Genomic DNA, 81689 nt, shown 5'->3' on the forward strand with positions numbered 1-81689 from the left:
CACACTGCCAACTTCATCGCTGCGATGGGTGCTCGTAAGCAACCAATCTCCGATGTTTGGTCCCACAACCGGATGCTCGAGACGTGCCACTTGGCGAACATCTCGATCCGCCTGGGACGCGAACTGAATTGGGACCCAACCAAACGTGAGATCATCGGAGACGAACAAGCTAACGCATTTCTCTCACGCGTGAATCGCAAAGGCTACGAGACACGCATGTAGCTGAGATCGCTTATGCCTGTGCCATTCAGTTCCGTGCATGCATCAGTCTGACACGACGTCCACGAATCGGTGCGGTTTCGACACTGATTATGGGCTCCGCGTATTTGAGGATGTAAGGGAAAAAAATGGCGATCGTGGTAGGTCTGTTCACAGACTCCGACAACGTCCAGCTTGGGGCCAACACGCACGGAGTTCCAGGGCTGGTAAGCCGAATCCCAGCAATGGAAGTTGTCGTGGTGAACCCCCATGGCCATGAAGGAGCGAGCCCGGCATGGGAACATCATCATCCGCATTAGCCCGAATGAGTGAGGTTAAAACCAGCACTGCGGCGATGGCCAATCGCCTGCTCGGCTGACATGGAAATTTGATTGGTAATCGAGGATGTCTACTCATTCTCGTTCACTTTCGTTGGTGATTGAGACTTGATCTCCTCCCATTGGAAGCACGCACCGCCCTTGCGATCCGGTCGTGGTCCACTTGCAGAAACTTCCACCGAAGCTGGTTCTTTGGGAGATGTATTCAAATAGCGATGGTTGACGAGCGACATCAACATCGTGTCACCTCGCATCAGGTTGATCCACTGGAAGGTCTCTGCATCACGGGGCTTTGCATCCGCCAGATCCTTCAAAACCACACCGTCAGAGGATGCAGAAACGTATCGGTCTTTCGTTGCCTTTAACGCAACGCGTCCCAACCCCAGATCGACGACTTGGAACCGAAAACGGTCCTGGTTCGCATCCGCTGAATCCGCAGCGATGTTGACCAGCGAAGTGCCCTGAGAGTCCGCCGCCAAAAAACTGCCGTCGGCCCCGCTGGTTAAGGTGACGGTTTTTCCGAGCGGAATCGTGCGTTCGATACCCCGCGCACGCGGTTCTTGCACCGAGTAATTATCAAAGTCGGCGTAGCCACCAGGCTCGCCTGACGTGTTGAAATTGAACAGAGCCGGGCGTACTCCTTGGAAAGTCCGCAATTGAAATATCATGGTAAACGGCTCTCCTAAAAGAGTGAATTCCTTGCCGTCAGCACTCCAGCTAAACACGGCCTGATCGTTATCGAAATTGCAATGTACGCGGAGCCAAAGATGACTTGGCGGATCGACCGAAAACTCGGTCGCCTGCCCTTCTGGAGCAGCGGGATCGGCGCGGCGCCCACCGCGACGAGTATTCGATTCAAACTTTTGCAACCTCATTCCGTCGGCGGTTTTTACGACGCCAACCCAAGCATACGGAGAACTCAGCAGTGCCAATCCGGCCGTGTCCCCGTCGACGAGGCCCGATGTATCGAGTTCCACCGTCATGATTGACTCGGGTCCGGGCGGCCGTTGGCAAAGGCTGTTGCGGGCTGAATAGAAATCCGACGCGGGGAGCGAATGCAGGCGCAGCACGCCCGGCCTCTCGGTGATCGACCATTTGCTGTCATCGGGCACATGATTCCATTGCCAGTGCGGATTCAACTTATCGCCTTGGAAGTCATCATCGTGAATGAATGTGGGTTTCGGTTCTTGAAGGTAGCCCGTGTCGGGTTTGACCCAGGTGTTAGGGGCCTTTCGCAAATTGCCGGGCAGTCCAATCAACGGAAATCCGTCGCTCCAAGTGACTGGCACCAACGAGACCATGCGTCCAGCGCTACCATGGTCGGACATGATGATGCTCCACCACTGGCCCGAAGGTGTGTCGACAATGCCGCCCTGATGAAGCCACAAACCTCGATCACTGGGTTGAGCGTGATCAGGAGCCGCAGCGGTCACGCCGAGCGCTTCGCCTTGCACCATGCGTTCCACCTTCCAAGGCCCATCAATGGAATCCGCAACCGCAACCATTTGATCGACTGGACCGCCGGGAATCGCGGAGACATCGACATACTTGCCGTTGATCTTGTAGAGGTGGTGACCTTCGCCCATCTGGCCAACCAGTTCGTGGCGGACTTCGGGAACAAACGCTCTTAGGTCCGGTGTCAATTCTTCGATCGGGTAGGGGCTGTGCGCACCAGAGATGATGTAGACTTTGCCGTCATCATCAAACAGTACCGACATGTCGTGCCGACTTGGAAGTTGGTTGCGTTCCCACGGGCCTTCGATCGACTTGGAGCGAAAGACTTGCAGGCCTAAGCCATTGATGTTGGTGAAAACATAGAATGTGCCGTTGTGGTATCGCAGGCAGGGCGCCCAGATGCCACGACCATAAATGTCCCCATCTTCGAGCCGGAAGGCTGGGCCGAAGTCAAGCCGATCGAGACAGTAGCCGACGAGTTCCCAATTGACGAGATCCTTCGAGTGCATCAACTGGACGCCAGGGTTCATGTGCATCGTCGTGCCGGCTAGGTAATAGTCCTCGCCAACGCGTATGACATCAGGATCCTCAAATTCCTCGTAGAACAATGGGTTTGAGTAAGTGCCGTTTCCGTTGTCGGCAGTCCACGCTCGAAGTGCTGCCGATGTCTGATCAATCTTCGTCTCGCTCTGCCGCAACAGGCTGTATATGGCATCGAAGACCGGTTTAGGTTGCCGGTCACGATCAAATAGTAGGGGATAGTTCGTTCGATTCCAGGGAAAGTCGTTCAGCCAGCTTTGGCCATCATGAAGATTCCAAAACGAAACTCGTACGATCATATCTTGATACTCGTCGAATAGCTTGAACAGCTCAATGTACTGCTGAATCTGTTGCTGCTCGACCTCCGACGGCAAACCATCGCGGTACGGATCATACTTCGACAATTCCTCGCGATACTTACCCTCCTCGGCCCACCAACGCCCGCGAGTCACAACGTCAATATCGAGCTCAGACACGACGACTTTCATCCCCAGCTTCCTCAGTTCATCGAACGTCTCACGTAGCTGCGGCAATGATTCGTCGCCGAGTTCAAAGTGTCCCTGCATACCATAGGCGTCGACAGGAACGTTTTGCTCTTTGAGTTTCGTCAGCAACTCGATCATCTTTTCTCGCTTCCCGGCTTTGTGGCAGTTGTAATCGTTGTAGATCAGCATCGCCGTTGGGTCATTCGCGTGAGCAGTACGAAAAGCTGTGGCAATGAACTCAAGGTCCGTGGTGCGAGAGTAAATCGAATCTCGAAGTAAGCCGTCGCTCCCGTCGCTGAGCGCTTCGTTGACGACGTCCCACATCGTTGCGGTGTCCGCATAACGCTGGACCACCGTCGCGACGTGATTCTCGATTCGTTTCAATAGTGTCTCGCGTGACACCGGCTGCCCGTTCTCCTCCATCATCCAAGCATCGGTGCGATCGTCTTTGGCCCAGACGAGGCAATGCCCGACCACTTCCAACTGGTTCTGTTTCGCAAACTCGACAAATCGGTCTGGTGCATCAAACCGCCATTGGTTTTCAGCGGGATGAATGCTTTGCGCCTTCATGCAGTTTTCGGGCGTGATGATTTCAAACTGCTCACGAATCAGCGCCGCATCCGCCGGATTCTGTAGCACCCGGTGGCTAACTCCGACACCGATTTTGTAGCGGTTTCCAATCACCTGTTTGAGTGAACGTGCGTTCGGCGAAGATTCGGGGACACTGGTTTGAGCAAACGCTGCGACGGCACTTAAAATGATGCCAAGCAGGTTGGCGATGCTGAACAGATAGCGAGACATGTTGTACCTGAAAGATAATGTTGCACTCCAAGACCTTAATCGCTTGCAAGCGGTCGTCTGACAGCATACGCTAATTGGTGCGTGTACGCACTATATTTACCCAAAGATTTTCATGACGGACAAAAGCAAACTTCCCCTCGCTCTACGTTCGGCCTATTTTGCGCTTCACCGGCGGACAGAGGCGGCATTTGTTCAGTATGGCGTCACGGCGGATCAGTTCGTATTGCTTGCCACGCTTTCACGAGGTGACGCTTTGACCCAACGCGAACTGGCTCGTCGAATGCCGTCGGACCCAAGCACAGTGCGGGCCATGCTGGTGCTACTGGAAAAGAAAGGACTCGTTCGTCGCGAACGGCATCCGACGGATTCTCGCGCTCGGACGGCGGCACTGACCGCGAAGGGGAAGCGAAAATTTCAGCAGCTATGGAAAGCGGGCGAATCGATTCGCGCAGAGATGTTTGAATCGTTTGATGCAGATGAGGGCAAAACACTTCTCCGACTGTTGAACCAAGTTACTGAGTCACTCAATACGGAATCCGTTCCAACTCCATAAAGACAGATCATGCAAAAACTCCCCAAGGCAATGTCAAAGTATTCTTTTTGTCTGCCCCATCGAGCAGCGATCACTTTCCTCTCGTTGGCGGCCCTGATCGTGCTGACGGACGTCCAATGGGCTTCATCCCAAGAGCCGAATTCTCAGCAACGGGCTGCCGGTCGTCGCGGTGGATTCGGCAGCCCAATCGAACTTGGGCCGGATGACGTTGCTGCTTATGACGCCCCGCCGCAAGGATTCAAAAACGAGCGTGACGACGTGCCTCATGGCAAGTTGGAAATGATCGAGTACATATCGAAGACCGTCGGCACAACTCGCAACATGCAGGTCTACACGCCCCCAGCTTACACGGCGGACAAGAAGTATCCGGTGCTCTATTTGCTGCACGGCATCGGTGGTGACGAGACCGAGTGGCAACGATTTGCATCGCCCAATGTGATCCTCGACAACCTCATAGCCGAGGGCAAAGCCGTGCCAATGATCGTGGTGATGCCAAACGGCCGAGCACAGGAGAACGATCGGGCCGAGGGAAACGTGATGGCAAGTGCTGCTGCCTTCGCCGTTTTTGAGCGTGACTTGTTGGACGATGTGATTCCAGCGATCGAATCCAAGTATTCAGTCGATACCCGACGTGAAATGCGTGCAATCGCCGGGCTTTCGATGGGTGGCGGTCAGTCGTTTAATTTTGGACTCGGTAATCTCGACACCTTCGCTTGGGTCGGGCCTTTCTCTGCAGCGCCCAACACGAAGCCAGTCGAGGCATTGATTCCGAACGTTGACGATGCCAAGACCAAGCTGAAACTGCTGTGGATTTCCTGTGGAAACAAAGATGGACTGATCCGTATCAGTCAGAACATCCATCAGTTCTTGAAGAAGAACGAAATCGATCATGTCTGGCATGTCGACGGTCATGGCCACGATCCGCAGCACTGGAGCAGCAGTTTGTACTGGTTCGCACAAAGTGTTTTCCAGGACAATAAGCCCACCCAAGTTAAACAAGAAGCTGCAACAATTCCCTCTAAAGCAACCGACACTCTGAAAACGGTGTTCAAAGACGACTTTTTAGTTGGTACCGCAGTGAATCGGTCCATCACAACAGGGCGAGGGTTTCGACGCACGCCCGAGGAAGTTCAAAGCGATATCGAACTCGTCAAAAAACACTTCAACCAGATCGTATCGGAAAACGATATGAAATGGCAGATGATTCATCCGCGACCGGGGGCCAATGGTTACGACTTTGAAGTCGCCGATGCATTGGTGGATTTTGCAGCTCGCAACGACATGATGGTAGCTGGCCATACGCTTGTCTGGCATTCGCAAACGCCTAACTGGGTTTTCGAAGGAACAGAGGTGCCGGCCGATGTGCTCGATCGTGTTAACGACCCTAGCATTCGGGACAGCGGGCAGCGTGGATTTGGCCGCTTTCGCGGTTTCGACCTCAACGGCCCACGTGCGTCGAGGGAAGAGTTGCTGGACCGAATGCGTGAACACATTCACACAGTCGTTGGCCGCTACAAGGGAAAAATCAAGGTTTGGGATGTCGTCAACGAAGCGATCTCCGACAACGGTCCAGATATCTTGCGCCGATCGCCGTGGTCAGTGATTATTGGTCCGGACTTCATCGCGAAGGCGTTTGAGTACGCTCACGAAGCGGACGCGGATGCGATTCTCCGCTACAACGACTATGGCTTGGAGAATCCGGAAAAGCGGCGAAAACTGATCGAGTTGATCAAGTCACTTCAGGAAAAGAATGTTCCCGTTATGGCGATTGGCTCGCAGACGCATTGCAACGTTTCGATCTCCTTTGGAACCATGGATAACGCCTTGACCGAAATGAAATCACTCGGACTTCCCATCCACATTACCGAACTCGATGTCAATTCTGCCGTCGCAGGCCAACGCGGCTTCGGTGCTGACATTAACTCCAATGCACAATCCACCGAAGGCGGTTTGGTAAGCGATGCCGACAAACAATTGGCGGATGCCTATGCGGGGCTGTTCCGAGCCTGTGTGAAGCACCGAGACGTGATCGAGATCGTCACTTTCTGGGGACCGAATGACGCGCTCTCTTGGCGATCGCGAGGGCGACCACTTTTGTTCGATGGGGCCAATCAACCCAAACCTGCCTTTCACGCGGTGCTACAAGTTGCAACCGAAAAATAGTCCATCGCTCACGCGATCCTTTGCACGACACCCTTACTCCATGTCCGAGTTCGCCTTGTTGAACACCAAGACAGACTGGCTTCCATAGGGCTGAACGAAAGGGAACAACGTCCACATGAACCGTTATACGCAATTCATTTCGTTTTTCACGCTGACTGCATTGGCTGTTCATTTCTTTGCAGCCGAGGGTGGATTCAACCCGATCTTTCGCGATGCCTTCACGGCCGATCCAGCGACCATGGTTGTTGGCGATACCACCTATGTCTACGTTGGTCACGACGACGCAAAAGAGGGTCAGTTCTTCACCGTGCCTGACTGGATGTGCTACTCGTCGAAGGACATGAAAAACTGAACCTCGTATGGCCCTATCGGTCCTTTCAAGGACGCCGTCACCTACTCGGGCGACGATGCCGTTCGAACCTTCGATATCCTGTTGGGCGATCAAGTTCGTCGCCACCCAATGGTTGGCCGGTGGGATCTATGATGTGCGTTTTGTGCATCCGGAAGTGAAGTAGAAGAGCGAGGTCACTCTCTTCGCAATGGCGGAAGGACTGGCTCGTGCTGCCAACACCATCCAACTCAGATAGTTTCAGTCATAATCAATCAAAGGAAAGCAATAATGAAAAATCGTGTTTATTCATGGCCTGTCTTGCTAATGTTGTCCTGTGGCTTAGTCCTCGCATCCACGGCAACGCAAAGCGTACATGCACAGATAGCTGAAGCCGAAACAGTCGGCGCGGATGCGTCCAAACTGCCCATCGCCACACCTCTGAAGTGGCAATCTTCCGGCGCAATCGTCAGTCCGATCTCCGATGAATCGCACGCGATTGTATCGGTAAAAGATCCGACGGTCGTTCACTACGACGGACTGTGGCACATCTACGCAACCGCCTATTCGACGTCCGCCAGGACCTGGAGCATGGTGTATTTGAATTTCAAGGACTGGTCCGAAGCGGCCAACGCCAAGTTGACATACATTGACGTAAACCCGAGCTTGAAAGGGTACCATTGTGCCCCTCATCTCGTCTATTTCACTCCTCACAAGAAATGGTACTTGATCTTTCAGTCACAGCAGCCCCAGTACTGCACGACCAACGACATCTCCAAGCCGGAGACTTGGACCGCACCACAAAACTTCTTTGACAAAATGCCTGAGAGCACACCGAGGCTTCCGATCGATTACCACGTGATCTGCGACGACACGCACGCCTATCTGTTCTTCACCGGCGACGACGGTCGCTTCTATCGCAGCCGAACCAAAATTGACGACTTTCCCAAGGGCTTCAGCGATCCTGAGATTGCGATCAAGGAAAATCGAAACGACCTTTTCGAAGGTAGCATGACCTACAAGATCAAGGGAACCGATACCTATCTCACGATAATCGAGGCCATGAGTCCGGCACGGTACTACCGCGCCTGGGTCTCCGACGATCTCAACGGCCAGTGGACTCCGCTCGCAGACGCGGACTCATGGGAAACGCCTTTCGCAGGGATCAACAACGTCACGTTCGAGGACGGTGCCGAGCCATGGACAAGGGACATTAGCCACGGAGAACTGCTTCGCGACAACTATGACCAGACGCCGACGATCGACCTCGAAAACCTGCGGTTCCTATATCAGGGACGCGATCCGCAAAGTGGCGGGCGTTACGAGCTCTTACCCTATCGGCTGGGGCTCTTGACGTTGGACCGAACGGACGAATAGATACCCACACGCCTCGCAGCACTGGCGAAGTCGTCAATCCATTTGCAGTGACCTTTATCACGCTGGACTGAGGTAAGAGACCGCCGTTGGGTGAGTCTGTAGGCAACGCAACGCGGCGAATGTCCTGTCCTTTCACTCGCTCGATGTCATACAACTCGGCAAGTCGTTCGTTGACCATCACAAAGTCAGCATCAACAATCGTTTTCGCGGGCAAGTTCTCGCGAAGCATTTCGGTGAATGTCGCGTTGGTTTCAGCCACGGACGAATCGACGACAAGGTTGTCCGAAGAAGACTCGGGGAATAAGTCACGATCTGGTGACGTGTCGTGAATCTTGCGAAGGTCCATCCACTGGCCCGTGAAGCCGCTCACGAATCGCTTTGATCGGGGATCACCGAGCAACTCGGAAGCCGATGTAGTCGCAGTCACCCGGGCCGACGCCGGCGCTGCTGGATGGTAGATACCACTGCCGATAGGAGCATTGGATGCTGGAACCGGGACCGTCGTCCCAGCAGCCGCCGCGGACGAAGTGGAATCCCTTGTGTTCGAAGGGATTGGGGTTTCCGGGATACGACTTGGCATCGTCAGCCGTCCACTCATAGGCGTTGCCGACCATGTCCATGCATCCGTAGGGGCTGGCTCCCGCTGGATAACTACCCACCGGCCCGCGTCGTGTCCGACGCGGATTCGTAGTCAGAATGAAAGCTGAATGCAGTACAACGCTATTCCTTTGGACTCGGCGGTGCGGGTACCGGCAGCGCGTCGGGCACGCTGGGCGGCGTATCGGCTTCACGGACCGAGAGATCGGCGTAAACGACCCGGTATGCCTTTGCATCCTTGGGGCGGTACCAGAAGATAGGCGTGTCGGCCGCGCCCAGCGCAACGCCATTGCCCGCGTAGTGCGCGTCGGCTTCCGGCGGCAACTGGACGCGAAACATCAAACCTGGCTGAAGCTTTGCCTGGGTTTCCGCGAGTTCCTGCTTCCCACCCGGCTTCTGCATCCTATCGGAAGTAAACTCCCTATAGATGAGCTGTGTAAGCGTCCATTGGTCCACGGACGTTGGAAAAAACCCGCCGCTCAATCTGCTGTATTCGCGAAACGTCTCGATCAAGTCCTGTTCTTTCGTGGTGGAGCCATCAATCCCAGCAGTCGGTGCGTTCGATAACTATCTGCCGCCAATTGCACCAGACGATCGTCTTGCGCAAGAAGTCGACGCAGCTCGGCGGCGTCCGCTTCTTCGAGTTCACCTTCCAGGTGGTAGTTCCACAATTCGATAAAGCGTTCGTCTGAACTCATGACGATTCTCCTTCGATTGCCATTCGATTCTCGAGGGGGTGCAAACCGGCGACGCCGCGTAGAAACTGGTGCAAATCGCTCCGTCTCGTTCAATCGAGTCAATGTGTGGGGTGTCCACACGCACGCCTCGGCCCCAAACATGAGCTTGTTCGTAGCTCAATTGTTGCCGGTAACAACCAAGCGTCCGAAAGTTGTGCTCGTCCGTTTGTAGGATTGGCAGGTTGGGTGGTTTCACTTCCTCAGCCGCGAAGGTCCGGCCGGAAAGTGCGAGGCAAGTTAGACATGCCCACGTTAGAAAAATTTGTTTACTCATTTCAGCCTGTTTGTTGCTTCCAGTGTGATTTGTTGGCCCTGTAGGCCTTCCGATTCGGCGGTCAGCCTTATGTTACCGGGCTCTTCTTTTCTCGAACGAACAACCACAAGACAGCCTCGACAAAGATCTCTTTCAGCTGTTCGTAAACGGCGAGGTGATTGCCGAAGATAAAGCGAACGGACCTATCGCAAAAGAAGCGTCGCATATGATTGGCTGCAACAATCACCGCACAAAAAACTTCTTCAGCGGCCGTCCAGCGCTTGCTGAAACATCACTTCATAGAGCGTCAACTGAATATCAAGGATTTGGTCGAATGTCACATCACACATTTTTTCTCCCACAATCCCATGCGGGCATTCGTGGGTAAACGCCATGGCCCCGCTGATGTGGTACAGAGCGCTAGTCAAATTGAATGGCGGCGGAACCTTGCCGCTCTCGGACTCGGGCTCAAACACGCCCCCGTGCGGCAGATCACGCAGTGAGAGTAAGGCGTTGTGTCGTTGGGCAAGTGATCGCACTCGCTCCTGCACCTCCATGGGAACATAGGCTGGACGCAACACGGTTGGCGCAGCACCGTGGCTATGGAGCGAGACGGCGACGTCGGGGCCCTCTTTCATGGCGACTTTCAGGATGGCCGGCGCTTCAGGCCCCATGGGGGCGAAAAATTCGTCGTGCATGGGGTTGATGCCGTCGTTGTTGAAATAACAGCCCAGCCAACCGATCTCTGGACCGACTCGCGGATGCCGTCGTTTCGAAACGGGCCAGATTGCGATCGTGTCGTCGCTCGACGTACCCTGGCCCCAGAATTGGAACTCGTCCAACGTCATGCCCCGGCATGATCGCGGTTCAAAACGAGCGATCCCATCCGGGTTTCCGGCTGGCACGATCAGCACCCGGCAGCGTTGGCCTAGCTGTTGAAGCGAAGTCTGGTCCTTCCCACGCAAATCCCGCCCGGTCTCCATTACCTGAATCAGGTTGACCAATCCCGTCAGCCCCTCAACTTCGTGGCCGTGTACGGGTCCTACGAAGTACACGACCGGTTTCTCTCGTGCGTCCTTGTCCATGTAGGCTGCTGGCTCCTTGCCACCGATCGCCGAATTGAAGTTTGCCTGATGCGGAAGATCCTCTCGCTCGCCAAAAGCGATTAAGTGCAACGGATGTCCGCCGGGCGACGTGGCGATGGTCGTTGCCGTACCGTGTTGAAGCCGCTGCCAACGATCCGCCAAATCATCGACGGTGCTGATCCAGAAATCGGGTAGGTTCTGGTTGGGGATTTTTGCCTTCGCTTCCTCATAGGTGAGCGTCTGGGCCGAGACGGTTGAAGACAGAAGGAACAAGACAGAGGGTAGCAGGGCCGCCACCCATTGCATAACAGGTTTCTCATCGGTGCCGCTGTAGAGCGTGCGAGTGGTGCATTTCATGTGATGTGTATCCTATTGGTTGTGTCATCATCGACTGCGATGCTTGACGTAACGAGTAACACCCTCGGATTCTTAATACTTCGCGTCTTCGGTGTATTCATAGGGGCCCAATCCGACGTCTTTGGGGCCATCGTTTAGCGGCCAGCCCGATTCCGGTTCATCGCAAAGGTTGTCGCGAACGGCTTCGTACATGCCGAATCCGAATTCACGGCAGGGCTCGGCATAAGAACCCTCGCCCCATTCGTTCCGGTCCAACCCTGATTGTCACCGTCCGTATTGAAAGTCCAATGCTTGACCGTCTCGGGATGTTGGGCCAATGCGATTCTGGCTGATCCGAAGTTCATCAGAAGGTCTATTACCAACAGGCATACGACTGAAAACAATCTCATGACAACTCCTACATTATCAGCTACGTGAATCACAGTTCCTGAGCTGGACAAGTGTAGCCGATTGGATTCGATTTCGGGCAACGTCTTCGGTGACCCCGCCATGTATTACGAAGGATGGGGCAGTGGCACGCCTGGTTACGATCGAGAGCAGCCCTACATCCCCGGTGGACGTTCTCAAGCAGGACTGGCAAGCGTCTCCGTCGAACGATTCCTCCGCTGGTGTGGACACCCTTGAAACTTCGGCTCTCTCACGGAATGGGTGGGTAGCTGTTTCTCCCGTGACCACAAGACGTCATCATTGCGCTGCACCGTGGCATTCAGCGGCCGGTACGGTTTCTCGTCCGGCATGAGGTAAGGAAAGAACCTATCCGAAAAGGGGTCTGAAATTCCAAACATAAAGGGCTCATCCGGCGGAAGCGTGCGCAGGAGGTTTTCGAGGCATCTCTCCGGTGTCCCATCATTGCTGGCAGGAGCTATTTTTCACTTGCTATCGTGCAGTTTCCGGGAGAAACGGAGTGGAGCTCTGCAGAGGTGCAACTTGACAAGGGATATCCCGGTCGACGGTGCGCCAAGGGTGCTACCGGTTCCCGGCGGACGACCGTCCGTCGGGGACTCTTTTCTAGAGCCTTTCAAAAATTGACATGGGATGTAGGGCCGGTTCCTACCGGCCGAATCGAGGCAGTCCGGTGGGAACCGGACCTACGTGTTTTATGGAAATGCTCTAACAGATCATTGGACACCGGAGCCATACCTCCAAAAAACCTCGAGTCTGGGTTCCGCGCGCTTCCGTCGGATGAGCCACATAAATGACCCTCTACCGCCTTTGATTTGTCCATGCCGATCAAGATCAAACAAGACGACCTCTCGTTGTCGTATATTGGAAGGACTTTCGACGGTTACAATACACGGCGGAACTTTTGACGAGTTCCGCGACGCTTTTAAACATTGCTACTCGGATGCATTTGATGAAGACTCTTTCTCAGGCCACGCGTTTGCTGCTGATCTGCTTCTTTCCCCTGGCTTTCACTGGCGTTCACGCTGGCGCGGACGATCAACCGCACGACGATGGAAAACTGCGGATCATCGTGTTTGGGGCACATCCGGATGATGCGGAGTACCGGGCGGGAGGTTGCGGTGTAAAGTGGGCCAAGTTGGGACACCACGTCAAGTTAGTGTCCGTGACCAATGGTGACATCGGGCACTGGTCCATGTCCGGTGGGGCGCTCGCCCAACGACGGACCGCCGAAGTGAAAGCCGCCGCCAAGATCTTGGGGACCACGTCCGAAGTACTCGATATTCATGATGGCGAACTGATGCCGACACTGGAAAATCGCAAAACGATTACCCGGCTGATTCGCCAGTGGAAGGCGGATATCGTGATCGCCCATCGCCCTTGGGATTACCATCCCGACCATCGCTACGTTGGCGTGCTCGTTCAAGACGCCTCGTTCATGGTCGCTGTCCCCTACTTCTGCCCGGATGTTCCGGCACTTCCGAAGAATCCTGTCTTTCTTTACTCTAGCGACCGCTTCAAAAAACCGTACCCGTTCCAAGCCGATATTGCCGTCTCGATCGACGATGTGTTCGAGACCAAGGTCAAGGCGATCACGCAACTGGAGTCGCAAGTGTTCGACGGTGGCGCGTTGGCCAATGCGGAAAGTGCGGCCAAAGCTCCACCAGCCAGCCGTCCTGAGCTGCGATTAGAAAAGATCCGTCAGGTATGGGACCGTCGAGCTGGTGCAGAGGCAAACAACTACCGCCAAGCATTGATCAAATGGTACGGCAAAGAAAAGGGCGCGGAAGTCAAATACGCGGAAGCATTCGAGATCTGCGAATACGGTACTCAACCAAGCGATGAGGATATCCGTCGATTGTTTCCGTTCTTCGATACCCAGGACTCCGATGACCAATCCGCTGATCAGTAGGACGCATCCAGGAACCACTCCAATTGAAAAGGTGTCCGCTGTTGACAAGTTTAACTGATCGGTAACGGAAATCGTCAAGACTTTGGACCGACTTGACTTTGCCACGTAAGAACGACTTTCATCGTGAAGTTTTTGCGGCGGAAGCCAAGTTTGCCTGCGTCCCAAGGCCGCCCGCAGATTCCGTTCTTCATTTCAAAGAATCGGCAACCTTCCCAGAAAAACCATTCCTCGCATCGTCCTTCGCTTTGCCATCCAGGCCGAGCCGGACGATGACCATGTCCCACTCGGGGACCACAAAGCAATTATTGTTGTTGTGGCCGGAGCCGCCGTTGACGATCACGCCGTCCACGGTGGCGTAGTCGCCCCAATCCCAGTTCTTGATGCCGATCGGGGCACCCGGGCATCCCGTCTTCCAAGGGCTGACACAGAGCGATCTAAGATGGTGGAATTCGCTCGATGGCCGCGTCTCCGATGATGCTTACGCCCGACCCGCAGCCAGGTACAGCCTTGGATGCATGCCGCGGACTTGCTCCAATTCCTTGCGGAAGGGCGTCAAGCGATACTGTTCGAAGGCACGCGATCCGAGCATCGTCGGCTGCCAACAATGAAGCCTGCGCGAGCACGGCGAGCAATAAGGCCAACCGCCAAGACAACATGAAGTGTTTTCGGTTCATGATTGCTTCTCCAAACACAAAACCCAATCTTCATCCGTTGGTCGTCTTGCTGCCCGCAGGACAGTAGATCAGGTATTCGACGCCGGGATTGGCAAGGCAGTATTTAGACGAGGACAGTTCAGTGTGCGGAGTCATGGCGGCCAGATCCACGCGGCGGGACCAATCCAACGCGTGGCCCATCGCTTGCCGAATCGGATCACATTGCCGATTGTCATACCCGTGAGTCAATACGGCGCCGTCATACGGGTCCATGAAGATCGGGTTTAGGCCCCGCAAGAAGCCACAGGTGATCGGTGTCGCTAACGATCACCTTCCGGCCATCACCCACGGGCGGGTCGTCGCGATAGCCCCCCTGATGTGAAGATCCGGGGCACAGTCAACACAGCGGCCCAGTTGGTGAACATCGCCACATGGATACCCGCCTTGCCTGATCCCGGATAGAACCCGACAAGATACCATCCAATGACCAGCAGGCCGAACAGACCACCGCCAAGATAGAACCACAGATCATTCTTTATGTTCCGGCCAATCCCGTAAGCGATCAGCGAGATCACTGCATACGTCGCCAGCGCAAGAAAAAAGTTGACGATCTTGCCGCGGAAGCAACTTGACCTCGGAAGGCATCAGTTCTGTTCCCGCATCCGCATTCTCATGGGATGCCTTTCTCGCTGTGTTATCGAAGCCCAGGAAGAGCAGGTAGGTGTTGCTGAGTCCAACTCCTCAGAGTGTAGCCGAATCCCTATCGTTTCAACATCCATGACATCGTATCATGACCCAACCTGTGCCCGTGGTGAGACTTCATTAGAATGACCTCTTCCGCTCACTGACCTATCTGTATCCCCGAGCGGTACGCGATCCCACCCACCAGAAGTCCTCACACCATGAGGCATGCGACCATCCCAATCATTTGCTGCCACCGAGCAAGCAACGATTCTTGCCTGCCTCCCCCTGCCAAAGAGCCCCCAATGACGCCATCCCGCCAACTGGTTCGTGTTTCGATTGTTTGCCTAGTGATTGCTATACTTGAGGCGACTGCATTTTCTGCACCGCCTCTGTCGGATTCTCGGCGGCAAGTGATTGTCCAGGCTGCAGCAGAACGATGCGACGTTTTTTGGGATCGGATTGCCCAGTTCGAACCCGACGACCGAGAAAGTTGCCGGAGACTGTTTAGTACCGCGTTGGCATTTTGTGAAGCAAGGGTACATCCAGAGCGTCTTGATCGACTGTTCGATCTGGCAACACAAATGCAGGACCGGGATCCGGCAAGCCCGGGCTACGGGAATCTGCGTTGGTACTGGGGTGACGAAACGGTAACCGATCGAAATGCAGTCGAGTTCTGCATGGAGGATGCCTGTTTGATTTGGCGGCGACACCGCGATTGGATTCCTCAGCCAGCCCGGGAGAAACTACAGTTACTGATTGAGCTTGGGGCCCAGGGATGTCAACGGCATCGCGTGCCGACAAGCTATACGAATATTGCATTGTTGAACGCATCGAATCTGATCCAACTAGGGGAACTACTGGCGACTGCTGCCGTGGCAGACGATGGCTACCGTCGACTTGAGGCAATGGTGATGTGGACTTGGCAATTCGGTACACACGAGTACTGTAGCCCGACCTACTATGATCCCGACCTGAGCGGATTGATGTGGATTGAAACTTACGCGGAACGATCATCGGGCCGACTTCAAGCAGCTGCGCTGACCGATTTGCTTTGGACCGACATTGCCGCGAATTGGTATGCCGCCGCCGCACGTATCGCCGGCCCTCAAAGCCGAAGCTATGACTACTTGCATGGACTAGGCGGACTGCAACGGACTCTATGGGTCAACGGTTGGATTGACGAGAAAATGCCTAGCCCGGATTCGTTGTTGCATTCCGTCTTGGCGCAGAGATCGCCCGCAGCCCGTCTGCTGCAAATGAGTCTCGACCGATACCCGAGAACGGTTAGGCAAAGTTGGGGCGAATCGTTGTCTCAGTCACGCACGCATCAAATGTATCGTGACATTACTCTGGGGACTTCCGGTGCCTGTTACGGGAAACAAGATCTGCCGATGACGATCGATTTACCTGGCTCGCCAGAGCAAACGCACTGCTACTTTATTGCAGATGGACGCGAAGATCCCTATGGAAAGAAAAAGTATTCGGCTGGTTCGGCGGGACACATGAAGGCCCTGCACTTGACGCCTCTGTGGGCTGGGGCACAACGCGGCAACGACGCGATTGGAGTGGCGGTTTATCGCAAGCAAGATTTGCCGGCCTCGTTGGTCACCAATCTTCAAAGTCACTTTGTTTTGCGACGACAACCCGACGCGATCTACGTTGATGGCCAAACGGTGGACCTAACCCAAACGGAATCGGGTAAGTCCCCCAACGTATCCATTCGGCCAGCACAGGGTGGTACGCCGCTGGTGTTGCGATATGGCACCGCGTGCCTTGGTATCCGGGTCGTCTACTGCCGAACCCAATCGAATCGGCAATGCGAGATCAATCTTGTCGACGATGGCCGCCAATACGGCGCAATGCGATTGACGGTCGAACACCAAGACGATACGCAAAGCATCGAGCCAGCTGTCGCGTTTTGGGTGCGGATCGGTAGTGAACTCGACGAGCAGCAATTCCAGACATGGCGGAGGGCGTTTGAACAAGCTGAGCCGGTATCAGTCAATACATTGGGGAGTGACATCAACGTTGCCGTGCCAGGTTTGGATGGGCTTGTCTCGGTCAAGATTCGCTCGCCGCAAAACACTCCTGTGGTACGTTTGATTCCGCGGCCGTCCGTTGCCGTTCTCGAACTTGACGCTGAGGATGTGGGTGCTCCGCTGCTTGAAAAACTAGAGTGTGTCAAGCAGTTCCGCGCACGAATGGATGCACTCGAGCCGATCGAAGTGCCAGAACACGCGGGTGTCTTGTGGGAAGCGGAATCAGGAATGCGGATGTCTGGGGCCTGCGAGCAATCCGATCCACTCGCGTCGGGGCAACGATTCCTTATCCAGCCGGAGCTAGGGTCAGGTGCCAATATATCGGGCACATCAACATGGCTGTTGAACGTCGCTCGAGAAGACGACTACCGTCTTTGGGGGCGAGTGCTTTCTCCGACCAAAGAAAATGATTCCTTCTTCCTCAGCATCTATGATGAAGCAGGGCAGGACATCGTCGCTACGGCAGCCTGGCACACAGGGCAAGCAAGCGATTGGCAATGGCGTGTGGTGATGCTGGAGAAATCGAAAACGCCAGCGGTCCTTCATTTGAAACGTGGGATCTATCGCCTCGTGATTGCCTCACGCGAACCCGGAACGGGGCTGGATCAACTGTTTCTTTCCAGCAGCAAGGATGAAGATCCTTCACGATTGCCCAAGTGATAGCAGTCGACGTACTCCCCACCCACTGAATATTGCACCGATGACCGACCACGACAAACTCAATCAGACCACGAACCGCTTGATGGCAAAACAATATTTGATCGCAGCCGCCGCCGTGCTACTCTGCGCGACGACAGGCTGTGTCATCCTCGCCAAACGCGGCGAGTTCAAAGGTAAGAATGATTCGCTGTTCACAGCCAAGTTGAAACAAAATGTCACACTCAACGGGAACGGGGCGACGTTTCGCATGTGGAAAGGCGACTATCACACCGACGCGTACGCCAAGGCTGAGTGGCGGCACTGTCTGAGCATTCTCAGTTGCAACAATGTGAAAGTCACCGATCTCACACTCGCCGACACACCGGCTATGCCTCGTCGGTGTGGGCCGTCCCATTTCCTTCATTCGAACCAGCGGCGACTTCTATTTTTGGGTGCCGGGCAGTGTGGCGGAATTCGGTGACAAGATCTTTGGTGCCGGCGGCGAACGCGTCAGCGCTGCTGTCTTCGATCCTTCGCCTCACTCTCAGGATGACACAGGCATCGTTCCGTCCTGGGGGTTCCGGATTTATTCCCTCATGAACAACCCTAATCCCCGTTCCAATGGCTATCTCATGCTGTCGCTGCGGTGGAGCATGACGCAACAGCCTCTGCACGCTGATCCGGTGGATCTCCGCGCCGCTCCCGTCTATAACCTTCGACTGCTGACCGATGGCATCACGGTGCAGAAGGATGTGCCGCCGCAGGTGTCCCTGCCGCCGCTCAAGCAGCGGAACCAATCATCGCTCGCCACCGGAGACACCCCGTGAGTTCTGACGCCTCCAAATCGCATACGGTTCTGACGCCCGAACCGGCCGCAGCGCCGACACGACTCGCGTCGCTCGATGCCTACCGAGGCGCGATCATGCTGCTGATGGCCAGTGGCGGTTTGGGGCTAGCTGAGATCGCAAAGGAGTTTCCCGACAGCTCCGTTTGGCAGCTTCTCGGACATCAAACCGACCACGTGCAGTGGGCAGGCTGTGTTCTCTGGGACCTGATTCAGCCGGCCTTTATGTTTATGGTTGGGATTGCCCTGCCTTGGTCGCTGTCCAGTCGAAGTGCCCGTGGCCAGAGCTACAAAATCATGTTGGCACACGCCCTTTGGCGGTCGCTGCTCCTGGTCCTCTTGGCCGTGTTTCTCTCGTCCGCCTGGAGCAAACAGACCGATTGGGTCTTCACCAATGTCCTGGCTCAGATCGGACTGGGGTATCCGCTGCTGTTCCTACTGGCGTTCACCAAATCGCGTACCACCTGGATCGCTGCCTTTTCGATTTTGATAGTCTACTGGCTAGTGTTTGCTCTTTATCCGCTGCCGCCGGCCGGCTTTGATTGGCAGGCTGTGGGGGTTCCTGCGGAGTGGTCGTGGCTCACCGGCTTCGCCGCCCATTGGGAGAAGAATGCCAACTTCGCTTCCAACTTTGACACTTGGTTCCTCAACCTCTTTCCACGCGACGAAGCTTTTACCTTTAATCGTGGCGGCTACACGACGCTTAATTTTGTCCCCTCGTTGGCTACGATGACCTTCGGCCTGCTCGCAGGTCGCCTACTGCGTAGCGACCTGCCCCTGACCGGCAAACTAATGCGGCTCGTCCTCGCAGGCTTGCTCGGCATCGCCTTGGGGCTGGTGCTCGACCTGACCGGGATCTGTCCGATTGTCAAACGCATCTGGACCCCTGCGTGGACACTCTACAGCACGGGGTTCGTGGCGATGATGCTCGCGGTCTTTGTGGCCCTCGTCGATGGATTGGGATTCAAACGCCTCGCCTTCCCGCTGATCATCGTTGGCCTCAACCCCATCACCCTCTACTGTTTGTTTCAACTGAGCACTTCCTTCATCCGCACTCAACTTCAGATTCACTTGGGCCAGGACATTTTCACAATCTTCGGCGACTTGTGGATTCCCATGATGAAGCGAGCCAGCGTCCTATTAGTTCTCTGGCTGATCATCTTGTGGATGTATCGCCGCAAAGTCTTTCTGCGTCTTTGATGGAAGGACCTATCCTCGCAAGTTCCAAGCCGCCTTGAAATTTGGCTGAGCCAAGAACCGTCGCTCTACTGGGATACGCGTGTTAAAGCGACTTCCGCGACGTGGCGTCCGAGGTTTTGCGCTGTTTGTACACCGAACTCGTCTTCTGTGATGTCATCGCCTCCGTTGTTCCAAAGCGTTCCGCCAAAGTGGCCGGTGGGGCGTCCATCGCCGACAACCAACATTTCATGGGCCATCAATGACGCTTGGACGGATTGGATCACAAGCTCTTGACCGCCGTTGCGGTTGCCGCCAACGGCGATAACACCAGCAACCTTGCCCGACAATGCAAACGTTTTGCGGAACACACCGCAACGTTCGATGAAAACTTTGCACAACGATGACATGTTGGCATAATAAACCGGCGTACCGATGATGACTGCGGCAAGATTCGGGTCGGATAGTTTTTCCGCAATGGCGGGAAAATCGTCGCGTTCACCTTCCGAAAGCGGAATGCCCGCTGCGACTTCGGCTGGCAATTTTAATCCTGCCAACTCAATCAATTCGACTTCGATGCGATCAGGCGCAACGACCTTTGCCGCATCGAGGCAAAGTTGAAGAGATTGTGCGGTCGTCTTCCCCGCACGGAAACTACAAGCCACGCCGATGATCTTCAGCTTTGGTGCCGACTCGGTTGTGCCACCGGAGTCGCTGGAACTGTCAGCACTCGAGGTCGCTGCGACGGCTACCGCGTCGTCGGCTGAGGACGGCGAGACGTGTAGCAGCGATGCGGAAACGAAAACAAACGTCGCGAGAAGTAGATCGTTTGCGAAATGGCGTCGATTGAAATTGGTTTTCATGGCGGGAATCCGGGGGAATGGGGAGAGTTTAATCGGTCTGGTTGCACGTTCCCTTTTCTACACGAGAGTGCTAGCAGCGGATTTTAGTTGAATGAATGCTACAATTGTAGGTAGCAGGAGTTGCTTTCTTGAGAACTGCCACTTCGGTTCTTACTTCAGCCGGATTAGCCCGATCCATGCTTTGGCAGCTTTGACTGCGTTAACGGAGAAGGAAACGAAAGTCCGGCGCCGGCCAGAGATGATATCATCAACGCTCGAGGGAAACACCGTGTGCTGTCTCACCAAAGCTACGACCCACAGGCTAATAAATTGCATATGAACCAAACTACGATTGATCGCCGAAGAATGCTGGCGGGTACTGCAGCACTCTTGGGTGCCGCGCATACCAAGATCGCGGCTGGCCAAAGCACTGTCGACACAAGCCCCGGTCACGTTGCGGAACCTGAACGCCAAACACCCGTCACACGAAAGTGCGATGTCTTGGTTTGTGGTGGCGGCCCTGCGGGCGTCAGCGCCGCAATCGCCGCTGCCCGAACCGGCGCGTCGGTTCAAATCCTAGAATGCCATGGGTGCCTGGGAGGCGTATGGACAAGCGGCATGCTTTCCAATGTTATTGATGCCGATAAACCAGGATTCAATGCGGAGTTAATTCGACGACTCGACGAGGCAAATGCACAATACGGCCCGATCGGAATCCGTCCGGCGACTTGGCTTTCGTACATGTATGATGTGGAAACGATGAAATGGGTCTTGGAGTCTCTCGTCGCAGAGCTCAACATCGGAGTTCAGTTACATACTCGTGTGGTCTCGGTGAAACTTGACGAGTCAAAACGCATCCGCGGAGTTTTTACGGAATCAAAGTCCGGGCGAGAAGCCTGGCTTGCTGACGTTGTCATCGATGCCACCGGTGATGGTGACGTGGGTGCGTTGGCAGGATGTCGGTTTCAGATTGGCGATGGTGCTACGGACGACGACTGCCCATGTCAACCGATGTCGTTGATGGGAGTGATTTCAGCTGAGCCTGAATTGCTACACAAGTACACACGTGCAGGGAGCAGCGATGGGAAACACAAGGATCGCTTCCGAGCTGAAATCGAGCGAGGTGGTTACAAACCCAGCTACACCAAGCCAACGATCTTCCACATGGGTGGCTCGATAGCCAGCGTGATGATGAATCATGAGTATGGTGTGCGTCCCGATGATGCTGCCGCCATCACGCAAGCAACGCTGCGAGCCCGAAATGAACTCAATAGGATCGTCCGGGGTCTGCAAACTCTTCCGGAATGGAAGAACCTCCGTTTGGTCGCGACTGGCGAACAGATCGGCGTGCGTGATGGACGACGGATCACTGGACGCGATCAGGTGACAGTAGACGATGTTATCACCGGGCATCAGCGCGCCGAAAGTGTCTGCACTTCTGGATTTTGCGTCGATATTCATGCGATCAAAAAGAGCGACGGCGGCTATGGGAATCGTGGTATCAAAGCAAAACCGTTTGATATTCCGATGGGCGCGTTAATCGCAGCCGATGTCGACAATCTGATGATGGCAGGCAGATGTATCAGCGGTGATTTCATCGCCCACTCAAGCTACCGCGTGACCGGCAATGCGGTCGCAATGGGCGAATATGCCGGTGTCGCAGCCGCGATCGCGAGCCGAGACAAAGTCGCTCCCCACAACGTTGCGTATGAGAAGGTGGACAACGAGCTTCAAGCGATTCGCGAGAAGAACAGGCCTTCAAGCTGAGGATGAGAATTCGAATGCATCAAAGTTGAGTCCGTTTTTCAGGGCTTGCGTTGGCTGGACCTGTCTTATGGGGTCCAGCCTTGGACTGATGGCGCTCCCTAACACGGCCTGTCCAACGATTGGTTTGGGTACATTCCGCCGAAACGCATTTCGATTCCAGTTCCAACCGCCGTCGGTGCTATTAGCCAGATGCTGCCCATCGCCCCAGGCCGTAAACAGTGCGACGATTGGAGGAGGTTCGCCGTCCTGCAATCCCGACGTGTTATGCTTATCGATAACAGCGCCCCCCGAAAAGGCCTGAAATCCATCGCGTGGTCTTAGGGCATCCCCTTGTTCGCTCCAATGCAACAGATTCTCACTGGTCGCATGTCCCCATGCCTTGCGCCCCATATCCCAATGCTGGAAGAACATGGGGTAGACGCCGTTGTAAAAGAACAAGCCATTCGGATCGTTGATGTAGCCTTCTTGCGCCGAAAAGTGAAACCGAGGGCGGTACGCGCCAATCGGACTCGATTGGCGAATGGCCCAGCCGTGGTCTTCCCAATGCACTCCGTCCGTGGACGTTGCTACGCCAAAGCCTTCGCCGGGCCCATGCTCGGTGATCAGGTAATACAGATAAAACGTCCCCTCGTACTCGTAAGCCCACGTGTCCCATTGAGCCTGAACATGGTCGGACTTGAAGACCATGCCCTGAGCGGTAAATGAGTTCAAGCAGGCAAACGAACAGCACGCAACAAGAAGAGTGAGGATTCGGAAGTGCATGCGAGTTCGCTTTGATTGGGGTCGGTGTCTAGTTGAGAACCGTCAATGTACCAGCGGCGTCTCTTCGTACTCTGTGGCAATCGCCGCCGGAGACCTGGGAATGAAATCCACTTGCCCTGGATTATCGCCAATCCGCAACTCTGCGCGTGGGTGGACATCGTTAAGAGTATTCCCACAGCCTTCTATTTGGAGAGCGGAGGAACTCACATCGACTTGCACCGTTGGCATCTCGCTAGCACATGTTGACGCCACTGCGAGACCGACCAGAAGGGCCGCAACAAGGTGTCTTGGTATCTTTATTCCGACTCTTCCACCTTCTCGAACGCCGGCCAAGCCAGCGATTCATAGGTGGGGATGTTGATCTTCCGCTGCCAGCTTACCAGATCGTTCCTCAACTCCATCAGCTTGCCGGGATTGGATTCCGCAAGGTTCACGGATTCCGACGGATCCTGAACCAGTTGATACAGTTCAAACTTTCGCTGGAGTCCTGCGGGCGTGGGATAACGCTCAACCATCTTCCAATCTCCCTTGCGAATCGCCGCGCTTGGTCCGAAGATCGGGTCGGTCCGATAGGAGGGGTAATGAAACGTCTCGCCATATCGCAGCCAATGGAGTGATCGGGAAGCCAACTTGGCGGATGGATCGCGGAGCAATCCTGACAAATCCCGGCCGTCCATCTCGCGGTTCTGGCGAGGATCGCCTGCGGCGCCAGTCACGCTGAGCAAGGTCGGATACAGGTCATGCCCCACCACGGGTTCCGCACAGGCTGCACCGGCGCGGGTAACGCCAGGCCACCGAATGAACAGCGGCACGCGAATGCCGCCCTCATAGAGCGAAGTCTTGCCGGACCGCAGGGGGTGATTCGATGTGATGCCCTGACGCACCTCGCCACCATTGTCACTGTAGAAAATCACGAGCGTCTTGTCAGCCAGGCCGTTGTCCTCGAGAGCCTGAAGCACGCTACCGACGCTGTCGTCGAGGTGCTCCACCAGCCCTGCGTAATGTGGATTCGTGTGATGGGCGCCGTCGTCGATAAGCTCGCGGTATTTTTCCACCTTGTCCTTCTGCGCTTGGATTGGTGTATGCACGGCATAGTACCAGAGATTCAGAAAAAACGGTCGGTCGGCATCTTTCTGTCGCTTCAGAAACTTCACAGCCTCCTCACCCAGGCAGCTCGTGAGATGATCACCGGGCTGGCGATCCTCCAGGTCAGGAACAGCGCTTCGTTCAGCCAGTCTTCCGCTCTTGTTTGGATCTCGAAACGGAAAGAAGAAACTGCCGGGACAGCAGAATTCGTTGGAGGCAATGACTTCCTCGAATCCCTGTTCGGCCGGACCGCTGGTTCCCTTGTTACCGACATGCCATTTGCCGATGTGACAGGTCGCATAGCCTGCATCACGCAGTGCCTCGGCCAATGTGTACTCTTCACTTGCAAGAAACTCGCCTCCGCCGTCCATGCGACGAATACCGCCGTGGCCAACAATGCCAAGGGTTGCGGGGTTCTTGCCACTCAGCAATGCCGCACGGGTTGGGGAACAGGTCGGTGCGTTATACGCCTGAGTAAAGGCGACGCTCTCCGACGCCAACCGATCGATGTGCGGCGTCTGGTGCAGATCGCTTCCGGTGACACCCAGGTCGTGGTATCCCAGGTCGTCTGCCAGGATAAACAGGACGTTCGGTCGATCAACAGCATGAGAGTTGTGGTCGACAATCAAGAGGGCCGCGAACAGCCCAAGGCATACGTTTTTCAATTGAAATTCTCTATTCTTCATCATGTTCAATGTGGCTCCGATCGAGCCAGGTAGGCTTCCAGCTCATCAGTCTTCGGTCACGAGGTCTTCCGATCGTTCCCAATGGTTGTGAGCTGAACACGATCATACGCAACGGTCAACCATTGCATCTGTTTTCGACCGGAAACTTTCACGACCGAAAGATCATTCTCTTACAATTCTCTGGTCATGTCTCTGGTAAAAAAAATTTTCCGGTCGTCTCACATCCCTTCCAAGTCGACTTCCTTGCCGATGACGCCCCAGTGCTGCATGATCCAGAGGCCGTTGCTGCCCCTGTAGCCATACTTCTTTTCTGTGTCGCGAGAGAATTCGCTCAGTGCTCTGATCGGCTTCTCTCGATCCGTCTTGTTGGCTTCCAGTATCGCAGCCGTCTTTTCGACCTGAGTCAGCCCGTCACGCAGGAATTGAATTCGCAGCCGAGTCCGTTCGTCGTTGGCCTTCGACTCGGCATCGTCCAGGATCGCTCGCCCGCCGCCGAATCTGGATTGAGCAAAATCCGCACCGTCGCCTCAGGCAGACTAGCCGCATCTTCGGCACTGACCAGCGCAATGTCCGCGCCGCTCGTTTGGCGGATCGTTTGGCGAAAATCATCAATCGCAATTCGCTGCAGATCGTTTAGCGAGGGAGGGCCTACGATGACGCAATTCGACACGCCATCCTTTACCAGTATCAACTCGCTCGAAAAAGCGGTGGAGGACGAGAGCAGAAGTAGCCCAAGAACTTGTGTTCGTAACTCGCAGGCGTTCATCGCAATATCTCCGAAGTTCTCGGTCACCGACGGCGGCGTTGTGCCGCCAAGCGGAGACCCACACGACTACATGAGCGTCGGCCCGTATTGGTGGCCTGATCCCAACAAGGACGACGGTTTGCCCTACATCCGTCGCGACGCACGCGTGCTCCAAGAAGCCACTACAAAACGGATCGCTCGGCAGATCGAACCCGACGGCCGTCAGCCGCACGAGTTAGCCCGCACCAAATCGTTCAGCTACAGCGTGATGAATCTCCGTGGCATGTTCACCCTGGCCTCCCTGGCCGAGCGCATCGACGTGGACCTTTGGAACTACGAGAGCGAAGAGGGGCGTTCCATCCGAAAGGCAATCGACTATCGTGCCCGTTTCGTCGGCAATCAGGGTGCCTGGCAACATGAACAGATCGGCGGCGTTAAGCCTTCGAGCCTCTATCCTTTGCTCCGCTGGGCGTCACGTTCCTACAAGGAACCCCAGTACGAAGCGGCGATTCGCGAAATCGAGGGCTTTGACCCTGCAGACGCCCGAACCGAATTGCTCTTTCCGGCATCCTGAATCTTGGACGATGGGGAAGGCATCGATTCAGCAGACCTGAGACGGAGCATTGGTTGGATTGACGATGGTTAGACAATCACGCACGATTCCTGGTAAGCAGATCATTGGCATCTTCCTGGGCGAAGGTCTGTTTTTTCGGATCCCAGTCGAGCGTTTGATCGCCATGCTGTGCGTGACGACGGATGGCGATGTTGCCGATATGGCATAGCGACGCCGTGCTATGTCCGACTTCAACATAGGCGCGAGGTTCATCGCCTGTGCGAACACAGTCCAAGAAGTTTCGCATGTGACGCGTCAATACGTCATCGGTACCGCTGGGCTTTTCGGGTAAGCCATCGAGTAAATTTGGTGACGATGCGGTCGTTCCGCGGTAACCAGTCTGCAGCCAACCGTCTTCGCCCTCAAAACGAGTTTGAACCTGCTCCGGCCCCGACTGGCATATCAACTCAACACCGTCCTCGTAGACGCATCGAAATTTGGTTTCGGTCGCGGTGTTGAAGAGGCTGCCTTCGGGCAGGAACTTGGCCTCCAACGCTTGAATGGAAACGGGGCCATCCAAATCACGCCCGAGTCCCCACTGGGCCATGTCGTTGCTATGGGCGCCAAAGTTGGTGATTTGACCACCAGAGTAATCGTAGTTGAATCGAAAACGGTACAAACATCGGTCGTGGTGATAGGGGACCTTGGGAGCATTGCCGAGCCACGTTTGGTAGTCAAATCCGTCCGGCACCGGCTCGGCTTTCCAGCCCGGTCCGGGACCAACTTTGTTGTTATATCCGACCGTGGTAACGACACGACGGATCGGGCCGATCTTGCCGGCCTTCGCCGCCTCACAAATGAACTGGCTGACCGGGTTGGACCGTTCGTGGCTGCCGGTTTGAAGGACCACACCATGCTCACGAACCGCCGCCACCATGGCCTGACCGTCGGCGATGGTCAAAGATTGTGGTTTCTCGCAATAGATTGCTTTGCCGGCTGCCGCCGCAGTCACGGCCATCGGGCGGTGCCAGTGATCGGGAACGACCAGCCATACTGCGTCGATATCATCACGAGCGATGACCTCACGCCAATCCTCGGTGGCGGTACACGTGTTATAGTTTCCTTTGCCACGGTGTCGTGTGTAGTAGTCGTTGACAAAATCGCGGGCCGGTTCGCGTCCGTAGAAATGATCCTCTTCCTTGTAGCCGTAGCTGCCGCGATTGACGTCGCAAACCATCGCCACGTTGCCGAGATCGGCAGCGAGAAAACGTTTTAGCAAGCCCATTCCTTGGTTGCCGACTCCGATGAAAGCGACATTGAGACGATCGTTGACGGATCCGGCACGTGCTGCGGAAGAAGTTCCCAGAATCGTCAGTGCGGTTGCGGAGGCCATCATCTGGCGGCGAGAAATTTGATTCATGATCTAGCTTGAAATTAGAGTGATGGGGCGGTGAAGTGGGACATCGAACTCGTCAACCCACTTCTGATCTTCGGGAGGATTCACATTGCTGGCCCATTGCTCATGAAGCATCGTCAAACGCTTCACAAGATCGGGATGCTTCGCTGCAAGGTTGTGTTCTTCGGACGGGTCGGCATCTAAGTTAACCAGAAACGTTCGGGGTAAGCTGTTGTCCCACTTTTTTTTCCCGTGTCCGGTTAAACCGAGCGTACCGTTGTGGATCAACTTCCACGGGCCTTGTCGGACCGACCAACTCGATTGCCCAGTTTTTTTTGGCATTTCAGGGCAGAAAGAGTAGGTTCCGCGTCATTCTATCTCGAAGTCCAAAAAAGAAACCCCGGAAAAACACGCTCGTTCGACCGGGGCCCAGCGAGAAACTCTTCCCGCCCTGCCCCAGTTATCCCTCGGCAGGTTGCTCCGCAGCAGAGCTGACTGGGCAATCCTAAGTATAACGGAGAACTGACATCCAATGCGCCCTATCCTCCATCGGCTGTGACCGCGAGGCCGACGTTGCCTGGGCCAGCTTTTCGCCCGACGGACGGATGACCGGTCGTACCACGATTTTTCGCCAATACGGACGTCGCAACGCATCGTGCGACGAGCCCAAAGACATCATCATGGTTGGCGCTCAAAGCATCGCCTTCGATCAACCCGCAACCGTCCACTTCATGGCATGGGATCCCGACTGGAACTCCGATCGTATTCGGGTGATTTGTGATCAGATGGTCGACTCGCTTCAATCGAGACGTCCTAGCGATTTTTTCGTATCGAGTGAATGAATCGCGACGGCGCAAGGTTTTTTTCGCATCAGAAGACACGTTACATACTGCGAATGGTACGATTACCACATGAATCGACAACTTTGATTACCACCTTTTTTCTTGGAGTACGGCGATGCGTAGCTGCTTCCGTTCCATGTCTGCGGGAATCATTTCGGCCGCATTACTCAGTTTCGGATTGCCTTTCGCAACGGCTATTGAACAAGATTTCTCGCCACAACCCTCCGAGCAGCAATTGCCGTATTCCATGCGTTCTGCCATGGAAGAATTGCCGAAAAGTACCGTCGGCCAGCAGGATGCCGACTTGATCGGAACCGACAATCGCGTCTTGCAGGCTGCGAGATCACATCACCGCTCGTTATGCGTATTGGTTGAAGCTTGAACTGGAGAAAAATGGCCACACGACGGTTCGCGATCTCTCGGTGCACAACACCTTCGTGGTGTCGCCACTGTCGTTGCCCGGAAAATTGAAGCGGGGTGAGAACCCTATCACGTTCGTGGGCGGACAACCGACATGACACTTGCAATTGATGACGCAGAGCCTCGCAAGTTTCGGACCTACGGCTTGATCGGATTCAACGACTGGACCAGTCCTCGGTACGCCTACACCAAGATGTTCGCTCACTACGGTGAGCAATTCGGACACTGGTCCTGGTATCGCGTCGCCGACGTTCAACTCAAGGCGGGTTCAAGTCGACTGACGCTCGGTGCGAAACAGGGGGCAAGCATTGATGCAGCGATGCTGCTACCCGTCGATGCGGCTGTCGATCGGTCAGCGATGAACCTGCTGCAAAACTGGAATTATGGTCCTTGGTACGATTCGCTGGATCGCTAAACGTGAGGCTTATGAGTTTGATGTCGATTCCGTCTTTTTGTTCGATCCCTTTCTGCATTTGTATTGTCGCCGTCTCACTATTAATAGAGGCAACGCGATGCGAGCACGAGGCACAAGCCGGCGGCACACATCCGCTGCACCACATCAACACCGCTTTTGAAAATGCATCTCCGTTGTGGTGGGAGGTGGATGCCGAAGGTGTTGTTCATGTTCATCTGGTCTACGATCAGGAGCGTCAATCGCCGAACCGTGCAAACGGACACTGGAATTTCCGTATCGATGCGGAACCGGGAGCGGATCTGACGCTCATGCTGGGCCCGTTCGCCAATATCTATAACGGCAAGCTCGGCACAGCCGCTGGCGAACCGAAAACAACATTCGTTTCGGACGACGGACAACAGTGGCGAGCAGTCAAAATGGAATACGTCGAGCCGGATCATCGTCGGTTGAAAATCCGTATGAACGGCCCGTCGCTCTATGTCGCTCGCCTGCAACCTTACCGTATCTCTGACTTGGAAAAACTGAAAGCCGATCTTGACGGGAAGACGCTGGTCGAGATTTCCCCGATCGGTAACACGGTCCAGGGACGCGAGCTAGAAATGATCCGTGTGGGATCGAGCGAGGCTCCGCACCGCGTGTTGATTCGAGCTCGCGCTCACCCCTGGGAACCCGGTGGAAACTGGGTGATCGAGGGGCTCGTTCGTCGCTTGTTACGTGATGACGACACAGCGAGGCAATACCTGGCGACCTTCTGTCTGTACGTGATGCCGATGGCCAATAAGGATGGCGTTGCCCATGGACGCACACGCTTCAACATGAACGGCAAGGATCTCAATCGTGACTGGTTGCAACCGGCCGATCCAGAGCTTGTTCCGGAAAACGCGGCTCTCGAAAGATGGCTCGAGGCAATGATTGATCGGGGACAGCGGCCAGACCTGGCCATTGATTTCCACAATGATGCCTGGGGGAAGCTGCACTTTCCCCGGTCCGAGACAAACGATGCTCGAACAGCCAATTTCCTGGATCGCCTGAGGCGTTTCGAAGAGGTTTTGCGAACGCACTCGTTTTTCACCGAGGGAAGTTCGACAGGCATCTCGCCGACCTTTGCTGGTGGGTTACAGCAACGATACGCAGTTCCCGCGTGCATTCACGAGCTCAATGCGGACTGGATAGCGGGGCTGGATGATGATCCAACGGCCGCCAATTGGAAGAAATATGGAGAGCAACTCGGTGCGGTGTTCTATCAGTACTTTCAGCAGTAGCCGGCATGGGGCTGTATCTCGCTGGCGGTGGAGGCCTGGATTATCAGCCATCGGTCGAGACATGGCCGCTGTCAGTGGCCGATATTGTCTACTTTCGTCCAACTTGGAATAAACTAGAAGAAGATGGCCACGGCAAAGGGTTTGAGGCCTACTTCGAACCGATATTTGATTTTTGGGTCCGCCGGCGAGGCAAACGTGTGGCCTTTCGCGTGATGTCAGCCAGTACCCATGCCCGTTCCGCTTATGCAACACCGAAATGGGTGTTCGACAAGGGGGCGGCGTCCGTTGAGCATCTGAATCTCTACGGCCAAACACAAACCGATCCTGTTTTCTGGGACGAGAAATACCTCGATGAGTACTGCCAGTTCGTTCGGCGACTCGGCGGTTTCCTCGATGGACGAAAGGGATTGGAATACGTCGACATCGGCGGCATCGGCGAATGGGGAGAAATGCATCTAGGGCTGCACATGCCGGGGCGTTGGACGCAAGAGCAAATGGACAAAGCACAGTTCACTCGAGATCGGTACATTGCCGCCTACCGACGCGCAATTGACGCTCATGCGAGTGCGTTTCCACAAACACGAATGTGATGAGTCCGACCGGTTGGGAATCAGCGCCCGCCGACGTGAAGGCATTGTTCGAGGATGCGGCTCGGCGGGTGGGATACCGTTTCGTTTTGACTCAGATTCGAGTTCCTGAGCAGATCAATCTACGTTCGGGCACGTGTTCTCGGCTGTTGTTGGAGCACACGTGGAAGAACACTGGCGTTGCTCCGTGTCACGACAGCTTCACGCTCGATCTACAGGAGGCTCCTTGATTGTTTGGATTCGTCTACGCAACTACGGTTGGTGTCATCGTTGATGCGTGCCTATTCGGACCGGCCGCATTACGACCTCTTCAGCGCTGGCCTAGCGAAGGGGTGGGCCGGCCGGTTCGCCGGTTTCTTTCGCGATCGGATACTTGGGACGCCATGTCAAATGGTCCTGCATCAGCCACTGGTGCATGCTTTGGGCGAGGCGGGAGACAACTTCCGGTTGCTGGTCGGCAATGTTGCGAGATTCACGAATGTCTGTCGTTAGGTTGTACAGTTCCCAGCCGTCCGTCTCGTAAGAATAGATCAGCTTGAACTGAGATTTGCCGAGTTTTTCAATGGCCGTGACGCACGGTTGGGCGCGACGATCCAAGTAACCGGGGAACAAGTAGAAGATCGGTTTTCGTGGCGAGTCGTCGTTCGGATTGACGAGCACATCGGCGAATGAGAATCCATCCAGCGGATGTACTTCCGGCGAGGGATGCCACGTTCCGCCCGCCAATTGGAGGTAGGTTGGGTAGTAATCGACGCTGTGCACAAGGTGATCCGTAACGGTATTGGCGGGAATCCTGCCAGGCCACCGAGCGATAAGCGGAACTCGAATGCCGCCTTCGGTGAACATGCCCTTGACTCCGCGGAGCGGCAGATTGTCTTTATGAGTTCCGCCATTATCGGACGTGAACAGGACGAGCGTGTGATCCACAATACTATCACTTTTGTCTCCGTCGCCATTGGGATCTTCAATCGCGCTGAGGAGACGCCCCAGAATCAAATCCACGCTCTTCACGAAACCGACGAACGGGTCTCCATCGGAACCCTCTTGAAGGTCGGGGCGTGATCGAACCGGGCCATGGACTGCGTAGGGATGCACTTGCAGGTAGAACGGTTTGTCGGCCGCGGCGAAGCTGGCGACCGTTTCTTCCATAGCATCGGCCAGCGCGTCGCTAACATGCTTCGGGGTTCCGGCGAGGGATAACGGGAAACCGTAGCGTTCCAGGTATTCGGTGGCGTAGGGCTCGGCAAATCGGTCGAAATCGCCTCGCCCCAACCCTCGAAATCCCCACAGGTTTTCGTCGGTCTGCGTCGCAAAACAAACTGGCTGATGACCTTGGGTAAAACCGCCAACGTTCATGTCGAACCCCACGTTCTCCGGCAGTGTTTCTTCCCCACGATGACCGCCGACATGGTACTTGCCAATGTGCGCGGTGGCGTAGCCGTTTTCTCTCAGAGCTTCTGCAACCGTGACCGCTTCAGCAGCAACGTCTTCTGATTGTTCTGGACCAACAAAACGAGCCTTTTCCTTCGAAGGACCGCCTCCACCGAAGCGGTTCAGACTGCCGACGACATACACGTTGTTGTGGATTCGCGTCGGATACTGACCGGACAACATCGCGGCTCGTGTTGGCGCGCAATTCGGTTGTGCGTAAGCATTCGTGAAGCAAAGCCCCTCGTTTGCCAGTCGCGCGAGGTTCGGCGTGACGTACATGTCGGGATGCGTACCGAACGTGGCCTGCGGAACGCCAATCTGGTTCCAGCCTAGATCATCCACCATCACGGTGATGATGTTTGGCTTGCGCTCCAGATCATCGAGACTCCTCGGTTCGAACACCGGGTTTTCGTGCCTCACCCATTCCAACGGAGCCTCGTTGGGTGGCAATCCTGCTGGTCCTTCGCTGGTAATTCCCTGCGAACCGATCAGCCGAAAAAGTAGATCGCTACCAACGCCATTTCCAACAGCCCACTTGCCCTTCGTGCTGTCGTTTCGCCGAATCAGACAACCGCCCTCGTAGCCGCGACTCAGGTGAAATCGAAGATTCGACTTCACCGTGCTTAGCACCATCGCGTAGTTTCCGGCCGACAAGCTTAACGGAGGATCAAGATGTACAACGACTGAATCCCCTGCTTGCATTCCTTCCGAAAGATCTCCAGTCTGCGAATGCAACGCCTCGCCAAACGGTTCGCCCCCTTCGAGTGCGAACACCTGGACTGTCAGATCCGCAGCCGATGCCACGTCGGCTGCACCTAGGATCAGTCCGCCGACGGATCCTGGCTTGGTAAGTTCGAACGTCTGTCCCTTCGAATTCCCCTTTGCGACAAGCGTGTTGCCGTCACGCCCGTGCGAAACCGACAACGCTTCGGTATCGTCTGCAATCGCGAAATCTGCGGCGTGCGAGTTGCTCGCCACGAGTGCGAATCCAAGAGCAGAGAAAAAAATGGAACGCCAATCAGTCTTTCTCATCAAGAGCCTCTACATCAGTTATCGACGAAATTGATTCTATTTAAAGGAGATTCTAACGACCGCCAAACGACCAGTCGGGTGACGGTGTGTAGGCGTCCTTTAGGAAGGTTTCGAGTTGGGTCACGACCTCGGGATGCTGGGCGGCGATGTTGCTTGTCTCGCCGATATCCTTTGTCAAATCATAGAGCTCCAGGGTCGAGTTCGGATTCTTGCCGACGTTGTTGCGAACGCCCTTCCATTTGCCCCAGCGAACGGCCAGTTTGCCGCCGCGCTCATAGAACGCCCAGTACAGATACTCGTGCTTCTTCTGACGGTCCATCTGGCCGAGCAGCGCCGGCAGGTAGCTGATTCCGTCGATACCGGCCGGTGCTTCGGTTCCAGCGATTTCCAGGCAGGTTGGCAAGACGTCCCACATCGCCACTGGCAGATCCGTCTTTGTGCCGGGCTTGATCGTACCGGGCCAGCGGGCGACGAACGGTACGCGGATGCCGCCCTCATAAAGATCGCGTTTGTGCCCCTTCAACGGGCCATTGGAGTCGAAGAACTTCGGGTCGTGACCTCCTTCCATGTGCGGACCGTTATCACTAGTGAACGAGACGATGGTGTTGTTGTCGATGCCGAGTTCCTCGAGCAGCGCCAGCAACTGGCCCACATGCCGGTCCATGCGCGTCACCATGCCCGCAAACGCTGCGACGGGATTCGTCACATTCGGCCCACTGTATTTGCCAATCTTATCGTCGAACTGCGGCCACTTCTCACGCCAAGGCAAATGGTCGTCTTCTGGAACGTGCATGGCCGCATGTGGAATGGTAAAGGGGACATAGGCGAAGAACGGTTTTTCCTTGTTGTCACGCACGAATTGCAACAGCTGGTCAGAGATCAGGTCAGCCGAATAGGTCTTGCTGTCAAGCGGAACTTTCTTGTCATTGTGCCATAGATGAGTCGGGTAGAACGTGTGCGCCTGGCGCTGACAGTTGTAACCGTAGAACGTGTCGAAGTGCTCGACCGGATCGCTGGCGGAGCCGGGTGCGCCGAGGCCCCACTTACCGAACATCCCCGTGGTGTAGCCTGCCTTCTTGATCAGCCTCGGCAACGTCACAATGTCGATGGGCATCGGCGCCTGGCCTTCGGGCTGTACCTCGCGATTCCCGCGGACAAAGGCGTGACCGGTATGCAGTCCGGACATCAGCACGCAACGAGTCGGCGCGCAGACGGTGGAGCCAGCGTAGTAGTCTGTGAAGGTGATGCCCTCCGCCGCCAGCCGATCAATGTTCGGTGTCTTGAACTTCGTCTGGCCGAAGCACGACAGGTCACCATAGCCCAGGTCGTCAGCCATGATATAGATGATGTTCGGGCGATTGTCCGCGGCCCACGATGTGGTTCCCAGCATCGAGAACATCACTGCGAAAATGAACTTGTGCATCATAGTCTTTCCTTTGCTCGCCTCATGTTGATTTGTGCGAGGCCCTTTCCCCACACCTGGAAATCGATCGGCCATGCGACCACCGGAGAATCGCTAACGAGATTGTAGCGAATAGGCGTCTCGTTCGCCCGCGGCAAAACCTCCCAAAACCTGCAAGAGACACGAAGCCTTCGATTTCGGGCTTTACGCGGACTTGCCTTGCTCATGGTGCTGCTCGCAGTATTGGGAATAGCAGGACGGCCGTCGAATCGGTGTTTCGCAAATTGGACACAGGCAAAGGCTGCAATCTAAAAATAAGTTGGAATAGGAGCCGCTGCATTGGCAACGGCAGGCATCCGCAACCGGTGTCGTAGTAGCGATGGGCAAAGTGGCCGGCTACAATTTGGTGGTGGTTCTCATTCCCCTGTACTTCTCATTCCCCTGTACGAGGAGAGTTCGATGGAAACGCCCATGAAGAAGCGCCGAGAGTTCATTAAGACCGTTGGTGTTCTGGGCGCTGCGTCGACCTTGCCAAGCACGACGCCGGCAGGCGTAGCGGCAGAGGGCGAAACCGTGGCAAGTTCGGCGAAGCTTGCCATCGATGGAGGATCACCCGTTCGCAAGACGGGACTTCGCCATCACCCCTACGGTCCACAGTTCTTCGACGACGTGGAAAAGCAAGAGCTTCTCGACGTGCTCGAATCGAAGTCTCCCTTTCGTTGGCAGGCGGAGGACTCGAAGGTTCTACAGTTTGAGAAGGCCTACGCGGCCCATGTCGGTATGAAGCACGCGCTCGGGGTCACCTCGGGAACGACGGCACTATATACCGCCATGGCGGCATTGGAGATCGGGCCCGGCGACGAGGTCATCCTGCCCGCGTGGACGTGGTACGCCGATTACGATGCCATCGTCCTTGCGGGCGCGCTGCCGGTGTTTGCCGAGATCGACGAATCGTTTAACATCGATCCTGCGGATATTGAATCGAAAATCACGAAGCGGACCAAGGCGATTATCGTGGTCCACCTGCAAGGTACTCCGGCGGACATGAGTCCGATTCTAGAGATCGCGGAAAAGCACAACCTTCGCATCTTGGAGGATTGCGCCCAATGCTTGGGAGGTCGCTTCAAAGGAAAGTATGTTGGGACGATGGGCAACATCGCGATCAACAGCTTCCAACTCAGCAAGAGCATCACCGCTGGTGAGGGCGGAGCGGTGCTCACCAACGACTCAACGCTTTTTGAGCGCGCGATCCGATTCCACGACGCCGGGTCGCTACGCGACGTCTACGCGGATTCGATGGGAGGCGGCTTGCTGGTGGCTTTCGCTGCCTGCAACTTCCGCATGAGCGAGTTCACCGGCGCGGTCCTCAAGGGCCAATTGCAGAAGCTGGAAAAGATTTGCGGCGGCCTGCGCCGAAACGCCCGCAAGGTCCGCGAGGGCATCGCCGACCTGCCGGGCATCAAGCTGCGAAAGACGGCGGACCAGGCTGGAGATCTGGGGGTGACGGTCTTCCTGGATCATGGCACCGAAGCGCGGCGAGATTATTTCCTGAGAGCGTTGCGGGCCGAGGGAATCGCAGCTGCGGGACCAGGCGGCTCCGTCATCTTGCCGGTCGTCGAGCGGATTGCGAAGAAAACCACGGTCCATCCACTGTGGCCTTCGTTCAACAGCACCGAGGGCAAGGCGATTCGGTACGGAAGCGAGTGCTGTCCACGGACGATCGACATCTTGGGACGCCATGGCGGGGTGATCATGGATCCCAACTTCAGCGAGGATGACATCAACGATATCGTTCGGGCGATTCGCAAAGTCTACATGGCGATGGGTGCAGCATGACCAATCGAAAGATTTCGCGGCGGCGGTTGCTGGGGCACGGTCTGGGTGCTGCCACGGCAGGAATCACGCTGCCGGTGTTGACGTCATGCCGCGAGGAGCCAACGAACGTGACCGGCAGCGCGTTCCGTGTTGCCGCCAGAACGCAAAATAGCGTCGCTCCGATGGACCAGATCGGCGTTGGGATCATCGGCTGCGGACGTCGCAGCGGGCAACTGGTCATCGGCAAAGGGGGGCAGGGCTCGCTGCCCGCTCATGCGAGGATCGTGGCCGTGGCCGACTTCAACCGCAAACGCGCCGAGGAGTGGGCCAGGAATTATCGCTGCAAGGCGTTTCACGACTACCGTGAACTGCTGGACCAAAAAGAGGTGGAGGTCGTTATCTACGCCACGCCAGAACACTGGCACTACTTGCCATGCATTCACGCCTGTCAGGCTGGCAAGGACATGTACGGCGAACAGCCTTTGAGCCATACGATCCGCGAGGGTCGGATGATGGTCGAGGCGGTGCGCAAGTACCAACGAGTATTTCAAACCGGCGAACAGCAGCGGTCTCATCCCGCGACTCGCAAAGCGGTGGAACTCATTCGCAACGGCCGGATCGGTAAGATCCAATCGATCATCGGTTACAATTATCCCAGCGCCTACGAGTGCGACTTTCCCGCGCAGCCGATTCCCGAATGGCTCGACTGGGACCGATGGTGCGGGCCGAACGAAGTGGTGCCCTATCACACCGATCTTTATCTGTCGCGTGTCCCCTATGAACGTGAGCCTCCTTACTACACGTACCCTGCAGAAAAATACGCCGTCGGTCCAGGCTGGATGTCGTTCCGGCCCTATTCGGGCGGCGAGCTACCCAACTGGGGCTGTCACGGTTTGAGCATGGTCCATTGGGCATTGGACATGGACGATAGCGGTCCGGTCGAGATCTGGGTCGATCCCGCTGAGAAGTTGGAAACGATGGTCTACCACACGCCAGAGAAAGTCGATCGTGGCGATGCCGCCTGCTCCAGGACGAACCTCCATTACCGATATGCCAATGGTGTGGTGCTGTCGTTGACCAGCAGAGATCCGAGGCTTGGAGGAGGGGCAACGTTTATTGGCGATCAGGGAACGATCACGATCTTCCGTGAGGGCTACGAGTGTGACCCAGCGGGCCTTGACAAAGAACCGTTGCCGCCCGATGCAATCCGTGTCTACGAAAGCGACAACCACATGGAGAACTTTTTCGATTGCGTCGTCTCTCGCCAGGACCCGATCATGAAGATCGAGAGCGGTCACAGTGTCGCTACCTTGTGCCATCTGGGAAACATTGCCCGCCGACTGGGCCGTCGACTGAAGTGGGATCCGGAAAAGGAAATGTTCCCCGGCGACGACGAGGCGAACCAGTTGACCGACGTTCCGAAACGCATAGGCTATGAACTGCCCAGCGAAGTTTAGGATTCAACGATGGGAAGTTGTTTATGAAATGGCGAATGGTTGCTGCGGCCGCATGCATGGTCGTTCTGAATATCGATTCGGCTGAAGAGACGCTGGCTGCAAAGACAGCGACCAGCGATGTGACATTCGAAAGCAAGGAGTCGGTCGACACGCCGATCGAGTACGTTCCGTTGGATGCGCCGGCTGGCATGTCACAAGCCGTGATTGTTAAACAGATTCCGCTGGTCCACACGCGGCAGCTCTTTCCGCTCGACCGCGCCGGAGAGCTGGTCGGTAAAGGCAAAGTCGACGAGCAAATTCAACAGGTTCTCGACAACTTGGAGGCTGTATTAAAAGATTCCGCCTCCGGCATGGACCAACTGGTTCGCGTGAATGTATACGCTCTCTCTACGGCAATCCTCACCCGCTTTCAACAACAATTGGGTAAGCGGCTCGATCCGTCCGTCCGCCCGGCAATCACCTCGATCCTGACGCCGCTTGCACCCACCGGAGCGTTGGTGGCCATCGATGTGGTCGCCGGATCCGCCGAGAATGGCAAAACGGTCAACCGGAAGCGCTGCCAGGCGGTGGCCGGCGAGGAGGGTCGCGCCGATGCGGCCGTATTGCCGGCGGGAAGCATCGCCTACCTTTCCGGCCAGCCGGACGCGGGCGGTTTGACCGAGTCGGCCACCACGAGGTCGATGTCCAAACTGATCGCGACTCTCGAACACTTGAAGCTCTCGCCCCAGCATGTGGTTCAGGTAAAAGTGTTTTTGAAACCGATGACCTCGGCCGAGGCGGTGCAAGCCGAATTGAGCACGTTCTTCCCCGATCAGATGACCCCGCCGGTGGTCTTCGTGGAATGGCTCGCTTCGATGCCGGTGGAGATCGAGATGATCGCCCAGTTGCCCTCGCCAAGCAAGTCAGCCCAAAGCGAGAGACCTTCCGCGTCTTCGGTCGAGTACTTTACTCCGCCTGAGGTTCGCCCCTCGCATACCTTTAGCAAAGTGGCCCTGATGCGGGCCGACAAGCAAATCTATCTATCCGGTCTGTACGCGCACCAACCGAGCCGGGGTGAACCTCAGGCAGTCGATCTCTTCGATCGACTGCAGCTGGTTCTCGCTAAGACCGGTAGCGACATGCGCCATCTGGTCAAGGCTACATACTATGTCAGCGACGACGACGCGGCTCGCTGGATTGACAGGACGCGTCCTCGGCTGTTCGACCCCACTCGCCCGCCTGCTGCATCGAAGGTAATGATCCATGGAGTTGGCCTACCGCAGCGCACCATGGCGGTGGATATGATCGCAGTCGCCCAAGAGAAGTAACGTTATGTCCTCGATCGCCGACTTGTTCGCCGACTTGTTCTGAGCAACTCAATACCCTGGAAGGAAGAGCGATGCAACGAATCTCTCTATGCATGTTGGTGGTCGCGATTGGGGGGATGAACGCAAGGATCCAAGCCGATGATCTGTTGATTGGCGTGGCCGCCGTGGATGTCACCCCAACCGAGCCTGCGAGATTGAACGGGTATGGCAATCGTCGCCAGCCGGCACAGGGCGTCGCTCAGCGGCTGTGGGTCAAGGCACTGGCAATCCGTGGCAAGGAAGGTCCGCCCGCCATCTTGATCACAGTGGACAACTTGGGCGTGCCCGCGACAATGACGGAAGAGGTCGCACGAAGGCTGGAGCAGAAGATCAAGCTGCCCAAAAAACGGCTCGTGATCGCCGCTTCGCACACTCACACTGCACCCTGCTTAACCGGGGTGGCGTCTTGTCTGTTTGGCGAGGCCATTCCGGATGACCACCAAGCAGTCATTGATCGTTACACCAAACGTCTGACGGACCAGATCGAACAGGTGGCGATCGATGCCCACGCCAATCTGGAGCCAGGTACACTGGCCTGGGGGCAGGGATCCGTCGGTTTCGCGGCCAACCGTCGTGTCTTAAAGGACGGCACGTGGGCTGGATTTGGGGTCAACCCAATGGGTCCCGTCCAGCATGTCTCGCCCGTAATGAAGGCGGCGACAACCGGCGGCGAAGTGAAGGCGGTTGTGGTCAACTACGCGTGCCATTGCACGACCCTCGGTGGCGATTCGAACCAAGTGTGCGGCGACTGGGCCGGTTATGCACAAGAGGCAATCGAGCGGGAGTTTCCCGGAGCGGTCGGAATGGTCACGATTGGATGCGGTGCTGATGCGAATCCCGAACCGCGCGGGGAACTGGCGATGGCGCGCGCTCACGGCGAAACGCTGGCAGCTGAGGTTAAGAGGGTGCTGCAAGCTGAACTGGTTCCATTGGAAACCGTTCCTGTGTGCCAGGCCACCTTGATCGATCTGCCCTTCGCACCTCCACCGAGTCGACAAGAATTGTTGGAACGTGCCAGCCAGCTCGGAGCAACAGGCTATCACGCCCGCGTTCAACTCGAGCGGCTGGATGCCGGAGAGGACTTGCCCGCTTCAATTCCCTATCCAGTCCAGACCTGGCTATTCGGAGACGAATTGGCGATGGTCTTTCTGGCCGGGGAGGTGGTGGTGGACTACGACCTGCGTCTACGCTGGGAACTTGACGGCAAGAGGCTATGGATCACGGCTTATGCCAACGATGCACCGTGCTACATCGCTTCGCGCCGACTGCTTGATGAAGGTGGTTACGAGGTCGATCGTTCGATGCAATATTACAACCAGCCGGGCCGACTGGCACCCGAAGCTGAAGAGCGGATCCTTCGCGCCGTGCATGACCAGTTGCCTGAAGCGTACGACCCACCGGAGAGCTAAATCCTCTGTGGCATCCTCGACGTGCTCCAATCGCTCGGCAAATTGCACGCCTCGAAATTCACGGTTTGCAGATCATGGACCTTCGCCTGATGTTGTCGGTCACAGCAAGAACGATGTGGGCGGTCTGTTCCTCTCGCAGATCCCAGAGCGTCTGCGCCAAAGTATTGACACCTCCCCAGGCCAGCACCCAGACGGGCCGTTCATCCGCTTTCTTCAGCTCATCCGCAATCAGCCGAGAACCGTCTGTTGTGGCCCCTTGCCCCACGCCATCCATTCCAATGTGGCGATTCTGACCACTTCGGATGATGGACTTCAGGTAGGCCGGTTTCGGGTACCCTTCGGCATGCACCAGCAGATTGGGGCGGATTTGCGAATAGGCGTCAATCATCCGCTCGAATACGCGAGTGTCTCCGCGATGGATCCCAAACTGTGAATTTGCGCCGATCAACCCAACGAGATCCAACTCATTCGAATAGAGCAGCAAACGAACAAACGATTCCTGGTCATCCGGCTCGGTCCCGCCAATGTCAGACATGACGACGACGCGGGGTTTGTCCTCGCCCGTCACTCGCCCAAAAAGTGCAGCCGTTAGCAACATCAGAACGGAAATGATTCTCAAGGTATTCGGCATCGCATTCGTTCCTTTCCGTGCTGGATCCTTGCTGAATCGGCTAAAGCCTATGACTCCAACGTGCGCAGTCTGTTGACTCAATCGATGTAAGCCGATTGCATACAAAGAGTTACGGGAATAGGTTGGGACGGATGAATAATCCGGGCTAGCGTGGGAGCCACGTGTGTCACTCGTTTGCGCGTCGGGCTTGTACTACGTCAGTAGAATCAAAGCGATCAATCAATGGAACCGTCGAACTAGAAAACAAGCTCCCAAGCACCACTCTCCAAACCCAAGAACTTCGCCATCGCTTCCACTTCTGCCTCTGCTTGCAATCGAAACGCCTTCGCGCGAGGTCGCTTGCCCACGTATCCGAAATCTATTTCCAAACGCTTGTCTACCACATTCGCATTTGCCCAACCGATGACGTCCTCTCGCCAAAGAACCGGCATTGCATAATAGCCACGTTCGCGTTTCCCCGCTGGCACATACGCCTCGAAACGATAAGTCCAACCCCAAGTCTGCGCGAATCGCTCTCGATCACGCACCAAAGGATCAAAGGGAGCCAAAATACGAACTCGCTCTGGAACCTCCGCCGACAGCCAATTCTCTCTAATCCAAAGGTAAGTGACACCCTCCACTTCGACCTCCGCCAGTTTCCCTGCCTCGACCAAGGATTCGATAGCCGCCAGTCGATCCGCCCGGCATGGCAACAGGTGATTTTGGCACCGCAACTCCGAAAGGAGGAAACCCTTTGTCGTCGGGCCAAACACAAAGGCAGTTGTCAGAACAAGAAGACAATATCGCTCCATTGGAGCTTCTGATTTCCCACTTGAATCCCCAGGAACCTGATAGACACGAATTCCCTTTTCCCGACGACTCACCCGCAGGTATCCATGATGATGAAGGCTCTCTAGAACCCGCTTCGTTTGTTGAGACTTACCGCCCCAATAGTTCTTTACCGACTTCCGACCAAATCTCTCTATCAATCCACGTGGATGAACCTCGCCCAATTCAGCCACCGCGTCGAGCACCTCACGCTCGAGTTTTCTTAATTTGCGTTTTGGACGCCAACGAAGGTTTCGCCAAACCTTGGGCGTCATAAACCCATAAGCAAAAAGGTATCCTTCCTCCGCTTCTAGGTCTTGGAATGACTCCTCCAATTCGCCCGCGACGTACCCGGCAACACGTTGCCGCAGCATCAAATCCTGAGCCCTCGCTGGCGATCGGATTGGGTCAGCCTGCACGAACTGCATCCCTTGCAACGCATCGGATAAGCGTAAGAAATTGGGAAAGGAACCAGAAACGATGCGACGCTTGAATTCCCTTGGTTGCAGCTTCTCAACAGTCGCCATTTCCTACTCTTTCTGATCGGGCGTGTCTCGTCAACGAACTGTCGTGCGGCGGAGAACTGGGGTCAGGCTTTGGCGAGGAGTGACAAGAAGCTTGCCGAGATCGTCAGTAAGAATGAAGTGGTTACCGACCGGGAATTTGTTGCGATGTATTGCGAATGTGTCGTGGGGCTTGAGCGGTTTTGGGCGATCGTCCAGAATCATCCGCGGCTGGCGCCGTTGGCAAAAGGTGTATCGGCCTCTGGCCTATGTTCACGACAATCGCTTCCGTAGTCCGTGGTGGATGGCACAGCATGGCATCGCGTCGTTCCGACGGCAACGCGTCATGCTAACGGATGTAGTAAGCCTTGAGGATCAATTGCCGTCTCGGATCGCATCCATCCTTGCTTGTTCACTATCCTGTTCCATCTCCAGATAATCGTTTGCGGTCACGTTTTCTGGACGTTCATTTACCGTGGGTTCATCACCGGAGCCACAGCCTTGCAGCGTTACTAAACCAATAAATAACAATGAGGTGAACATGATCGTTTTCATGATATCAACAAACCTGTTTCAAGGATCGGAAGCGGGCGTTCGTCGCAACGAACGAATAGAGTAATTGAGTTAATAACACGCTGCTGAGCGAACTCAGCAGCGTCATGATTGGACGAAACCTACAGTTCTTCGATCGAACGAGTTTCCTTTGCGGAGACACTACCGAGCGCGCCCCACAGTCCGTATGGGCTTTCGGAACCCGCCAGTGGCCCCCCCGTAACGCCGACGGGGCGTGAATTCAGGTTTCCGGTATCGATACTGTTGGTAACGAACTTCACCGCTCCGTCTCCCATCAGCACGTGGCATCCACCTTGATGACGACTGGCCATCGTGCGGCTCGGCGAGTGACCGGGCATTCCGATGAAAAAAGCCCCCTGCGGCGACGGAACTCGATTTCGAAGACAGGGAAACGCTTTTGAACTCAGGTGTCACCCTAGCAAGCGTGCCAACGTGGTCGCCAAGCCTCTTAACGCCTCGTCGTTTTCAAGGCAAATGGTGAGTTGAGGTCGGCCTTGTTCGTCGCGATCGACACATTGGCCCAGCCGCTCCGTCAATTTGGTGACCGTTTCTTCGGCAGGCGGCTTGGCATCGTTGCCGCTCATCAATTCGCCCGCCAAAGACAACGCGGCGGTCATCAATTGTCCGCTAGCCTGCGACACCGATTGGCGTTTTTGTGACAATGCCAACGCCTCGGCTTCCGCTTCAACACGACGTTTTTGACTTTCGTCGACCGGTGCCGCGAGCGGTTTTGGCAGGATCACTTCCAACCGTCGCCTCAAATCTTCCATGCCGCTCTGCATCGCCACTTCGCTGACTTCACTATCAAAGTTGATCGAGGCGTCCGCTAAGTCCTGCTTCGACGCCAGCGTCGTCAGCAAACCTTCCTCGATCGTGTCGCCCGTCGTGACGAGCTTATAGACGTGCACGGGGTTCTTCTGCCCCATCCGGTAGGCTCGTGCGATTCTCTGTTCAAGGATTGCCGGATTCCAAGGCAAGTCGACGTTGATGACCGTGTTGGCCGCTTGCAGGTTCAATCCCGTCGAACCCGCATTGGTCATATTGATGATTCGGCAGGCTGGATCGTTTTGAAAACGCGACACCAACTCTGCTCGTTTCTTTTGCGGCACCTGACCATCGAGCCGAACGTAATCGCAGCCGATTGCATCAAGCTTTTGTTCAACGCGATTGAGCATTCGCCGCCATTCGCTAAACAGCACGATTTTACGTGAGGGGTCCTCCAATAGTCCTTCCAGGAGTTCGCCTAGTCGCTCCAATTTGCTGCTGTACTCGGCGGCATCTTGATCCAATAAATAGGTGCTATCGCAAGACATGCGAGCCATCAACAAACACTTCTGCATCCTCAGTCGATCCATCTCCGTCATGAATTTCTTCGCGGCAATCTGAGCGACGACGCGAACGTTTGCGTCGTGCACTTCCTTTTGCTCTGCCGTGATTTCGCAGCGAATGATCTCGTCGGTTCGCTCGGGCAATTGCTTGGCGACTTCCGTCCTCGTTCGCCGTAGCAGAATGGGCTGCATTTTTTCGCGCAAAACATCCAATTGCCGATACCCAAGCGTCTTGCCCCGATCGTCAACCACATGATGTGAGTTGAAAAACTGATACGCCGGGCCGAGCAATTCTTCATCCACAAATCGCGTTACGGTGAACAGCTCGCCAAGTCGATTTTCCAGCGGTGTGCCGGACAACACCAAACGAAAAGGGCTTTCGAGTTGGCGAATCACGTTGCTGGTCTTTGATTCCCAATTCTTGATCCGTTGTCCTTCGTCTAAGATGATCAAATCCCAAGGCACATTTTCGATCGCCGATAAGTCGCGTAGTACTTGTTCGTAGTTGCAGATCGTAAAGAAGTTGTCGCCTTGATATTGTTTGATCCGTTCTTCTCCGTTGCCCAATACGATTTTTGAGGACCGTCCGCTAAAGCGAGCAATTTCGCTTCGCCATTGACTTTTCAGCGATGCGGGGCAAACGACCAGCACGCGTGAAATGTCGGCAAGCTCAGAGAGCAACTGCGCCACTCCGATACCCTGGATCGTTTTCCCCAATCCCATGTCGTCCGCCAGGATCGCTCGACCCGCCCCTGTGGCAAACGCAATCCCATCAAGCTGATACGGTAACAACTCCGCGTTGAGCAATTCCGTTCGAAGTGGGTGATTGTCAACATCCTCACGAATTTTGTCACACTCTTGACGCACACGTGTTTGTGTCAACTGACGCTGGATGAACGCTTCGGCATCGGGAAAAACCGTTACATCGTACCCCGACCCTTCAAGAGCCTGCAGCCGATTCATCGCGTCGACGGCGTCGGTGATCGAATGCTGCGCCGCATCGCCAACCAACTCTTCCATGTTGGCATCCGTCTTGAAGGGCAAATTGAATCGCAAGCCGCGCGGCGTCGCCCCATCGAATGACCCGTAGTCTAAACGCAACGACAATCGTTTGCGTCGATAGGGGGATCGAAGTTTCGCAGCCGAAAACCGCGTTTTGACTTTTGTTTGAACGTTCAAAATATGCTTGCACGTACCCAGCCGATTGGTGCGAAAATCAGGACAACTGCAATACGATTCACCTTCGGCCAAGCTGCGCAGTGCCACGCGGTAACTGCGTCCCGATCGCTCGCTGGTCACGACGTAGTCCGTCCAGGGCCGATCGGTGTCCATCGAGCGCACCCGCATGGTTTCTTCGGCAGCACGTTTTTGCCGATCTGCCATCGCCCTTTGCCGCAGTTCCTCGATCGTTAAGTTTTCTAGCGGTACCGATTCATCCGGTGGCATCGCAAGTCCGAGCACGGACTTCGCTTCCAGCAAGTAGTCCAGGGCCGCCCCGAGGTGTTCGCAGGGCACCTCGCATTGGTTGCAGTTGAGGTGCAACTGCTTGTCTCGCCCCGAATTCAGCGTCATCGTCGCGACGGCTAGCCCCGATTCCAATTCCTCATCAAGAACGCGAACGCGGAACAGATCGCCGCCTAAATAAACGTCTCGATCCGACTGCACTTCAAAGGCCTGCGCACCGCCGCGAAGCAACGCTGGTCCTTGGTCGCCTAACAGTCTGACCGCTTGGTGATAAGTCAGCGTCCCCAGCCGCTGGTGAAAAACATTGACTTTCGCCCCCTTCTTGGCACGAGATTGCTTTACATCACTCGATTTCTTGGTGCCAGTCGCCATGCTTCCATTCTCCGCGCGAGGTTTGTTGATGACCGAATTAGAACAAAAGACGGGGGGCGGGAAAAGCAGAGAATAGGCATGAAGCGGCAGAAAGCACCTTCGAGACCCACTTTCCCGTACAATCAACCCAACCACACATTCTTGTTGAAGATCCAACGCAACAACACACTGCGGGACTGCTCACGATGGGACTACCTGGACCAGCCGAACTACTCGTCATCGCCGGAATCCTGCTTGTTTTGGTCGGGATTCCCATTGCGATTCTTGTTGTCATCCTTCGACTTTCAAAACGCAACGACGGTCGTTAAATCCGAAACCGCAAATGACAGCTGTCGCAGATCCCCAGCGTCCAGCCCGGGCTTCATAGCGGACAGCTAACAAGCGAGCGATCGCTAGCGTTTGCATCGATGCAAACGCTCATCGATCCTCGTTCGTAAGAGGATAGCATCAGGGGCTCAAGGAATGGCTGCCAGGTCAGCTACTCAACGCATCGGTCACCATCTGTTTCGCCTCGGTTTGTATCCGTACCAGATGCTCCACCCCCAGAAAACTCTCTGCATAGATTTTGTAGATGTCCTCGGTTCCAGACGGTCGCGCGGCAAACCAACCGTTCTGCGTGACAACTTTCAGCCCGCCGATGGCAGCCTTGTTACCAGGAGCTTCGGTAAGCCGCGCTTCGATTGTATCACCCGCCAATTCTTTGGAACGAACCGATTCAGGATTCAATGCCTTCAAGGCATTTTTCTGTGCGGGGGTCGCTGGGGCATCGATGCGGGCGTAAACAGGATTGCCGAACTTTTCGACGAGCGTCTGATAATGCTGCCCCGGATCCTTGCCGGTTTTGGCCAGAATCTCAGCAGCCAGTAGATCCAAGATGATTCCATCCTTGTCGGTGGTCCAAGTGGTTCCATCCATTCGCAAAAAGGACGCCCCCGCGCTTTCTTCGCCTCCGAAGCCCAATGAGCCGTCCATCAGTCCGTCGACGAACCACTTGAATCCAACCGGCACTTCGCAGAGTGTTCGACCAAGATTCGCAGCAACACGATCGATCATAGAACTCGAAACCAGCGTCTTGCCAACCGCCACATTGGCACTCCAGTGAGGACGGTTTTGAAACAGATACCCGATGGCGACGGCCAGGTAATGATTCGGATTCATCAACCCAACCGACGGCGTCACAATGCCGTGACGGTCGTAGTCCGGGTCATTTCCAAAGGCGATATCAAAACGGTCTTTCAGGTCAATCAACCCGGCCATCGCAGAGGGCGATGAACAATCCATCCGGATCTTTCCATCTTTGTCGACCCGCATGAAGGAGAACGTCGGATCAACACGCCGATTGACGATCTCAATGTTTAGCCCGTATCGCTCGGCGATCGGTTCCCAATAGGCGATACCGGCACCGCCCATGGGATCCACACCAATCCTGAGCTTTGCCGCTTGAATGGCATTCATATCGACGACGTATTGCAGGTCTTCGACGTAGGGCGTGATGTAATCATATTCCTGTACAACATCAGACGCCAACGCATCCGCAAATCCCCAGCGTTTGACATCCGCCATGTGATTGCTGAGAATTTCGTTCGCGCGATTCTGGATTCCGGTGGTCGTTGCTGCGCCGGCAGGTCCGCCATGGGTTGCATTGTATTTGAATCCGCCATCCGATGGCGGATTGTGTGACGGTGTAATCACAACACCGTCGGCCAAGCCATCGCTGCGACCTCGGTTATGCCTTAGGATCGCATGCGAAATAACGGGCGTGGGAGTAAAACCACGTCCCGCATCGATCATCGTGGTGACCCCGTTGGCGGAAAAGACTTCCAAAGCCGAAACGAATGCCGGTTCTGACAAAGCATGTGTATCCATACCGAGATAGAGCGGGCCGGTGATTCCCTGTGACACTCGATACTCACAAATTGCCTGAGCGATCGCGAGGATGTGATCTTCATTGAACCGCCCCGTTGTCGAAGTGCCACGGTGCCCCGAAGTGCCGAACTCGACGGCTTGAGCTGGATTCTTTGGATCGGGTTTCAGGGTGTAATAAGACGAAATCAGCCGTGGAATGTTCTCGAGTAGTTCGTCGGGAACCGGCTGTCCCGCGAGTTTGTGCAGTGTCATGATCGGGTCTCGTTCATTGAAGTGGTTCGGAAAGATGCTCGGAAGGCTCTTGAGGGAAGACAGAGCAATTGCGGCGTTTCCTAGAGATTATAGCAAGTGTCGCAGCAAGGGCACGACGGCTTGCAGCGTTCGCATCTGGAATCGACGCTGCAGTGATGCGTCACCGATGACTTCGGGGAATAGAGACCCATCTTGTACGGAACGAGCATGCTCAAGCCGCTGGTTCATCAGTGGCTTGAGCATGCTCGCGACACGCGAATCCGAGACGAACACACATAGTTCATGATTGAACCGTTCACCACGAGAATCAAAGTTTGAACTACCAAATAGAACATCGCGTTGATCAACGACAACCGTTTTCACATGCAGATGTCCCTGTCCGATGTACTCAAACAGATTGACTTTCATGTCCAACAGTTTCTTTTTGTCGCGTTGGTATCCTGCATACACCAACACTTGATCCGTAGACTGCAACGAGTTGGTGAGCAGCGTTACCTTCACGCCGCGATCGGTCGCACGTCGGATTGCGTCTAACGTCTCGGGTGTAAAGATTGGATAGGGAGATTCGATGTCGATCGATGAATCGGCCGAGTCGATCATGGCACACAGCAGCCGCTGAAGTTTCCGATTCGATGGTTGCCCTGTCGCGTCGCGAACCAAACAGGCCGAAACCTCCGTGAGCGAAGTGGTTGGGCAGCCGCACGAATCACAGGCGGCGGAGGAACCATCGCAACCGATTCGGTTCATGGATACTTGCATCGCCTGTAGGTACGTCGCGCTGCGTTCCGCTTCCGAGGTGATCCAAGGGACAACTCCCATCTTTAGGTCCCTTTTTTGATCACTCCCAATGGTGTTGGCCTCGGTGGCACACCGCACTTCCGGTGATCTCCATAATTGGTCAAAGTAGTCCGTAGCCGAATTGCAAATCTCGCCTGCCATCATAAAGTCGCAGTCGATAAAGTTCGTTTCCTCACGTCCGAAATGAGTGTCACGCAGATTCCGGCTTCCAATCACCATCGCTTTTCGGTCGACGAGAAACAGCTTGTCATGCAATCGACGATTCCACCAAAGAGGATGTGCATGAAAAGGCGGGTGAAAGACGCGGATTTCTACACCGTCCTCCACTAAACGTTTGACAAATCCGGATGGCAAACGCAAGTTCAGCCCATCAATCAGCACGCGCACACGCACGCCTCGGGTCGAAGCTTGACGCAGTAAAGCGAGTAATCCGACGGGCACATCACTGCCGTCTACGGCAAATGAAATGACGTTAATTTCATGCTCGGCATTCTCGGCCAAGGTGACTCGGGCCCGCAGAGCGGCTTGGTCTTCACTGAGTATCGAAAAGTGGTTTGCGTGAGTGTCGTTGTGACTATTGAATGCAAGAACAACGAACCAACCTATCGCTGCCCAACTCACGAAGGGCACAGGTCGTTCGACGAAAGCTCGCAAACGTAATACAGTGAAAACGCTCCGCACCTGGTACAACCCTTCTTGCCAACGAACACAATCATCCCACGGAATGCTCATCGACCAGAATGCCGTATCAAGCGAACCAGGGCCGTATCCATTCGGGTTACGCAGGATCGGCGGATAATTTGGCTTCGTCTTTCAAGCCAGAGACTTTTGGCTCCAAAGGACTTCCCAGGATCGCCCCCCGGGCCTCAGCGTTGGAGTCCAGGCTTTAGCCGCACAAGCGCGCACGGAGCCCCAACCGCAGTCGCCTGAAGGCTACGACTCCAACGCAAGTTGGAGTTCAGGCTTCAGCCGCACAAGCGCACCAAACGAGCCATCGAAGATACAAGACTACGGCCGTTAATCGGGTAAAGCCCGCACCCTTCACCCCCAAGGCCCTTGCTGCGGGCCATCCATGGGTAGAGCGGTGCTGCAAAAAAAATCGGTGAGTCACGTAAACAAAGCAATCGAAAGAAGCATGCGATGTAAAACGAGCTTGTCACATCACCTCCAGCACGACTCGGCGGTAATCGGACATGCCGATTTCTGGGTTCTTATCCAGTACTTCCAGAATGACATGAATCTCCTTACCACCCGCGTCGGTGGGTAGGGACAATTCCGTTTTCTCGTGGTTAGGATGCGTGATGAGGATGCTGCCATCGTAGGTACCAGCCTCTTTGTAAACCCACCATCGAAAAGTCAACGCATCACCATCAGGGTCGGATGAGTCCGATGCGTCGAGGGAAAGTGTCTGCCCTGGCGATACTTGAAGATGGAGAATGTCGTCTGCCTTGTCGCCATTCACAGTGGCGATGGGATTGTGGTTTGCTTCGTCAAACGCTTTGACGCACCAGTCCATACGGCCACGAAAATCGTTAAACATTGCTCTTCGGAAACGCCATACCGGCACCATGGAGTTGTCAAATGTCTCGCTGTGGACGGGGTCAGTCCATTCTTCTTGCTCCGAGTCGGCCTCAAACATATAGAAATCACCGTAGCTTTGTTCGTCTGCTTTTTCCGGTGCATGCCGTGACCAGACGTTCTTGTGCTTGGACCGAGAGAAACGTCCGCTCCAACCGCCCCAGCAGAGGTGCTCTGGATCGGATAACCCGTGGTTCGCTAGGCCGGTCCATGGAATCGTCCCTCCTCCTTCGATGAAATGCCAATCCTTGAAAATGCGATCGGGAAACAGCCTTCCCAGCTCTCCGTGGTTTGCTTGGATATGTTCGTGAGACCATTCTCCTTGACCCTCGGCTGTCCGTGGATACGGTTCCCATGTATAAGGACCTTCAACGTTCGTCCCAGTGCCGGGCCCGCCGTAGCAATAGGTCTGTCGATTGCTTCGATGCCAGGCAATCTCAGGATACTTGTTGGCGATCCAAGCACCCGAGTTGTCTTGAGCGCCGTTTTCGAACACGACCAGCTTCTTGCACAACACATCCATTTGCGTTGGCGAGCGGGTCTTATCCAGATCCACCAGAGCTTGAGCCAGCGTGTTGGTGCCGGCATTTCCCACCAGATAAAGCTTGCGAGGATCGTTCTTGAGAATGGCCGCCTCGACCAATTTTGAAGCATCGGTTGATTTTCCTTCGGCCACGGCTGCAATGCCATATTCAGCGGTGCCGGCTTTGACAATGCTTCGCAGGTAAATCGGGTCGGGCCATCCCGCGGCGTGTTTCTCGAGATTTCCGACCACCTTTGCGTAGCCGTCAATCAGCTTATGAAACAATTCAGGATGGACATGGCCCTTGAAACCGTCCCTGCCGTCATGCAGGTACTTGCCCGAACAGGCGACAAGTCCTTCCAGGTCAAACATGTTGCTGTACATCAACATGTGCATCATCTGCTGCTCTTCGTCAGGCTCGTTTCCCATGTCTGCCATGATGATGAGCCGCGTCTTTTCCACAGCAAAGGTCAGCTGTACAGGCATGAGGATGCAGAAAACACAAAGGATCAGTTTTCGATTCATTCGTTCCCTTTCACTTGGATAGGCCCTTCGCACTCGGAACCGTGTTTCGATTTGTTGAACGTTTCGGACTTGCTTCTTCAGCTTCAACCGACCGAGCTTCCTTCTTTACATCTTCCAAGATCTTCCACCAATCCAGGTAATGTGTGCGAGAGAACAACTGTGAGTTGTATTGGCCGGTAGCGGACCGCGCGTATGCCTCCCAGTCGCTGATTGCCTGGTTGAAATGCTTGACGGCGCGCTGATGATTGGCGCGTCGTTCTGGATCAGCACGATAGACGGCTAATTCAGCGGCTCCGCGGATTTTGCTTGCGTAATACCGTCCCAACAAAGCCATCGCTTCCAAATCACTGAGTGTCGATAAGAACTCCTTCTGACTCGGGACGCTCTGTTCGCGCAAGGCTGCCACACCCCGCAAAGTCCGAGTAGCAGATTGATCCAAACAGTCAGCTACCTCCAGTGGCGTAATTCCATCGAACGGTTTGCCGGCGAGCACAGCGTCGGCAAACTCATGAACGGACAGGATCCCGGAACCCTCCAAGGGGCCGAATCTGAAGAACGAATGATCGACGGTCAGGAAGCCTCCGCTTGAAATGCATCCCTCGGGGGAAAACATCGAATCGTTGATGCGGAAAAAGAAACGGTTGACTTGCGGGATAATTTGCGAGGACGATTTCCAGGTGTCGTAGAGCAATCTCGAGTCCGCTTCTGGGAAGCGATCGCTCAGCCGTTGCTCGAAGAACTCACGCGTCAGGGTCAGGTCGTAGCCCAGCCGACCGAACATCATGAATCGATACCAGTGCTTATCCACCTCCAATTGGCCAGAAAGATCCGCGTCTTTGTGGACGAACTCACGCCCCTGCACGAACCCGTCCGGCCCCAAAAAGTAGCCGGCTTCGGATCGCATCAGGTCGCGTGGCACATTGGCCATGAATTCACGCACGTAATCCGGGTCGCCCCACCGCAACACGAACAGATCGTCATTGCGAAGATTCAACCAACAGGGCACCTTGATTGACTCAAGACCATCACGGTATTCGAAGTCCATGTAAGGTGACGTTGTTGTGGAATGCACACGAGCCCTGGCATACTTGTGGTCCGTGTGAAATGGCCCTGCGTCATAGTCTTTGAAAGCCTCCAGAATGCTGTCGGCGTTGGACAGCAGGCTACGAAAGATAAATCGGATTGAACGATCCGGATGTTTCTTGTGATAATCCATGATTCCCAGCCCAAAGGTTCGCCACAACCATTTCTCACGTTCACCCCCTCGAATATCGAAATGCTCTCCGGCAGCCACACCAATGCCGTCAACCTGAGGATACGTTTCTAGAAATCGGGTCGTGCAATAGCGAATGTAGTCAATGGTCTTCTCGTTCTTTCCGCTGTCCGTAATGCCGTATTTATTTTCGGCGCCGAACGTATAGATGTTCCAATGGAAGACATCGATTTCGATGCCATGATCTTCGGCGTAGGTGAACACCTTTTGCCAAAACGCGATTTTCTCGTCCAACGAAATTTGTTTGACGACCTTCGTATTGGCGGGATCGAAGAGATCCAGTTTATCCCAGTGGCGGTCGCCTTTTTCGTCAACAGGTTTTCTCAGAACATGCACATCGTCATAGTTCGCCTCGGGATACTCCGGCAGCTTGACGAGCCCCGGATAGGGATGGGTGGTCCAGAGTGTCAGCACGTTGTACCGGTTGCGGACCATGCTATTGAGAAACTCGTGCCAAAACTCCCACTCCCACATCACGGGAATGTTTTCATGGGCGGAGGTTCCTGTGTCGTCGTAGCTTGGAGCTCGCGCGTCGAGCGGAATATTGAACTTCAATCCACGGCGCAGAATGTAGGGTTTGCGAGCCTTGTCCTGCACTGCGTCAAGTCCGCCGCCCAGGCTGATCTGCTCGGCCAGTTCCAACGCACCATACATCGCCCCGACCGAATCTCCCGCAACGATACGGATGCCTCGTGATCCCTCTCGTTGGATGCGAAAAGACTGGGGCCCCATTCCCGGTTCAAATTGTGAAATCACAATTCCTAGATCCGCATTCTCGCCAACGACTTGGTTCCCCGTCGCCTCCAAAGAACGCTCAAGATCTCGAACTCCAAAGGCGTGCATGGGATTGGCAGCGTCATACGTGATTGCCACCGTTTGACCTGCGTAAACGACGACATCGATGGACAAAAGCGGCACAAGAAACGCAAAGAGGATCCCTACCGTAATGTTTTTCATTTTCATAGCCCAGCCATCTCCAACCAAAACATTTGATCGGCAACGTGCCGATCAAAGTTAGCTCAAGTCATTTCGCTAGCGGGACATTCTATACGAAGCAGCCCCAGCGATTCACTCCCTGCCCAGTTTTTGTTTGACCGACGTGAATTGTTCGAGAGGTTTCGGTCACGGCGAACGAAACGGCACACCCAAGAAATGGAATAAAAACGCGTTTGTATCGACGGCTTCTTCGATCCGCTGCGATAATCCTGTGTCGCCGCCATGCCCCGAATTTGCACTGGTCCTCAACAGCACGGGAGGACTGGAAGGTGATGCCGATTGAAGTCGCGCCGTCATTTTTCGCGACTGCATCGGGTCGACTCGAGGATCGTTCGCGCCGGTAAAGAAGATCGTGGCAGGGTACTTCGTGCCGTCGGTCACATTGTGATACGGCGAGTAAGCTCGCATCGCCATGAATTGATCTCTCTTTTTAACGGTGCCAAACTCAGGAATATTGAACGATCCGTTCGGGGACAATTCGACCCGAAGCATATCGTAGATGCCGACATGCGAGACCACACACTTCATCAACTCGGGATGCTGGGTCATCGTGGCCCCCATTAACAAACCGCCGTTCGAGCCGCCCTTGATCGCCAACTGATCCGACGTCGTATACCCCTGATCAATCAGAAACCGCGCTGCAGCGTAGAAGTCATCAAATACGTTTTGCTTGTTGGTCAAGTTTCCCGCCAGATGCCAATCTTCTCCGTACTCACCACCACCACGAAGGTTGGCGACCGCATAGGTAACGCCTTGTTCCAAAAGTGATTTATTTGCGGCACTGAAGCGAGGGGTCAGGTTGATGGCATACCCGCCATAACCGTACAGCACCAGCGGGCCAGCTTCGTTAACAGAATCGGGGCGTAGAATGTTAATCGGAATTTGGGTTCCATCCTTGGAGGTTGCAAACTCGCGAGTCACATGAACGTCGCTAAAATCGACCGGTGAGCGACTCGAAAGCTTGGTTCTCTGGGTCTCGCCGCTCGCCGCTTGGTAGTGAAACCAGAGCGTCGGTTCGATGTAAGAATGGTTGTGGAACACGATGTCATCGTCGGTCAACGGTTCGATACCACCTACGCTGGAAATCGGCAGCTGCTGAGGCTTTTCCAACGGTGTCCCGTCAAGGTCGAAGACTCGGATTTCCGAGGGACCGCCAAGCTGATAGGTCACATAGATGCGATTGGCTGTTGCTACCAGACTAGGCGGTGAATGGTAGAAACTGGTGACGATGGTATCCTGAGCTTCTGGGATCAATTGCTGTGTGCTGCGTGTTGGCAGCGTCACGTCACGGAGGCGAACAATCTTCCCGCGTGGAGCTTCATCGCGAGTGATTGCCAGGATCGTTCCTGACGGCTCGAAGGTTGCCTGGACCAGCTTGTCGCCGAAATGACTGAATGCAAACCATCGCCCATCGGTCATTCGAACGTGATGGGAAAACTCGCCGCCGTCACCATTCTGAACGTTACAGAGCACCATGCCCGAGGGGGCGTGCACTTCGACTTCGATCTCGGCAATCCGTGGAAAGTCTTTGCCGAGTTCAAATCGATCTTGGGCGCTGTCGGTGCCCAGTTGATGAAAATACAGCTGCTGGTAAAAATCCAAATCCGGCTCGGGCCTCTCACCCTGTCGCGGGTGACGTGTGTAATAGAATCCTTTGTTGTCGGGCGCCCAGGCGAGGTCACCACCCGCAGTACCGGTGTTCACACGTGGCACGCGTTCAAACACTTTCTTGGCGGTGGTTGTGTCATACACGGACACGTCACCCACTTCGCTGCCTCCCGCCGAGATCGAGATCGCGACGAGCCTCCCGTCTGGGGAGGGTTCGAACCAATCCATCGAAGTTGTCCCCTCCGTATCGACCCCATTTGGATCAAATAGGACGCGGCAACTCTCAGGTGAGTCAAGCGAATCGAATGTGACCAGATAGGGTTGCTCTTTGGGAGGGTGGTTCTTCACGGCAAAGTACTTTCCGCCAACGTAGCGAACTTCACGGTAGGAAATCAGCTGGGCCGACATGATCTCGGTGACTCGTTTGCGAATCGCGTCGACATTCGGCAACCCATCAAGAACCTTCCGAGTATATGCATTCTGGCTCTCACTCCAGCGTTTGACTTCCGCATCATCCCAATCTTCGAGCCAACGATAAGGATCTTGAACTTCGATGCCATGGTACGAGTCCACCGTTGGTGAAGTCCGCGTTGCCGGAGGCTGTGCCAACGTGGAGGAACTGGCCGCCACGACGATGGATAGCAAAAAGAGGTAACGCGTGATCATGTTGGATTCCGTTTGATACGAAACAGGGCGTTTGACGCGGCCGAAGGTCGAAGTGGTCTTTGCACTGCTAAGCCTACCAATAAATCGCGTGATCGTGAATGAAAGGCAAAAGGATGTCGCACTGATACGGTTATCCCATTGCTGGTTGCTCCGCAGCAGAGCCAGCCTCCTTCTCGCTCGATGGTCTCTTCGTTTTTCGTGTTCCGGGGTTCTGTTAACGCGACCGTCGGCTAATCGCTGTTCCAACAACGACGATGGACGTCGACATCCCCGAAACCGCACCAAGGTGGCTTCGGCCAAAAAAACGTGGCCAAGTTACTGCAGATAAGATGCTGAACATGCCTTGCATGAACCCCATTCCCAATACGACAAAAACAACGGAGGTCTTCGTTCCCAAGAACGACAGACTCAGTGAGAACACCAAGACGCCAAGGCGAGTGACAACATCAAGGCGGAACCGGCGGAAACCCATCGCCCTCCGAAACGGTCGTACCAACGACCCGCACGCGTAATCAGCATCGCACTGGCAATGGCTCTGAGTCGGCCACTACGAAAGGTGGGAAAAGCGAATATCCGCAAGTTATAAATCGAACGTCCCAAAGGATCGCAGACGGTAGCCGAATGACCCGTAAAAAAAGACAGGTTCAATTGGATTGAACCTGTCTTGGTGCTAATACATCGCCCGGTCCGGTCAACTCAAGCCTTCTTTTCTTTGTTCGCTTTGCGTTTTTCCTTGGGACTTAGCTTTGCTTTTTTCTGCTTCTCTTTTTTGCCCTTGTCTTTGCTTCCGCCCTTGTCACCCATCCTGTCTTCTCCAAAATCGAGGGAGTTGAAATTTGAACGAATAGCTTCGGGGGTGTTACCCCACTTCAACGTTCTCGGCACACGGCCCTTTGGGGCCACGCGCTTCGGTGAATGTCACTCGCTGACCTTCCCGGAGTTGGTCGTAGCTGACGCCCTCAAGGCTGGACGAATGAAAGAACAAGTCCTTATCGCTGCCAACGTCAATGAATCCAAAACCTTTGTCAGTAAGTCGCTTAATCGTGCCTTCAGCCATTCTCAAATCCTAAAAAGTGTTTCGCAGCATTCGTCTAAATCGAATTATCCAACACGAATCGCTGCGCGCTCATTCTAACAGCAAAACCACAACGTTGATGGAGGCAGCGGCGATTTGCAGCACATTCTTGCCGCTTTCTCCCTATTGGGCCCTTCATTGCTTTGCCTCGAGAACCAAAATTCCGCGGCATGGAGGACGTTTCCAGCGTCTGAGATCGCCCGCAAATTTTTTTGCGAAGCAGTGATTTCAAGGTCCATGCGACTCGTGACCGCCCTGAGCATCGATCGGGGAGTGGAAGTGGGCATTTCAAGCAATCAACCTCGGACCTCCGCTGCCACGGCTGGATCGCAGTTTGCCCGTCAAAAGGTTCATTTGAGTGTTTTGTATCCACGAAGCGATCCCTCAATCCGCCACGGAGGAACCAACAACGGGTAAACTGTTGCCAAGACCGTCACGCCCTCGGCCTGCGGATCCTGGGAACTGATCCTTTTAACCGACCTTCAACAAAATACCGTCACAATGAGATTTCGGATGTCTTTTCCTCTGCCCGCATGCCGGGCCCATGGAAACACATCGGGCGGATGACGATGAATCCGAGAGGGTTGCGAACAATGGGCAGATTAGGGTCCAACTTGACAACCGAGTTCCGACCGGACGGCAGCATCCTGCTGATGACCAAGGGTGGCGACATTGCCATTTCAAATCGTGGGATCCTCGGGCCTTACCAATTGGTGTCGATCGATAACTACACTCGCAATAGCGGTGTATGCGGAAGATCCAGTGGTATGGAGAAGCAGGCACCAGTATCACTGCATTTACAATCATGCCCAGGATCGAAAGAGCGGGCACATGCGATCGCTCGACGGAGTTCATTGGAAGAATGAAGAGGGACTGCCCTACGATGCATCCTCCACCTATTACACCGACGGTACAAAGAACGAGTGGTACAAGTTCGAGCGGCCCAAGGTGCTGCAGGACGAAATCGGACGGGCGACGCATCTGTCACTGGCGCTGCTTGATACCGCAAAGGGTAGCGACAAGGGGAACGACCTTCACCGTTCCAAAAATATGATTCTGCCTCTTGTTGTCGAGCGATGTGTCACGATTCTCGATGAGCATCCGATCACCGCGAAGACCAAAACCATTGCGGTTAGGATCGAAGCCGAAGCCGATTTTCATCCTCAGAAGGAGATCGACTTGGCTTCGCTACGCTTCGGATCGGATTCCTTCGTAAACAAGGGTCGCGGCTGTCGCGCAATTCGTTCCCATCTGGATGGAGAGAATCTGATCGTGCATTTTGAAGGTCAGAACGGACTCAATCGTTTCGATTTTGATTTCAAACTGCTGGGTCAGACGAAAGAGGGTGATTTGGTCATCGGCTATGCTCTGCTTCCCGGAAAATCCCCAACCGCTGCTTCTCTGTTTGCCCTGCCAGTCCAAGTGAAGGAATTGGACGCAGTCAAGACGCTCGAAGGAGTGATCGAAAATATCGGGCTGGAAGATTCTGAACCTGCGCAGGCGGTCGTCATGGAACACAGCCAAGCGGGTTGGAAGACATTGAAGCGATTTCCGTTGCCGGCGATCAAGCCTTACGAAAACAACACCCTTTCCATGATACTCGATCATCCCGATGCGGATGATTGTGAATATGAGATACGGATTGCGGGTCAGCAGACGTGTGAAGGGTTCTGGCGCAAGGTGGATGACACGGATCCGTCGGTTGAATTTACTGGAAACTGGGGCTCGTGCGCTGATCCCGGTCCGCAATACTACATGAACAACGAACGGATCACCGAGACGGTTGGGGACTCCGTCCAGTTTGCCTTTTTCGGCTCAAAGGCGAGAGCCTATGGAACGCTAGCGGATGCCTTCGCCTTTGAATCGATCACCCATCCGATCCAGGATTGACGAGCGAGCGTTGGAATACTCAACTGACCCACGGTTCTTCACCCATGGCGACTTAGAACGGGGTTTCTTTCTTCATCGTGCGTCGGCCGGGGACAAAAGCGGTTGGCCCAATTTGCAGCAGCAGTGAACAGAATGTATAAACGATTGCCTGTTCGAGCTGATTTCTTCGAGCCATTGAGCCAACCCATGGGGTTATGCTGTTAGCGTTAACGCCCACAGTCCGGCCTGCTTCCTCTTCCAACGAACCAAGCGATCCACGCACCACCAACCCGCTTTTCGAGATTAACCATGCGACGATCCCTACTCTCTTTTGCCGTTGCCCTTGCTGTTTTGACAACGACCGTCAGAGCCGATAACTGGGCTCATTGGCGTGGTCCAACGGGCAACAGCGTTTCACCCACCGCCCATCCACCGACCGAGTGGTCGGCAACGAAAAACGTGAAGTGGAAGGTGCTAATCCCAGGCCGCGGCACGGGTTCGCCGGTGATTTGGGAAGATCAAGTGTTTGTCGTGAGTGCGGTGCGATCCGATGGTCAGACAGAACCGCAGGGTGCGGCGCCGCCAAGTGGTCCAAACGCCGGGGGACGTGGGGGTCCAGGCGGCGGTAGACCTGGCGGTGGTAGACCTGGCGGTGGTAGACCAGGCGGTGGTAGAGGATTTGGAGGAGGAAGGCCTGGTGGAGAAGGTGGTGGCGAAACGCTCCCGAAGCTGCAATTCAAAATCTATTGCTTTGATCGCCAATCTGGTGCATTGCGTTGGGAGCAAACGGCGATCGAAGCCACGCCACACCAGCAAGTCCATCAAACCAACAGTTTCGCTTCCGCATCCCCCTGCACTGACGGTCAGCACGTCTATGCCCACTTCGGCTCACGTGGTTTGTACTGCTACACGATGACAGGCGACTTGGTTTGGAAACGCGACGACTTTGGAAAGATGGAGACACGAAGTGGATTTGGTGAAGGAAGCTCGCCGACGATCGCCGGCGACAAGATCTTGGTGCCATGGGATCATGAAGGCGAATCGTTCCTTTATGGGCTCGACAAAGCGACCGGCAAGACGATTTGGAAGACACCGCGCGACGAGCCGACGTGTTGGGCCACTCCGCTCGTTGTCGACGTGGACGGCAAGCCGCAAGTTGTCATGAATGGACAAACGTGTGCTCGGGCTTACGACTTGGCAAGTGGGCAGGAATTATGGCGCTGCGGCGGACAAACCGCCCGGCCCTGTTCTTCCGCGGTCGCCGGTGGCGGACTTGTTTTCGTCGGCAGCGGTTTTCAAGGTAATTTCCTCGGCGCCTTTCGACTGACAGGATCAGGCGACATCGAAGACACCGATGCGGTCGCTTGGACCACCGAGCGTGACTGTCCCGACGTGGCGTCTCCGATGCTGTCCGGCGGTCGACTGTATTATCATAAAGGCAAAGGGGGCCAGTTGACATGCGTGGATTCCGCGACCGGCAAACCTTTTTACAGTGCCGCCAGGATTGATGACATCCGTAGCACCTACGCGTCACCAGTTGCAGCCGGCGGACATGTCTATTTGACCGGACGAAGTGGCACCACCGTGGTGATCAAGGATGCGGAAAGCCTTGAGATCGTCGCAACGAATTCGGTCGGTGAAGGGGTCGATGCGACACCGGCACCTGTGGACAACGAGTTGTTCATTCGCGGGGAACAGCATTTGTTCTGCATCACCGAGTAGGGCCGGTTCCTACCGGCCAAATCGAGGCAGTCCGGTGGGAACCGGACCTAAGTGTTTTATGGAAATGCACGAGCCGCCGGTATTTCATGGTCCTAACCGGCGGCTAACGCCTTGCCGCTCATAGAGTGACGCTGTCCAGCTAGGCCTTTTTTTTCCATGAATCTTATCCCGTTGTGACAAGCATCAAATAAACATGAAAGCTCCACTCCTCTTGCTTGCTGCGGTCGCCCTTGGGATACCGCTGAACTCCCTATGCCTTGGACAGAATCTTGCTGACACGAATCAGCTTCAGAAATGGCTGAAGCAATTCCCCGCCGCGGACACCAATGGCGACGGAAAGCTTTCAAGCGATGAAGCCATTGCCTATCGCAATGAGTTTCTTGCCAGCGGGCCCGCGAATCGTTGGGCCAAAACCGGGGCAGTCAAGCGAGAGTTCGGGGTCGATCCTGGCTGGGATTCAAGGACCTTTCCCGAACAAGCGGTCTGCCACAAGACTCCCGCAGAAATCAGACAGATCTTTGCAGAGGTCAGCTCGGGGAAACAGCCCGCGGTCGTCTCTTACGAGAAACCGGCCGACGGTGCTTTGCGGATCGTCGGGACCGGTCACAGCTTCATGATGCCGGGTTACAAGACGCTTCCCGTTATCTGCAAGGGAGCCGGAATGACTCAGCCACTTTACACGCATGTCGGCGGGGGCATGACGGGGAGTGCACGCTACAAGTGGGAGCAAGAGAACGGAATTTTTCAATTCGATGGCAAGCCCGTGCCGAAGTTGCTCGCCTCGATCGCCAATGCACCGTGGGATGCGATGATGTTTGGGCCCTACTTCAACGACCGTCCAGCCTATTACTCGTGCTGGTTCGACTTTTGTCTGAAGTACAACCCTGAGATGAAGTTCTATTTATCGGATGCCTGGCCTCAGCTCGAACAGCTTGGAACGAAGCCAGCGTCCGAAGCATTTTTTACCGCAGAGGTCTTGGACCGCATGGGAGCCGAGAGAAGATCGATGTACCGTCAGACTCTCGATCCGCTGCTCAATGCGTACCCAGGTAAGGTTTTTGTGCTTCCAACGTCGGACGCGATGGTATTGGCTGCGAAGCATTTTCTTCGTGGTGAATTGCCTGGAATCGAGGGACTGCACCGCGCGATCGGGAAAAAGGAGCGTTCGCTTTGGAAGGACCAACTTGGTCACCTCGGTCCCGGCCTTGAACGCCTCGAAGGGTACGTGTTCTACGCCACCCTCTACGGGCAATCCCCTGAACGAATTGAAAAGGTGATTGAGTTTGGCGGCGACGCAAGCTTCCCAAATCAGGAACTCGACCGCATGTTCCGTAAGATCGCATGGCAGGCTGTCGCCGAGCATCCCTTTTCGGGCGTGAGCGACAAGGATGGCGACGGTGTCAAGGATTCATCCAGGTAGTCTTCGGTCACGCCGTCGAGTTGTCCTCTCACAGTTGTGGGTATTCCCATTTCTTTTTTCCTTTGCCATAGGAATTCAGAAATGCTTCGGCCTTCCGGATGCTCCGGCCGTCGGGAGTCTCATAGCCCAAAAGGTCCACGCCGACCTTATCGCCCAATTTGGCGAGTCGCATGAAGGCACTCAGATTCATCTTGCTGTAAGTGAAGCTCTTCGTGCGAGCCAGTTCGTGCGGTTGACGTCCATCGGGTTCGATCTGTGTTGCAATGCGTTTTGTCTTGACGGATTCGAGCAGTTCACGGGCCTCATCGTTCTTACCCAGGAACAGTAGGATCGTTGCAACCTGGACATCATACCAAGTTCCGTGATTATTCAATCGAGTGCCTTCCTGTTTGCCCTTCTCGCTGAATTGCAACCAGTGCAGATAATCTTCCATCCATTTCACGACTTCTCGATAGGTGGGTTCAGGGATCATTTCGTTGGCCCACATCAGGTGAATCGGAATCAATAGCTGTTCGATTTTGAGCCATTCGATAATTCCGAAGCAACGCCCGTCATAAAGACCGGGAACGCCTTGACCATACTCCAGATGCGGATTCATTCGCGTGGTTGGATCAATGCACCAAGCCTTCAACAGCTCAATCGCAGCATCTGAATATTGGGTGTCGTCCGAATAGAAAGCCGCCATCCCAAGCGAGTTGACCCGATTGAAGAACTGTAGTGTGACATCATGATCACTATTCGCTCCTTGTGTGTCAGGATTCACACGACCGTCACGCCGTATCCAGGGCAGACCATCCTCCTTCTCGGGGTCAGGCCACCAATAAGGCGCAATGCTGTAGTAGTCTCGCTCATCCCCGCTGGGGGGCGTGATGGATTGATGGATCACCGACAATGGCTCGAGACCAAGAACGCGGTCCGCTTTCTGCATCATCGCGTCATACTCGGGCCGATTCTTCGGGTCCTGTTGCTGCCATTGTTGTTTTCGTTCGAGCAATTGCGGATAGTCGACGAGTACAAAATCCCCCGGTTCCTTGCTGCAGCTCTCGCCGGGCGGAACCATGCAAAGGCACAGCAATACGAGTAGAATCGGTGATTGCCGCGTCATGGACGGGAAACAATGGTTTACTTGTCTCCATCTCGTCATAATCATGATGGATTCCTTCGATCATCTTGATGTTGCAGGGGAAGGTTTGAGAACCGATCCGAAAAGGGGTCTGACCCTTTGTCGACCGACGTTTCGATTGCTCAAAAACTCGTTATTTTCCAATGGATTCGCTACCGATACGCTCAGACCCCTTTTCTGATAGGTTCTAAGAATCAGCAGGTGTGAACTTGGCTAGCAGGTGCGCCGTGCTCTGGTGCCACAGCATTCTACACGATTCCTGCTTGCTGACCTCAACCACCGCGTCGAGAGCAAATCCAACCTTGTGCTCTGTTCCGATTCAACTTTAGGGTTGGAGCATAGCGAAAGCAATGGATCTGGAATCAAGCGGATCGAGCTGGACAGCGAGACTTTGTGAGCGGCAAGGCGCTAGCCGCCGGTTATGCTCATGAAATACCTGCAGCTAGCTATTTGCAAATACTGACAGACGCCACAAGGAACAAATGATGACACCTCCCAATGGATTGATGATCGGCACCGGTGAATACACCACTGGTTTTGTAGGCGGAGCCGCGAGCCGGTCCGACAAGAGTGCCGGCGTCGTGGCGCTTTCCTTGTTTGACTTGCGACGGCGAGGTCGAGTTGGGGACTTGGCCATGGTTGGCACCAACGGAACCAAGTTCCCTGGCCTGAGACAGCATTTGCATGACGCGATCGAGACCACTTACCGAGACATGAATGTCGACGTTTTGACTTTTCCGGCCGATCATGTTGAGTGTGATCCCGCGGCCTATTTGGCGGCGATGGATACGTTATCGCCTGGTGATTTTGTGACCCTCTTTACACCCGATGATTTGCATTTTCCGATTGCGATCGAAGCGGTCAACCGGGGACTGCACGTGTTGATCGCCAAGCCGCTGGTCAAATTGCTTTCCGAACACCTGCAACTGATTGTCGCGGCGGAAGCCAACAACGTTGTGGTCGCGTTAGAGGTCCACAAGCGTTGGGATCCGATCTATCGTGATGCCCGTGACAGGATTCGATCGCTGGGAGAATTTAGCCATTTCATGTCGTACATGAGCCAACCCAAAACACAGTTGGGGACGTTTCGTTCGTGGGCTGGAAAGTCAAGTGACATCAGCTATTACTTGAACGCTCATCATATCGATTATCACGCCTGGTGTATCGTCCCCGATGCTTTGCCTCGTTCGGTTTACGCCACTGCGGCAACAGGAATCGCGAAGGGCTTGCAAATGGATACCGAAGACACCATTGCGCTCAACGTCGTTTGGGAGAATGTAGCGACGGGAAATCTTGGAACCGCCCATTACGTCGCGTCGTGGGTCGCCCCCCCAAGCGACGTGCATTCTCAACAACGTTTTTTTTACATGGGACACCAGGGTGAGGTCACCATTGATCAAGCTCATCGAGGATATACGCTGTCGACAGACAAGCGAGGCTACGCTTCGTCAAATCCGTTGTTCATGAAGTACACGCCCAATGCGGCAGGTGAGTTCGCGGGTCAGTCGGGCTATGGCTACTTGAGTATCGAAGCGTTTGTCGATGCGGTTTGTAACATGCGCAAAGCCGGCGCGGTGCCCAGCGATTTTTCTCAATGCTTGGCGCTGGCACAGGATACCGTATGGGTGACGGCGATTTTGGAAGGCGGAAGGCGCAGTCTCGATTCCGGCACCGTCCAGAACATTCGCTACGAGGGCAAGCGTCCGATTGGCTTCGATCAAGCAGGGCCATGAACTCAGACTCGGCGCAAAGCGACACTCGGCATCGGTGCGGTTCCTGTTAAACGCTTGACGGGAAATCGCCGAGCAGCAAGACGTGGACCGTGCTTCCGTTGGGCTTGTCAAAGCGCCGGCGTGCGCATGGTTTCTTGCCATGCTTTCGGTTTTTCCGCTACATCGCTGTCGTCCTCGTAATGCTCACGAATGCGATCCAGTTCAGCACGGACTTCGGCAATTTTATCGGCATAGGCCGGGTTGTTGTACTGATTCGTCAGTTCATCTGGGTCGTTTTCCAGGTCGTAGAACTCCCACTCTTCGCCGAATTGGTAGAACTTCATCAGCTTATGTGTTTCGGTGCGGACTCCATAGTGTCGTGGCACCATGTGCACACTTGGGTATTCGTAATAATGGTAATAGATGCTCTTTCGCCAATCGGCAGGTTGCTCTCCCTTAAGGAGCGGGACCAGCGAACGGCCCTGCATGTCGTCAGGGATCTTGGCACCTGCCACGTCGAGAAAGGTTTCGCCATAGTCCAGGTTTTGGACCATTCGTTCTGACTTCGATCCCGCTTTTGTGACGCCGGGCCATTTGACGATTAACGGCATCTTGAGCGACTCTTCATACATCCAACGTTTGTCGAACCAACCGTGGTCGCCGACATAAAAACCTTGATCCGAAGAGTAGATCACGATCGTGTTGTTATCGACCCCAATGTCCTTCAAGGTGTCCATGAGGGTGCCGACGCTTTCGTCCACGCCCTTGATGCAACGCAGGTAGTTCTTAGCGTAGCGTTGGAATTTCCAACGGACCAAATCGTCGCAGCTGAGATTCTGCGCATGGAAGTCCTTGTCTTTGGGAGCATAGGCGTCTCGCCAGACTTCAAGTTGTTCCGGTGACATGCGTTGCATGTTCATCCATGCTGATTTATCGACTCTTCCCTTGATCGATTTGCCGTCAAAATCCTTGACCAGATCGACGAAGAGATCGAAGTTCAGGTGCATATGGCGATCGATTTCAAGTTCCTGATAGCGAGCCGGTTTTTCATTGTCCCACCAGCGGTCGAAGAGCGTATTCGGTTCTGGGATCTCGATGTCGTCGTACAGGTGCAAGTGACGCGGGGCTGGCATCCAGTTGCGATGGGGGGCTTTGTGCTGGACCATCAGCATGAACGGTTTCTCTGCGTCGCGGCCTTCTTGCAGCCACTTGACGGCAAGGTCGGTGACGATGTCCGTGCAGTGGCCTTCAATCCGCATTTGACCTTCGGGCGTGATCATGTCGGGGTTGTAGTACAGCCCCTGCCCGGGTAGGACTTTCCAATCATCAAATCCCTGCGGCGTTCCCTTCAGGTGCGACTTACCATAGAGGGCCGTTGTGTAGCCGGCCTTCTGCAGAAGTTTTGGAAATGTTTGTTGGTTCCAGTCGAATGAATTGCCGTTGTTCATGAACCCGTTTTTGTGGCTGTGTTTGCCCGTCATGATGACGGCGCGGCTGGGGCCACAAATCGAATTCGTGCAAAAGCTGTTTTGGAACAGCATGCCTTGCGCTGCCAACTTGTCAATGTTCGGTGTTGGGTCAACCGATTTCAGCCATCCGTCGTACGCGCCAATGGCATGAGGCGCGTGATCATCGGAGAAAATGAACACGATGTTCGGGCGTTCGGCAGCCATGCCCGAACCGAGCAGACTGAACGTCACCAGTAGTGAAGCGAGGAATCGTTTCATGAAGAATCTCGTTGTTTCTAAATTTCTTGCGGACCAGGAGACATGCAGTTTACCTGGCTAAGGTCGAAGACCCGAGTGACTGAACGCATCAAAGTGTGGAGCGCCAATGGACGGGTCGCGTCGGTCAGTTGACCACGTTGTCGGTACCCAACAAAACATTTAACGTTCGATTGGCGACTCGCGTGATGTACTTGTTGGGCTGGTCTTTCAAGCAGGCTTTCATCTCCGGAATCAACGGTCGGGCCATTTCTCCTGCTTCGCCCAAGACAATTGCAGCTCGCAGTCGTCCCCATTCGTGCTCGCTTTGCAGCTCTTGTTGAAGGACTGGCAATGCCAACTCTGGCGACTGCAACTTCAACAAGGCACGAGCTGCTGCGATCCGAACGCAGGGGGCTTCGTCTTGAATCGCCGATTCAAGTCTTGGCTTCGCTGACGAGGCGACGTTGGATAAATTCCCGATTCCGATTGCTGCCCAATAACGGACCACGGAATCCTCATCGTCGAGAGCGGCGACGAGTTTGGGGAAGTTCTCTGTTCCACCGACCGCTAGGTTGGCGACGTTACGGATTCGCTCGATTAGTTCAGGATCGGCATTCAGGAGAATGTTGTAGCGGGCGCTGGTCGTCTTCTCGCGACGCTGGATTTCGGATTCGGGGATCAAGCCAATATCGCGGGTCTCAACCACCCAGTTCAAGTGCACCTCACGCATCCGATCAAGAACTTCCTTATAGGTTTCGTCTGCGGCCAGGTTGTGGATTTCGTGCGGGTCGGATTGGAGATCATACAGTTCCTCCGCTGGCTTGTTATTCGCCATGAACAGCGCGGCGGGCTCTGGAAGCTCACCCTCCGCATGAACACGACGCAGCTCTTTCATCGTCGCCCCTTTTTCGGGGGTGTTCATGTATTGGTAATACGGTTTGAACGGCTCGTAGTTTCGAATGTAGCGAAAACGATTGTCGCGAACGGCGCGAATGATATCGTAACGCTCGTCCATTCGATCTCGTGCGCCGTAGACGTAGTCGCGTGGTTTGGTGAGGTCTTGGCCCAGGAAAGCGCGGCCCTGGAAATATTCTGGCAGCCTGATCCCCGCGAGGTTCAAAACCGTAGGAGCAAAATCGAGACTGCTGATCAATTGATCGTCGACCGTTGTGGGTTGGCCTTGGTTGGCGAGCCGAAATGAGTCTGGAATTCGAACCACCAGCGGAATTCGCGTTCCCGAATCGTACAGCCAACGTTTAGCGCGGGGCAGGCCGACGCCGTGGTCGGACCAATACATAATGATCGTGTCTTCGTAGACACCCTGGTCTTTGAGTTCCTGAATCCGTTCACCTGCCCAGAGATCCATGGCAGTGATCAGTTCGTAGTTCCGCTTCCAGTCCTCACGGACAACCGGGGTATCGGGATAGTACGGCGGCAACGTGAGTTGGTTGGGATCCTGTCGTTGTTCGCTGGTCAGGTCCTTGGTGACTTGTTTGTACTTGGCCTCATTCTCAATTCCACTTTCATGACAACCGGTGAAATTGAAGACCGCAAAAAAAGGTTGCGTTTCGTCTTGGCGGTTCTTCCAATGTGCTTTACCGCTGGACTCATCCCAAGCATCCCGGGGCGTTTTGAACTGATAGTCCTGTTTGCTGTTGTTCGTGCAGTAATAACCCGCCTGTCGCATGTAGGTTGAAAAGGGCTTCACGAAATCAGGAAGCTCTGCGTTGCATCGCATGTGATGCGTTCCAAGCGTCGATTGGTAGATTCCCGTGATGATCGCGGAGCGACACGGAGCACAAACACCGGCCGTCGTAAAGACGTTGGAGTATCGAACCCCTTGCTTGGCTAGTCCGTCGATATTGGGTGTGATCGCATCCTTGTCGCCGTAGCATCCGAGATGGGGACTAATGTCTTCGCAGGAAAGCCAAAGGATGTTGGGACGTTTGCCGGGCGAATCCGATTCCTGTTCGTCGGCAACCAATGAATTGATCGAACAAATCGTCAATGACAATGCGAGCAGTTGTCTAAGCATTCCAATTTCCATGATGTGTTTTTCCAACGGTACAGCTTCTCAATATAGTCCAACGCGCTGACGAATGCGTTCTTCGATTTATCGCTCGACGACCAGGATCGAATACAGTTCCAACTTCGGCAAGGAAATCGTTGCCTGACCCGCGGCCCACGTGACCTCCAATGGCTTTCCTTCCGGTTGCATTGTGATCGACTTCGGAGCCTGGCTCAGACGGATGGAGACCTTCAGCGGACCGACAGGTTTGACCTCGTTGATTCCTCCGTCCGGCGGGGTGGCGTGGGGGCCGGACGTGTTCACGAGGTGAAGGGTCAGCTTGTTGCCGAGCATGCGTGGGCTGACATCGACATCCTTCGCTCCGATCACTTCAACCAATGGTTCGGGGAGCACTTGCTTGAGAGCGGTCGGAAATGCGCCGTCGACCTGATCGACCGAAACAATCGAGAAGTCGGTCCCTGCGGTCGCCTCGGGCTCGAATAGCTTCGCCGGGCCTGGCCCGATTAGCAGCAACGTGCCGCCCGATTTTGCGTACGAAGCCAGTTCGTCGCGGAAGTCGGGTTCAAGGTATTCCCAACCCGGCACAACGATCACCGGCCACTCGGACGTTTTCCCTTTGAGCTGGTGCTCGCTGAGGATTTGTACGCCGTATTGGTTTTGAAGCATCTCGGTCAGCGCGCTCCGCAATACCCGAACACCATTGGCTCCGTTCCAATGGAATAGACGCGGTGATTCGCGATAGTGGCCGGCGGTTGAGTAGAGCAGAGCCATCTGCGGTACAGCAACCGATCGGTGACAGTAGGGTTGTCGGTCACGGCAGAAACGCGCGACCTCAGCCATCACATCCATCTCGGCCGGATCGCGAACGGCTCCGTCGCGGTCCTGTTTGAAATAGGCTTGGTAACCGCCGCCGAGCGCGAGCACTTGGGCAGCTTCCTGCATGAGTTGTACAGCCGGCTTCTGCTTCCGCGTCTCGCGGCTGAACGACCAAGACATCAAATCCCACGGCACCCCCTGGTCTTCCAGACACCTGCCGGCAAAACGAGCCGAGTTCACACTGTCGTCTGGCGAGAAGTCGCCCGAAAGACCCGCGACGTCGGCCGAGACAGCTTCAGGCATGTGGTCGCTGAACGCCCAGTTGCTGATCACCTGAAAGTCCGGATGGGACGCTTTCAATTCGTCGACGTAATGTCTCACGTAGCGGCGGAAACCGTCGCGATGGAAATCCATCCACTCGTTCCAGTAGGGGGCGCCCGCCTTCCGCGGTATGACCTCGACACCGGTTTGTTCGCGAAACATGCGAGTAGCCGTCTCACCATAGTCAGCCATGGTGCCCCAACAGTCGCCGTCGACCCAGACACCGTCGACGCCATACTTACCCGCCAGCTCGCGGAGTTGAGGGATCATCAGCGTATCGACGTACGGCCCAAACACAGAGGTGGCCCGGTTGTTGGGTTTGCCGGCTCCGTCGATCGCTGCCCATTCGGGATGGTCGGCCACCGCCTTGTCGTCCCAGACTCCTGAGTAGTGCATGAATAACGCAATGCCCCGCTTGCGTGTCACGTCTCGCCAGATCTGTAGCGGATCGCCAACGAATCCGGGTGCCGGGTTGCCCACCATCGTTGGATAGCTCGAATAGCCGCGATGGCCTTTGCAGTCGATTTGAATGTAGTCGGGATTGACCTTGTCGATGACCCTTTCAACCATCTCGGGCGTGGTCCGCTCGCCTACACGGTTGCAGTCGTCGCCCGCGTGGAAGTCGAAATGGATTCCCAGGAAAGCGTCAGCTCGTTTCATCCGAGGCGGATCGGCGGCATCCACGCAGGCCGTGCCCACCAGGCAAGCAGCGATGACACCGATCACGAACCGGACGGAGGGTCGCTTCAAGCCGCCGGCCGATAGGGTGTGTTGGGCGTCAAATCCAAGGGGCGCGACCATTGCGGTGAAGCTTTGAGTCATGGTTGGGTAACCGTTGAGGGAAGGAACCAAGCCGTCGGATTTGAAACTCGGAGCTGCGGAGTACGCAGAGAGTTTGAAAGATCCGGAGGCACTGGGAAACCGGGAGGGGCAGGGAAAGTGGTTGCGTCAGGCTGGGCGAGGACGTTCGTGACCGTGGACGATTCGGTTGGGTCCTACGACCATTTTGACTTGATGGAAAATGATTTGGCAACCCGCCATGGGTTCAACCAGTCGCCATGGCGAGCGATTGCGGGTCGAGCAAGTAGGTCTTCAAATCGGCATCCACTCCCTTGACTCGTAGTAGCGACTGGGGGACGAGGCGAAACTCGCTCGCTTCCAATGCTGCGGCTACGGAGCTGGACACCACGATGGTTCCGCTTGCCGCAACGCTGCAAAGTCGCGATGCCACGTTGACGGTGCTTTCGCGGATAGAATGTAGCCGCAATCTTTTCCCCAACATTTAGCGTCCGAGAGACATCATGTGTTATTGCCCACGACTTCTCATTTCTGCACTGCTTTTAGGCTGCTCCCTTTCGTTGGACGTGCCTGCTGCCGACCGTCCAAATATGGTTGTCATCATGGTTGATGATCTTGGGTACTCGGACATCGGTTGTTTTGGCGGTGAAATTGAGACTCCCAACCTTGATGCGTTGGCAAGTGGCGGAATGCGATTTTCGCAGTTTTACAACACGGCAAAGTGCCATTCGTCCCGTGTGTCCCTGCTCACCGGACAATACTGCATTGCAGCGGGCGACACCTCATTGCAACACGCCGTCACTTCCGCGGAGGTGCTCGCCGGGGCGGGGTATTTCACTGCCATGACCGGCAAGTGGCATCTGAAGCAGGAGCCAACCGATTTCGGTTTTGACCGCTACTTCGGTCATTTGAGCGGGGCCTGCAATTTTTTTAAGGGTGACAACACCTTTCGTCTCAACGGTCAGCCGTGGAAGGTTCCCGAATCTGACTTCTACACGACGGTTGCTGACGTTGATTTTGCCTTGACGTTTCTCGGCGAAGCACGGCAAGTGTCCAAGCCGTTTTATCTTTACGTTGCATTCAATGCCCCTCATGCACCGCTCCACGCGTTGCCAAAGGATTATGCGAAATACAAGGGGCGTTATGACGCCGGCTGGGACAGCATTCGTGACGCGAGAGTTGCAAAACAAAAATCACTGGGCTTGTTGCCGCAATCGCTAAAAGCGAGTCCTCGTCCCGCACACGTTCGCGCGTGGGATCAATTGGTCCCTTGGCAACGCGACTATGAGATCAACCGCATAGTAACACTGGCTGCGATGATTGACCGTGTCGACCAGGAAGTCGGTCGACTGGTCGATGACCTTCGCAAACATGATGAACTCGACAATACCGTGATTCTGTTTGTCTCCGACAACGGCGCTTGCCCCTACGACCGTAAAGCTCCGTTGTTAAATGTTGAACCGACCAACGGCGACGTGTCGCTTGCGGATTCGACCGGTTGGGCATGGGCGCGGAACGCCCCGTTTCGCTTTTACAAACAAAACCAGTTCGAGGGCGGTATCAGCTCGCCCGGTATCGTTCATTGGCCCAAGGGTTTGAAAACGCAGCCTGGCGTCATTGTTGACACTCCCACGCATTTGATCGACGTGATGCCGACGCTGGCCGATTTAGCGGGCGCGACCCTCCCCAAGGAGTTTCTCGATCGCGAACTGCGACCGGTTTCGGGCGTTTCGCTGCGGCCCCTTTTGGACGGCGGTGACTTGGTTCGCCCCGATCCGATCCACCTCCAGTTCGCTTCCGACTATGGACTGCGCGATGGAGACTGGAAGCTCGTTAGTTTCAAAGGCCAGCAATGGGAACTCTACAATGTGGCCAATGATCGTACGGAGCTAACCAACTTGGCAGAATCCGAACCCGAGCGTCTTGAGCGGATGGTCGACAAATGGAAGGAGATGAGTCTCGATGTGTTGAAGTCCCCGCGTTTGGCCAATCCCAAGATGACGCCGGCGGAGCACCCAAGGTCCAATCGCGAGTGGACAGTCTATAGCGATACGGAGGCTGTGCCCACAAAATGGTCGGGTAAGAAGAACCAAGGTGCTGCGGCGACAAAGCCTCGAAACCCGTCCCGGGAGCTTCGCAATGGCATTCGGGCGCGCAAGAACACCGAACTGGTTGTTGGCCCGGGAAAGTTGAATTTGAAGTTCACGGGTGACGATCCTGGCATCGCGATGGACCTGCGTCGGGATAGAGAGATTTCCACGGGGCCCTACCAACTGACGTTTGAACTGGAAACCAGTTGGCAGGGTAGCGGCGAAGTCTTCTATACGATCGATGATCAGAAAGCCTTGCCCAACGGGCTGCGAGTTCGGTTCCCCGTCACCGGTAGTGAAGCATCACAAAAAGTTCGCATCCCGATCGACACTTCCGAACGCTTGCGTCAGCTGCGTCTCGACATCACCGATGGCCCCGGGGCGGCCGTCATTTCGAATCTGCAGCTGTCCAACAGCGCGGGGGAGCTCGTCCGGAACTGGACGCCAACACCGCGTCCCTGAGCCGTTTCTAGAGGATCCTATTTTTTCGCTTGATCAATCGGATCGGTACGCCGCGCGGATCGTAAAGGTCAACGACTACATCGCCATTCGCTTCCACGCGTGCCTCGCCAACCTGTTTGCCACCGCCATGAACCATGCGTTTTGCCAGCCTTTGAGGTTCAAGGGTTGTGAATGCTACGTGTACAACTTCGTGCGGCATGTTGTTCAAGGCGCAGTCGATATCCTTGGTATACAGTTCAAGTGACATGCGATTATCGACGTCACCGATATACGGAACCCGGTAATTACGAAAGTCGTTTTGGGCGACGTCGATATCTTTCGACCAAGGGATGGTCAAGTCCATAAACTGTACGAACCACAGCGCGGAAATCTTCTGGTCCTCGGTGTTGAAGGCAAAATGTTCAAACCGAATGGTGCTCTTAACTGGTTTGGGAAAGAAGGCATCCACCCGGTGAATCAGCTGCGCAGCAAATCCATTGGGATCCCGCAGATTCAGCACAAAATCACCGACCTGATTGCGGTAAATGTCTCCTACCTGCTCGGCACCATTTTTTAGCATTTTCTCGGCCACTGCCTCGATGGTCTTATGCCCCTCAAAAGCCAAGTGGTAGGAATTCAAATCAACGTCGAAATAGGTGTTCTTCAAACCAGGGATCGAGCATAATTCAATCATGAAGTTGTGATCTTTATCGGCCACGAACACGACATCGCTATCGTTCGTGGCAATGATCTCTAGCCCGACGTTGTCAACATACCATTTCGCTGTCGCCTCTTTGTCGGCCACATTGATTCGTACGTGCTCGAACCGTGCTGGTGAAAGTTCCTCCTTCAAGTGCTGGGCGAATAGAAGGTTAGGCAGGATTGCAGTAAGGATTGACGCAACGGCCAAGGATTTCATACGCATACTTTTAGTCCTCAATCATAGTAAGTGCCATCGAGCAGTGAGTTCATTAAACGCCTAGTCCAAAACAGCGATCGCATCGATTTCAACCAAGGCATTTTTCGCCATTTTTGAAACTTCAACACAAGCTCTTGCAGGGGCTTGGTCCTTGAAATAGGTTCCATAAATATGATTCATGGCGGAGAAATCATCCATGGATTGAAGATACACGTTCGTTTTCACGACACTCTCGAGACTCACGCCCGCTTCTTCAAGAATCGCTTTCAGGTTTTCTAATACCTGCACGGTTTGCGCCTCAATCCCTTCAGGCACCTCTGCTGTTTCAGGGTGCATCGGTAACTGGCCGGAAGTAAAAAGCATATTTCCGGCAACAATTCCCTGATTGAAGGGCCCGATGACACCAGGGGCCCTGGTGGTATTTACAACTTCTTTGTTCATGCCTCAACCATTCACCACGTTCACTGGAGCGCCACTTAGGAATGCGTTTAGGTTATTGACCGCAGTTTCCATGAGTCGTGAGCGAGATTCTTTAGGGGCCCATGCAATGTGGGGTGTAATGATGCAGTTCTTCGCTTTTATCAGAGGGTTGTCTGCTGCGATGGGTTCTTTGGACACAACATCGACGGCTGCTCCGGCCACTTTACCGCTATTCAATGCGTCAGCCAAATCTTGTTCAACGACCAGCGGACCGCGTGAGGTATTGATGATCATCACCCCACTCTTCATTTTTGCGATGCTGCTTTTGTTGATGATCCCTTCGGTACCTTCAACTAAGGGGCAATGCAGGCTAACAATATCCGATTGTGAATACAATTCATCGAGTGAAACATACTTGCATGTTTCCGACTCGCGTGTTGGATTTGATTCACGATCGCAAGCTAGGATATCCAGACCAAAACCTTGGGCAATTTTTGCCGTGGCCTGACCAATACGTCCAAAGCCTATGATTCCCATCGTTTTGCCTGCAAGCTCAATCAAGGGGTATTTCCAGAAGCAGAAATCGGGTCCCTTTGTCCAGGTTCCTTTCTTCACCTCTTCGCTATGATCCCCTACGTGATGACACATCTCCAGCAATAACGCCATCGTGTACTGAGCTACCGCCGCGGTACCGTAGGTTGGAATGTTGGTAACCACAATCCCGCGCGCCCTGGCTGCTTGAACATCAACCACGTTGTAACCGGTCGCCAAGACACCGACGTATCTTAGCGATGGCGTGTTTTCCAAGACCTGCTTGGGAAGTGGCGTTTTATTAGTGAACACGATCTCAGCGTCACCGATCGCGTCAAGCACGGCTTCGGGTGCAAAGTTTGTGCGATCATGGATGGCACACGTCCCGTGTTGCTTGATTCCGTCCCAGCTTAAATCGCCGGGATTAAGGGTATAGCCGTCTAAAACTACGATTTTCATCTTTAGGATCGTTTCCTGATTTCAAGCCGAATGAACAAATGAGGGAATGGCGTGTTGGAGTTGCATGGTTCTGAAACACTACAATTGTGCCCAGGCGAGGTTAAGCACGCGTTTTGCATTTGCGACGACGAGATCTGGATCTTCATCGCCTACCGGTTTTACCTCAAAACTCAAGAAGCGTCGATTGTCGGGATCCAGATAGCCAATTTCCAATAGTACCTTCAGATATTCCACGAGTTCCGGTACATCGTTTTCGCCCCCCGGGTATCCAAAGCGTGGGTGTGCATCGCCATACGCTGGGTCGTTCTTATCCTGCATCATGCAATTACCCATGTGTGCGTGAATGACATAATCCTTTACAGGGATTAATGATTGGCGTGGCGTTTCATGCATAATGGGTAGGTGACTCAAATCCACCATCAAGCCGAAATTGTCGAATTCAGCGGTGACTTCCTCAGCATAGCGTTTTGCCAAGTCAACAGGACCAATCAGTGAGCACTTGTCAATATCGTAATCAAACACCTCATGGGCAATTTTCATATCTCCCCGTGTTGCGGCGTACGCGCAGATTTCCTTGGTGGACGCCACCAATGCCTGATACGCTTCTTCCTTCTTTTCTTCCGTATACCTTCCGCTCAAAAAGGCGAAGCCGACCGCTCCCATTTCATAAGCCTCGTCGATACCGTCCTTTAGATTGGCGACCGCTTCGAGACGTTTCGATTGATCCAAGTCGTTGATGTTTTGTCCGGTTGTGAGCAAGCGTGGCTGACCGCCATAGGCGACGGACAAGTGGGAGGAATCAAGTATTCGCTTCACCCTGGATCGGGTGGCTGCATCCTTGATCCAGGAAATTTCAATCGCGTCGAAATAGTCATCGACTGCGATTTTGCGAATGGTTTCTTCAAAAGGTCCTTCCCCTTTTATGGTTGAGGGATAGGCCATGAAATGGACCAGACCGACTTTGGCATACTTGTGGATGGATTCTGTTATTTTCATGGGTCTCGGTTACGCTTTCTCGGTAGGTGGTGTGTCTGATTCTGTCTTTGTTCGTTTGTTGCGTTTCGCAATATAGGTTGTTAAGAGCGGGGCCAAAATGGCTGTCGTAATGGTGGAGGCGGCTACCTGGGGAGTGGCAAGCGCTGCGGTCGCCGCCAGACTTGGATCAACCAAGGCGACAGCAGCGGGTGTTGCCACCGCATTCCCCGCTGTACTTGATGCTGCCGCGCCAGCCACACCGGTCCCTCCGGTACATTGATCTGCCACAACATTGAAGAATCCTCCAATGCCCACTGTCGCCACCCCGAGCAGGATCCCCGGTAAACCAGCGTTGAGAAGCATCTCTAGGCTGAGCCCACACCCCAGCGCAAATGCGAAGAACGGGATTAACATGGGGCCACCCTTCATCAGGAAATCACGAAGTTGACGATCGAGATTCCCTACAATCATTCCGAAAGCGATCGGCAAGACAACACCCAGAAGTGAAAGGAATGGGATCGTGGCAATGCCTGCGGTTCCTAAGGCTATCATCGTTAAGAACGGGCCGTCGTTGACTGAAATGATGGCGATGGCCCCGACTTCGGACTTGCTACCGAACTCGCCGGTGAGAGCTGCGTAGAGCCCGCCGTTGGTATTGGTCATCGATGAAATGATTGCCAGTGAGGATAGCCCCCACAGGCCGTTCTCATCGAAAAAGTGGGCTACCAGCAAACCGATCGCGACACCCACCGCCAACTTCACCGATGTAATGACTATCCCGGTTTTGATGGCCTGGGGCGCTGCTTTGATATCCATGCCGGCACCCATGCAGAACAAAAAGACGCCAATAATAGCGGTCGCACCTGTGGCGATGGCCGTCGTAAAGCCGCCTATTTGAAGCACCTGCGGGAAGAATGTATTGATCAGGGCTCCCAAGATTAAGGGGATCACCATCATCCCACCCGGGACCTTTTCAATGCTCGCTTTTATTCTCATGCGATAAGGTTATTGAGAATGGTGAATGAGATCAATCCAGAGTAGGCCAGTTGAGGTCCATTTTAAGACGGATCGGCCGCGAGGTTACGAGCGTTTTGGGTGCGGTGCCGGAATTGAAAAGTGACCGGTTTAGGAAATATTGACGAACGGCGCGTTACCTTTCCAGCCATTCCGTTATTAGCATGTAACGCGAGCATTAGGGACGACGTTGGAGCCGTATTCCCGGTCGCAATTGGAAGACCGATGACCATCGCTACCCCACCTTGTAACTCCACGCTTTGATCAACCGTATCGCGGTTGTCGTTCCAATAGGACAAACGCAATGAACAAAATGCCAGGACCGTTTCTCTGGCTGCTATTCGTTTTGGGCACCCCATTGCAAGGTCGTGCCGCGGGTTCGGTCCACTGGGATGCAAAGACCCCTCCGCTGGAGTTCGCGGCCCAGGAATTGGAAGATGCACTCGAAGAGGTTGGCCGAGAAGACATTCAGGTCGCATTGATCGTCAAGCCGGATGATTCGTCGCCCGAAGCGTTTCAAATTCGATCTCTTGGACCGGCCGAGATAGAGATTGTTGGGTCGGATGCGACGGGCGCGATGTATGGCGGGCTAGAAGTTGCAGACCTTATCCGGCTTGGTCTTCCAGTTGAGAAGCAGCAGCGAACGCCGTTCGTAAAGAAACGAGGGATCAAATTTAACAATCCGTGGGATGCTCGCACGCCTTCGTATGACGATACAGGCGATGCAGCTCAGAAAAACATTGACACGATTTGGGATTTTGAATTCTGGCAAGCTTATCTCGATGACTTGGCGCGCTACCGGTACAACGTGCTGAGCTTGTGGAGTACTCATCCCTATCCTTCCATCATCCAGCTGGAAGAGTATCCCGAGGTGGCGCTGGACGATGTCTATCGCGTCGCCGACGACATCGTGCAGCCTCACTACAAAAACAGATTGCAGGATGTGGATTTAGACAAACCGGGAACGCTGCAGCGAGTCAAGAAGATCTCCATCGAAGAGAAGATCAATCATTGGCAGCGTGTATTCCAATACGCTGAAGATCGTGGGATTGAGATCTATCTGTTTCACTGGAACGTCATGACCTTTGGCGCGACGGGAATTCACTCGGTGGAAGAATGGGGAAAGGCTATTGTCACCGGACAACCACTGAAAGGCATCACGCCGCTGCAGGTGGCGGACAGGCTGGATGAACATGCAGCGCCTGCACTCGATGCGCTTCCCGCGTTGCGGGCAGAGATGGGCGGTAATGTGGAGCTTCAGGAAACGCTGAACGATATCGAAGGCATGGCCCATCTAAAGGATGCGGTCGACGAGTCGAAGGCGTACGCCGCGATCGCTTCGTCGCAATACAAAACGCAATTGATGGCCCGGACCCACTTCATGGACTGGAACCGCATCCTTGCGGAGGTCGAAAAGGAAGTGGCAACGGTCCAACGGGAAGGCGACTTTCCGGAGGTCCGCTTTGCCAACCTGAAAGAGGGTGCACACCTTCGGCCGAAGCCGAGTTTCGGGTGCAGTTGGATGCAACCGACGGCGATGTTTCGCAGCACAGCGCGGTAACCAAGACCGATCCCATTGATCAGGTGATTCTGAAGGAAGGTGAGCGGTTGATGGACGAGGATGTCCGCGAATTCCCCCGTTTGGAATGTGAACTAAAGATTAACGAAGATGGAAGGTTGGTGCTTCAGGGTGTTCTGCCCGGCCAAAGCAGGAGCAGGATCCTGATTTGGAAGTCGGTGATGTACAAGGATCCTCAGGGGTGTCACTATGCCACGCTCGAGAATGGGCAGCTGGTGATCTATCCGCGGTACGCCTGACGATCCGGAAGCAACCCCATTTAAGTCCCGCCCGGGTCACCAACAACGATTGTCACCGCATCTCAGCCGTAACCATCAAATACACAAGGACTCAAGAAATGACAATTTGCATCCCGCGTTTATTCCAGTGCTTGCTGTTGTTAGGATTGGCGTTGCCCATTTTGGCCGCCCAAGAAACAGAAGCACAAGGCGACGCCAATCAGGTGAAAGACCAGCAGAGGCAACAGGTAATCGACAAGTTCAACCAAGTTCATGAAGTCGACCAGCAAGTTGTCTCGGAATTTAAAAGCGTCGTTCGTGATATCAAACCGAGCGTCTCTCCGGCCAAACCTCGCAAGTTGTTGGTCTATGCTGTAAGCCACGGTCCTCATCGCTTTGTCATTCCCACCGGCAAGGTCGTTCTGGAGATGCTCGGTCAAGAAACCGGCGCCTACTCAGCCGTAGTCAGCGACGATCTGGCCCATTTCGAACCGGATGCGCTGAAGCAATTCGACTCCGTCTGTTTCGCCAACACGACAGGCGAAGTATTTTACCGTCCCATCGCCCGGCACCTGTTCGACGAACTCTCGGCGGAGCAGCAGGCAGCTCAAGTGGCCAACGCCCAGCGTTTGGTCAAGAACCTGACCGAATATGTCAGAAACGGCGGCGGTTTCCTTGGCATTCACGCGGCTACTGATACGCTCAAAAAATCTCCTGCCTATGGCGAAATGATCGGCGGCTACTTCGACGGGCATCCCTGGTCAGGGAGCCAGACGGTGAGCATTCGGATTGAGCAGCCCGATCACGCACTATGCAAAGATATTTTTAAGGGTGAAGGGTTCTCGATCGCGGAAGAGATCTACCAGATGAAAGAGCCCTACTCGCGAGACGAACTGCATGTCCTTTTATCCGTTGATGTCGACCATTCCGACAAGCCGACCAAACCACTCAAGCGAGAAGACAAGGATTATCCCATCAGCTGGTTTAAGGAGTACGGGAAAGGACGCGTGTTCTATTCCTCTCTCGGGCATAACAAATCCACGTTCCACAATCCGTTGGTGATTCAACACTGGCTCGAGGGTCTGCAATACGTGTTGGGAGACAAGCCTGGTGAAGACTGACAGGCGTGACCTCCCCAACCAATATTTCCGCAGCACTTATTCAGGATCAACGAGAACCATCACCGGATTATTATCATGAACCAATTGAATTCAAACTTGTCGCGTCGGGAATGCTTGAGGCTGAGCTTGCTAAGTGCCGGGTCTCTGGCTTGGCCGCGGTGTGCTATCGGGCAGACGTCTGATGCAAATTCGAAACTGAATGTGGCTATGATTGGCGGTGGCGGAATCGCACAAACGGCTTTCGGGGATTGTCGGCGTGAAAACGTGGTAGCGATCACCGACGTAGATGATGTCTCGGGAGCACTTGGTTTCGATGCCTTCCCGAACGCGAAACGATACCGGGACTTTCGTAAGATGCTCGATACTCACGATCAAGAGCTGGATCTCGTTATCGTCAGCACGCCGGATCATACGCATTTTGTGGCGACCTACGCCGCAATCGAGCGAGGTATCGCTGTGCAAACCCAGAAACCGCTAACGCACGATCTCTGGCAGGCTCGCACCCTGCAGAAGGCGGCAAAGAAATTCGGTGTTCAAACCGTGATGGGAAACCAGGGGCACAATTTTGAAGGGCGTAACCGGCGGTCCGCCGGTTCGTTCGAGCGGCAGATGGGATTGATGTAAACAAAAAGCGGCCAACCTGCCATGATTCGGGTATCTCACTATCCGTTTCACAAAGGCAAGGAGGCCGCCACGA

72 protein-coding genes and 2 pseudogenes (1 of these 74 only partly in view) are annotated in these 81689 nt (G+C 54.8%); 33 read left to right on the forward strand and 41 right to left on the reverse strand.

Annotated features, from left to right (window positions below):
- On the forward strand, positions 1-222 hold the final stretch of the coding sequence (locus Poly41_RS29895) for a Gfo/Idh/MocA family protein (RefSeq protein WP_146531036.1). Its footprint begins 1149 nt before the window's first position; only the last 222 of its 1371 coding nucleotides appear in the window; its start codon lies off the left edge, out of view; it ends in the stop codon at positions 220-222.
- Here the strand turns inward: Poly41_RS29895 and Poly41_RS35845 are convergent.
- Both Poly41_RS35845 and Poly41_RS29905 read right to left on the reverse strand, forming a co-directional pair.
- Positions 204-515 (reverse strand): alpha-L-fucosidase, encoded by a 312-nt coding sequence (locus Poly41_RS35845; protein WP_146531037.1) that lies wholly within the window; start codon positions 513-515, stop codon positions 204-206. The genes Poly41_RS29895 and Poly41_RS35845 overlap by 19 nt on opposite strands.
- Positions 516-607: 92 nt before the next feature.
- Positions 608-3817: an endo-1,4-beta-xylanase gene (locus Poly41_RS29905; protein ID WP_146531038.1), complete on the reverse strand. Its 3210-nt coding sequence runs from the start codon at positions 3815-3817 to the stop codon at positions 608-610.
- Positions 3818-3929: 112 nt separating this feature from the next.
- On the opposite strand from Poly41_RS29905, the gene Poly41_RS29910 reads away from it, so the two are divergent.
- The 4 genes from Poly41_RS29910 (at position 3930) to Poly41_RS35235 (ending at position 8238) form a co-directional block, all read left to right on the forward strand.
- The gene (locus tag Poly41_RS29910; protein ID WP_146531039.1) at positions 3930-4370 is read left to right on the forward strand and encodes a MarR family winged helix-turn-helix transcriptional regulator; all 441 of its coding nucleotides are present in this window, start codon (positions 3930-3932) and stop codon (positions 4368-4370) included.
- A gap of 9 nt (positions 4371-4379) precedes the next feature.
- Positions 4380-6533: an endo-1,4-beta-xylanase gene (locus Poly41_RS34540; protein ID WP_197231833.1), complete on the forward strand. Its 2154-nt coding sequence runs from the start codon at positions 4380-4382 to the stop codon at positions 6531-6533.
- A gap of 115 nt (positions 6534-6648) precedes the next feature.
- A complete protein-coding gene (locus tag Poly41_RS29920) occupies positions 6649-6885 on the forward strand; it encodes a hypothetical protein (RefSeq protein WP_146531040.1) in 237 nt (78 codons plus the stop codon).
- A 267-nt stretch (positions 6886-7152) separates the two neighbouring features.
- Positions 7153-8238, forward strand: a complete 1086-nt coding sequence (locus Poly41_RS35235; RefSeq protein WP_146531041.1) for a non-reducing end alpha-L-arabinofuranosidase family hydrolase — start codon at positions 7153-7155, stop codon at positions 8236-8238.
- 202 nt (positions 8239-8440) lie between these two features.
- Here Poly41_RS35235 and Poly41_RS35560 read toward each other — a convergent pair.
- From Poly41_RS35560 to Poly41_RS29955, 6 genes and pseudogenes are all read right to left on the reverse strand, one after another.
- Positions 8441-8665: pseudogene (locus Poly41_RS35560) on the reverse strand (DUF1592 domain-containing protein); the annotation flags it as partial.
- Positions 8628-8897, reverse strand: coding sequence for a formylglycine-generating enzyme family protein (locus tag Poly41_RS35245; RefSeq protein ID WP_231616068.1), 270 nt, complete (start codon positions 8895-8897; stop codon positions 8628-8630). The pseudogene Poly41_RS35560 and the gene Poly41_RS35245, both read right to left, overlap by 38 nt.
- A gap of 61 nt (positions 8898-8958) precedes the next feature.
- Positions 8959-9348, reverse strand: a complete 390-nt coding sequence (locus Poly41_RS29935) for a hypothetical protein (protein WP_146531043.1) — start codon at positions 9346-9348, stop codon at positions 8959-8961.
- The gene (locus Poly41_RS29940) at positions 9345-9533 is read right to left on the reverse strand and encodes a hypothetical protein (protein WP_146531044.1); all 189 of its coding nucleotides are present in this window, start codon (positions 9531-9533) and stop codon (positions 9345-9347) included. Before Poly41_RS29940 ends, Poly41_RS29935 begins: the two co-directional genes overlap by 4 nt.
- A gap of 555 nt (positions 9534-10088) precedes the next feature.
- On the reverse strand, positions 10089-11267 hold the full coding sequence (locus Poly41_RS29950) for a M14 family zinc carboxypeptidase (protein WP_146531045.1): 1179 nt from the start codon (positions 11265-11267) through the stop codon (positions 10089-10091).
- 72 nt (positions 11268-11339) lie between these two features.
- Complete coding sequence (locus tag Poly41_RS29955; protein WP_146531046.1) at positions 11340-11522, reverse strand: hypothetical protein; 183 nt, start codon at positions 11520-11522, stop codon at positions 11340-11342.
- 195 nt (positions 11523-11717) lie between these two features.
- Between Poly41_RS29955 and Poly41_RS34545 the strand changes: the two genes are divergently transcribed.
- Both Poly41_RS34545 and Poly41_RS29960 read left to right on the forward strand, forming a co-directional pair.
- A complete protein-coding gene (locus Poly41_RS34545; RefSeq protein WP_197231834.1) occupies positions 11718-11891 on the forward strand; it encodes a hypothetical protein in 174 nt (57 codons plus the stop codon).
- A gap of 730 nt (positions 11892-12621) precedes the next feature.
- The gene (locus tag Poly41_RS29960) at positions 12622-13581 is read left to right on the forward strand and encodes a PIG-L deacetylase family protein (protein WP_146531047.1); all 960 of its coding nucleotides are present in this window, start codon (positions 12622-12624) and stop codon (positions 13579-13581) included.
- A 187-nt stretch (positions 13582-13768) separates the two neighbouring features.
- Here Poly41_RS29960 and Poly41_RS34550 read toward each other — a convergent pair whose 3' ends face one another.
- From Poly41_RS34550 to Poly41_RS29970, 3 genes are all read right to left on the reverse strand, one after another.
- Positions 13769-13930, reverse strand: a complete 162-nt coding sequence (locus Poly41_RS34550) for a hypothetical protein (RefSeq protein WP_197231836.1) — start codon at positions 13928-13930, stop codon at positions 13769-13771.
- Positions 13931-14015: 85 nt separating this feature from the next.
- Positions 14016-14255: a hypothetical protein gene (locus Poly41_RS29965; RefSeq protein WP_146531048.1), complete on the reverse strand. Its 240-nt coding sequence runs from the start codon at positions 14253-14255 to the stop codon at positions 14016-14018.
- 30 nt (positions 14256-14285) lie between these two features.
- Positions 14286-14507, reverse strand: coding sequence for a hypothetical protein (locus Poly41_RS29970; protein WP_146531049.1), 222 nt, complete (start codon positions 14505-14507; stop codon positions 14286-14288).
- 713 nt (positions 14508-15220) lie between these two features.
- Here Poly41_RS29970 and Poly41_RS29975 point away from each other — a divergent pair.
- The 4 genes from Poly41_RS29975 to Poly41_RS29990 all read left to right on the forward strand — a co-directional run bounded on the left by Poly41_RS29975 (position 15221) and on the right by Poly41_RS29990 (position 19640).
- On the forward strand, positions 15221-17617 hold the full coding sequence (locus Poly41_RS29975) for a hypothetical protein (protein ID WP_146531050.1): 2397 nt from the start codon (positions 15221-15223) through the stop codon (positions 17615-17617).
- Between the two features lie 40 nt (positions 17618-17657).
- Positions 17658-18077, forward strand: a complete 420-nt coding sequence (locus Poly41_RS29980) for a hypothetical protein (protein ID WP_146531051.1) — start codon at positions 17658-17660, stop codon at positions 18075-18077.
- 115 nt (positions 18078-18192) lie between these two features.
- Positions 18193-18423 (forward strand): hypothetical protein, encoded by a 231-nt coding sequence (locus Poly41_RS29985; protein WP_146531052.1) that lies wholly within the window; start codon positions 18193-18195, stop codon positions 18421-18423.
- A gap of 95 nt (positions 18424-18518) precedes the next feature.
- Positions 18519-19640 (forward strand): DUF5009 domain-containing protein, encoded by a 1122-nt coding sequence (locus Poly41_RS29990; protein ID WP_146531053.1) that lies wholly within the window; start codon positions 18519-18521, stop codon positions 19638-19640.
- A 65-nt stretch (positions 19641-19705) separates the two neighbouring features.
- On the opposite strand, the gene Poly41_RS29995 is transcribed toward Poly41_RS29990, so the two are convergent.
- Complete coding sequence (locus Poly41_RS29995) at positions 19706-20479, reverse strand: flavodoxin family protein (RefSeq protein ID WP_146531054.1); 774 nt, start codon at positions 20477-20479, stop codon at positions 19706-19708.
- Between the two features lie 315 nt (positions 20480-20794).
- On the opposite strand from Poly41_RS29995, the gene Poly41_RS30000 reads away from it, so the two are divergent.
- Positions 20795-22225, forward strand: a complete 1431-nt coding sequence (locus tag Poly41_RS30000) for an FAD-dependent oxidoreductase (protein ID WP_146531055.1) — start codon at positions 20795-20797, stop codon at positions 22223-22225.
- On the opposite strand, the gene Poly41_RS30005 is transcribed toward Poly41_RS30000, so the two are convergent.
- The 3 genes from Poly41_RS30005 to Poly41_RS30015 all read right to left on the reverse strand — a co-directional run bounded on the left by Poly41_RS30005 (position 22217) and on the right by Poly41_RS30015 (position 25429).
- Positions 22217-22936: a glycoside hydrolase family protein gene (locus Poly41_RS30005; protein WP_197231837.1), complete on the reverse strand. Its 720-nt coding sequence runs from the start codon at positions 22934-22936 to the stop codon at positions 22217-22219. The genes Poly41_RS30000 and Poly41_RS30005 overlap by 9 nt on opposite strands.
- A gap of 347 nt (positions 22937-23283) precedes the next feature.
- Positions 23284-24762, reverse strand: a complete 1479-nt coding sequence (locus Poly41_RS30010; protein ID WP_146531057.1) for a sulfatase — start codon at positions 24760-24762, stop codon at positions 23284-23286.
- Between the two features lie 400 nt (positions 24763-25162).
- Positions 25163-25429, reverse strand: a complete 267-nt coding sequence (locus Poly41_RS30015; protein WP_146531058.1) for a hypothetical protein — start codon at positions 25427-25429, stop codon at positions 25163-25165.
- Here Poly41_RS30015 and Poly41_RS30020 point away from each other — a divergent pair.
- Positions 25413-26078 carry an alginate lyase family protein gene (locus tag Poly41_RS30020; RefSeq protein WP_146531059.1) on the forward strand — a complete coding sequence of 222 codons (666 nt, stop codon included), beginning with the start codon at positions 25413-25415 and terminating at the stop codon, positions 26076-26078. The genes Poly41_RS30015 and Poly41_RS30020 overlap by 17 nt on opposite strands.
- A gap of 76 nt (positions 26079-26154) precedes the next feature.
- Here the strand turns inward: Poly41_RS30020 and Poly41_RS30025 are convergent, their stop codons facing one another.
- Positions 26155-27477 carry a Gfo/Idh/MocA family protein gene (locus Poly41_RS30025; RefSeq protein ID WP_146531060.1) on the reverse strand — a complete coding sequence of 441 codons (1323 nt, stop codon included), beginning with the start codon at positions 27475-27477 and terminating at the stop codon, positions 26155-26157.
- Positions 27478-27480: 3 nt separating this feature from the next.
- Positions 27481-27795: a hypothetical protein gene (locus tag Poly41_RS30030; RefSeq protein ID WP_146531061.1), complete on the reverse strand. Its 315-nt coding sequence runs from the start codon at positions 27793-27795 to the stop codon at positions 27481-27483.
- A 263-nt stretch (positions 27796-28058) separates the two neighbouring features.
- Between Poly41_RS30030 and Poly41_RS30035 the strand changes: the two genes are divergently transcribed.
- From Poly41_RS30035 to Poly41_RS30060, 6 genes are all read left to right on the forward strand, one after another.
- Positions 28059-28295 (forward strand): hypothetical protein, encoded by a 237-nt coding sequence (locus Poly41_RS30035; protein WP_146531062.1) that lies wholly within the window; start codon positions 28059-28061, stop codon positions 28293-28295.
- A gap of 115 nt (positions 28296-28410) precedes the next feature.
- A complete protein-coding gene (locus tag Poly41_RS30040; protein ID WP_146531063.1) occupies positions 28411-28677 on the forward strand; it encodes a hypothetical protein in 267 nt (88 codons plus the stop codon).
- Positions 28678-28809: 132 nt separating this feature from the next.
- Positions 28810-29130, forward strand: coding sequence for a hypothetical protein (locus Poly41_RS30045; RefSeq protein WP_146531064.1), 321 nt, complete (start codon positions 28810-28812; stop codon positions 29128-29130).
- Positions 29131-29150: 20 nt separating this feature from the next.
- Positions 29151-30392, forward strand: coding sequence for a M14 family zinc carboxypeptidase (locus tag Poly41_RS30050; protein ID WP_197231839.1), 1242 nt, complete (start codon positions 29151-29153; stop codon positions 30390-30392).
- 5 nt (positions 30393-30397) lie between these two features.
- Positions 30398-30982, forward strand: a complete 585-nt coding sequence (locus tag Poly41_RS30055) for a hypothetical protein (RefSeq protein WP_146531066.1) — start codon at positions 30398-30400, stop codon at positions 30980-30982.
- The gene (locus tag Poly41_RS30060; RefSeq protein WP_146531067.1) at positions 30982-31209 is read left to right on the forward strand and encodes a DUF4832 domain-containing protein; all 228 of its coding nucleotides are present in this window, start codon (positions 30982-30984) and stop codon (positions 31207-31209) included. Before Poly41_RS30055 ends, Poly41_RS30060 begins: the two co-directional genes overlap by 1 nt.
- Positions 31210-31300: 91 nt before the next feature.
- Here Poly41_RS30060 and Poly41_RS30065 read toward each other — a convergent pair whose 3' ends face one another.
- On the reverse strand, positions 31301-33442 hold the full coding sequence (locus Poly41_RS30065; protein WP_231616069.1) for a sulfatase-like hydrolase/transferase: 2142 nt from the start codon (positions 33440-33442) through the stop codon (positions 31301-31303).
- Positions 33443-33494: 52 nt separating this feature from the next.
- Positions 33495-34868 carry an arylsulfatase gene (locus Poly41_RS30070; RefSeq protein ID WP_231616070.1) on the reverse strand — a complete coding sequence of 458 codons (1374 nt, stop codon included), beginning with the start codon at positions 34866-34868 and terminating at the stop codon, positions 33495-33497.
- A 447-nt stretch (positions 34869-35315) separates the two neighbouring features.
- On the opposite strand from Poly41_RS30070, the gene Poly41_RS30075 reads away from it, so the two are divergent.
- The 4 genes from Poly41_RS30075 (at position 35316) to Poly41_RS30090 (ending at position 40871) form a co-directional block, all read left to right on the forward strand.
- The gene (locus tag Poly41_RS30075; protein WP_197231841.1) at positions 35316-36680 is read left to right on the forward strand and encodes a DegT/DnrJ/EryC1/StrS family aminotransferase; all 1365 of its coding nucleotides are present in this window, start codon (positions 35316-35318) and stop codon (positions 36678-36680) included.
- On the forward strand, positions 36677-38116 hold the full coding sequence (locus Poly41_RS30080; protein WP_146531069.1) for a Gfo/Idh/MocA family protein: 1440 nt from the start codon (positions 36677-36679) through the stop codon (positions 38114-38116). Before Poly41_RS30075 ends, Poly41_RS30080 begins: the two co-directional genes overlap by 4 nt.
- A gap of 23 nt (positions 38117-38139) precedes the next feature.
- Positions 38140-39423 (forward strand): RidA family protein, encoded by a 1284-nt coding sequence (locus Poly41_RS30085; protein ID WP_146531070.1) that lies wholly within the window; start codon positions 38140-38142, stop codon positions 39421-39423.
- Positions 39424-39494: 71 nt separating this feature from the next.
- Complete coding sequence (locus Poly41_RS30090) at positions 39495-40871, forward strand: neutral/alkaline non-lysosomal ceramidase N-terminal domain-containing protein (RefSeq protein WP_146531071.1); 1377 nt, start codon at positions 39495-39497, stop codon at positions 40869-40871.
- Between the two features lie 58 nt (positions 40872-40929).
- Here Poly41_RS30090 and Poly41_RS30095 read toward each other — a convergent pair whose 3' ends face one another.
- The 5 genes from Poly41_RS30095 to Poly41_RS30115 all read right to left on the reverse strand — a co-directional run bounded on the left by Poly41_RS30095 (position 40930) and on the right by Poly41_RS30115 (position 46549).
- Entirely contained in the window at positions 40930-41502 is a 573-nt protein-coding gene (locus Poly41_RS30095; RefSeq protein WP_146531072.1) for a DUF1593 domain-containing protein, read from the reverse strand.
- A 236-nt stretch (positions 41503-41738) separates the two neighbouring features.
- The gene (locus Poly41_RS30100) at positions 41739-42836 is read right to left on the reverse strand and encodes a DNA glycosylase AlkZ-like family protein (RefSeq protein WP_146531073.1); all 1098 of its coding nucleotides are present in this window, start codon (positions 42834-42836) and stop codon (positions 41739-41741) included.
- Between the two features lie 351 nt (positions 42837-43187).
- Positions 43188-43367 carry a hypothetical protein gene (locus Poly41_RS30105; protein WP_146531074.1) on the reverse strand — a complete coding sequence of 60 codons (180 nt, stop codon included), beginning with the start codon at positions 43365-43367 and terminating at the stop codon, positions 43188-43190.
- Between the two features lie 119 nt (positions 43368-43486).
- Positions 43487-43723, reverse strand: coding sequence for an H-X9-DG-CTERM domain-containing protein (locus Poly41_RS30110; RefSeq protein WP_146531075.1), 237 nt, complete (start codon positions 43721-43723; stop codon positions 43487-43489).
- A gap of 72 nt (positions 43724-43795) precedes the next feature.
- Positions 43796-46549 (reverse strand): DEAD/DEAH box helicase, encoded by a 2754-nt coding sequence (locus Poly41_RS30115; protein ID WP_146531076.1) that lies wholly within the window; start codon positions 46547-46549, stop codon positions 43796-43798.
- A 185-nt stretch (positions 46550-46734) separates the two neighbouring features.
- On the opposite strand from Poly41_RS30115, the gene Poly41_RS35475 reads away from it, so the two are divergent.
- Entirely contained in the window at positions 46735-46857 is a 123-nt protein-coding gene (locus tag Poly41_RS35475; RefSeq protein WP_261344925.1) for a hypothetical protein, read from the forward strand.
- Between the two features lie 166 nt (positions 46858-47023).
- Here the strand turns inward: Poly41_RS35475 and pgm are convergent, their stop codons facing one another.
- The 7 genes and pseudogenes from pgm to Poly41_RS30145 all read right to left on the reverse strand — a co-directional run bounded on the left by pgm (position 47024) and on the right by Poly41_RS30145 (position 57691).
- Positions 47024-48667 carry a phosphoglucomutase (alpha-D-glucose-1,6-bisphosphate-dependent) gene (gene pgm, locus Poly41_RS30120; RefSeq protein ID WP_146531077.1) on the reverse strand — a complete coding sequence of 548 codons (1644 nt, stop codon included), beginning with the start codon at positions 48665-48667 and terminating at the stop codon, positions 47024-47026.
- Positions 48668-48754: 87 nt separating this feature from the next.
- Complete coding sequence (locus Poly41_RS30125; protein WP_146531078.1) at positions 48755-50197, reverse strand: phospholipase D-like domain-containing protein; 1443 nt, start codon at positions 50195-50197, stop codon at positions 48755-48757.
- Positions 50198-50621: 424 nt separating this feature from the next.
- Positions 50622-52091: a nucleoside hydrolase-like domain-containing protein gene (locus Poly41_RS30130; protein WP_146531079.1), complete on the reverse strand. Its 1470-nt coding sequence runs from the start codon at positions 52089-52091 to the stop codon at positions 50622-50624.
- Between the two features lie 10 nt (positions 52092-52101).
- Positions 52102-54327 carry a hypothetical protein gene (locus Poly41_RS30135; RefSeq protein WP_146531080.1) on the reverse strand — a complete coding sequence of 742 codons (2226 nt, stop codon included), beginning with the start codon at positions 54325-54327 and terminating at the stop codon, positions 52102-52104.
- Positions 54328-54486: 159 nt separating this feature from the next.
- Positions 54487-56634, reverse strand: a complete 2148-nt coding sequence (locus tag Poly41_RS30140; RefSeq protein ID WP_146531081.1) for a prolyl oligopeptidase family serine peptidase — start codon at positions 56632-56634, stop codon at positions 54487-54489.
- A 232-nt stretch (positions 56635-56866) separates the two neighbouring features.
- Positions 56867-57085 (reverse strand): annotated as a pseudogene (locus Poly41_RS35850) (MFS transporter); the annotation flags it as partial.
- Between the two features lie 408 nt (positions 57086-57493).
- Positions 57494-57691 (reverse strand): cold-shock protein, encoded by a 198-nt coding sequence (locus Poly41_RS30145; RefSeq protein WP_146531082.1) that lies wholly within the window; start codon positions 57689-57691, stop codon positions 57494-57496.
- 849 nt (positions 57692-58540) lie between these two features.
- Between Poly41_RS30145 and Poly41_RS30150 the strand changes: the two genes are divergently transcribed.
- From Poly41_RS30150 to Poly41_RS30160, 3 genes are all read left to right on the forward strand, one after another.
- Complete coding sequence (locus Poly41_RS30150; protein WP_146531083.1) at positions 58541-59599, forward strand: hypothetical protein; 1059 nt, start codon at positions 58541-58543, stop codon at positions 59597-59599.
- Positions 59600-59887: 288 nt separating this feature from the next.
- Positions 59888-61300 carry an outer membrane protein assembly factor BamB family protein gene (locus Poly41_RS30155; protein ID WP_231616071.1) on the forward strand — a complete coding sequence of 471 codons (1413 nt, stop codon included), beginning with the start codon at positions 59888-59890 and terminating at the stop codon, positions 61298-61300.
- 193 nt (positions 61301-61493) lie between these two features.
- On the forward strand, positions 61494-62720 hold the full coding sequence (locus Poly41_RS30160) for a hypothetical protein (RefSeq protein WP_231616072.1): 1227 nt from the start codon (positions 61494-61496) through the stop codon (positions 62718-62720).
- A gap of 28 nt (positions 62721-62748) precedes the next feature.
- On the opposite strand, the gene Poly41_RS30165 is transcribed toward Poly41_RS30160, so the two are convergent.
- Positions 62749-63825, reverse strand: coding sequence for an alginate lyase family protein (locus tag Poly41_RS30165; RefSeq protein ID WP_231616073.1), 1077 nt, complete (start codon positions 63823-63825; stop codon positions 62749-62751).
- Between the two features lie 500 nt (positions 63826-64325).
- Here Poly41_RS30165 and Poly41_RS30170 point away from each other — a divergent pair, with 500 nt between their 5' ends.
- The gene (locus tag Poly41_RS30170; RefSeq protein ID WP_231616074.1) at positions 64326-65576 is read left to right on the forward strand and encodes a Gfo/Idh/MocA family protein; all 1251 of its coding nucleotides are present in this window, start codon (positions 64326-64328) and stop codon (positions 65574-65576) included.
- A gap of 107 nt (positions 65577-65683) precedes the next feature.
- Here Poly41_RS30170 and Poly41_RS30175 read toward each other — a convergent pair whose 3' ends face one another.
- From Poly41_RS30175 to Poly41_RS35480, 4 genes are all read right to left on the reverse strand, one after another.
- Complete coding sequence (locus tag Poly41_RS30175) at positions 65684-67282, reverse strand: sulfatase family protein (protein ID WP_146531085.1); 1599 nt, start codon at positions 67280-67282, stop codon at positions 65684-65686.
- A 124-nt stretch (positions 67283-67406) separates the two neighbouring features.
- On the reverse strand, positions 67407-69296 hold the full coding sequence (locus Poly41_RS30180) for a sulfatase-like hydrolase/transferase (protein WP_231616075.1): 1890 nt from the start codon (positions 69294-69296) through the stop codon (positions 67407-67409).
- A 78-nt stretch (positions 69297-69374) separates the two neighbouring features.
- A complete protein-coding gene (locus tag Poly41_RS30185; RefSeq protein WP_146531086.1) occupies positions 69375-71249 on the reverse strand; it encodes an alpha-L-fucosidase in 1875 nt (624 codons plus the stop codon).
- A gap of 223 nt (positions 71250-71472) precedes the next feature.
- Positions 71473-71709: an adenylate/guanylate cyclase domain-containing protein gene (locus Poly41_RS35480; protein ID WP_146531087.1), complete on the reverse strand. Its 237-nt coding sequence runs from the start codon at positions 71707-71709 to the stop codon at positions 71473-71475.
- 106 nt (positions 71710-71815) lie between these two features.
- On the opposite strand from Poly41_RS35480, the gene Poly41_RS30195 reads away from it, so the two are divergent.
- A complete protein-coding gene (locus Poly41_RS30195) occupies positions 71816-73777 on the forward strand; it encodes an arylsulfatase (RefSeq protein ID WP_261344927.1) in 1962 nt (653 codons plus the stop codon).
- Positions 73778-73784: 7 nt separating this feature from the next.
- Here Poly41_RS30195 and Poly41_RS30200 read toward each other — a convergent pair whose 3' ends face one another.
- The 5 genes from Poly41_RS30200 to Poly41_RS30220 all read right to left on the reverse strand — a co-directional run bounded on the left by Poly41_RS30200 (position 73785) and on the right by Poly41_RS30220 (position 78056).
- The gene (locus Poly41_RS30200; protein ID WP_146531089.1) at positions 73785-74681 is read right to left on the reverse strand and encodes a VOC family protein; all 897 of its coding nucleotides are present in this window, start codon (positions 74679-74681) and stop codon (positions 73785-73787) included.
- A 54-nt stretch (positions 74682-74735) separates the two neighbouring features.
- Positions 74736-75116: a RidA family protein gene (locus Poly41_RS30205; protein WP_146531090.1), complete on the reverse strand. Its 381-nt coding sequence runs from the start codon at positions 75114-75116 to the stop codon at positions 74736-74738.
- A gap of 3 nt (positions 75117-75119) precedes the next feature.
- Positions 75120-76085 (reverse strand): D-2-hydroxyacid dehydrogenase, encoded by a 966-nt coding sequence (locus tag Poly41_RS30210; RefSeq protein ID WP_146531091.1) that lies wholly within the window; start codon positions 76083-76085, stop codon positions 75120-75122.
- Positions 76086-76163: 78 nt separating this feature from the next.
- Complete coding sequence (locus Poly41_RS30215) at positions 76164-77081, reverse strand: sugar phosphate isomerase/epimerase family protein (protein WP_197231845.1); 918 nt, start codon at positions 77079-77081, stop codon at positions 76164-76166.
- 9 nt (positions 77082-77090) lie between these two features.
- Positions 77091-78056, reverse strand: coding sequence for a 2-keto-3-deoxygluconate permease (locus Poly41_RS30220; RefSeq protein ID WP_146531092.1), 966 nt, complete (start codon positions 78054-78056; stop codon positions 77091-77093).
- Positions 78057-78378: 322 nt separating this feature from the next.
- Here Poly41_RS30220 and Poly41_RS30225 point away from each other — a divergent pair, with 322 nt between their 5' ends.
- The 4 genes from Poly41_RS30225 (at position 78379) to Poly41_RS30240 (ending at position 81616) form a co-directional block, all read left to right on the forward strand.
- Positions 78379-79635, forward strand: coding sequence for a hypothetical protein (locus Poly41_RS30225; RefSeq protein ID WP_146531093.1), 1257 nt, complete (start codon positions 78379-78381; stop codon positions 79633-79635).
- On the forward strand, positions 79587-79892 hold the full coding sequence (locus Poly41_RS30230) for a hypothetical protein (protein WP_146531094.1): 306 nt from the start codon (positions 79587-79589) through the stop codon (positions 79890-79892). The genes Poly41_RS30225 and Poly41_RS30230 overlap by 49 nt, the downstream gene beginning before the upstream one ends.
- A 98-nt stretch (positions 79893-79990) precedes the next feature.
- Positions 79991-80992: a ThuA domain-containing protein gene (locus Poly41_RS30235; RefSeq protein ID WP_146531095.1), complete on the forward strand. Its 1002-nt coding sequence runs from the start codon at positions 79991-79993 to the stop codon at positions 80990-80992.
- Positions 80993-81199: 207 nt separating this feature from the next.
- Positions 81200-81616: a Gfo/Idh/MocA family protein gene (locus Poly41_RS30240; protein WP_231616079.1), complete on the forward strand. Its 417-nt coding sequence runs from the start codon at positions 81200-81202 to the stop codon at positions 81614-81616.
- Positions 81617-81689: the final 73 nt, after the last annotated feature.

Origin of the sequence: Novipirellula artificiosorum (assembly GCF_007860135.1) — a bacterium.
GTDB classification, from domain to species: domain Bacteria; phylum Planctomycetota; class Planctomycetia; order Pirellulales; family Pirellulaceae; genus Novipirellula_A; species Novipirellula_A artificiosorum.

What these genes read in the sequence shown, in the direction of transcription:
- Poly41_RS35845 (WP_146531037.1), bottom strand. Translation starts at nt 515, where the DNA reads ATGCGGATGATGATGTTCCCATGCCGGGCTCGCTCCTTCATGGCCATG.
- Poly41_RS30180 (WP_231616075.1), bottom strand. Translation starts at nt 69,296, where the DNA reads ATGCTTAGACAACTGCTCGCATTGTCATTGACGATTTGTTCGATCAAT.
- Poly41_RS35475 (WP_261344925.1), top strand. Translation starts at nt 46,735, where the DNA reads ATGGGACTACCTGGACCAGCCGAACTACTCGTCATCGCCGGAATCCTG.
- Poly41_RS30090 (WP_146531071.1), top strand. Translation starts at nt 39,495, where the DNA reads ATGCAACGAATCTCTCTATGCATGTTGGTGGTCGCGATTGGGGGGATG.
- Poly41_RS30135 (WP_146531080.1), bottom strand. Translation starts at nt 54,327, where the DNA reads ATGAAAATGAAAAACATTACGGTAGGGATCCTCTTTGCGTTTCTTGTG.
- Poly41_RS30140 (WP_146531081.1), bottom strand. Translation starts at nt 56,634, where the DNA reads ATGATCACGCGTTACCTCTTTTTGCTATCCATCGTCGTGGCGGCCAGT.
- Poly41_RS35235 (WP_146531041.1), top strand. Translation starts at nt 7,153, where the DNA reads ATGAAAAATCGTGTTTATTCATGGCCTGTCTTGCTAATGTTGTCCTGT.
- Poly41_RS29920 (WP_146531040.1), top strand. Translation starts at nt 6,649, where the DNA reads ATGAACCGTTATACGCAATTCATTTCGTTTTTCACGCTGACTGCATTG.
- Poly41_RS29975 (WP_146531050.1), top strand. Translation starts at nt 15,221, where the DNA reads ATGACGCCATCCCGCCAACTGGTTCGTGTTTCGATTGTTTGCCTAGTG.
- Poly41_RS29960 (WP_146531047.1), top strand. Translation starts at nt 12,622, where the DNA reads ATGAAGACTCTTTCTCAGGCCACGCGTTTGCTGCTGATCTGCTTCTTT.
- Poly41_RS30185 (WP_146531086.1), bottom strand. Translation starts at nt 71,249, where the DNA reads ATGACTCAAAGCTTCACCGCAATGGTCGCGCCCCTTGGATTTGACGCC.
- Poly41_RS30105 (WP_146531074.1), bottom strand. Translation starts at nt 43,367, where the DNA reads ATGAAAACGATCATGTTCACCTCATTGTTATTTATTGGTTTAGTAACG.
- Poly41_RS30030 (WP_146531061.1), bottom strand. Translation starts at nt 27,795, where the DNA reads ATGCCAAAAAAAACTGGGCAATCGAGTTGGTCGGTCCGACAAGGCCCG.
- Poly41_RS29980 (WP_146531051.1), top strand. Translation starts at nt 17,658, where the DNA reads ATGACCGACCACGACAAACTCAATCAGACCACGAACCGCTTGATGGCA.
- Poly41_RS30065 (WP_231616069.1), bottom strand. Translation starts at nt 33,442, where the DNA reads ATGAGAAAGACTGATTGGCGTTCCATTTTTTTCTCTGCTCTTGGATTC.
- Poly41_RS30240 (WP_231616079.1), top strand. Translation starts at nt 81,200, where the DNA reads ATGATTGGCGGTGGCGGAATCGCACAAACGGCTTTCGGGGATTGTCGG.
- Poly41_RS29970 (WP_146531049.1), bottom strand. Translation starts at nt 14,507, where the DNA reads ATGGACCCGTATGACGGCGCCGTATTGACTCACGGGTATGACAATCGG.
- Poly41_RS30205 (WP_146531090.1), bottom strand. Translation starts at nt 75,116, where the DNA reads ATGAACAAAGAAGTTGTAAATACCACCAGGGCCCCTGGTGTCATCGGG.
- Poly41_RS30075 (WP_197231841.1), top strand. Translation starts at nt 35,316, where the DNA reads ATGAAGAAGCGCCGAGAGTTCATTAAGACCGTTGGTGTTCTGGGCGCT.
- pgm (WP_146531077.1), bottom strand. Translation starts at nt 48,667, where the DNA reads ATGACACTGCACAAACTCGCGGGACAGCCGGTTCCCGACGAACTACTC.
- Poly41_RS30010 (WP_146531057.1), bottom strand. Translation starts at nt 24,762, where the DNA reads ATGATGAAGAATAGAGAATTTCAATTGAAAAACGTATGCCTTGGGCTG.
- Poly41_RS30045 (WP_146531064.1), top strand. Translation starts at nt 28,810, where the DNA reads ATGACACTTGCAATTGATGACGCAGAGCCTCGCAAGTTTCGGACCTAC.
- Poly41_RS30100 (WP_146531073.1), bottom strand. Translation starts at nt 42,836, where the DNA reads ATGGCGACTGTTGAGAAGCTGCAACCAAGGGAATTCAAGCGTCGCATC.
- Poly41_RS29995 (WP_146531054.1), bottom strand. Translation starts at nt 20,479, where the DNA reads ATGAAAACCAATTTCAATCGACGCCATTTCGCAAACGATCTACTTCTC.
- Poly41_RS30150 (WP_146531083.1), top strand. Translation starts at nt 58,541, where the DNA reads ATGCGATCGCTCGACGGAGTTCATTGGAAGAATGAAGAGGGACTGCCC.
- Poly41_RS29940 (WP_146531044.1), bottom strand. Translation starts at nt 9,533, where the DNA reads ATGAGTTCAGACGAACGCTTTATCGAATTGTGGAACTACCACCTGGAA.
- Poly41_RS29910 (WP_146531039.1), top strand. Translation starts at nt 3,930, where the DNA reads ATGACGGACAAAAGCAAACTTCCCCTCGCTCTACGTTCGGCCTATTTT.
- Poly41_RS30130 (WP_146531079.1), bottom strand. Translation starts at nt 52,091, where the DNA reads ATGAATCGAAAACTGATCCTTTGTGTTTTCTGCATCCTCATGCCTGTA.
- Poly41_RS30125 (WP_146531078.1), bottom strand. Translation starts at nt 50,197, where the DNA reads ATGAGCATTCCGTGGGATGATTGTGTTCGTTGGCAAGAAGGGTTGTAC.
- Poly41_RS30060 (WP_146531067.1), top strand. Translation starts at nt 30,982, where the DNA reads ATGAGTCCGACCGGTTGGGAATCAGCGCCCGCCGACGTGAAGGCATTG.
- Poly41_RS30085 (WP_146531070.1), top strand. Translation starts at nt 38,140, where the DNA reads ATGAAATGGCGAATGGTTGCTGCGGCCGCATGCATGGTCGTTCTGAAT.
- Poly41_RS30165 (WP_231616073.1), bottom strand. Translation starts at nt 63,825, where the DNA reads ATGACGCGGCAATCACCGATTCTACTCGTATTGCTGTGCCTTTGCATG.
- Poly41_RS30145 (WP_146531082.1), bottom strand. Translation starts at nt 57,691, where the DNA reads ATGGCTGAAGGCACGATTAAGCGACTTACTGACAAAGGTTTTGGATTC.
- Poly41_RS30215 (WP_197231845.1), bottom strand. Translation starts at nt 77,081, where the DNA reads ATGAAAATAACAGAATCCATCCACAAGTATGCCAAAGTCGGTCTGGTC.
- Poly41_RS30155 (WP_231616071.1), top strand. Translation starts at nt 59,888, where the DNA reads ATGCGACGATCCCTACTCTCTTTTGCCGTTGCCCTTGCTGTTTTGACA.
- Poly41_RS29990 (WP_146531053.1), top strand. Translation starts at nt 18,519, where the DNA reads ATGCTGCTGATGGCCAGTGGCGGTTTGGGGCTAGCTGAGATCGCAAAG.
- Poly41_RS30070 (WP_231616070.1), bottom strand. Translation starts at nt 34,868, where the DNA reads ATGATGCACAAGTTCATTTTCGCAGTGATGTTCTCGATGCTGGGAACC.
- Poly41_RS30225 (WP_146531093.1), top strand. Translation starts at nt 78,379, where the DNA reads ATGAACAAAATGCCAGGACCGTTTCTCTGGCTGCTATTCGTTTTGGGC.
- Poly41_RS30050 (WP_197231839.1), top strand. Translation starts at nt 29,151, where the DNA reads ATGTCGATTCCGTCTTTTTGTTCGATCCCTTTCTGCATTTGTATTGTC.
- Poly41_RS30025 (WP_146531060.1), bottom strand. Translation starts at nt 27,477, where the DNA reads ATGAATCAAATTTCTCGCCGCCAGATGATGGCCTCCGCAACCGCACTG.
- Poly41_RS29950 (WP_146531045.1), bottom strand. Translation starts at nt 11,267, where the DNA reads ATGAAATGCACCACTCGCACGCTCTACAGCGGCACCGATGAGAAACCT.
- Poly41_RS29985 (WP_146531052.1), top strand. Translation starts at nt 18,193, where the DNA reads ATGAACAACCCTAATCCCCGTTCCAATGGCTATCTCATGCTGTCGCTG.
- Poly41_RS30160 (WP_231616072.1), top strand. Translation starts at nt 61,494, where the DNA reads ATGAAAGCTCCACTCCTCTTGCTTGCTGCGGTCGCCCTTGGGATACCG.
- Poly41_RS29965 (WP_146531048.1), bottom strand. Translation starts at nt 14,255, where the DNA reads ATGAACCGAAAACACTTCATGTTGTCTTGGCGGTTGGCCTTATTGCTC.
- Poly41_RS30110 (WP_146531075.1), bottom strand. Translation starts at nt 43,723, where the DNA reads ATGCCCGGTCACTCGCCGAGCCGCACGATGGCCAGTCGTCATCAAGGT.
- Poly41_RS30175 (WP_146531085.1), bottom strand. Translation starts at nt 67,282, where the DNA reads ATGAAACGATTCCTCGCTTCACTACTGGTGACGTTCAGTCTGCTCGGT.
- Poly41_RS30210 (WP_146531091.1), bottom strand. Translation starts at nt 76,085, where the DNA reads ATGAAAATCGTAGTTTTAGACGGCTATACCCTTAATCCCGGCGATTTA.
- Poly41_RS34540 (WP_197231833.1), top strand. Translation starts at nt 4,380, where the DNA reads ATGCAAAAACTCCCCAAGGCAATGTCAAAGTATTCTTTTTGTCTGCCC.
- Poly41_RS30115 (WP_146531076.1), bottom strand. Translation starts at nt 46,549, where the DNA reads ATGGCGACTGGCACCAAGAAATCGAGTGATGTAAAGCAATCTCGTGCC.
- Poly41_RS30000 (WP_146531055.1), top strand. Translation starts at nt 20,795, where the DNA reads ATGAACCAAACTACGATTGATCGCCGAAGAATGCTGGCGGGTACTGCA.
- Poly41_RS30080 (WP_146531069.1), top strand. Translation starts at nt 36,677, where the DNA reads ATGACCAATCGAAAGATTTCGCGGCGGCGGTTGCTGGGGCACGGTCTG.
- Poly41_RS30235 (WP_146531095.1), top strand. Translation starts at nt 79,991, where the DNA reads ATGACAATTTGCATCCCGCGTTTATTCCAGTGCTTGCTGTTGTTAGGA.
- Poly41_RS30055 (WP_146531066.1), top strand. Translation starts at nt 30,398, where the DNA reads ATGGGGCTGTATCTCGCTGGCGGTGGAGGCCTGGATTATCAGCCATCG.
- Poly41_RS35480 (WP_146531087.1), bottom strand. Translation starts at nt 71,709, where the DNA reads ATGTTGGGGAAAAGATTGCGGCTACATTCTATCCGCGAAAGCACCGTC.
- Poly41_RS30220 (WP_146531092.1), bottom strand. Translation starts at nt 78,056, where the DNA reads ATGAGAATAAAAGCGAGCATTGAAAAGGTCCCGGGTGGGATGATGGTG.
- Poly41_RS30035 (WP_146531062.1), top strand. Translation starts at nt 28,059, where the DNA reads ATGACCGGTCGTACCACGATTTTTCGCCAATACGGACGTCGCAACGCA.
- Poly41_RS30040 (WP_146531063.1), top strand. Translation starts at nt 28,411, where the DNA reads ATGCGTAGCTGCTTCCGTTCCATGTCTGCGGGAATCATTTCGGCCGCA.
- Poly41_RS30195 (WP_261344927.1), top strand. Translation starts at nt 71,816, where the DNA reads ATGGTTGTCATCATGGTTGATGATCTTGGGTACTCGGACATCGGTTGT.
- Poly41_RS30200 (WP_146531089.1), bottom strand. Translation starts at nt 74,681, where the DNA reads ATGCGTATGAAATCCTTGGCCGTTGCGTCAATCCTTACTGCAATCCTG.
- Poly41_RS30020 (WP_146531059.1), top strand. Translation starts at nt 25,413, where the DNA reads ATGACGCAATTCGACACGCCATCCTTTACCAGTATCAACTCGCTCGAA.
- Poly41_RS30170 (WP_231616074.1), top strand. Translation starts at nt 64,326, where the DNA reads ATGATGACACCTCCCAATGGATTGATGATCGGCACCGGTGAATACACC.
- Poly41_RS29905 (WP_146531038.1), bottom strand. Translation starts at nt 3,817, where the DNA reads ATGTCTCGCTATCTGTTCAGCATCGCCAACCTGCTTGGCATCATTTTA.
- Poly41_RS30095 (WP_146531072.1), bottom strand. Translation starts at nt 41,502, where the DNA reads ATGCCGAATACCTTGAGAATCATTTCCGTTCTGATGTTGCTAACGGCT.